Source organism: Aliidiomarina maris, assembly GCF_003987335.1.
In the GTDB taxonomy this organism is placed as follows: domain Bacteria; phylum Pseudomonadota; class Gammaproteobacteria; order Enterobacterales; family Alteromonadaceae; genus Aliidiomarina; species Aliidiomarina maris.
The window spans coordinates 173,015-286,169 of the sequence record NZ_PIPK01000001.1 but is presented as its reverse complement, the minus strand read 5'-3'; the positions used below and the strand labels follow the sequence as shown (position 1 = coordinate 286,169).

General features: G+C 49.5%; 123 protein-coding genes, 1 other RNA gene and 1 pseudogene (2 of these 125 cut by a window edge). 64 read left to right on the top strand and 61 right to left on the bottom strand.

Annotated features, from left to right (window positions below):
- Together CWE07_RS01395 and CWE07_RS01390 are read left to right on the top strand one after the other, a co-directional pair.
- Positions 1-1,198: the 3' portion of a TonB-dependent receptor gene (locus CWE07_RS01395; protein ID WP_111568148.1), read on the top strand. The gene continues 1,673 nt to the left of window position 1, outside the view; only the last 1,198 of its 2,871 coding nucleotides appear in the window; its start codon lies off the left edge, out of view; its stop codon occupies positions 1,196-1,198.
- Positions 1,199-1,255: 57 nt separating this feature from the next.
- Positions 1,256-2,656: a purple acid phosphatase family protein gene (locus tag CWE07_RS01390; protein ID WP_111568147.1), complete on the top strand. Its 1,401-nt coding sequence runs from the start codon at positions 1,256-1,258 to the stop codon at positions 2,654-2,656.
- Between the two features lie 23 nt (positions 2,657-2,679).
- On the opposite strand, the gene CWE07_RS01385 is transcribed toward CWE07_RS01390, so the two are convergent.
- Positions 2,680-3,075: a hypothetical protein gene (locus tag CWE07_RS01385; RefSeq protein WP_111568146.1), complete on the bottom strand. Its 396-nt coding sequence runs from the start codon at positions 3,073-3,075 to the stop codon at positions 2,680-2,682.
- Positions 3,076-3,186: 111 nt separating this feature from the next.
- Here CWE07_RS01385 and CWE07_RS01380 point away from each other — a divergent pair, with 111 nt between their 5' ends.
- From CWE07_RS01380 to CWE07_RS01370, 3 genes are all read left to right on the top strand, one after another.
- Entirely contained in the window at positions 3,187-4,119 is a 933-nt protein-coding gene (locus CWE07_RS01380; RefSeq protein ID WP_111568145.1) for an isopenicillin N synthase family dioxygenase, read from the top strand.
- 78 nt (positions 4,120-4,197) lie between these two features.
- The gene (locus tag CWE07_RS01375; protein ID WP_111568144.1) at positions 4,198-4,746 is read left to right on the top strand and encodes a thioesterase family protein; all 549 of its coding nucleotides are present in this window, start codon (positions 4,198-4,200) and stop codon (positions 4,744-4,746) included.
- A gap of 236 nt (positions 4,747-4,982) precedes the next feature.
- Complete coding sequence (locus tag CWE07_RS01370; RefSeq protein ID WP_111568143.1) at positions 4,983-5,684, top strand: hypothetical protein; 702 nt, start codon at positions 4,983-4,985, stop codon at positions 5,682-5,684.
- A gap of 79 nt (positions 5,685-5,763) precedes the next feature.
- On the opposite strand, the gene fadE is transcribed toward CWE07_RS01370, so the two are convergent.
- Positions 5,764-8,250 carry an acyl-CoA dehydrogenase FadE gene (gene fadE, locus CWE07_RS01365; RefSeq protein ID WP_111568142.1) on the bottom strand — a complete coding sequence of 829 codons (2,487 nt, stop codon included), beginning with the start codon at positions 8,248-8,250 and terminating at the stop codon, positions 5,764-5,766.
- Between the two features lie 383 nt (positions 8,251-8,633).
- On the opposite strand from fadE, the gene CWE07_RS01360 reads away from it, so the two are divergent.
- Positions 8,634-9,449 carry a DUF3108 domain-containing protein gene (locus CWE07_RS01360; protein ID WP_241974009.1) on the top strand — a complete coding sequence of 272 codons (816 nt, stop codon included), beginning with the start codon at positions 8,634-8,636 and terminating at the stop codon, positions 9,447-9,449.
- Between the two features lie 79 nt (positions 9,450-9,528).
- Here CWE07_RS01360 and purN read toward each other — a convergent pair whose 3' ends face one another.
- Together purN and purM are read right to left on the bottom strand one after the other, a co-directional pair.
- On the bottom strand, positions 9,529-10,185 hold the full coding sequence (gene purN, locus CWE07_RS01355; protein ID WP_111568140.1) for a phosphoribosylglycinamide formyltransferase: 657 nt from the start codon (positions 10,183-10,185) through the stop codon (positions 9,529-9,531).
- Between the two features lie 23 nt (positions 10,186-10,208).
- On the bottom strand, positions 10,209-11,252 hold the full coding sequence (gene purM / locus CWE07_RS01350; RefSeq protein WP_111568139.1) for a phosphoribosylformylglycinamidine cyclo-ligase: 1,044 nt from the start codon (positions 11,250-11,252) through the stop codon (positions 10,209-10,211).
- Between the two features lie 142 nt (positions 11,253-11,394).
- Between purM and CWE07_RS01345 the strand changes: the two genes are divergently transcribed.
- The 3 genes from CWE07_RS01345 (at position 11,395) to CWE07_RS01335 (ending at position 14,431) form a co-directional block, all read left to right on the top strand.
- Complete coding sequence (locus CWE07_RS01345; RefSeq protein WP_111568362.1) at positions 11,395-12,492, top strand: GNAT family N-acetyltransferase/peptidase C39 family protein; 1,098 nt, start codon at positions 11,395-11,397, stop codon at positions 12,490-12,492.
- A 101-nt stretch (positions 12,493-12,593) separates the two neighbouring features.
- Positions 12,594-13,193, top strand: a complete 600-nt coding sequence (gene wrbA, locus CWE07_RS01340) for an NAD(P)H:quinone oxidoreductase (protein ID WP_111568138.1) — start codon at positions 12,594-12,596, stop codon at positions 13,191-13,193.
- A gap of 137 nt (positions 13,194-13,330) precedes the next feature.
- Positions 13,331-14,431, top strand: a complete 1,101-nt coding sequence (locus tag CWE07_RS01335; protein ID WP_111568137.1) for an oxidoreductase — start codon at positions 13,331-13,333, stop codon at positions 14,429-14,431.
- Here CWE07_RS01335 and CWE07_RS01330 read toward each other — a convergent pair.
- Complete coding sequence (locus CWE07_RS01330; RefSeq protein WP_157983192.1) at positions 14,428-15,756, bottom strand: DUF885 domain-containing protein; 1,329 nt, start codon at positions 15,754-15,756, stop codon at positions 14,428-14,430. The genes CWE07_RS01335 and CWE07_RS01330 overlap by 4 nt on opposite strands.
- Before the next feature lie 29 nt (positions 15,757-15,785).
- Positions 15,786-16,340, bottom strand: coding sequence for a DUF885 family protein (locus tag CWE07_RS14565; protein ID WP_111568135.1), 555 nt, complete (start codon positions 16,338-16,340; stop codon positions 15,786-15,788).
- Positions 16,341-16,560: 220 nt separating this feature from the next.
- Here CWE07_RS14565 and ssrA point away from each other — a divergent pair.
- Together ssrA and CWE07_RS01315 are read left to right on the top strand one after the other, a co-directional pair.
- Positions 16,561-16,916, top strand: a transfer-messenger RNA (tmRNA) gene (ssrA, locus tag CWE07_RS01320).
- Positions 16,917-17,133: 217 nt separating this feature from the next.
- Positions 17,134-18,447, top strand: a complete 1,314-nt coding sequence (locus tag CWE07_RS01315; RefSeq protein WP_241973978.1) for a tyrosine-type recombinase/integrase — start codon at positions 17,134-17,136, stop codon at positions 18,445-18,447.
- Here CWE07_RS01315 and CWE07_RS01310 read toward each other — a convergent pair.
- From CWE07_RS01310 to CWE07_RS01210, 21 genes are all read right to left on the bottom strand, one after another.
- On the bottom strand, positions 18,441-18,923 hold the full coding sequence (locus CWE07_RS01310; protein ID WP_111568134.1) for a Panacea domain-containing protein: 483 nt from the start codon (positions 18,921-18,923) through the stop codon (positions 18,441-18,443). The two genes, CWE07_RS01315 and CWE07_RS01310, sit on opposite strands and share 7 nt — an antisense overlap.
- A gap of 4 nt (positions 18,924-18,927) precedes the next feature.
- Complete coding sequence (locus CWE07_RS01305) at positions 18,928-19,965, bottom strand: GAF domain-containing protein (protein ID WP_111568133.1); 1,038 nt, start codon at positions 19,963-19,965, stop codon at positions 18,928-18,930.
- Between the two features lie 69 nt (positions 19,966-20,034).
- Positions 20,035-20,250, bottom strand: coding sequence for a helix-turn-helix transcriptional regulator (locus CWE07_RS01300; protein ID WP_111568132.1), 216 nt, complete (start codon positions 20,248-20,250; stop codon positions 20,035-20,037).
- Positions 20,251-20,281: 31 nt separating this feature from the next.
- Positions 20,282-20,539 (bottom strand): PapB/FocB family fimbrial expression transcriptional regulator, encoded by a 258-nt coding sequence (locus CWE07_RS01295; protein WP_111568131.1) that lies wholly within the window; start codon positions 20,537-20,539, stop codon positions 20,282-20,284.
- A complete protein-coding gene (locus CWE07_RS01290) occupies positions 20,536-21,054 on the bottom strand; it encodes a hypothetical protein (RefSeq protein ID WP_126818960.1) in 519 nt (172 codons plus the stop codon). The genes CWE07_RS01295 and CWE07_RS01290 overlap by 4 nt, the downstream gene beginning before the upstream one ends.
- A complete protein-coding gene (locus CWE07_RS01285; RefSeq protein ID WP_111568129.1) occupies positions 21,044-21,709 on the bottom strand; it encodes a hypothetical protein in 666 nt (221 codons plus the stop codon). The genes CWE07_RS01290 and CWE07_RS01285 overlap by 11 nt, the downstream gene beginning before the upstream one ends.
- Positions 21,699-21,920: a hypothetical protein gene (locus tag CWE07_RS01280; protein WP_111568128.1), complete on the bottom strand. Its 222-nt coding sequence runs from the start codon at positions 21,918-21,920 to the stop codon at positions 21,699-21,701. The genes CWE07_RS01285 and CWE07_RS01280 overlap by 11 nt, the downstream gene beginning before the upstream one ends.
- Positions 21,913-22,260 (bottom strand): hypothetical protein, encoded by a 348-nt coding sequence (locus CWE07_RS01275; protein ID WP_126818959.1) that lies wholly within the window; start codon positions 22,258-22,260, stop codon positions 21,913-21,915. Before CWE07_RS01275 ends, CWE07_RS01280 begins: the two co-directional genes overlap by 8 nt.
- Positions 22,232-22,417 carry a carbon storage regulator CsrA gene (gene csrA / locus CWE07_RS01270; protein WP_111568126.1) on the bottom strand — a complete coding sequence of 62 codons (186 nt, stop codon included), beginning with the start codon at positions 22,415-22,417 and terminating at the stop codon, positions 22,232-22,234. The genes CWE07_RS01275 and csrA overlap by 29 nt, the downstream gene beginning before the upstream one ends.
- 313 nt (positions 22,418-22,730) lie before the next feature.
- On the bottom strand, positions 22,731-23,084 hold the full coding sequence (locus CWE07_RS01265) for a hypothetical protein (RefSeq protein ID WP_111568125.1): 354 nt from the start codon (positions 23,082-23,084) through the stop codon (positions 22,731-22,733).
- A gap of 24 nt (positions 23,085-23,108) precedes the next feature.
- Complete coding sequence (locus CWE07_RS01260) at positions 23,109-23,291, bottom strand: helix-turn-helix domain-containing protein (RefSeq protein WP_111568124.1); 183 nt, start codon at positions 23,289-23,291, stop codon at positions 23,109-23,111.
- 21 nt (positions 23,292-23,312) lie between these two features.
- Positions 23,313-25,022, bottom strand: coding sequence for an AAA family ATPase (locus tag CWE07_RS01255; RefSeq protein WP_111568123.1), 1,710 nt, complete (start codon positions 25,020-25,022; stop codon positions 23,313-23,315).
- 6 nt (positions 25,023-25,028) lie between these two features.
- Positions 25,029-26,120, bottom strand: coding sequence for a recombination protein RecT (recT, locus tag CWE07_RS01250; protein ID WP_111568122.1), 1,092 nt, complete (start codon positions 26,118-26,120; stop codon positions 25,029-25,031).
- An 11-nt stretch (positions 26,121-26,131) separates the two neighbouring features.
- Positions 26,132-26,731, bottom strand: a complete 600-nt coding sequence (locus tag CWE07_RS01245; protein ID WP_111568121.1) for a 3'-5' exonuclease — start codon at positions 26,729-26,731, stop codon at positions 26,132-26,134.
- A gap of 16 nt (positions 26,732-26,747) precedes the next feature.
- Positions 26,748-27,575 carry a PD-(D/E)XK nuclease family protein gene (locus tag CWE07_RS01240; protein WP_111568120.1) on the bottom strand — a complete coding sequence of 276 codons (828 nt, stop codon included), beginning with the start codon at positions 27,573-27,575 and terminating at the stop codon, positions 26,748-26,750.
- Positions 27,572-28,078 (bottom strand): EVE domain-containing protein, encoded by a 507-nt coding sequence (locus CWE07_RS01235; protein ID WP_111568119.1) that lies wholly within the window; start codon positions 28,076-28,078, stop codon positions 27,572-27,574. The genes CWE07_RS01240 and CWE07_RS01235 overlap by 4 nt, the downstream gene beginning before the upstream one ends.
- Positions 28,071-28,406 carry a hypothetical protein gene (locus CWE07_RS01230; RefSeq protein WP_111568118.1) on the bottom strand — a complete coding sequence of 112 codons (336 nt, stop codon included), beginning with the start codon at positions 28,404-28,406 and terminating at the stop codon, positions 28,071-28,073. The genes CWE07_RS01235 and CWE07_RS01230 overlap by 8 nt, the downstream gene beginning before the upstream one ends.
- 143 nt (positions 28,407-28,549) lie before the next feature.
- Positions 28,550-29,212: a hypothetical protein gene (locus CWE07_RS01225; protein WP_111568117.1), complete on the bottom strand. Its 663-nt coding sequence runs from the start codon at positions 29,210-29,212 to the stop codon at positions 28,550-28,552.
- A 3-nt stretch (positions 29,213-29,215) separates the two neighbouring features.
- The gene (locus CWE07_RS01220; RefSeq protein WP_111568116.1) at positions 29,216-29,947 is read right to left on the bottom strand and encodes a hypothetical protein; all 732 of its coding nucleotides are present in this window, start codon (positions 29,945-29,947) and stop codon (positions 29,216-29,218) included.
- The gene (locus tag CWE07_RS01215) at positions 29,944-30,240 is read right to left on the bottom strand and encodes a hypothetical protein (RefSeq protein WP_111568115.1); all 297 of its coding nucleotides are present in this window, start codon (positions 30,238-30,240) and stop codon (positions 29,944-29,946) included. Before CWE07_RS01215 ends, CWE07_RS01220 begins: the two co-directional genes overlap by 4 nt.
- 69 nt (positions 30,241-30,309) lie before the next feature.
- The gene (locus CWE07_RS01210; protein ID WP_111568114.1) at positions 30,310-30,495 is read right to left on the bottom strand and encodes a hypothetical protein; all 186 of its coding nucleotides are present in this window, start codon (positions 30,493-30,495) and stop codon (positions 30,310-30,312) included.
- A gap of 644 nt (positions 30,496-31,139) precedes the next feature.
- Here CWE07_RS01210 and CWE07_RS01205 point away from each other — a divergent pair.
- Positions 31,140-32,087 carry a hypothetical protein gene (locus CWE07_RS01205; RefSeq protein ID WP_111568113.1) on the top strand — a complete coding sequence of 316 codons (948 nt, stop codon included), beginning with the start codon at positions 31,140-31,142 and terminating at the stop codon, positions 32,085-32,087.
- 285 nt (positions 32,088-32,372) lie between these two features.
- On the opposite strand, the gene CWE07_RS01200 is transcribed toward CWE07_RS01205, so the two are convergent.
- The 3 genes from CWE07_RS01200 to CWE07_RS01190 form a co-directional block, all read right to left on the bottom strand.
- Positions 32,373-32,705, bottom strand: coding sequence for a hypothetical protein (locus tag CWE07_RS01200; protein WP_111568112.1), 333 nt, complete (start codon positions 32,703-32,705; stop codon positions 32,373-32,375).
- The gene (locus CWE07_RS01195) at positions 32,702-33,049 is read right to left on the bottom strand and encodes a hypothetical protein (protein ID WP_111568111.1); all 348 of its coding nucleotides are present in this window, start codon (positions 33,047-33,049) and stop codon (positions 32,702-32,704) included. The genes CWE07_RS01200 and CWE07_RS01195 overlap by 4 nt, the downstream gene beginning before the upstream one ends.
- Before the next feature lie 103 nt (positions 33,050-33,152).
- The gene (locus tag CWE07_RS01190) at positions 33,153-33,782 is read right to left on the bottom strand and encodes a LexA family protein (RefSeq protein WP_111568110.1); all 630 of its coding nucleotides are present in this window, start codon (positions 33,780-33,782) and stop codon (positions 33,153-33,155) included.
- A gap of 109 nt (positions 33,783-33,891) precedes the next feature.
- Here CWE07_RS01190 and CWE07_RS01185 point away from each other — a divergent pair, with 109 nt between their 5' ends.
- The 9 genes from CWE07_RS01185 (at position 33,892) to CWE07_RS01145 (ending at position 37,862) form a co-directional block, all read left to right on the top strand.
- On the top strand, positions 33,892-34,086 hold the full coding sequence (locus CWE07_RS01185) for a Cro/CI family transcriptional regulator (protein ID WP_111568109.1): 195 nt from the start codon (positions 33,892-33,894) through the stop codon (positions 34,084-34,086).
- Positions 34,087-34,097: 11 nt separating this feature from the next.
- Complete coding sequence (locus CWE07_RS01180) at positions 34,098-34,598, top strand: phage regulatory CII family protein (protein ID WP_111568108.1); 501 nt, start codon at positions 34,098-34,100, stop codon at positions 34,596-34,598.
- Positions 34,591-34,791 (top strand): hypothetical protein, encoded by a 201-nt coding sequence (locus tag CWE07_RS01175; protein ID WP_111568107.1) that lies wholly within the window; start codon positions 34,591-34,593, stop codon positions 34,789-34,791. Before CWE07_RS01180 ends, CWE07_RS01175 begins: the two co-directional genes overlap by 8 nt.
- The gene (locus CWE07_RS01170; RefSeq protein WP_111568106.1) at positions 34,791-35,108 is read left to right on the top strand and encodes a hypothetical protein; all 318 of its coding nucleotides are present in this window, start codon (positions 34,791-34,793) and stop codon (positions 35,106-35,108) included. The genes CWE07_RS01175 and CWE07_RS01170 overlap by 1 nt, the downstream gene beginning before the upstream one ends.
- Positions 35,105-35,974, top strand: coding sequence for a hypothetical protein (locus tag CWE07_RS01165; RefSeq protein ID WP_111568105.1), 870 nt, complete (start codon positions 35,105-35,107; stop codon positions 35,972-35,974). The genes CWE07_RS01170 and CWE07_RS01165 overlap by 4 nt, the downstream gene beginning before the upstream one ends.
- Positions 35,955-36,566, top strand: a complete 612-nt coding sequence (locus CWE07_RS01160) for a replication protein P (protein ID WP_111568104.1) — start codon at positions 35,955-35,957, stop codon at positions 36,564-36,566. Before CWE07_RS01165 ends, CWE07_RS01160 begins: the two co-directional genes overlap by 20 nt.
- A gap of 202 nt (positions 36,567-36,768) precedes the next feature.
- Positions 36,769-36,948 carry a hypothetical protein gene (locus CWE07_RS01155; protein WP_126818957.1) on the top strand — a complete coding sequence of 60 codons (180 nt, stop codon included), beginning with the start codon at positions 36,769-36,771 and terminating at the stop codon, positions 36,946-36,948.
- Between the two features lie 2 nt (positions 36,949-36,950).
- On the top strand, positions 36,951-37,514 hold the full coding sequence (locus tag CWE07_RS01150; protein ID WP_111568102.1) for a hypothetical protein: 564 nt from the start codon (positions 36,951-36,953) through the stop codon (positions 37,512-37,514).
- Positions 37,515-37,559: 45 nt separating this feature from the next.
- The gene (locus tag CWE07_RS01145) at positions 37,560-37,862 is read left to right on the top strand and encodes a Gp49 family protein (RefSeq protein ID WP_111568101.1); all 303 of its coding nucleotides are present in this window, start codon (positions 37,560-37,562) and stop codon (positions 37,860-37,862) included.
- 39 nt (positions 37,863-37,901) lie between these two features.
- Here the strand turns inward: CWE07_RS01145 and CWE07_RS01140 are convergent, their stop codons facing one another.
- Complete coding sequence (locus tag CWE07_RS01140; protein ID WP_111568100.1) at positions 37,902-38,372, bottom strand: hypothetical protein; 471 nt, start codon at positions 38,370-38,372, stop codon at positions 37,902-37,904.
- 203 nt (positions 38,373-38,575) lie between these two features.
- Between CWE07_RS01140 and CWE07_RS01135 the strand changes: the two genes are divergently transcribed.
- From CWE07_RS01135 to CWE07_RS01065, 16 genes are all read left to right on the top strand, one after another.
- A complete protein-coding gene (locus CWE07_RS01135; RefSeq protein WP_111568099.1) occupies positions 38,576-38,818 on the top strand; it encodes a hypothetical protein in 243 nt (80 codons plus the stop codon).
- Positions 38,819-38,993: 175 nt separating this feature from the next.
- Positions 38,994-39,566, top strand: coding sequence for a lysozyme (locus CWE07_RS01130; protein WP_111568098.1), 573 nt, complete (start codon positions 38,994-38,996; stop codon positions 39,564-39,566).
- Positions 39,529-39,963 carry a hypothetical protein gene (locus CWE07_RS01125; protein WP_111568097.1) on the top strand — a complete coding sequence of 145 codons (435 nt, stop codon included), beginning with the start codon at positions 39,529-39,531 and terminating at the stop codon, positions 39,961-39,963. The genes CWE07_RS01130 and CWE07_RS01125 overlap by 38 nt, the downstream gene beginning before the upstream one ends.
- Positions 39,890-40,081, top strand: a complete 192-nt coding sequence (gene lysC / locus CWE07_RS14670) for an Rz1-like lysis system protein LysC (RefSeq protein ID WP_420836531.1) — start codon at positions 39,890-39,892, stop codon at positions 40,079-40,081. Before CWE07_RS01125 ends, lysC begins: the two co-directional genes overlap by 74 nt.
- 29 nt (positions 40,082-40,110) lie before the next feature.
- Positions 40,111-40,386, top strand: coding sequence for an HP1 family phage holin (locus CWE07_RS01120; RefSeq protein WP_241973976.1), 276 nt, complete (start codon positions 40,111-40,113; stop codon positions 40,384-40,386).
- Positions 40,373-40,936 carry a terminase small subunit gene (locus tag CWE07_RS01115; protein WP_111568095.1) on the top strand — a complete coding sequence of 188 codons (564 nt, stop codon included), beginning with the start codon at positions 40,373-40,375 and terminating at the stop codon, positions 40,934-40,936. The genes CWE07_RS01120 and CWE07_RS01115 overlap by 14 nt, the downstream gene beginning before the upstream one ends.
- Positions 40,937-40,940: 4 nt before the next feature.
- Positions 40,941-42,437 carry a TerL gene (locus CWE07_RS01110; RefSeq protein ID WP_111568094.1) on the top strand — a complete coding sequence of 499 codons (1,497 nt, stop codon included), beginning with the start codon at positions 40,941-40,943 and terminating at the stop codon, positions 42,435-42,437.
- A 5-nt stretch (positions 42,438-42,442) separates the two neighbouring features.
- Positions 42,443-44,656, top strand: a complete 2,214-nt coding sequence (locus tag CWE07_RS01105) for a portal protein (RefSeq protein ID WP_111568093.1) — start codon at positions 42,443-42,445, stop codon at positions 44,654-44,656.
- Positions 44,656-44,853: a hypothetical protein gene (locus CWE07_RS01100; RefSeq protein ID WP_111568092.1), complete on the top strand. Its 198-nt coding sequence runs from the start codon at positions 44,656-44,658 to the stop codon at positions 44,851-44,853. The genes CWE07_RS01105 and CWE07_RS01100 overlap by 1 nt, the downstream gene beginning before the upstream one ends.
- An 81-nt stretch (positions 44,854-44,934) precedes the next feature.
- Positions 44,935-45,894, top strand: a complete 960-nt coding sequence (locus CWE07_RS01095) for a hypothetical protein (protein WP_111568091.1) — start codon at positions 44,935-44,937, stop codon at positions 45,892-45,894.
- Between the two features lie 11 nt (positions 45,895-45,905).
- Positions 45,906-46,940, top strand: coding sequence for a N4-gp56 family major capsid protein (locus tag CWE07_RS01090; protein ID WP_111568090.1), 1,035 nt, complete (start codon positions 45,906-45,908; stop codon positions 46,938-46,940).
- A gap of 73 nt (positions 46,941-47,013) precedes the next feature.
- Positions 47,014-47,565 carry a hypothetical protein gene (locus tag CWE07_RS01085; RefSeq protein WP_111568089.1) on the top strand — a complete coding sequence of 184 codons (552 nt, stop codon included), beginning with the start codon at positions 47,014-47,016 and terminating at the stop codon, positions 47,563-47,565.
- Between the two features lie 20 nt (positions 47,566-47,585).
- Complete coding sequence (locus CWE07_RS01080) at positions 47,586-48,227, top strand: phage adaptor protein (RefSeq protein ID WP_111568088.1); 642 nt, start codon at positions 47,586-47,588, stop codon at positions 48,225-48,227.
- On the top strand, positions 48,224-49,879 hold the full coding sequence (locus CWE07_RS01075; RefSeq protein WP_111568087.1) for a hypothetical protein: 1,656 nt from the start codon (positions 48,224-48,226) through the stop codon (positions 49,877-49,879). The genes CWE07_RS01080 and CWE07_RS01075 overlap by 4 nt, the downstream gene beginning before the upstream one ends.
- A 12-nt stretch (positions 49,880-49,891) precedes the next feature.
- Entirely contained in the window at positions 49,892-51,634 is a 1,743-nt protein-coding gene (locus tag CWE07_RS01070) for a hypothetical protein (protein ID WP_111568086.1), read from the top strand.
- Positions 51,634-52,728, top strand: coding sequence for a hypothetical protein (locus CWE07_RS01065; RefSeq protein WP_111568085.1), 1,095 nt, complete (start codon positions 51,634-51,636; stop codon positions 52,726-52,728). Before CWE07_RS01070 ends, CWE07_RS01065 begins: the two co-directional genes overlap by 1 nt.
- Here the strand turns inward: CWE07_RS01065 and CWE07_RS01060 are convergent.
- Positions 52,725-53,423 carry a hypothetical protein gene (locus tag CWE07_RS01060; RefSeq protein ID WP_111568084.1) on the bottom strand — a complete coding sequence of 233 codons (699 nt, stop codon included), beginning with the start codon at positions 53,421-53,423 and terminating at the stop codon, positions 52,725-52,727. The two genes, CWE07_RS01065 and CWE07_RS01060, sit on opposite strands and share 4 nt — an antisense overlap.
- A gap of 459 nt (positions 53,424-53,882) precedes the next feature.
- Here CWE07_RS01060 and CWE07_RS01055 point away from each other — a divergent pair, with 459 nt between their 5' ends.
- The 6 genes from CWE07_RS01055 to CWE07_RS01030 are packed head-to-tail and all read left to right on the top strand — an operon-like array spanning position 53,883 to position 64,406.
- Positions 53,883-54,926: a hypothetical protein gene (locus CWE07_RS01055; RefSeq protein ID WP_126818954.1), complete on the top strand. Its 1,044-nt coding sequence runs from the start codon at positions 53,883-53,885 to the stop codon at positions 54,924-54,926.
- A gap of 2 nt (positions 54,927-54,928) precedes the next feature.
- On the top strand, positions 54,929-55,393 hold the full coding sequence (locus CWE07_RS01050) for a GNAT family N-acetyltransferase (RefSeq protein ID WP_111568082.1): 465 nt from the start codon (positions 54,929-54,931) through the stop codon (positions 55,391-55,393).
- Positions 55,386-56,234 carry a hypothetical protein gene (locus CWE07_RS01045; RefSeq protein ID WP_111568081.1) on the top strand — a complete coding sequence of 283 codons (849 nt, stop codon included), beginning with the start codon at positions 55,386-55,388 and terminating at the stop codon, positions 56,232-56,234. The genes CWE07_RS01050 and CWE07_RS01045 overlap by 8 nt, the downstream gene beginning before the upstream one ends.
- The gene (locus tag CWE07_RS01040) at positions 56,234-56,791 is read left to right on the top strand and encodes a hypothetical protein (RefSeq protein ID WP_111568080.1); all 558 of its coding nucleotides are present in this window, start codon (positions 56,234-56,236) and stop codon (positions 56,789-56,791) included. Before CWE07_RS01045 ends, CWE07_RS01040 begins: the two co-directional genes overlap by 1 nt.
- Position 56,792: 1 nt before the next feature.
- Complete coding sequence (locus CWE07_RS01035; protein WP_111568079.1) at positions 56,793-57,518, top strand: hypothetical protein; 726 nt, start codon at positions 56,793-56,795, stop codon at positions 57,516-57,518.
- A gap of 9 nt (positions 57,519-57,527) precedes the next feature.
- Positions 57,528-64,406 carry an LPD38 domain-containing protein gene (locus tag CWE07_RS01030; RefSeq protein ID WP_111568078.1) on the top strand — a complete coding sequence of 2,293 codons (6,879 nt, stop codon included), beginning with the start codon at positions 57,528-57,530 and terminating at the stop codon, positions 64,404-64,406.
- A gap of 314 nt (positions 64,407-64,720) precedes the next feature.
- On the opposite strand, the gene CWE07_RS01025 is transcribed toward CWE07_RS01030, so the two are convergent.
- Positions 64,721-64,954, bottom strand: coding sequence for a hypothetical protein (locus tag CWE07_RS01025; RefSeq protein ID WP_126818953.1), 234 nt, complete (start codon positions 64,952-64,954; stop codon positions 64,721-64,723).
- Positions 64,955-65,580: 626 nt separating this feature from the next.
- Here CWE07_RS01025 and CWE07_RS01020 point away from each other — a divergent pair.
- Positions 65,581-66,336 carry a tyrosine-type recombinase/integrase gene (locus tag CWE07_RS01020; protein WP_420836529.1) on the top strand — a complete coding sequence of 252 codons (756 nt, stop codon included), beginning with the start codon at positions 65,581-65,583 and terminating at the stop codon, positions 66,334-66,336.
- Entirely contained in the window at positions 66,311-66,646 is a 336-nt protein-coding gene (locus tag CWE07_RS01015) for a hypothetical protein (RefSeq protein ID WP_111568074.1), read from the top strand. The genes CWE07_RS01020 and CWE07_RS01015 overlap by 26 nt, the downstream gene beginning before the upstream one ends.
- Positions 66,647-66,657: 11 nt before the next feature.
- On the opposite strand, the gene CWE07_RS01010 is transcribed toward CWE07_RS01015, so the two are convergent.
- The 5 genes from CWE07_RS01010 to CWE07_RS00995 all read right to left on the bottom strand — a co-directional run bounded on the left by CWE07_RS01010 (position 66,658) and on the right by CWE07_RS00995 (position 70,323).
- A complete protein-coding gene (locus CWE07_RS01010) occupies positions 66,658-67,491 on the bottom strand; it encodes a hypothetical protein (protein WP_111568073.1) in 834 nt (277 codons plus the stop codon).
- 218 nt (positions 67,492-67,709) lie between these two features.
- On the bottom strand, positions 67,710-67,883 hold the full coding sequence (locus CWE07_RS14360; RefSeq protein ID WP_181452243.1) for a hypothetical protein: 174 nt from the start codon (positions 67,881-67,883) through the stop codon (positions 67,710-67,712).
- A gap of 178 nt (positions 67,884-68,061) precedes the next feature.
- Complete coding sequence (merA, locus tag CWE07_RS01005) at positions 68,062-69,516, bottom strand: mercury(II) reductase (protein ID WP_111568072.1); 1,455 nt, start codon at positions 69,514-69,516, stop codon at positions 68,062-68,064.
- Positions 69,509-69,898 (bottom strand): heavy-metal-associated domain-containing protein, encoded by a 390-nt coding sequence (locus tag CWE07_RS14730; RefSeq protein ID WP_111568071.1) that lies wholly within the window; start codon positions 69,896-69,898, stop codon positions 69,509-69,511. Before CWE07_RS14730 ends, merA begins: the two co-directional genes overlap by 8 nt.
- 32 nt (positions 69,899-69,930) lie before the next feature.
- Positions 69,931-70,323, bottom strand: coding sequence for a mercuric transporter MerT family protein (locus CWE07_RS00995; protein WP_111568070.1), 393 nt, complete (start codon positions 70,321-70,323; stop codon positions 69,931-69,933).
- Positions 70,324-70,455: 132 nt separating this feature from the next.
- Between CWE07_RS00995 and CWE07_RS14665 the strand changes: the two genes are divergently transcribed.
- Entirely contained in the window at positions 70,456-70,845 is a 390-nt protein-coding gene (locus CWE07_RS14665; protein ID WP_111568069.1) for a MerR family transcriptional regulator, read from the top strand.
- A 62-nt stretch (positions 70,846-70,907) separates the two neighbouring features.
- On the opposite strand, the gene CWE07_RS00985 is transcribed toward CWE07_RS14665, so the two are convergent.
- From CWE07_RS00985 to CWE07_RS00970, 5 genes are all read right to left on the bottom strand, one after another.
- Positions 70,908-71,906, bottom strand: a complete 999-nt coding sequence (locus CWE07_RS00985) for a YecA family protein (protein WP_111568360.1) — start codon at positions 71,904-71,906, stop codon at positions 70,908-70,910.
- Between the two features lie 220 nt (positions 71,907-72,126).
- Positions 72,127-72,312, bottom strand: a complete 186-nt coding sequence (locus CWE07_RS00980) for a helix-turn-helix transcriptional regulator (RefSeq protein WP_111568068.1) — start codon at positions 72,310-72,312, stop codon at positions 72,127-72,129.
- A 428-nt stretch (positions 72,313-72,740) separates the two neighbouring features.
- Positions 72,741-73,538, bottom strand: coding sequence for a DUF3037 domain-containing protein (locus tag CWE07_RS00975; RefSeq protein ID WP_111568067.1), 798 nt, complete (start codon positions 73,536-73,538; stop codon positions 72,741-72,743).
- Positions 73,535-73,789, bottom strand: a complete 255-nt coding sequence (locus CWE07_RS14625) for a HipA family kinase (protein ID WP_111568066.1) — start codon at positions 73,787-73,789, stop codon at positions 73,535-73,537. The genes CWE07_RS00975 and CWE07_RS14625 overlap by 4 nt, the downstream gene beginning before the upstream one ends.
- Before the next feature lie 186 nt (positions 73,790-73,975).
- Positions 73,976-74,848 carry a LysR family transcriptional regulator gene (locus CWE07_RS00970; protein WP_111568065.1) on the bottom strand — a complete coding sequence of 291 codons (873 nt, stop codon included), beginning with the start codon at positions 74,846-74,848 and terminating at the stop codon, positions 73,976-73,978.
- A 130-nt stretch (positions 74,849-74,978) separates the two neighbouring features.
- Here CWE07_RS00970 and CWE07_RS00965 point away from each other — a divergent pair, with 130 nt between their 5' ends.
- A complete protein-coding gene (locus CWE07_RS00965; protein ID WP_111568064.1) occupies positions 74,979-75,422 on the top strand; it encodes a DoxX family protein in 444 nt (147 codons plus the stop codon).
- 32 nt (positions 75,423-75,454) lie between these two features.
- Positions 75,455-76,255 carry a DODA-type extradiol aromatic ring-opening family dioxygenase gene (locus CWE07_RS00960; protein ID WP_111568063.1) on the top strand — a complete coding sequence of 267 codons (801 nt, stop codon included), beginning with the start codon at positions 75,455-75,457 and terminating at the stop codon, positions 76,253-76,255.
- Here the strand turns inward: CWE07_RS00960 and CWE07_RS00955 are convergent.
- From CWE07_RS00955 to CWE07_RS00930, 6 genes and pseudogenes are all read right to left on the bottom strand, one after another.
- Positions 76,229-77,242: a branched-chain amino acid aminotransferase gene (locus CWE07_RS00955; protein ID WP_111568062.1), complete on the bottom strand. Its 1,014-nt coding sequence runs from the start codon at positions 77,240-77,242 to the stop codon at positions 76,229-76,231. The genes CWE07_RS00960 and CWE07_RS00955 overlap by 27 nt on opposite strands.
- 125 nt (positions 77,243-77,367) lie before the next feature.
- Positions 77,368-77,634 carry a DksA/TraR family C4-type zinc finger protein gene (locus CWE07_RS00950; protein WP_111568061.1) on the bottom strand — a complete coding sequence of 89 codons (267 nt, stop codon included), beginning with the start codon at positions 77,632-77,634 and terminating at the stop codon, positions 77,368-77,370.
- Between the two features lie 77 nt (positions 77,635-77,711).
- Positions 77,712-78,011, bottom strand: a complete 300-nt coding sequence (locus tag CWE07_RS00945) for a YebG family protein (protein ID WP_111568060.1) — start codon at positions 78,009-78,011, stop codon at positions 77,712-77,714.
- A gap of 104 nt (positions 78,012-78,115) precedes the next feature.
- Positions 78,116-78,721, bottom strand: a complete 606-nt coding sequence (locus CWE07_RS00940; RefSeq protein WP_126818951.1) for a membrane-associated protein — start codon at positions 78,719-78,721, stop codon at positions 78,116-78,118.
- Positions 78,722-78,757: 36 nt separating this feature from the next.
- Positions 78,758-79,921 (bottom strand): benzoate/H(+) symporter BenE family transporter, encoded by a 1,164-nt coding sequence (locus CWE07_RS00935; protein ID WP_111568058.1) that lies wholly within the window; start codon positions 79,919-79,921, stop codon positions 78,758-78,760.
- Between the two features lie 127 nt (positions 79,922-80,048).
- Positions 80,049-80,393: pseudogene (locus CWE07_RS00930) on the bottom strand (DNA/RNA non-specific endonuclease); the annotation flags it as partial.
- Positions 80,394-80,491: 98 nt separating this feature from the next.
- Here CWE07_RS00930 and CWE07_RS00925 point away from each other — a divergent pair.
- Positions 80,492-81,004 (top strand): DUF1543 domain-containing protein, encoded by a 513-nt coding sequence (locus tag CWE07_RS00925; protein ID WP_241973974.1) that lies wholly within the window; start codon positions 80,492-80,494, stop codon positions 81,002-81,004.
- 36 nt (positions 81,005-81,040) lie between these two features.
- Here CWE07_RS00925 and CWE07_RS00920 read toward each other — a convergent pair whose 3' ends face one another.
- Genes CWE07_RS00920 through CWE07_RS00910 form a run of 4 tightly spaced genes read right to left on the bottom strand, consistent with a single transcriptional unit; the run spans position 81,041 to position 83,368 of the window.
- A complete protein-coding gene (locus CWE07_RS00920) occupies positions 81,041-82,429 on the bottom strand; it encodes a M24 family metallopeptidase (RefSeq protein WP_111568056.1) in 1,389 nt (462 codons plus the stop codon).
- A 32-nt stretch (positions 82,430-82,461) separates the two neighbouring features.
- Positions 82,462-82,824 carry a Sir2 family NAD-dependent protein deacetylase gene (locus CWE07_RS14455; RefSeq protein ID WP_241973972.1) on the bottom strand — a complete coding sequence of 121 codons (363 nt, stop codon included), beginning with the start codon at positions 82,822-82,824 and terminating at the stop codon, positions 82,462-82,464.
- Complete coding sequence (locus CWE07_RS14450) at positions 82,821-83,135, bottom strand: Sir2 family NAD-dependent protein deacetylase (RefSeq protein ID WP_241973971.1); 315 nt, start codon at positions 83,133-83,135, stop codon at positions 82,821-82,823. Before CWE07_RS14450 ends, CWE07_RS14455 begins: the two co-directional genes overlap by 4 nt.
- A gap of 11 nt (positions 83,136-83,146) precedes the next feature.
- Positions 83,147-83,368 (bottom strand): hypothetical protein, encoded by a 222-nt coding sequence (locus CWE07_RS00910; protein WP_111568055.1) that lies wholly within the window; start codon positions 83,366-83,368, stop codon positions 83,147-83,149.
- Positions 83,369-83,600: 232 nt separating this feature from the next.
- Here CWE07_RS00910 and CWE07_RS00905 point away from each other — a divergent pair, with 232 nt between their 5' ends.
- Positions 83,601-84,038, top strand: a complete 438-nt coding sequence (locus tag CWE07_RS00905) for a hemerythrin domain-containing protein (protein WP_111568054.1) — start codon at positions 83,601-83,603, stop codon at positions 84,036-84,038.
- Positions 84,039-84,059: 21 nt separating this feature from the next.
- Here CWE07_RS00905 and CWE07_RS00900 read toward each other — a convergent pair whose 3' ends face one another.
- Complete coding sequence (locus CWE07_RS00900) at positions 84,060-84,947, bottom strand: LysR family transcriptional regulator (protein WP_111568053.1); 888 nt, start codon at positions 84,945-84,947, stop codon at positions 84,060-84,062.
- Positions 84,948-85,074: 127 nt separating this feature from the next.
- On the opposite strand from CWE07_RS00900, the gene CWE07_RS00895 reads away from it, so the two are divergent.
- Positions 85,075-85,962 carry a cation diffusion facilitator family transporter gene (locus CWE07_RS00895; protein ID WP_111568052.1) on the top strand — a complete coding sequence of 296 codons (888 nt, stop codon included), beginning with the start codon at positions 85,075-85,077 and terminating at the stop codon, positions 85,960-85,962.
- Positions 85,963-86,025: 63 nt separating this feature from the next.
- Positions 86,026-86,865, top strand: coding sequence for a glutathione-dependent disulfide-bond oxidoreductase (gene yghU / locus CWE07_RS00890; protein ID WP_111568051.1), 840 nt, complete (start codon positions 86,026-86,028; stop codon positions 86,863-86,865).
- 64 nt (positions 86,866-86,929) lie between these two features.
- Here the strand turns inward: yghU and CWE07_RS00885 are convergent, their stop codons facing one another.
- From CWE07_RS00885 to CWE07_RS00875, 3 genes are all read right to left on the bottom strand, one after another.
- Positions 86,930-87,397 (bottom strand): hypothetical protein, encoded by a 468-nt coding sequence (locus tag CWE07_RS00885; protein WP_111568050.1) that lies wholly within the window; start codon positions 87,395-87,397, stop codon positions 86,930-86,932.
- Positions 87,398-87,630: 233 nt separating this feature from the next.
- Complete coding sequence (locus tag CWE07_RS00880; RefSeq protein ID WP_111568049.1) at positions 87,631-90,789, bottom strand: efflux RND transporter permease subunit; 3,159 nt, start codon at positions 90,787-90,789, stop codon at positions 87,631-87,633.
- On the bottom strand, positions 90,786-91,820 hold the full coding sequence (locus CWE07_RS00875) for an efflux RND transporter periplasmic adaptor subunit (protein ID WP_241973969.1): 1,035 nt from the start codon (positions 91,818-91,820) through the stop codon (positions 90,786-90,788). The genes CWE07_RS00880 and CWE07_RS00875 overlap by 4 nt, the downstream gene beginning before the upstream one ends.
- A 270-nt stretch (positions 91,821-92,090) precedes the next feature.
- Here CWE07_RS00875 and CWE07_RS00870 point away from each other — a divergent pair, with 270 nt between their 5' ends.
- The 5 genes from CWE07_RS00870 to CWE07_RS00850 all read left to right on the top strand — a co-directional run bounded on the left by CWE07_RS00870 (position 92,091) and on the right by CWE07_RS00850 (position 96,111).
- A complete protein-coding gene (locus CWE07_RS00870; RefSeq protein WP_111568048.1) occupies positions 92,091-92,381 on the top strand; it encodes a hypothetical protein in 291 nt (96 codons plus the stop codon).
- A gap of 43 nt (positions 92,382-92,424) precedes the next feature.
- Positions 92,425-93,024 (top strand): CBS domain-containing protein, encoded by a 600-nt coding sequence (locus tag CWE07_RS00865; protein ID WP_111568047.1) that lies wholly within the window; start codon positions 92,425-92,427, stop codon positions 93,022-93,024.
- A 97-nt stretch (positions 93,025-93,121) separates the two neighbouring features.
- A complete protein-coding gene (locus CWE07_RS00860) occupies positions 93,122-94,432 on the top strand; it encodes an NAD(P)/FAD-dependent oxidoreductase (protein ID WP_111568046.1) in 1,311 nt (436 codons plus the stop codon).
- Positions 94,433-94,537: 105 nt separating this feature from the next.
- On the top strand, positions 94,538-95,239 hold the full coding sequence (locus CWE07_RS00855; RefSeq protein ID WP_111568045.1) for a histidine phosphatase family protein: 702 nt from the start codon (positions 94,538-94,540) through the stop codon (positions 95,237-95,239).
- A gap of 146 nt (positions 95,240-95,385) precedes the next feature.
- Positions 95,386-96,111: a glycosyltransferase family 25 protein gene (locus CWE07_RS00850; RefSeq protein WP_111568044.1), complete on the top strand. Its 726-nt coding sequence runs from the start codon at positions 95,386-95,388 to the stop codon at positions 96,109-96,111.
- A 35-nt stretch (positions 96,112-96,146) separates the two neighbouring features.
- Here CWE07_RS00850 and tesB read toward each other — a convergent pair whose 3' ends face one another.
- Positions 96,147-97,007, bottom strand: coding sequence for an acyl-CoA thioesterase II (gene tesB / locus CWE07_RS00845; RefSeq protein WP_111568043.1), 861 nt, complete (start codon positions 97,005-97,007; stop codon positions 96,147-96,149).
- 236 nt (positions 97,008-97,243) lie between these two features.
- Here tesB and acnA point away from each other — a divergent pair, with 236 nt between their 5' ends.
- The 6 genes from acnA to CWE07_RS00815 all read left to right on the top strand — a co-directional run bounded on the left by acnA (position 97,244) and on the right by CWE07_RS00815 (position 107,003).
- Positions 97,244-99,919: an aconitate hydratase AcnA gene (gene acnA / locus CWE07_RS00840; RefSeq protein ID WP_111568042.1), complete on the top strand. Its 2,676-nt coding sequence runs from the start codon at positions 97,244-97,246 to the stop codon at positions 99,917-99,919.
- A 127-nt stretch (positions 99,920-100,046) separates the two neighbouring features.
- Positions 100,047-100,622: a hypothetical protein gene (locus CWE07_RS00835; protein WP_126818950.1), complete on the top strand. Its 576-nt coding sequence runs from the start codon at positions 100,047-100,049 to the stop codon at positions 100,620-100,622.
- 9 nt (positions 100,623-100,631) lie between these two features.
- A complete protein-coding gene (locus CWE07_RS00830; protein ID WP_111568039.1) occupies positions 100,632-102,047 on the top strand; it encodes a sodium:solute symporter family transporter in 1,416 nt (471 codons plus the stop codon).
- 160 nt (positions 102,048-102,207) lie between these two features.
- A complete protein-coding gene (locus tag CWE07_RS00825) occupies positions 102,208-103,275 on the top strand; it encodes an aspartate/ornithine carbamoyltransferase family protein (RefSeq protein WP_111568038.1) in 1,068 nt (355 codons plus the stop codon).
- 20 nt (positions 103,276-103,295) lie between these two features.
- Positions 103,296-105,311 carry an asparagine synthase (glutamine-hydrolyzing) gene (gene asnB / locus CWE07_RS00820; RefSeq protein WP_111568037.1) on the top strand — a complete coding sequence of 672 codons (2,016 nt, stop codon included), beginning with the start codon at positions 103,296-103,298 and terminating at the stop codon, positions 105,309-105,311.
- A gap of 312 nt (positions 105,312-105,623) precedes the next feature.
- Positions 105,624-107,003, top strand: coding sequence for a hypothetical protein (locus CWE07_RS00815; protein WP_111568036.1), 1,380 nt, complete (start codon positions 105,624-105,626; stop codon positions 107,001-107,003).
- Positions 107,004-107,083: 80 nt separating this feature from the next.
- Here CWE07_RS00815 and CWE07_RS00810 read toward each other — a convergent pair whose 3' ends face one another.
- The 3 genes from CWE07_RS00810 to CWE07_RS00800 form a co-directional block, all read right to left on the bottom strand.
- Positions 107,084-108,376 carry a CsiV family protein gene (locus tag CWE07_RS00810; RefSeq protein WP_126818949.1) on the bottom strand — a complete coding sequence of 431 codons (1,293 nt, stop codon included), beginning with the start codon at positions 108,374-108,376 and terminating at the stop codon, positions 107,084-107,086.
- A 12-nt stretch (positions 108,377-108,388) separates the two neighbouring features.
- A complete protein-coding gene (gene mfd, locus CWE07_RS00805; RefSeq protein WP_111568034.1) occupies positions 108,389-111,862 on the bottom strand; it encodes a transcription-repair coupling factor in 3,474 nt (1,157 codons plus the stop codon).
- Positions 111,863-111,986: 124 nt separating this feature from the next.
- Positions 111,987-112,643 carry a PilZ domain-containing protein gene (locus CWE07_RS00800; protein WP_111568033.1) on the bottom strand — a complete coding sequence of 219 codons (657 nt, stop codon included), beginning with the start codon at positions 112,641-112,643 and terminating at the stop codon, positions 111,987-111,989.
- An 88-nt stretch (positions 112,644-112,731) separates the two neighbouring features.
- Between CWE07_RS00800 and CWE07_RS00795 the strand changes: the two genes are divergently transcribed.
- Positions 112,732-113,155: the 5' portion of a lipoprotein-releasing ABC transporter permease subunit gene (locus CWE07_RS00795; RefSeq protein ID WP_111568032.1), read on the top strand. 818 nt of this gene lie beyond the right edge of the window; only the first 424 of its 1,242 coding nucleotides appear in the window; it begins with the start codon at positions 112,732-112,734; the stop codon falls past the right edge of the window.

Here is a 113,155-nt window from a genome sequence, read left to right as displayed (position 1 = left end):
CAAAGAATCTGACGAAGACCGTATTCGCAATGGCGAAGGTGTGGGTGCCCCAGACTATGCAGATGTAGTGATTGATAAGCGATCAGCACCATTCGATGGGTTCTACAATAACGGCCTTAAAATGCAGCGCAATTTTATTGATTTATACGCGCCAATTTTTGAAAACGAAGATTACTTAGTGCGCACGGCAGCGTCGATCACAGGCGACTACACCGCGGAAGAAGATACCTATGCCGCCTATGCTATGAGCAAAGTGGAGTGGGATCAAACCACGCTACTGTACGGTGTGCGTGTTGAGCATACCCGTACGTCAGGTCAGGCTTCGGAATTTGATGACGATACTGAAACAGCGACGCCGGTATCTGCAAGTAACGACTACACCAAAGTGTTCCCTAGTGCGCATTTACGTCATGAATTAGACAATGGTGTAATTTTACGTGCAGCTTACAGCACTGGCTTAAGCCGTCCTAACTTCGCTGATTTAGTACCATACTTCATTATTGAAGATCGTGTCTCGGGTCGTGGTTCACTGGACATCGGTAACACCGAACTCAACCCAACCTACGCACATAACTTTGACTTAATGGCTGAGTACTATATCGAGCCATTGGGCTTAATTTCAGCAGGTGTATTCTACAAAGACTTGAGCGACCCAATTTTTAAGGCGCGCTCAACGGTTGCTGACGGTCCATTTGAAGGCTTTACCATGGTACGCCCAGAAAATGGTACCTCAGGTGAATTGTATGGTTTTGAGGTGAACTGGCAACAAAGCTTAACCTTCTTACCTGGCGCGTGGTCTGGACTGGGTTTCTTAGTTAACTATACCTACACAGATTCAAGCGCTGAATTGCCGTTCGGTATTGGTAGCACCCAGTTAGCCGGTACCAGTAAACACACCTATAACTTAGGCCTGCAGTACGATACCGAGCGTTTTAGTTCGCAATTGGCCTACAACTACCGTTCAGAGTATGTTGATGCGTTCGACACCGCTGACCCTTCATTGAACGTATTCTGGGACGGTCGTGGCACCCTGGATTTCAGTGCAAGCTTCAGAGTGTCGGACAACTTCACCGTGTTTGCAGAAGCAACCAACCTCACTGACTCTAAAGCAGTGCGTTACCAAGGTGAACGCAGCCGCGTGTATGAGCATGAACAATTTGGCCGTGCTTACATGATCGGTGTTCGAGCTAACTTCTAATCGAGGCTTACAAGGCGCACCTTCGGGGGCGCCTTGTTGTGTTATCAAGGAATCATTATGCAATTAAAACCGACGTATGGAATGTTAGCCAAGCTGGCATTGGTCAGCGCGGTGTTGGCTAGTAGCCCGGCACTTGCAGAGTCTTACCCAGAAGCGAACACGTTAGTACCGGAAGGTATGCAGCGCTATGTTGCCAGTGCCTTCCCGGACCGGATTATTTTGCTACCTGGTCAACACGCGGCAACCGAGCAACGCTTGAGTTGGCGCACAAACACCGCAGTGGAGCGCTCACTGGTGCAGTTAACCGTGGCGCAAAACACCCCCGGATTACACTTAACTGCGCATGAAGTTGAAGGTGAATGGCGTTTAGGGGAAAGCGAAAATGGCCAAGCCCACCATCATGCCGCGGTGTTGAGTGACCTAAAGCCAGACACTTTGTACGCGTACCGCGTGATGGGCCAGGATACCTGGAGTGAGTGGTTTCAATTTAAAACGCCCAAAGCGAGTTTTAGCCCGTCGACTGTGTTGTATTTTGGTGATGCGCAAAACGCTGTGCTGTCGCATTACGCCCGCACAGTACGCGAAGCGATTCGCCGCACGCCCCATGCGGAAGTGATGCTGTATGCAGGTGATCTGGTCAATTCGCGTTACGGTGTGCTTGATGATGAGTGGGGTGAATGGTTTGAAGCGACCGGCTGGATGGGCGCTTCCATGATGCAAGTGCCAGTCACAGGAAACCATGAATTCATTGAAGACGAGCAGGAAGTGCGCCATTTAGTCAGTGCATGGCCTTTACAATTTAACTTACCAACCAATGGCCCGGAAGGGTTGCAGGACACAGTCTACTTCACCGACTATCAAGGCGTACGTTATATTGCCCTTGATTCCACCCAAGCGGTGCAAAGCGTCGATAGTGCGCGTTTACAAGGTGAGTGGCTAAAGCAAGTGCTGGCGGATAATCCGAACCAGTGGACAGTGGTCATTCAGCATCACCCGATGTTTTCTGTGTCGTTAGGGCGCGATAACCCCATATTGCGTCAGTACTGGCAATCAGTGTTTGAAGAGTTTGGTGTTGATATAGTGCTGCAAGGGCACGACCATACCTATGGACGTAGCATGGCGAACGAGCAGGGGCCCGTGTACGTGGTCTCGGTCGCTGGCCCTAAAATGTATTTAGTCAGTGAAAATGCCGAGCAACATATGCTAAGAAATGCCGAAGACGTGCAGCTATTTCAGCACTTAACTTTTACTGAGCAAAGCTTGGAATATCGCGCTTATACGGTGACGGGTGAGCTCTATGATGGCTTCAATTTACATCAGCAAGCTGAAGGCGCGAATCGGGTTGAGAGCATTGACCTAGATGGCGCTGAAATTCGCTGTCAAAACCCAGCGCCGGTGCGAGCCACGCGTTGCTGGAATGGTACTGAACTGATTCACGCGCCAGTTGGCGTCAAGTAAACACGACATTCAATCAAAGCCTGCTAGTCAGGCTTTTTTTGGGCTTTGTCCTGGGGTTTACGCCCATAAATTTTTTCATGGTGCGCGATGCGTGCTTGCTCAGCCTCACGGCGCTTGTCCTGGCGTCGCTCAAGTACGCGCTTATGCACGTATTCACGGCGCATTTGCGTCCGCCGCTGGCGCCAACTTAACGCCAAGCCCAAGAACAAAACTACCCAGGAAAATACGTTCGATACCAGCATCATAATGCGCCGCGTGGTGCGCTCTGTGCTGACATCCATCGGCGGGGTGAAGGTGACAAACAGCTCGTAGAGCAGCGGCAACACAAACAAAATCACAAAAAATAGTGCCAAACTGACGATAAAGGTTCTGAACCAACGCAGCGTCATCAGGGAAGGGTGGCGATTTGGTTTAGTCATGAATTCGTGTGTGCCTCTAACAGCCAGGATATTGTGATGAATCAAGTGTGCCGCTAATCGCAATAGGTTACAATGACCCGCGTCAAAAGATAGTTTAGCAAAGGTATCATTATGAGTTCTATTCCTCATGTAGACATGAGTCAATACGCCAGTGACTTTGAAGGCTTCGTGCAAGCTATTGGCGAAGGTTACGAAGTGAATGGTTTCGTCGCGCTGACCCAGCATGGCATCGATAGCGATATTATTCATAACGCGTTGGATATTAGCCGTGAATTATTTGCGTTGCCAGACGACGTGAAGAAAAAATACCACTTAGCGGGTCAAGGTGGTGCACGTGGTTATACGCCATTTGGTACTGAAATCGCCAAAGACGCTAAGCATGTTGACTTGAAAGAGTTCTGGCATGTCGGTCGTGAAGTTGAAGGCACGCCAAAGTATGCCCAGTTAACCCCAAATGTGTGGCCAACTGAAGTTCCTGACTTCAAGCAGCGCATGCTGACTATCTTTAACGAGCTCGACAAACTGGGCCGTCGCGTGCTGGAAGGTATTGCCGTATACCTAGGCGAAGACCGTGACTATTTTGAAAGTCGCGTGAATATGGGCAATTCAATTTTGCGCCCATTGCATTATCCGCCGATTATTGATGAAGGAACACCGTCAGTGCGCGCGGGCGCCCATGAAGACATTAACGTGATTACCTTGCTGGTTGGTTCGCGCGAGCCTGGCTTAGAGGTCTTATCAAAATCAGGTGAGTGGATTCCAGTGACTATTATTGACGGCGCGATTATTTGTAACGTCGGTGACATGCTGCAACGCTTGACCAATGGTGTGTTGCCATCAACCACCCACCGTGTGGTGAATCCGCCTGCGCCATATAGCCATAAGTCACGTTATTCGATTCCATTTTTCTTGCACTTCAACCCTGACGTGGTGATCGACGCATTGGAAACTTGCTACGGTGAAGACAACCCGAAGCAGTTTCCACCAATTACGGCGGACGAATATTTAACTGAGCGTTTGCGTGAAATCGGCTTAATTAAATAAAAATAGATGTAGTGATAAAACCTGTGTTCAGTGCTGCTATGCTAGCGCACTAACACAGGTTTTTTTTATGAGTAGAATATGAATCTTTTACTGCGCATGGTGTGGATTTTAATCCGCCGTTTCCGCCAGCCCCAATGCCACCCCCTTGATAGCTTACGTGTCCGCTCGCGGGCGTTACCCAATGATTTAGACTTTAATATGCACGTCAACAATGGCCGTTACTTAAGCTTTGCTGACTTAGGGCGTGTCGATTGGTTTGTGCGCACTGGCTGCTTGCAAGTTGCACGTAAGCACAAAGCGATTCCTGTGATTGGTGACGCCAATGCACGCTTTATTCGCCAATTAAAAGCGTTTGACCCTTTTGAGGTCGAGACCCAGCTATTGGGCTGGAACCATAAGTGGGCATTTTTGCAGCATAAAATATATGATGGTCAGAATCGTCTCGCGGCTATTGTGGTCGTGCGCGGTATGTTTTGGCGCAAGCAAGGGGGCATGACCCCAGACAGCTTACTTGAAGCAACGGGGCACGGGCATTTAAGTTCGCCAGAATTACCAGAGTGGGTTGCACATTGGTCGCAAACTTTGGATGAATTAACTGCAGCCGCAAAGGCGGGCGAGGTGACCTAGGCAAAAAAAAAGCGCCCCGGGGGAGGGGGCGCCGTAAGTCACTCTTAACGCAACACATATCAGGGTGTCATCCATGACTAAATTAAGAGTGATGCTCTTGAGCTTGGCTCAGTTGCAGTATCAGAATAGCGGAAAGTGACGCGCTGTGAATGCTGTTTACAGAGTTTTTACCAAGCGCAGGTTCTGGCGTGAGTTAGGCTTAGCATCGCAGGTTGCAACGGCACGAGGACAATAATGTGGAATGGTTAGTCAGTGGTTTAATATTTTTGCATGTGACAAGCGGTGCGGTCGCGCTCGTGACCTTTTGGTTGCCGTTGTTATTGCCCAAAGGGAAGCAAGCGCACCGCGTGACTGGTCGCGTGTTTGCGATCAGCATGATTGTTTGCGGGGTTATTGCAATGGTGCTGGCATCGTTTCATTTGACCTCACCCCAATGGGTCGAAGGCGCTGCGGATACGCGCCTGCAACTTGGTTGGATGATGTTATATCTGGGGTTGTTAGCCACGGTGTTGGTGTTGTTTGGGCTTAAAACCGTACGCAATAAAGGCCGCCATCATCTGTATAAAACCACTTGGATTTTATTCTTACATGGGGCGTTAGCGCTATTAGCCGCTTGGGTGTTTTGGCTTGGCTGGAGTCAGCGCGAACTATTGTTAATTGGCGTCGCGTTTATTGCTTTCTTAATGGTGCCAGGTAATTTACGGTTTATCTTGCGTAAACCTGTAGCGGCCCCTGGAAAGCTTCGCCGTGAATGGCTGTATCAACACTTTACCTCCATGATAGGCGCAGGTATTGCTGGTTATTCCGCATTTTTGTCGTTCGGTGCGGCCATGTATATGCCAACCCATGCGTTTAACCCGTATCTCTGGACTATTCCCACAATTCTGGGTGTTAGCTTCATGATGTGGCTGTCAAAGCGTCAACCACGCTACGATTAATTGCTTTGCAGATTGGCAGTACAAGCAATAAAAAAGGGTCGCTCATCGCGACCCTTTTTACATTCAACAGTTGGTTAGCTTACGCAGCGTCTTGCTCGCTGTCTTTGGCAACGGCAGCTTGCTGTTGCTCAAAGTGACGGCGTGCACCACGACCGGCTAGCAAATCTTCATGGGCGAAGTCGTCGACGTTAATTACTTTCAGGCGACCTTCTTCCGCACGCTCAAGCAATGCAGCTTCTTCCGCGTTAATCACGCCTAGCTCTAAGCCTTTCTTCGCCAGCTGATCTAGCTGGGTAAAGGTGTAGCGCTTTTTCGCTGCTTTACAAATCGTGTCATAAATTGGCTCGACTGCAATAATGTCACGCAATACTTGCTCAACGTAGCCGTATTGACCGCGCTCTGACAAGAATTGGCCGGCACCTAAGCGCTCACGTGCCACGTTCGGGTACATCAGTAAGCGTGCAACTTTATGATCAAGCTTGTCGCTTGGTGCTTTTACAATGCGGCCAAACGGGAACATAGTCGCTTTCAACAATGCACCTACACCACCGAAGTTTTGTAGCAACGCAATTTGCGCTTCCTGCAGCTTGTACAGTGAATCTTGCATCGCCCAATGAACGAATGGCAAATCTTCTTTTGGACGACCTTCGTCTTCAAAGCGCTTCAATACCGCTGAACCAATGAACAAGTAGCTGAGCATATCGCCTAAGCGTGCAGATACACGTTCTTTGCGCTTCAGAGAGCCACCTAACACGCCCATCGCCACGTCTGACATCAATGCCAGGTTCGAGCTAAAGCGAGTCATTTGCTTGTAGTATGCTTTGGTTGAGTCACTGGTTGGGGCGCTGGTGAAAACGCTACCGCCGAAGCCGAAGAATAATGAGCGAGCAAAATTCGAGAATACAAACCCAATGTGACCAAACACAGCCTTATCAAAGCGACGTAAACCTTCTTTCGCATCGTCTAAGTGCGCAGCTTCCATTTCTTCCAGTACATAAGGATGGCAGCGAATCGCACCTTGACCGTAGATCATCATGTTACGCGTTAGAATGTTCGCACCTTCAACCGTAATGGCCACTGGCGTGCCTTGATAACCACGACCTAAGTAGTTATTCGGGCCCAAACAGATACCTTTACCACCGTGTACATCCATTGCATCGTTCATTACCACACGTAACTTTTCAGTCATGTGGTATTTCGCAATGGCTGAAATCACCGAAGGCTTTTCACCTAAATCGATACCTGTGGTAGACAGGCTAGTCACAGAATCCATTAAGTAAGCATTACCGCCTAAACGAGCCAATGCTTCTTCAACGCCTTCCATTTTACCAATTGGTAATTTGAACTGGCGGCGAATGCGTGAATACGCACCTGTCACCAGCGCCAACGATTTTGCACCACCTGCGGAGTTTGAAGGCAGTGTGATAGCACGACCAACCGACAAACACTCAACCAGCATACGCCAGCCTTTGCCCGCCATTTCCTGACCACCAATGATGTAATCAAGAGGAATAAACACGTCGTTTCCGCGGATAGGACCGTTATGGAAAGGCACGTTTAATGGGAAGTGGCGACGGCCAATTTCCATACCTTTGGTGTCACGCGGCAACAACGCAGCGGTAATACCCAATTCTTTCTTATCGCCAATCAAGCCATCTGGGTCGTACATTTTAAATGCCAGACCAACGACAGTCGCGATAGGCGCCAAGGTAATGTAACGCTTGTTAAAGTTAAGCTTGATACCGATGATCTCTTCACCGTTAAACTCACCTTTACATACTACACCGCTATCTGGAATAGCGCCCGCGTCTGAACCCGCTTCCGGACTGGTTAACGCGAAACATGGGATTTCTTCACCAGTGGCTAAGCGCGGTAAGTAGTGGTCTTTTTGCGCTTTAGTACCATAGTGTTGCAACAACTCGCCCGGACCTAACGAGTTAGGTACACCAACGGTTGACGCCAATACGGTGCTAACACCTGCAAGCTTTTGCAGTACGCGAGATTGCGCGTACGCAGAGAACTCTAAACCGCCGTATTCTTTCTTGATGATCATCGCAAAGAACTTATGATCACGCAGATACTGCCATACTTCTTGTGGCATATCGGCGTCTTCATGTGTCACTTCCCAATCGTTCAACATCGCGCAAACTTCTTCACACGGGCCGTCTAAGAAGGCTTGCTCTTCTGCGCTTAAACGCGGCGCAGGGATGTTGTGCAAGTTTTTCCAATCTGGGGCGCCACGGAATACTTCGCTTTCCCACCACACAGTACCTGCGTCGATGGCGTCTTTTTCAGTTTGCGACATCTCCGGCATGATCTTGCGGTACGTAGCTAACATCGGCTTGGTAAGTACAGACTTACGCACAAAGCCAAGGTTCAATGGCAACAATAGAACAGCAGCGATAATCCACAATACCGTCAATGTGGTGCTACCAAAAATGCTCAAGCCAGTAGCGATACCTAGCATCACGACCGTGCCTAAGGTGAAAACGCGCAGTGAACTGCGGTGATATAACATCGCGCCAAGCACTAGCAAGGTAGCGATGATCCAGATTGCGACACTCATGTTGTTTACTCCAATTTCGAGGTCTGACCAGTAACCTTCAAGGTAGAACAAAGCAGACCAGTTTGCAAGTTCACAAACCCCTGCTAAAGGGAATATTTTCTGCTTAAAAGCAAATGACTTATAACTTGCTGCTATTTTGTACGGATTTACTGGCTTAACAGTTTATTTATTATTCAGACGTAGATTAGAAACTCGCATTTTTTAGTGGTTTGCTATACTTGCGTCTATAACTTTGCAGGCTAAGGTTTAAACCCAACAAGCCGAATTGGGAACCAAAAAGTCAATTCAGGCACTAACTTAGTAATTGCTCGTTGCTGATGATGCTAAATCAAAGCTGCGATGCTCAGTATGTAAGCGCACGCAAACGCAAGGGGTTGATTGTGATGCAATTGAAGGATTCAAAAGGGCGCCTAAGTGGCCAAACAGCACATTTTCCAGTGGCAATGCCGCGCTTGAGCAATACGCTGCTGCAAACCAGTTTGTTCGCTGCGGTACTAGCCGTTAGTGCGATGGTGCTTCCTGCTAAGGCCGCCAGCAAGGACCAAGTCGAAATGGCAGATTCATTAACCAAACCTTACCATGCGCACTATGTATTATCGCGCCGCGGCACTGAGCGTGGTGAAGCACAGCGCGTGTTGGAGCAAAAGGAAGACGGCCAGTGGCGTTACTTCACCTCAACCCGAGCACGCTTGCTGGTGTTTTCTGATCGACGCGAAAACGAAACTTTTTTCCGCATCGAAGAAGGTCGGGTAAAGCCGCTCATTTTTGATTACTCCCGCGAAGGTACAGGGTCGAACCGAGCACTACGCGTACGTTTTGATTACGACAACCAAGAAGTGGTGTCCGAGGGGGGCGATGATGTCAATGTAGAGTGGCATGACGGCCTTCTTGACCCGAATGCGGTGCTGCATCAGTTACAAATTGATGTCGCTGGCGACGCCGATAGCTGGACCTATCCATTGGTAGATGAAAGTGGTGATTACCGTGATTATGAATTCGCGCGCCATGGTACTGAAACCTTAAAGTTGCCATTTGGCGAGGTTGAGGCGATTCGAGTTGACCGAGTACGTGACCACAACCGTCGTCAAACGCTGTTTTGGTTCGCGCCTGAGCTTAATTACACCTTGGTTAAAATGCAGCAGATAGAAGATGATCGTGAGCAGTTACAAATTCAGCTCACCGATTTAGATATGAATTAATCAAGGCGATGTAAGCGCACAAAAAAGGCATGCTGAGCATGCCTTTTTTATTGCGCGACTACTTTCTGCTGAGGCGAGGTTACTCGACCGCGTAACCTTGCGGGCCAAGCTTCTCGCCGTCCAAGTACACGCCATCGGCGTTCAGTGTTAAGCGCTCAGCGCAGAACCAACGCATCACCAATGGGTAAATACGATATTCCTGCTCATGCACGCGCGCCTGCAAATCGTCGGCGTCGTCACCGTCGAAAATCGGCACTTTCGCTTGCAGTATCACCGGGCCACCATCTAACTCTTCGGTGACAAAATGCACACTGACACCATGCTCGGTGTCACCGGCATCAAGGGCCCGTTGATGAGTATGAATCCCTTTGTATTTCGGCAGTAACGAGGGGTGAATATTGAGCAAGCGACCCTCGAAAGCATGCACGAATTCGGTGGTTAAAATGCGCATAAAACCGGCTAAAATCACCAGATCTGGCTGGTAACTTGCCACCAGCGCCGTGAGTTCACGGTCGTATGCTTCACGCGTATCAAACTCACGGTGAGACAACACTGCGGTATCAATCCCTAAAGCTGCCGCTTTGTTTAAACCCGCAGCTGCCGGTTGGTTGCTAATCACAGCCACAACGTCCGCTGCCGCCTTACCTTGTTGGCAATGCTCAACTAAGTTGACCATATTGCTGCCAGACCCTGAAATAAGGATGACAACGCGTTTTTTTGTTTCAGATACGCTCAAAATGCACTCGCTTTCAAAGTAGACTATGACTGAATTTCAACCAGCGCGTCGCCATCTTGGGCCGCAGCGATATGACCAATCGCCCATGCTGTTTCACCGCTTGCATTCAGTTGCGCAACGACGGCGTCTTGCGCATCGGCAGGCACTGCGATAACTAAGCCAACGCCACAGTTAAATGTGCGGTACATTTCACGTTTTTCAATATTGCCTGCTTGCTGTAGCCAATTGAAAACCGCAGGCCACTGCCAGCTGTTGCCGTCGATCATGGCTTTGGTGCCAGCAGGTAACACACGCGGGATATTTTCCCAGAAACCGCCGCCCGTAATATGCGAAATCGCATGCACAGGGTGGTGTGCCATCAGTTCCAGCACCGATTTAACGTAAATGCGCGTAGGCTCTAACAAGTGGTCAATCAGCGGCTTGCCGTCTAAATCTTGCTGCAAGTCAGCTTGGCTCACTTCGAGTACTTTACGAATCAGTGAATAGCCATTGCTATGTGGGCCGCTTGAACCAACCGCAATCAGGGCATCACCCGGCGCTACTTTGCTGCCGTCAATGACTTCAGATTTTTCTACCACGCCGACACAAAACCCTGCTATGTCATAGTCGCCGCTATGGTACATGCCTGGCATTTCAGCAGTTTCACCGCCAATTAACGCACAACCCGCTAGCACACAACCTTCACCAATGCCGCTTACCACGTCAGCTGCGACATCGACATCAAGCTTGCCGGTAGCGTAATAGTCCAAGAAGAACAGTGGCTCAGCGCCTTGTACGATTAGGTCGTTCACACACATGGCGACTAAGTCGATGCCCACGGTGTCGTGCTTACCTGCGTCAATCGCTAAGCGCAATTTGGTGCCAACACCGTCCGTACCAGACACTAATAATGGCTCTTTATACTTGGTTGGCAGCTCGCATAACGCGCCAAAGCCCCCAATATTACCCTTCACTTCAGGGCGCGCAGTGCGTTTAGTTACGCCTTTAATACGCTCAACTAGCGCATTACCCGCATCGATATCCACACCAGCGTCTTTATAACTTAAAGGGGTTTTTGACTCGCTCACAGTTCGTCCTCGCATATATTTGTAGGTTGTGTCGGTTGGTCCGCACAGGCAGGATAGCAGGGCAGAATTGGCGCGTATTTTAGCAGCATTTTTTTCTGCGGGCTACTTGCTAAGTCATGCAAAACAGCGTCAAATATCCGCTATGACAGAGATTCGCTTAGCCACCCTTAAAGATGTGCCGGCGCTGGCCAAGTTGGAAGCCGAAAGCTTCCCGTACGACGCCATGAGCGCACGGAGTTTCCGCCGTTTCATTAAACTGGGCGAAGCCGAGCTTTGGGTACTTGACCAAAATGCCAGCTTACTCGGTTATGCGATTATGCTGTACCGTCCAGCCACCAAGCTAGCGCGCTTATATTCCTTTGCTATCGCCCAACAAGCGCGGCGTCAAGGCTTTGGAAATCAGCTACTTAAGCATATGGAAACCTTGGCTAAGGCCGAGCATAGCTTGTTCATGCGCCTTGAAGTGAAAGCCGATGACAGCGCGGCGGTCGGTTTTTTTCAGCAGCGCGGCTACCACGACATTGGGCTTAAAAATGACTACTTCGACGACCATTCAGACGCCGTGGTGTTGCAAAAACAGCTGCATTTCTTTGATAGCGAGCGCACACCTCGTCGCGTTCCCTATCTGACTCAAACCACACCATTTACCTGTGGGCCAACCAGCTTATTGATGGCGCTGTCCTATTTTGGTCATGAATATGCGCGCCCGGACCTGGAAGAATTGGAACTATGGCGCGAAGCCACCACAATTTACATGACCTCCGGACATGGTGGCTGTGGGCCACACGGCTTAGCACGCGCTGCCCATAAGCGCGGCTTAGAGGTTGAATTGTGGGTCAGCCAGCCAGGTCCTGTATTGCTCGATTCAGTGCGCAACGCGCAAAAACGGGACGTCATGGCGCGCATACAAGTCGCTGATATTGCCGCACTTGAGCAAGCGGGCGTGACCATGCATGTGGGCGATTACTACGCCAACCAACTGGAGCAAGATTTAGCGGCAGATAAATTGGTGATTGCGCTGATTAGCACCTATCAGTTTGACCAGTCAAAAGCGCCGCATTGGGTGCTAGTGACAGCGATTGATGACGATTTTGTTTACATTAATGACCCGGACGAAGACACCGTGCCCTGGCAAAGCCCAGTGGAACGTCAATACATTCCTATTCCGCGTGAAACGTTCTCCCGTGCATTCGGGTATGGCTCCAAACGCTTACGCGCTGCTTTAGTCCTGGCGCGCTAAGCCAGCCGCGTTGCTTATCCTAAATAATCTTTAAAGAGCTTTACAAACAACCCCTTAGCGCTAAGCTTAAGGCATATTTATTCGCCTTAAAGAGAGCAATCATGGCTAAAGTACTTGTTTTGTATTATTCCAGTTACGGACACATTGAAACCATGGCGCAAGCAATTGCCGAAGGTGCCCGTCAAGGTGGTGCTGACGTTGATATCAAGCGTGTACCCGAGTTAGTGCCAGAGGACATCGCGAAAAGCTCAGGATATAAAATTGAGCAGGCAGCGCCCGTTGCGAAACCGCAAGATTTAGCCAAATATGATGCGGTCATTTTCGGCACGCCCACGCGCTTTGGCATGATGGCGTCACAAATGAAGAACTTCCTCGACCAATGCGGTGGTTTATGGGCAAATGGCGCCCTGATCGGCAAAGTTGGCGGCGTGTTCACCTCATCGGCGTCACAACATGGCGGTCAGGAAAGTACCTTGCTGAATTTTCACACCTGTTTATTGCATTTAGGCTTTGTGGTTGCGGGCTTACCCTATAGTTTCCAAGGCCAATTAGGCATTGAAACGGTCGCCGGTGGTACGCCATACGGAGCCAGCACAATTGCCGCTGGCGACGGTTCCCGCCAACCTTCCGAGGTAGAACTGGAAGGCGCACGCTTCCAAGGTGAACACATTGCAAAACTGGCGAAAAAGCTAAGCAGCTAATCCGCGGTTTACACCCGACAGCGAGCTTTTATCACGATTGATTTTGTGTTTATGGCGTTGGCTAACTATGTTGTATGCAGCCTTAAAGTTTTTATTATTGCGCATACAATGGATGCGGTAGTCACTCAGGAGAGTCCATGTCAGAAGTATTTAAGCAAGCAAAACTAGGTAACATTGAATTGTCGAATCGTTTGGTGGTAGCACCCATGACGCGCATTAGTGCTGAACATGAAGGCGAACCGACGGACTTAATGCAAGATTACTACGCCCGCTTTGCCGAAGGTGGTTTTGATTTGATTATCACCGAAGGTGTGTATGTCGACCGTAAAGCGAGCCAAGCGTACCGTTACCAACCCGGTTTAACCGACGACGAGCAGCAACAGGGTTGGAAAGAGGTTGTACAAGAAGTGCATCAGGCTGGCGCTGCAATTATCTGCCAACTGACGCATTCGGGCGCGCAAATGCAGTACAACCGTTTTTGCGAACACCCGAAAGCCTTGTCGGAGGTTGTGCCTAAAGGCAAGCCCGTATCAATGTACGGCACTTTAGAGAACTGGGTAAAACCTGAGGTCATGGACGATCTTGACCTAAACCACATTATGAATGGCTTTGTGGGCGCAGCTAAACGCGCCAAAGCCGCAGGTTTTGATGGCGTCGAATTACAAGCTGGCGAAGGCTACTTGTTAAACCAGTTTCTCAGCACTTACTTTAATCAGCGTAAAGACCAGTGGGGCGGTAACTTAGACGGCCGTTTGCGCTTTTTACTCATGGTCGTTAAAGCGATACGCGATGCTTGCGGCAAAGATTTTGTGCTGGGCGCCCGGATCAGCCAAATTACCGCGACTGACGATGATTATCAGTGGCCAGAAGGTGAAGACGGCTTTCGCTATATGCTTGAGCAGTTGCGCGATGCCGAGCTTGGCTATATTCACACCCATGACACAGCAGTAAACCGCAAAGGCTTTATTGACAGCAACAAGTCATTGGCTGAAGTGGCGAAAGAGGTTGAAGGCTTGCAGCTTATCATCAACGGCGCAATTACCGAGGGCAACGTTGAAGATTTAGCGGCGCAATACCCAGACGCATTGTTGTCGGTCGGGCGCAAAGCTTTGGTGCATCAGGACTTGCCGAAACGCTTGAAAGAGGGTCTCGATATTTACGATCTCGACCCCACCATGCTCGAGCCTAAAGCCACCATTCAACATGAACTCAACTGGCGTAAAATCAACTTAGGTTAATTCGCTTGTAGTTCACTTTGTGGCGCCTCTTGTTGTATATCTTGTTGCGCCGTTATCCAGGCTTGGATGCGGCGCTCAAGCAAGAATAGCGGCATCGCACCACCACGCAGCACCTCATCATGAAACCCACGAATATCAAAATTATCGCCCAGCGCAGCTTCTGCCTGTGCGCGTAATTGCTGAATATGCAGCATGCCAATCTTAAATGCGGTGGCTTGGCCGGGAATCGTCATATAGCGTTCGACCTCGATGCGAATTGTGTTCATCGGCACTGGGGTGGTTTCAGCAAAATAGGCAATCGCATCTTCATACGTCCATTGTTTGGCATGCAGACCCGTGTCGACGACCAAGCGCACCGCACGCCATAACTCGGTGACCAGTTGACCAAATTCAGAGTAGGGGTCTTCGTAAGCACCCATTTCAGCGGCCAACCATTCTGCGTAAAGTGCCCAACCTTCTGTAAAAACTGTAAAGCGTGCCTGATTGCGAAAACGCGGAATATCAGTCGCTTGTTGCGCCACCGATATTTGTAGATGGTGACCCGGCACACCCTCATGGTAGGCAATGGCTTCAAGCTCATTTTTTGGCATCGCCGACATGTCACTTAAGTGCGCATAGAACACACCAGCGCGACCGGTTTCGGCGGAACCGCGCATGTAATGTTGTGGGGCGCCGGCTTGCTCGCGATACGCCTCAACCCTGCGAACTTCTAAATCGATGCTTGGGAGCAACCCAAAGTAATCCGGCAATTTAGTGTCCATGTGGGCTAAGTAATCGCGCGCTTGGGCCAAATACGCCTCGCGGCCAGCATCCGTATCGGGGTAGAAGAACTTGCTATCAGTACGAATAAAGTCAAAAAAGGCATCCAGATCGCCATCAAAGCCGACACGTTCGCGCACGTTGTCCATGGCTGCGGTGATCCGCGCCACTTCGTCCAAGCCAATTTGATGAATTTGCGCCGCGCTTAAGTCGGTGGTGGTATGAAACCACAACAGGTAGTCGTAGTAGTCGTTGCCACCGGCATGGCGGCTAATGCCGACCGGGTTTTCTTCGGTGTTCGGCATATCGTCCTGCAACCAATCAATTAAGCGCTGGTACTCAGGTTGGAGCGCCTCGGTCAGTGCATTTCGGGTATCGGCCAGCAGCAGCTCAGCCCCGCGCTCATTAATGCGGCCACGTTCAAGTAACGCCGCAACCTTATCTTGTGCGTCTCGCCAAATCGCGGAATCGTTATGGTCGTCAGAAGCTGACACAAAGGGCACGCCGCTTATCACCCCTTGGGCCTGACGAATCACTTCCTGATATGCAAAGCGTGGCGGACGCACGCCCGATTCAGCACGCGCTTGAGCCGTGTCTAAATGCTGCAGTAAACGCTAGCGATAATTCGAATTCGGCGATTGTAGTCGCCCATATGTTGCATGGTGTGCACATCGTGAGTGGTCAGCAATATCTGCGGCAAGCTGGTGTGCGGGCCAATCATTTGCTCAAACACATAGGTTAAATCGCGAAACTCCGCGCCACGCGCCATTTGTTCGTATTGATAAGCCCAAATATCGTACGACACTTGCTCGTCTGCAGTTAATGCCGCGTAGTCGAAGGTGTCGCGCATGCGCGCAACACTTTGGCGCTTCCATTCAAGTTCACGTTGAAATGCCGCTTCTGTGACTTCGTCAATGTCGCCATGTAAACTACGGTCGCCCGCTCGTGAGCGCGCTACCGGACTAAATTCAAGCTGCTGTTCGTATTGCTCGTCTAACCACGCACGCAAATCAGGCCCTTGATCTTCCTGGGCCGGTGAACAGGCCGTCAGGGCAACAGCTAAGCCGCTGACTAGCAACAAGCACCGCGCACAGGTACGCAAAGAGAAGGCGGGGGCGGGGCGACGAAATACGTGATGCAGTGAAAACATAGGCGGTATTAGGCTCTTTTGTACAATTGCGAAGGGCCTTATCGTACCGTAAATGAACCGCCAATAGCATTAGTTTGCCACGGATTGCGGCCGCGCCCCTTGAACTTCAGCTGAATCGCCGCCATATCTGGTTATGAAGTGGGCACTTAGCGATAATCGAGTATCTTTTGTGACATGGCTAGGTTACACTTACTAGGTCTTAAGTTTGACCACAGAATTCGGGGCTGATCAGGATTCGACGGGATAAATGAAGCTTAAGGTGCATGCCGAGGTGAGGCTGGCCTCGTAAAAAGCCTCAACTTTATAGTTGCAAACGACGACAACTACGCTTTAGCGGCCTAATAGCCCGCTAACTATCCACTGGCGCTTAGTCTGAGAGACCAGGTTTGGATAGTCATCTAAATCAGACTCGTGTGGAAGCTTCGTCCGGAGCTGAAGCATTAAAACTAATCGGACTCGCTGCAAAGTAGCCTGCCCCTCGGCGACTTTCGCAGTTAACTAAATGAGACGGCTAAGCATGTAGTACCGAGAGTGGACTTATTTCGGACGCGGGTTCAAATCCCGCCAGCTCCACCACATCAAAGACTAGGCAAGTCTTATATTGTCTACTAACCCAGCGTAATTGCTGGGTTTTTTATTGCCTGTCGTATAATACAGTCTTATGTTGTCTAACCAAATCCAGTAATTTTTTGGGGTATTTTTGGGGGTGCTTTAGGGGTATTGGGGATTAGTACCCCACTTTTCGTGAATTGATACCCCAAACCTAGCTGAGAGCCTTTCATGCATGTGACTGGTGGAAAAATCTGACATTATAGTGACGCATATTTTTGGGCATTTTGCATGCGAAATTAAAGCCCACTTTCACTTGTTGAAATACCCCAAAAACGGACAATTACCAGTAAAGATTGATACTGGAGATAGTCCAAATATGCCACTTACTGCGACTCAAATTAACCTAGCTAAACCATCTGATAAACCTTACAAGCTCTATGATAGTCATGGCATGTTTCTTCAGGTTTCTATGTCTGGCCGCAAGTACTGGCGGATGAAATACCGCTTTGCTGGCAAGGAAAAGCTATTGGCGATAGGCGTTTACCCTGAAGTCTCGCTGAAAGATGCGAGGCTTACACGTGAACGGGCGCGAAAGTTGCTCATAGATGGAATCGATCCCTCGCACGAAAAACAAAGCAAGCGACGGATATCAGAGCTAGCTGCTGAGAATAGCTTTGAAGCTGTGGCTAATGAGTATATGAAAGTTAAACTAGAGGGTTTTAGCTTTACTCATATCGACCGTACAACTCGAGCAATTAAACGAGACTTGATGCCGGCATTAGGCAAACGTCCTGTATCCGAAATTACGGCACCTGAGTTGTTGACTATCCTGCGCAAAGTAGAAAAGCGCGGTGCGGTAGAAACGGCGAACCGTATCAAGCAGGTGGCAGGGCAAATCTTTCGCTTTGCAATCGCAACGGGTAGGGCAGAACGAGATGTCTCAGTTGATCTAAAAGGCGCATTGAAGAACCCCAAGAAGTCTCACTTCGCAGCTATCACGAATCCGAGAGAAGTCGTATTACTGATGAAATCTATCTGGGCATATGACGCGACTCCTGTTGTGTCTGCTGCACTCAGATTATCGCCTTTGCTATTTTGTCGACCAGGTGAACTTCGGCATATGGAATGGACTGAAGTGAACTGGCAGCTGCGTAGAATTGAATTGCCAGCGGAGAAAATGAAAATAGGTGAGCCGCTAGTGATACCTCTTTCAAACCAGGCTATTCAGATACTCAAGGATCTGCATCCTCACACTGGTCATGGTAAATATATTTTCCCATCAGCGCGCGGTGCCGGTCGGCCCATGTCAATCAACGCCGTGAGGCTTGCTTTACGGTCGATGGGATACGATAACGAAACCATGACACCTCACGGTTTTCGTGCGATGGCTCGTACTTTACTAGATGAAGTCTTGGGGTATCGCGTTGAGTACATCGAGCAGCAGCTAGGACATGCCGTTAAAGATGCGAACGGTCGGGCTTACAACCGCACGAAGCATCTTAAGCAACGTGCGGAAATGATGCAGAGATGGTCTGACTTTTTGGTTTGTCAGTGAGTTTCATTGCTCTTACTGTGTTTATATTCTTCAGCCAATGATAGTAAATTTAGCTCACTGTACCGCGTTGAGTTAGCAACCGGATATGTTGAATAAACAAAGTTTATAAATTCGTTGAAATACATAGACTTCGTGCGTTCAATTACGAAATTTAAAACTCTCTTATCTGACTCGCCAAGGCAAATTTCAAATGGGTGGCCGACGTATTGAAGCTTTGTTGAGGCTGTGCCGTAAGGCGTAGGTTCTGTAGTTATTTTGAATATATCAGGTCTTTGCACTGCGCTTTCGAAAACATCATCAACGTACGGCCCATAATGATTAAACAGCCATTTAATTTCAGTTAATGGGCTACCTAAGTTGAGAGCAGCAATCCAATCTGATAGGTAGACGAGCTTCGTAAGCCGTGCCTTTGAAAGCTCTGACTTGTGTGGATAGTGCACACATAAATACGCGATAAGATTTTGAAGCTTAGTCATTGTGTTATACCTCGAACTCATCGGCTTCAGAGTCAGTAGCATTAATGGCATGCTCTCTTGTTCTGCCTTGAATAGCGATTTTAACTTCTTGATTGCGCTCTATCGCGTCACGAGTTAGCTTCGATAGTAACAGTGAGTTCTTTGCCATGAATTCAGTAATATTAGTCTCATGATTGTCTAGGAACTCTTTACGAACGCTTTCAAAAACTATGACACCTATTGTGTCTGAGCCATCAGCGATGGATTCTGCATAGTACCTGCAACTTTTCATATTCAATGGGGCTAACATCTGCTTACTATAATTAAAGTTGTCTAACATAAATTTTTCGTAACTTGCTTCGCTCTCGGGTTCATACGGAGGACAGTTACGCACGATGCAAATTCGCTTTCTCCAAGCTTGACCTATTACCCCAAGATCAATTGGAAACTTTTGGCGATGAGGTTGTTTCCAGTGTTGGTCTTCAGAGCACCGCGCAACTAAGTGAAACTCATGTTGAAAAACAAAATACAGACTGACTCTGTCTTCGGCAGTTAACTCTAAGTAAGTTATAGTACTGTTTAAAAACGTTTCAACTAAGCTCACCTGCAGCTCGGCCGACTTGGCTCTCTCTTTTTGAAGTTGTTCCTCTGCTTCGTTGACTTGTTGAGATAGGCTTTCATTTTCAACTTTTTTTTGGTTTGCGTACTCTATCGATGTGCGTGAGTCCTTCTGCGTGCCAATTGCTCCCCAAGCGCCACCCAAAATACATACCGCGATAAATAGGCCATACCAATTCTCTCGGATATTGCTAGCTTGACATTCTAACTCTGAGTCAAAGCAAGAAGTCAAATCCTGCTTAATAAGGGCGAAGTCAGTAGCACCAATGACGATGGGCAGCATAAGACTAGAAACGATCATAGCTAAAGCGTATAACCACTTGTCAAAGACTTTTAGCTTATCAAAGAGCTTAATTAAGAGTGAAAATAGCGAGGATAGAACTCGAAAGAAAAGGGTAAATATCCCCCCGGTCCCTGAAAATCCATGTCTTTGTTTTGAGTTCAATCGCGAAAGCCTCCGATGCTATCCATTCGAGACATTACCATGTTTTAATTCTGGTTGTACAGCACCTCATTAAGCCACCTTTCTCCTACCTAAAAGTGCTTGATGCGTGATCCATCCATCAATATCAGCCTCTAGCCAAGCCACCCGCTTCCCTCCAAGGCTAATTTGTCGAGGGAACTCTCCAGTGGCAATCCGGTTGTAGATAGTAGCCTTTGATAGTTTCACTCGGTCGATGACTTCTTTGATACTGAGAAATCGTAGTGGTTTTTGTTGAATGTTATTCATTGTAATCACTCCGCTGTATAGATTTTGTCTATCACTTAACTGATTTCAAATGCGCCCAATCGAGCTCTTTGATGTGTTCCACGGTCTTTGCTACATCATTCATCTTGTTCAGCGCGCGGTTGAAATTTGATGATGACACTTGGTTTATAAGGGCAGCGGCCACCTCTGAGTGCCCAACAACCAGATAGTCACGTAACGCTGATACGACACTCTCACTGCTGATTTTGGTTAGGCTTAACAGTAACTCGAACCGATCGGGCGATTGCTTGCCGGCTAATAGGTATTTCACGAACCACCATCCTTAGCCTGCTGGTGCAACTGCTCGGCATAAATCTTGTTCATCGCAAGCCATATGCGCTTGCAAGTGTCCCAAGGTACGTTCACGGCCATGTCCTGCAATCCGCGCTCATCGGTTGCGCCGTTGCACAATTCACACTCGTCATCTTGGTCATGCCAGCACTGAGGGCAGCAACGACCATCCTCAATAACAAACATGAATTCACCGATACATCCTGCTTTTCCGGCGTGGGGAGTTTCCGCACTCTGGAAGGCATCAGCTAGTAGCCTGGATAGGCTGGTAGCGGGGGATTGCTCGCAAACTGCATCCCATTCAGTAGCGAAATTTCTTCGTGACGAACCAACTATTTTTGATAAATCAATATCATCACGAAGCTTAATGCCAGCTGCTCGCAACCGTTCCACATGCGCCGCCAGCGCGTCATGCTCACCCTCTAATTTTTCAATATACGCAATCACGCTGCTACAGCCATGGCGATTTAGCTTGTCTCTCATTTCAGGCGACATCTGCTTTACCCTCCGTGATACAGCCATGCTGCTCACCGTGATAGCGAACCTCTAGGAAAAAGCCGCTACCCAATCGCCGGCTAACTTCAGTGATTGCCTGTTTTCGACGAGCGACTAAGTTGTCTATGATGGATTTACTCAGTCGACATTCGGCAAGTAGCTCATCGGTGGTCAACTCAGCCACATGTTTAGCCATGCTTTTCGCTAGTGACTCCGCTTTAGTATCCAGCTGCTCGACTTCATTGAATTCGGGCTTTGATACTTCTGGATGTGGCTCTTTTGCTGGCTGCTTAGTAAGGGCTTTGGGTCCATTAGGACTAAAAGGCTCTTTCCACGGATGCCCATCAGCAGGCTTGAGGGCTTTGCTAGGTTCAGGTGCGCGAGGTTCATCATGGATCTGCTCAGGCTCAGGCTCAGGCTCAGGCTCAGACTCGATAAATGCTGTGCCTTTCTCAATAGCTTCCTGTCCAGCAGGTGTCAGCTTGTGTTGGCCATTCACCATTTTACTGACAAAGCCATCGTCGATTAGGTTAATAGCAAGCTCTTTCCATTCTGAGAACGCCATTACTGGATATGAATCACTAAGCACGTCAATGATAGGGCGCAGGCCACACGGCTGTAATTCAGCTAAAGACTTCAGAAAATCAAGTTTCATCGCTTTGGTCCTCTTCTTCCTCATCAAAGTACAGCTCGTGGGTCTCGGCCTGGCATCGAACTTCAGTGAAGAAATCACCGAAGTCATTGATGTCTTTCTGGGTGAATCCAGCATCCACTAAATGACTTTCACGCAGTGAGTGCAGTAGCCGATTAGCAAGCGCAACAGAGCGCCCTGGTACTCGCAACTCAATCAAGTTCTCCTTACCCATGACGCCCCCATTGTGTAATGTGAACCACGTTGCTAGGCGTGATGCTCTCAAGCTCAGTGGCATAATCTTCAATAATGCAGACGCCTTCTGTTGGGTCTGCACCGTGGTCTATCAGCAGCAGTGCAATGTTGACGGCCTTACGAATCCCTTTTGCCTGATACTTTCGAAGTTCCGTTCTGGCAAAAATTTGAAAGGCCTTAGCCGATAGCTTCAGCTCATGCTCGTTATTGGCTACGAACAACTCTCTCGCAGCCTCGACAAGGTTAGCCGGCAAGCCCTGAAGCAAAACGTCCAGGGCGTCCGAGGTTTCTTTACTCAGCGGCTTCATGAGCTTTTTCATCTTGAATTCGCACGTAGATTTCTTCGCGATGCACGGACACATCCCGCGGTGCATTGACGCCAACACGAACCTGGTTGCCTTTAACGCCCAGAACCGTGACTGTGATGTCGTCGCCAATCATTAATGTTTCACCGATACGTCGAGTTAAAATAAGCATGTAAGCCTCCTTGGCTTAGTAATTTTTAAGTGACCGTCCTGCTTCACCGGTCGATGGTGTTGCCGGTTACGTCTCCGGCGTGGGCTTTCACCACCGTCTTGCGGTTTTCTGCGCTGGCCGATACTGCTCGCCCTTACGACGCATTGGTGATAGTGACTGTGCAGCGGTAACAGTTTGGTATGCTATCGTTGCCTGCGTCTTCGGCTAAGCCTGTTCAGACCTGCCAGTCACCATCCCAATGCGTCCCCCGTTTCTTGCCACAGGTGGGGGAGACCTGACGTGGAGGCGGCACCAACCGCCTTGGCGTAGAGAACTATGCTGCTAGGTAATCTGTGTCTGGGTTCCAACTCAGCCAACGTCGAACCACCTTTTCTTTACCCTTGATGACCTTTTTCACCGGCACTCGGATTCGAACTTCAAGTGCGCGCGCGTCTTCAGGTGCAACTAAGTCCATGAAGTCTGCAGCGAAACTAGGCGAACTATATTCAGGGCTCAAAATGACCGGCTTCATTCTTTCGAAATAAGCTTGTGCGGCCTCATCAATCGCGGCAACCAACTGTTCATCTGTCCGCTCAATTTTTTTTCGATTGACCGTGATTGTTCTTGGCGTCTTCTTTTCCGCCACCCTACGCGCTACTTGCTTGGTTACACCGAATACAGCAAACATAATTCACCTCATCACTGCTGACGCTTAAGCTGCGTCGCTCTGTTCCTCAAATGTTTTGCGTAGCTGTGCCACGCTGTAACGTGTGCTCTTAAACTGTGGGAGGCGCTTAACTACGCCTGCTTTTCTGAGGTCATAAAGCGTTCGCTCGCTGATACCCAGTAGCTGAGCTGCTTCTTTATGATTCATAGTCAATGGCTGCTCTGGCATACGCACTCCTTAGAGCCGCGGTTAAGCGGCTTTAGCCTGTTGAGGTTGAGAGGGTTCACCATGCTCGATCCAAACTTGCTGAATAGCGTCAGGCATACCTTTGGCAGGTTGCGCCAAGGTACCAAGCATGATGATTTGGAGGTCTGTGTTTTCTTCGGTAAGACCCAATAGCATTTCGACCAGGTGAATACGGCTTGCTGGGTCAAGCACGTCGATGCGGTCGAGCACTGCGAGGTTAATACCTGACAGCTGGGCAAGCGCGAGTGTCATCACGGTTTGAACTCTCCATTGTTCTGACTCAGAGAGCAGGCCATAAAGCCGGCTATCTGCCATTAATTCCATTTCTTGGTTGATGCTTACTGCTGGCCAATCCGGTACCAGGCTATTGATGTTACTAATGAGCGTCTGCAGTGGCTTCATTGCTTGAGCTAAGATGTTTGCCGGAATGCCATCAGGCGACAGTTGCTCAGCGATATGCACCCACTTATTAACTTGCTCGTGGTAATCCGCGGCTTTCGTTGCTGCGCTCTCCAGCGCTATGCGGCGAGCGTCAATTTGAGTTTGGCGCTGAATAGCTGAAGAAAGCTCACGGTTACTAGTTTCTAACTCATTGATGTCAGATTGCCAGCCCTCAATCGATTTTTGCGAGATCTCCCCACCATTTTCTTCATTTAGGGTATCAAGCTCTGTTTGGGCAGCTGTTGCAGCATCCAAATCCCGCTGATTATTCGCGATGGTGCGCTGCATCATCGCCACACTTTCACGTAATTGAGTCAACTCGCTTTCGATCCGCTCAGGTTTTAATGTGCTATTACCGAACTTAGTAGCATCTACCAATTCACCATCGCGCAGGACAATCATGCAATCGCAGCAAGGGCAGGGCATTGCGTTTTGTGACAGCTGGGCATCTTCGTAGCGAGTCAGCTGCTTTTGGGTTTGTTCAAGACTCTCGTTGTCAGCCTTACTTTTGATTTGAATGCGCTCAACACGTGCTGCTTGCTCTTTAAGTTGTTGAACTCGAGTAAGCACCGAGCGGCCATTCCCAATCATGCGATTGAGCTCACTGATGGTCTTACTATTTTGCTCGAGCTTTTGGCGAGCGGCTGCAACATCTAGTTCTGATTCATTGCCGCCTTCATCTTCAAAACTAGGTTCCCAACCCTCAGCTTTTTGCTTACCGTAGGTTTCACCAGTAATGGCTTTCCACGCGCCGCGCGCTTGGGTAGCTCGGTCTTTTGCTTCCGCTGCAGCTGCAGGAAAGCCAGAACGTAATAACGGCAGGACGAGTTCAATTAGTTGGCTGTCACAATCTTCTGCCAATAGCATTTCACGCACCCGGGCGGTTGAAACGCTGCAGCCTGTAAGCTCAAATAGTGCTTTGCGACGCTCATCCGGTTTCATTGTGCAAAATTGTGCAGCGTCGACGCACATCGGGAGGTATTCAGATTCAGCGTGCACGCCTTTACCCTGCGGCAAGCTGAAGCTATAGGCGCCATCGTCAGTGTTAACCACCACCTCTGATTTCTTGGTGCCATCCTTGATCATGGCCTTGTAGTCCTTTTTCAGTGCGACGCGGCTCGCTTGCCCCGTGAGCGCGATACGAATCGCGTCACGTAAGCTAGATTTGCCTGCGCCATTGTGGCCGGCTACAAATAGGACAGGGCGCTCAACGTCCATTGTGAAGTTTGCTAAACCCTGAAAGTTCTTTACTCGGATACTTTGAATACGCATGGCGTGTTACTCCATTGACATGCCGCCAGCGCGTGAACTACCGCGCGAGCTGCCTTGGTTTTGCTCAGAGCTAGCGTTGCGGCTCTCAGCTTGGTTAAGGGTGTTGCGAATGACCTGGGCCTCGTCATCAGTTAAGCTGCGGCACAAATCCAAAGCCATATCGCGGTCACCTGATTTGGCGGCGCTTAGCGCGTCTTGGAAAAGCTCAGAGGGACCCTGTTGCTGACTGGGCTCTGCTTGAGAGTGCTCGACAGACTGATGTTGAGGCTCATCATCGTTATGACCTGTGTAATGCTGGTGCTCATCGTCAACGACATTGAAATCACCATCTAATACCGCGCCCATATTCTGGTCTTCACCCATCGCGGACTTACTATCCAGCGCAGAGGCCGTTGCCACTTCAATACTGACGGGCAAGTAATTAAATAGGCGGCGAAGCACTGTTTTGCGACCCATCTGAATAAAGTGCTGCCCCCAAACAGTGGAGCCTTTGTCCTGGGCAAATTTGTAGTTACTGCTTGAGTTACGGATGGCTTCGATATCTTCACGTGGCATCACTTCAAAGGCATGTCCACCACCAACTAGCTTGGCGACCGCATAGAAGTAGATAACTTCACCACGTTCACCTTTAGCAGGGACGTGCTCAAGCTTTTCTTCTAAGCCATAGGCATAGCTGAACTTGTCGTTTTCATGAACCGCATGCGCGCTGATACTCACGATTTGACCGGAACGTCGGGCAAGGTCAATCAGGCCTTTATAACCGAAGACGATTTGAACTTCTGTGACGTTCTTACGGCTGTTCTTGAACGGAATAAGGTAAGCATGCCCAAGCGGCGTGTTTGGCTCTAAGCCAAGCTGTGAGCACTGCACGATGGCACCAAACAATGTTTCCGTTGTGCACTCCATAAGTTTTGGAGTCGTGCGTAAGGCGCCTAATGCAATTTTCAGCATGCGGTCGGCGTTCACGTGTTTAGGAAGCACCGCGGTCAAAGTGTTCTTTTGGCTATCGAAGAACTTCTTTACGCTGCCAATACCAGCTTGTCGCGCTGGTAGTTTGGCCGTTTGCTTCAACTGCTGCAGGTTTACTGGTGAGTTCATGGCAAAGTTCCTTACGCTGCTTCTTGCTGGTCAGTGATAGCGAAGTAAACGGCTAAACATGCGTCTACGTCGGTCATCGCGCGGTGGGCGCCTTCGAGCTCTTTGCCCATGAAGTGCTTATAGGCTTCGCTGAGCTTGGGCATTTTGTAGCCCCAGCGGCTCTTAGGTGGCATCTGCATGATTGGCTTAGCTAACAGGCCAGTGCAGGCTTTGGCGCCGTTTTTCCACTCGTCGGCAATCTCTTCGTTGAGGTAGCGCTTAATCGCGATACGAATAATGCGATCGTCAAAGCTTTGGTTGTGCGCAACACGCAGGTCTGCTTGCTTCCAAAGGTCTAGGAAGTCGAGTAATGCCTGCTTTTCGTCATGACCTTGCTCGTGAGCGATTTCATTGGTGATGCCGTGAACCTTGATAACGTCGTCGGGGATAACCCAACCGTTAGGCTTAATAATCAGGTTCACTTGGCCAAGTACTTCCTTAGTCTCGGCGTCGACTAACTTGCCGGCGATTTCAACCAGATGCGGTTGATCGTCACCGCCGCTTGGTTTACCCCAAACCGGTAGGCCAGTCGTTTCTGAATCGAACCCTAATACTGTGCGTGGCTGTATCATGATGTTGTTCCTTGTTTTAATCGTGAAAGATGCATGCATCCCAGCGGGGGCAGTATTTCTTGCTGCAGCACCAGGACTGAGGATTGGGTGGAAACATGCCCGACTTGAGCATGTTGGCCGCGTGTTCGATAAGACCAGCGTTGCCCTGGTCACCCAACATGATGAGCTTGGCGTTATTGATAAAGCCGTTGGCAATTTCGGGCGTGCCGGTGGTCTTCATGCCAATGATTTCGCCTGGCTCTGTCATGAGTTCTTGAAGCGTGTTCTCGGCTAGTAATTCATAGGTGCCAATTTGCGCGGCATGACCCTTGGTCTTAGCTACGCGAGTTGAATTATCCTCACTTGGCTGCACTGCAGCGGCACCGGTCTTGATATCGCTAATGCCTTTGCCATTGGTATCGATGCGAACACGAGTGCGATCGAGGGTGCCAGTTAGCTCGATATGCAAACCGTCACCGCAATCAATCTGAAAAGGCGCGATTTCAAGCTCGACGGCCGCAAAGGTGTAGCGAGGTGAAATATCACCGCAGTAGCGGCTAACCAGCGTCAAACCAATCTTCTCAGCGTCACGCTTAGATAGGGTGTTATCGATACGCCAGTTGACTTCACGCTCAGTAGAATGAAGCTCGTCGACAAACGCGCCGGCAGCATCATCGATACTAATAGGGGTGTTGTGCATACGTGCCTGGTCGAACACTGCAGTGCCGCCGTGAATCGCAGTACCCAGTTGGGCACGTGGACTGCTTGGCATGTACATACCGAGCAGGTTTTGTGCTTCCCAACGATGGGCACAGTCAAACAGGCTAGGCCAGCTGGAGGCGCGAATGCGAACTACGTTACTCATACTGCCTCACCTTGAACTTTGACTATTTCTTTCATCAAGATGTCAAAGTCCTTAGTTGGAATGCTACGCATCCCCCCCATAAAACAGACCCCCCATTTCTTTAAGTTGTCTGGTGCAAAGCTCATTTTTGCGATGACTTCTCGCATAGATAATGGGCGTTTAAACAGTGTCTGCTTAGATAGAATTAAAATTCTTTCTGGTACCCCATCAAGCAGAATGGGGTAGGATTTTGCATACTCTGCTCGCCATGTGTCGATGCGTTCTACCTTGGCGAATCCGACAATGTGCTTCGTATCTTTTCCATCGCCTGCAGAATAAAGAAGTAGATCGTCGCCTGGCTTAACCATAGATTTACAGCGCGTTCGCTCCCATAGGGGCCAATATCCAGCGCGACAAAGCGCTTGAATCCCTGAGGTTGCGGAAATCAAACTACCCTGGTTATCGAAGCCGTCGCGCTTCATGAGAATAAAGTGCTGTTTCGAGTTAGATGGCTGTTTACGCATAGCGAACCTCAACGGCTGGCTGACCTTTCATCGGTTGCTGGCGCGTGATAGTCACTTCGCGACGGTCAGCTGCCACTGTTAGGAAAAACTGCTCGCCAAGGTTCGCACCTATGAACTTCCCTTTGGCCTCATCGCGAATAAACTTCTCTTTGAACTCACGGCTAACGCCCTGGCGCTCAAGTTGGTTAACTAAGTCCAGCGAACGGTTGATGACCTTAGTGTCCTGCATGACATTCTCGTACTTGCTGAGTAGGCATGCGAAGCGCAAGCGGAACAGTAGTTTGAGTTCAGCGCGGCTGCGTGATGATGTTGGTTTGAGTAAGTTCATGATGACCTCTATTTAGGTTTTCTTAAATCAAAAACTAAAAGAAAACTTAAACTTGGTCAAGTAAAAATTTAAGAAAAACTAAATTAATTTCGTCGATGGAGAGGAATATTTAAGAAAAATGCCGCGTGGAGCGGCATTAAAAGCTACTGAGGAAAGAGTCTTCGACACTCCTGAAGGGCAAAGCCACGCATTGAATCGACTTGTCCATCCATTTTCTGAAGCATGCAGTCGTTGAAGTTTGCGTAGCCGGTATGTTGGTGGATGGACACTAGGAGGGACAGTAACGTAGTAGCAATAACCAAGACCAAAGCGGCATGTCTTTTACTTATGAAATACGTGATCGATGCTGCGAGTCCACCAGCAATCAGGTAAATAATAAACGCGCCGGTTGCGTCTGGTAAGCCATAGTTAGGGTAAGGTGGATTGGTGGACTTGTAGATGGAGAATATGACGAACGCGGCAAACAGTATAAACGCAGAGGACCGCGATGAAAGTATTGATTCTTTTGTGTCTTCAGTGTTGCCAACAGTTTCCTGGTTTGTATTTATAGGAGCCGTGTCTTTTAAACTTGCGCTTTCTACTTTGAGGCCTACGGTGTCAGATGCGTCGTTTTCATTGTCGGCGGTCGGTACTATTGAAGTTTTGCTCCGGCTATGCAAAGCAGAGAAAACATACACAAGCATTGGCATAGTGAGTGCCGACATTAAACTGAGTCCAGCAAGCGAATTATCTCCTAGATATAAAAACAGCCCCATAAGGGTGAAGCTGGCAAGACAGATACTCCCAGCTATGGTGTTAGTCGACACTTTTCAACTCTCCTTCGGCGGTTTTGATTGATTTTCTTGGTTGTCGGTGTGCCGAACAGCCACAAACCCTAAGACTTCGGATGGGATCTGGTATTCATCGCAGAATAGCTTTGTCTTTTTAATTATTTGCTCCCAAATCAAAATGTGCAGAGAGAGGTTTTCGGTCTTGGTTTTCTGCAAAGAGTGTAAGTTGAAGTTGAGATTAGTCACGAGCGCTCCATAATGCCCCAGCGCGGGAATCGATGACAAATCAGCCTTAGCTGCTTTGAGGAGGGCGTGTGCTTCCCTTAAGTTACCGTATAAGAACTCAAAGTGACTATCTATTGTTCGAACCGATGCGAGGTAGTCGGCTCTATCTGGGCTAAAAGTCTTTATCTCATCTGAGGAAAACTTGTGGGCAATTTTTAGTGCTTGTTTCGCTTGCGATTCGATACATACCATTACGGGAAGGACATCAGAAGCAAATAGTTTCTCAACATCGTAACGTGCCTGTTTTTTCGTGTTGTTATCCCATTCGTTGCGCGCTTTCCATGCAGTTGTAGCTAGCACACAGGTCGCTATTGCACCAGTGACGGCTCCTATGGCGGCAACGCCAGCACCAATAGCGGCCCACTCATTAGCTCCCCATCCAGACGATAGCTCTGATCCTTGAACTGCCGCTGGCATCAACGTAAGTGCATCAAGTAGTTCACTCGCAAACAGTAAATGGGGCAGGGTGGTCATGGTTATGCTCATCGGTAGGCCGACCTTTCTATCTTAAAAGCTTTACATGCACCGAGTGCTAGCAGGCTTGAAGCAGCAAAGCACAAGAAAGGAATGGCGATATTTTTGACCGTTTGGTTCCTGATAGTTGTAATGGCATTAACTATGCTTTGGCCAGTTTCCGGCACATCAGTGGCTAAGAAGCTTAGCGAACCAATCGCCAATATTAAAAAAGTCGCTGATGCGGATAGAAAAAAGATTGTCTTAAAGTAGCGCTCTAGGAAGTAGGCTGCGTCCTCTAGCGCATTAGAAATTAACTGATTCATTTGGCCTCCTTGCTTGGTAAACTATTTGTGCCTTGTTTAAGTCGGGGTGTCAACTGGATGCCACTCCACTTAAAGCTCAAAAGTTTTAATTCGAGTAACTTCGACGGTGCCATCAAAGCTTTCCGCGAATGCTATTTCCAGTTCTGAATGTGTATAGGGAGCATTGAGCGACCAAAGTCGCTGAACGGTCACTAAATTACCGTTGACCCACATTTTGTAGGTCATTACTAAAGTTGCTTGTTCATTCTTGCTCATATTCAGTACCTATCTGAAAGGACTGAAACCTAGGTTTCGTTAGTCAGGGAGCCAGGTCCTGACTCGTTACCTTTTAAATATGAATTACCCTCAATTTCGCGTCTATTGGCCTTATTCGAAGGAAAAATCGCGAATTTAAGTTACTGAAATTATTTATATATTTATAAGCGACGCTTTCAGCTTACTAATGGGTGTTATTTCAACAGAGGCAACGTGTCAATCTTTGCTACTGCTGAAAGTGAGACAAAAATCACGACCATTCTATTTATTAGAAGTAATTTTGAGTATTAAACGAATTTACTGATCGCAAATGATTCAATAGGTTAATTTGTAGACAATTCGTCGCGGTTGAGGCATTTTAAGAGTCACGAGCGCGGAACTGGATTCGCGCTCGACACATAGACAAGGAAATAACATGAAGACATTACTCATGGTCTTGAGTCTCGCGTTCACATTCGCGATGACTGCAGTTCAAGCCGACGACACCAATCTATTAACAACCTTTCAAGTTGAACAAACCGCTGTTCAAGATGACGGAGCTGACTGCTCGGCCACCGATGAATCACAAGCGTCTACTCAGGCGGATGAAAACTCACCTCTAGCTCAAACTGCTTGCTGCCGTACTTGCACCAAAGGCAAGGCTTGTGGTGACAGCTGCATCGCACGAGATAAGACCTGTCGTCGGGGCAGGGGATGTGCATGTAACGCCACTAAACCAATTTAACAAATTCAAACAACAACGTATTATTTTGGAGATAACAATGAATAAAAAGCTTATATCTATAGTTATACCTGTCCTATTGGGCGTCTCTAGTGCGACGTATGGTGCTTGTGACCAAATTGAGAGAGTGTTTCAGCAGGACACGGGAAGATATGACATTTTACCCAGTTTCGGAGACTCGTCTGAAAGGATGTTTGAGACGAATACTACCTTACATGTGCCTGTTGGCTGGAGTGAGCCTGTTACAGCAAAAAAAGTATATCGCTGTGAAATCTCTTTAGGTTCACAATGGCGTGATATGGCATCGTGTTTGTACGAACGATTAATTGGCGAAAATACTGGTAGTTATGCGTTTTGGGAGTATTCGCCTAATAGAGGGCTCAACTTCATAGGAGGATTTTCAAGTACAAGAACCGTTTCCTATACCCCGAGAACTCGAGGTGCCTTTGATATTGGGTTGGTTGCAACCGACAAACATACAAGAGACTACAATGGCTTTTACTACCCTTTTTGTGAAACCACTCGGGTTTATGCCCAGACAATACCAAAATTGACTATTGTTAATTCGCTCCTGCCTCACGGAAGCGTGATTTCAGCGCAGGTTGGGATCGAGTACGATTCGCAGTATTCTGCGTACGGAGTAGCAGGCCGAGCCCCAACTGTTATATGGACAATTCAAAATGTAATGAACCCGAACGAATCCTACGAAGTTAGAACTCCGCACGGGATCTTAAACTTTTCCCCTCCTTTTAACGGATCATTCGACGTAACAGCCACATTATATGATGGTAAATATGAGTCGACTGTAGGTTTAGGAAATATTGTATATGGAGGCGGAAGTGGAGGCGGTGGTGGTATAATCCAGCCTTAACTCACGTACTAATTATACTTTACGGATCAAAATTGGGGGCTTTTGTCTCATCAATTTTGATCGCGTAATTTATTATATCCCCACTCACGGTATCTGGTGAATGCCGAATGGCATAACCTCACTTCTTGATATGAGAAAATTTAAAGAAAAATGGCACTAAGTAAGGCTTGGAGACAGAATCACTCTCTCGCATGCTCGAGTTAAAAGCAACGGGTTACACAAATAATATATGTGAGCAGGAGAGCGCTTGGGGAGGATATATTAAGTGCAACGAGTATAACTACACTAAAATATTCTCATAAGGGCAACGGCGGCAAGAATCAGCAGTGACCCGATAACCGTGGCAGCGTAAATTTTTTTATCTAAAACATGCACTTTATCTGATAAGGAAGAGTGCTTCTTACTCACGCCTTCAACTTTTTCACATATATTCGAGTCCATTTTCTCTAATTTATCGTGAAGAGATTTAATCGAACTTTCTAGCCCCCCAACAGACTTTTGAATTTCCATAATTGATTGGAGGGTAAAGCTATGATCTGTAAGTTGTGGCGCAGCGGCAGGCGTGACCAAGTGCTCCCCTTCCCGAGGGGGCGTGTTGCGTTGTGTTGAAGCTGTCATTTCTTAGAATCATCCTTTTTCAAAGAAAGCCATTCCCAAATATGGGCTGACTGAATACCCCAATAGTTAGTAACAGGCACGACGATAAAATTATTCCGTATGAATTGATACTTTGGCGTCTGGAATATTTCCAACTCGGCGCCTTCACCATCTTGGGGTGAGTTCGGCTCAGACGGGATGTACTCCTGAAAGTCCATTATTTTTTCTGCGACTTCCTTAGTGGTAAGAGTAGATTGAATAAACCATTGACCTCCAGCTAATTCAAGGTACTCATCAAATAGCTCACGCACACGATGCGCAATTTCTTCGGGTGCATCTGTTCCGAAAACGGCATAAATCGCCATCCTTACTCTCCATAGTAGAATCGAGCGGACGAATTTTACACTTAGTGATTAGTGCTATCAACAATCTTAAGGATAGACCATCTAATTTCAAGTTAAACCCGAATTAAAAATCCTGTATCACCTGCTTCACCACCCCAATCACTGTACAATTTCCGTTCACCGGTGTCACGGGATAAGTGTGATTGAATGGTTTGAGTAACTTCTGTCCGCCATCGATGACCAGCTGCTTGAGGGTAGCTTCCGAGGTATCGTCCAGGCGAGCTACTACGACTTTACCGTTCTCAGCTTGGATATCAGGGTCGACGATGACCACAGAGCCTTCCGGTATACTTTTACCCCCGTTAAGAGAGGTCATGCTATCGCCTTTCACGCGCAGCGCAAAAGCGCGCGGTCCTACGTTGGCGGTGTGCGCATAGTAAGTCGTAGCCTCTGGCTCGCCATCTTCCATTTCTAGCCAGCTCCCTGCTCGAATCCATGAAATCAAAGGCACCTTGCCGCGGAGGTCGGGGCCGGGCTCAGTATTTGGGCTTGAGCCATATGTAAGCTCATGCACTGTCACATTTAAAGCATCGGACAGCTTGCCAATATACATTCCTTTTGGGCTAGTAATGCCGCTTTCCCATTGAGAAATAGTCACATGGCTAACGCCCACAGCTTTAGCAAGCTGCTTTTGCGTAAGCTTAAGCGCTTTTCGTTTTTCTTTAATTAATGAGTGCAATGAGTACTTTTTCATGTAAGCAATCTTAAATCTGCTTGACTTCCGTTTCTTTTAAATTCAGTATTCATTTGTTTAAGAAATCCTAAATTTTGACATGGCGTAGCCGTGCCGGTGGAGTCACAGCATGAATAAGCAACAGGTTCTCGAACATTTCGGAGGCACAAGCGCAGTAGCCAAAGTACTCCAAATTAGCCCAGCTGCAGTTTCGCTTTGGCCTGACCCAATTCCTAAAGGTCGGGCATATGAGCTTGAAACTGTGACCAAGGGCCAACTGAAAGTTGATCTCTCGTTGTACCAAAAGCCAAACCAAGCAGCCTGAGGTTCACAATAATGAAGTTTTCAAAACGCAACACGCGAATGCCTAGCCTACGTACACGTTGCCCTATGGCAGCAGCTGCAAGCTTTACGGATGATCACAATGTTTCGGACATAGCCCGCAAGATGGGGAAGAACCCGAAAACCTTGATTACCAAACTCAGTAACGACGTCGACACGCATCAGCTAACACTGGCTGAGGCAGTCGCCATCACTGAAATCACGGAAGACGAGCGCATCTTAAAGGCCTGGGCAAACGGTAACAGCAAAGTTTTGTTCACGCTGCCAACGCCAGGCATGACTGATGATGAGTTCTCAGATCTTCTACTGACCAACCAACAGCGCGGCGGGGAAATGGCCTCCTGCATTCTTAATGCACGCAAAGACGGGGTCATTACCGAAGCAGAATACGCCTGCATCCACCAGCACATCCTTAAGTCGATTGAGGGGCTGCTGCAACTAGACCAAGAACTTAAAAGCCAGGTTCGTGAATGGGGGGAGGATACCTATGAGTGATGAATTCGACGACGCTCTAGCACTGCAGGAGCACAGCCTTAAAGTTGATCTAACTAACCGTAAACCTGAGGGACCAGGGCCACGAGGTTATTGCCTTGAATGTGGTGATGAAGATGTTGGTGGGCGCCGTTGGTGTTCAGCTAAATGCGCACGTGACTGGGAACGTCGTGAAGTTCAGCGGTTGGGGCGTTAATGAATCAACGCGAGTTTCAGGCATTAGGCGCCAGTGAATTGGATCCAATGGCAGTCGTTTTGTATGTGCGGGTATTTCGTAGCCGTGTTAGCGCCGAGCATCCGGACGTAACCACCACTCGGTATGAGTTAGAGCGTGCAATGGAATTTCAGCCAGGTAGCGAAGGATACCTGCGCCGAGTTCATCGAGTCACTTGGAAGCGGGTGATGGAGCTTGAGCGAGCGCTGATACTGGCTGGTCTACTCGAATTATTACATATTGACGGTGATCGCCGGATGTACCGCTGTCTGCTTATCTCAGATAGGGGACATGAATGAACCAGCAGGAAATGAACGCACTCAAGCAAGCTGAACTCGATCCGATGGCCGGGATGCTTTACGTGCGTGGTTTTCGCTATTACATGAATTATGCGACAGGAGAGGTCTCACTGTCGTTGTCTCGCTTAGCCCAAGAGCTTGAATACCATCCTCCGCTGCGTTCATCGCGCAAGGTGGAGCGACCATCAACGAAACGTGTCCGTACGCTCATACAGAACCTGGTGGACTCAGGCTTGATAGCACTCAAAAAGTCCGGTGATGCCATGAAAAACGAAGCTGCAGTCTATGTGTGTGTCATGGCCACAACGGATAAAAAAAGGCGTGAAAAGGCCCCTCTAAAACAAGTCCGTCCAAATCCACAGGGGCACGAGTTGGACACAGGTCAGGGGCACGTAGACGGACACAGCTTAAACCGCGTGGATAAAGGCGTGCAGGCCGAACAGGGGCACATAGGTGAACACAGGGAAAATTCACGACAGGGGCACATATCCGAGAGATCCGAGATATATAAGAGAGAGATCGCGCGCGACCCCAATTTTGAGCAACCCTGCGGACGAGACCTAACCCTCACTCAACCACTCATGGCTATCGCATTCAGACGATACGGCCAGAACCAACACCTGATTGAAAACGAATTCGAATCGTTTCGCTTACACAAGTCGCATAGAACGACACAGCGAAGCCTTCTTGAATGGCAAGACGAATGGAAGCGTTGGATTGCTAGAAGCAACATCATGAACCCCACGTCGACACAACGAGGTAACCATCATGCACAAAGACAACATCCAGCAGCCGCAATACTTGATGTCTGCGAACGATACGCATCAGGCCAACCAGGTACTGAACATGACGACACTGATGACTGAGCTTGCACCGGCAATGACCATTTACTGCCCAGACTTCTCTAAGCGCTTTGGTGACAAGCATGTAGAGAACGTGATGCGCGAGTACGCGTATCAGCTGTTTCAGAACAACATCTCGTTGGCTGACTTTCGTCGTGGGATTGAACGCATGAAGCAACGAACGACTACCAAGTGGACACCGACGCCTATTGAGTTCTTAGAGCTGTGCAAGCTGCAAGCATCAGACTTCGGCTTTCCAACCAAAGACGAAGTGTATCGCGAAGTCGAAGGCTACTCGCGTCACAAGGCCAAGGGCTCATCTAAGCCATACGAGTTCTCAGGTCGGTTTGCTGAGCTCATCTGCCAGGACATCATGTATGCCTTTCGGTTATCGACTGAAGACAAACGCCAGACGCTCTTAGATGCGTCATACACCAAGTGGGTCGACTATCAGCGTCGCCATGGTTTCTTACCCAAGCAAGCAACGCAGCTAGAAGCGCCTGCACCGCGCCACAGCAGCGCAGATTACCAACGGATGCACCCATTCGCTGAGCGCATTGAACGTATCAAGCAGGCACGTAGACAGCGCCCACAACGCAGACGAGGAGCAGCATGATGGCTAGAAAAAACCAGATTATGCGCCTTTTTACTCACGCTATCGTCGTGTGGGCGGGGGCGGGAATGCTCACCATCTTAGCTGTATGGGTGATAGGGCGATGATAACGGGTAACTTAACGCAACTACCCGAGCAGGATACCAAACGCGTCTTAGCGGAGCGTACAGCGACATATTGGTTGCATCAAAAGCGTAAGGGCTGCATGTCTCGCGAAGATATCGTGAAACGTCTCAATGCTATCCACAAAGAAGACTCCATGGTCTGGGACGGCCAAGTCACAAAGCTTTGGGGCGATACGGGAAAAATTCTAATTAAAACACTACCGCCAGGAATGGGCGCAAACGAGTATTTGCAGCATCTTTTGGGGGATATCGAGATATGACAATGAGCATCGAACAAGTATTTGTGAAGCAGTGCCCGAAGACGACGGCACTGAATGGCGGCTCGGTATTCCGCGGCGCGACGAACCCACTCAAGCTGGCTGACATTCTGGTGGTGCTTGGCTACGTCCAGCACACTCAACCAATCGGGTCCATGGTCTTGAATGCGCAAATAGCCGGCGACACGAAAGACCGCAAACGCCTGGTTGCGACGATGACCGATTTTCTTCATGCCCAGGTAATTCCGAGAGAGCTTGCTGGCGCATTGGCCGAAGCGGCTGTGCATGAGGTTTGCGACACGTCGACATGCTCAAAGTGCAAGGGCACTGGTGTTACCAACGGTAAATCAAATCAGCCCTGCAGTAAGTGCGAGGGCGTTGGACGTGAAACGCCAAGCGAGCGCTCAGTAGTTCGCTACGTGAACAAGCACCTAACCACCATGATGATGTCGCGTCATGCCTACCGATTGCGCTGGTACCCGCACTACATGGATGCGATTGACCGGCTCAATGTGGAAGCCAACAACGCGGCGCATGCAATCCGGCGAAAGCTTCGGGAAGATGATTAATCAGTTAAGTGATAACTTTTTCACCCACAACAAAGAGAGTACGTTATGAACGGAGAGCGAGATTTAGAAAAGCGTCTGCAACAAAAAGGGCTCAATGCGCCACGCTTAAACCCTGACCACATCGACAGCTGCATCAAGGATGCGAAGTATCATGTGTTTCCTGGTACCACGCTGACGGTATGCTGCTTAACGCTTAAGAACGGTTTCACCGTCACTGGCGAAAGCGCAGCGGCTAGTCCAGAAAACTTCAATGAAGAGGTTGGGCGCGAGATTGCGTATAAGAACGCCCGCGATAAAGTCTGGCAGTTGGAGGGGTATCTGCTGCGGGAAAGGTTGAGTTCTAGTTAAGCGGAAAAGACCGCGGCTTTCGCGGTCTCTATGATTTACTTAATAGTATACTGGTACTGAAATCATCAGCTCGTGATTGCGTTCTGCGGTAGAGTAGTTGACTTTAAATGCCTGGTCAGCGCGGCTGCTACTTCCCTGTGGAACGACTTCAGTTACACCAATAGCTTGAGCGCTCTGAATTTCAGGTATGCACTGACTCGCATCTGAAATGCTAAAAAGCTGAATAGCTTGAGGGGCAGTTACGGAAACAGGGGAACTGGCTGTCAACTGACAATTGGCTTCGGCGTTTACTATCGTGACATTGTCCACTCGAATAGTGCCATTACTACCAGGAAGAAGCACGACGTATCCATTAGTTAAACGAAAATCCAGCTGCTCTGGTGCTGCAGGCGCATGGCCTAGAACGCTCATAGAGTAGACTTGTTGGGGAAGTTCGCTCTGAGTTGCGCAAGCCGACACAAGGGCAGTTGATGCGAATGCCGCTATTAAAAAGCTTAAGTTCTTGTTCATTTTTTTCCTTGATTGAAATAAATAATCGATTGGTACTGCGTAACTTAACTTATAGCATATTTCTCAATTGGTCATTTTTTAATGAGAGGGTGCGATATGCAACGAGTTGGCCGCGTTGGGCAGGGCGCTGTTTGCTAACATTGTTTACAAACTCGTTGTGTAGAGGTAGGTTAACTAACCATTTAACTGATAAGGAGATTGTTATGTTTATTGAAAGACCAGCCTCTGCGACCGATGAATTAAACACAGGCTCCCCCGATGTCATCAATTTTGACTACGTTGTATCAATGAAAATTAAGAAGAACTCGTCTGTGAGCAACGTACATAAAATAATTTTCAAACTAAGTGGGGAATCTTCAAAAGTTAGTTGGTATTTCGATAATCAGGAGCAAGCCAAAGACTGCATCCGCGAGATGCTACTCATGCTTGAGGGCAAAGAGCTATAACAGGCTTGACACCCAACCACTTTTAGGTATTTAATTCCCATACTGGATTGATTTGCGTCCAGCCCTGAAACCCGGCCATTGCGTCGGGTTTTTTCGTATGTGTCCTTGTTGAACTGTGTGTTGCTTGCCCCGGTCATTCGTTTGTCCGGGGCTTTTTTATGCCCGGAGGTGCCAAGTGGGTAAGCTAGCAAACCGATTAATTGCTGTTGGCCTGACTGGGTCCTTGGTAGCTGGCGGTGTATTCATCGCGACACACGAGGGGCATGTACCAGGTACTTACGTCGACCCAGCTGGAATTATTACCGCGTGTTACGGCCACACCAGCCCGGAGCTTAAGCTAGGCACTGAACTGAGTGAGGATGAGTGCCTTGAACTACTGGCTAAGGACTTAAGTTCTCACAATGCGCAGCTAATGCGCGCGGTGCAAGTTGACCTGAGTGAGGGCGAGCACGTGGCCTATCTGAGCTTTCATTACAACGTGGGTGCTGGCAATTTTCGCCAGTCGACGTTGCTGCGCTACCTCAATGCTGAGCAGCGGGTTGAGGCCTGTAATCAACTAACTCGATGGGTGTACGCCGGTGGTCAACAGCTACCAGGCTTAGTTCGTCGACGTGAAGAAGAAAAACAAATCTGTTTAGAGGGCGTCCATCATGCTGCGAATCAAACCCACACTGATTATCACGAGCGTTATTCTGACGATTGTTACTGCGGTGGCGTTCAGCTACGCCAACCTAAAACGCACCAATGATGGTTTGAATGCTCGTATCGACGTGCTACATGCGCAAATTGCACAACGCGAAGCTGAGAGCGAGCGACTAGCCCGCGATATTGAAAGCGTTGAAGCGATTAACGATGAGCTCTTATCTGAACGAGCTCGACTAGCCGCCATTGAGTCTCGGTACCAGATGCGTACCGAACAACTTATTCATGAGCTCAGTGCAGCTCAGCAGGCGGTCAACGAACTGAGGCAATCTAACCATGAAGAAGTTAAGAGCTGGGCTAATACTCGGGTTCCTGCTGGTGCTTTGCGCTTGCTCGGGCACGCCGGAGCCGCGGGTAGTTACTCGAACGGTGAAAACGACCACGCCTATATTTTTGGTGCCACCGGCGAACCTTTTACAGCCGTGTACCGCACCCAGTTTTAACATCCTGACCAACGCGGATTTACTCAGCTACACGGTAGCACTTGAGGCAACTATTAAGCGCTGTGATGCCAATATGACGCGAATCACCGAGTGGGCTACCGAACATGGGAGTCCTTAAACATGCCAACGAGAGTCACTTCAACAGTTATGGATAAAGCGATTTCCACATCAAGCTATGCCTTTTCAGGGGTGACTGCTGCAGGCGGTATGTTGTCGCTCAACAACATTGCATTGCTGGCAGGTATCTTTTTTGCCGCCCTCACGTTTTTGCTGAATGTCTGGTACCAGCGTCGCAAGGCTCGAATAGCTGAAGAGCTGGCGCAACTCGACCGCGAGTTCCATGAAGCACGCATGGCAAGCCTGGTCGAGAATGTTTGTGAGGCAGTAAACAACTTATCGGAAACTCAGAATGCCAAAGATTAGCGTCAAGGAGTACGACTGGACAGACTTCACCGATAAAGAGCGTCTGTTCTGTTACGAGTACCCGATTGATAAGAACGCGACTAAGGCGGCTAAGCGGGCAGGGTATAGTGCCAACTCAGCTTCTAAGATTGGCTGGGAGCTACTGCAAAAAGATAAGCTTCGTGACCGTATCGACGAGATGATGGCAGATACTTTTCAAAAGCTTGAGCTGAATCGCGAGAACATCATTCAAGAGCTGCTTGCTTTGGCCATGTCCGATATCGGTGAGATGTTTAACCCAGATGGCACGCTGCGACCTTTGCATGAAATACCAGCAGCAACACGTCGGGCCATCAGCGCCATTGACGTCGACGAGCTGTTCGAAGGCAAGGGTGACGACCGTGAGCAAATTGGTTACACCAAAAAGCTGCGCTTGTGGGATAAGCCCAAGTCACTGGAGTTACTGGGTAAACACCTCAAGATGTTCACCGATAAGGTTGAACTTAGCCAGCGCCCTAAAGTGTATCGTCGCGACATGACTGGCCGCAAAGACAAGGGCGAGGAGTCATAAGCGTGTGTCTGAGCAGATTGAAGTCGTATTTGAGACCGCTGCGCAAGGTAAGGTTCTTTCTCAATATCTTCAATCACGTGCAAGGGTTACTTTCATTCGTGGGCCACTTGGCTCAGGAAAAACGTTTGCAAGCTGCCAGCGTGTGTTTGATCAAATATGTGAGCAGCGACCGAACCGAAACGGGGTTAGAAAGAGCCGCTGGTTAGCGGTTCGTAACACGTACTCGGATCTTGAAACAACCACGATTAAGGATTGGAAGGACCTATACTGTAACGATGACATGCCGTCTTTGGGGCGCTTCATTGGTTCAACACCGCCAACTCATTTTCTCGACTTTGACTTGGAAGACGGTACCAGAGTTAAAGCTGAGTTGATATTCCTCGCCCTCGACAGGCCTGATCACGTGAAGAAGCTTCGGGGTACTCAGGTCACCGGCTTCTGGTTAAACGAAACCAAGGAAATATCAAAAGCCATCGTCGATATGTGTGATGGGCGCCATGGTCGCTATCCCTCTGCGGCAGATGGTGGACCAAGTTGGCATGGAATGATTGGTGATACAAACTCGCCAGATGATGATCATTGGTACTACGACCTGGCGGAGAATGTTAAGCCTGATGACTGGGTCTTTCTGTCTCAGCCTGGCGGGGTCATTCGAGAACAGGTAGGCAAGAATAGCTACCGCTGGGTACCAAATCCAGAAGCTGAGAATATTAATAATCTTCCAAACGGTTATTACATACGCCAGGTGCAGTCCAAATCTGATGACTGGGTTCGCGTGAACCTAGCCAATGAATATGGCTCAGTCTCAAGTGGCAAAGCGATTTATGGCAGCACCTGGCAAGACGCCAAGCACACCAGCAAGTACGAGCTGCTGGCGATTCCTCGCTTTCAAAAGTTGCTATTGGGTTTCGACTTCGGTCGAACACCTGCGTGCATCATTGGGCAACTAATGCCAGATGGCCGGCTACGGGTTCTCAAAGAGCTCGTGTCCACAGGCATGGGTATTCGAACGTTCATGGACTTGGTGGTGCTGCCTTGCCTTAAAGAGGAATTTAAGAAATTCCCAATATCGGGCATGGAGGCTTATGGCGACCCAGCGGGTACCGCGAAAAGCCCCAATGACGAAAATAGCCCCATCGGCATTCTCAATGACGAGTATGGCTTAACCACGTATCCCACAGCGACGAATAAGCCTAAGCAGCGCTGGGAAGCGGTCGAGTACTTTCTAACCCTCGACATCGATGGGCAAACGGGCTTCGAGCTTTCAAGTGCATGTCTAGTGCTGCGCAAAGGCTTCAACGGCGGTTATCAATTTAGGCGCCTGAATGTATCCGGAGAGCGATACGCAGATGTCGCAGATAAAAACAGCTACAGCCACCCGCATGATGCACTGCAGTATCTTTGCCAGGGCGCGCAGGGTGAAATCAATTACCAATGGTTAGAGCAACATCAAGAGGACAGTCATCAGACTGTTATCGCTGATTCAGTAACAGGGTATTAAGCCGCATGTCGAACAAACCAGAGCCAAATCAATACGAGCACGAGTATGACGAAAAGAACCCACTCGACTTGCTCGCGATGGAGCTCGAACGCCAATTGGCAGAAGTGTTGCGTGACCGACAGACTATTGAGCATCGGATGGTGGAGGATTTGCAAAACTATCACGGCGAATACGATAGCGAAGTGGTCAAAGCACTCAAAGAAGCAAAGCGTGCGCATCCATTCATTAAACTTACCCGGGCGAAAACCAACGCGGCCGAGTCACAACTAGTCGACTTACTGTTCCCGAACGATGATAAGAACTGGGCGATAGAGCCGACGCCGGTACCAGAGCTCGCGGGCAAAATCGGTGACGATACCCCAGTTACGATGAACGGTCAGTCATACCAGGATGAAGAGGGCAACATCGTTACAGAATCGGACTTAGCTGAGCGTGAGCTTGAGTTAATTCGAGAGCGTTGCTTGAACATGGAAGCCGAGATTGAAGATCAGCTTGTCGAGTCCTCTTATAACGCGATGTGCCGCAAAGCCATTCATGATGCGTGCGTTGTTGGCACCGGCGTACTTAAGGGGCCAGTTGTCATCGGCAAAACCGACCGCGCCTACGTTGAAGTCGAAGGCGAGTGGCAAATGGTTGTAAAAGAGTCGTTCACGCCTGCAGTTGAGGTGGTGCGCCCATGGGATTTTTATCCTGACATGTCAGCAAGTCACATTAGCGAAGCTGAGTTTGCATTTGAACGTCGCTACATGAGCAAGCAGCAGGTTCGTGACTTGGTTAAGCGCAAGGGCTTTCCTAAGCAGCAAGTCGCTCGGGTGCTGAAAATGAAACCAGAAGAAACCCAGCACAACAGCTCATATCAGGATGACGTGCGCCGCTTAGCTGGTTTATCCGACACCTTGAACGATACACGCTATGAGACATGGGAATACCATGGTCCTATTAGCCGCGAGGTGCTGCTTAACTTAGGCGTTATCGGTGATATTCCAGATGATGAAGATGAGTTTGATGAGTGGTTACAAGAAGGCATTGTGGCGACTGTGTTTTATTGCGGCGGCATTGTCTTAGGCGCCCGAACTCACCTTATCACCTACGAGGGGTATCTACCTTATCGAGTGTTTAACTGGGAAGAAGATGACAGCAGTATCTTTGGTTATGGTGTCCCGCGCATGGTTCGCGACGAGCAGGCCATCATCAACAGTGTTTGGCGCACGATGCTTGATAACGCAAGTATCACTGCAGGCCCCCAAATCGGTCGCAACCGGAAACATATCAAGCCGGCTAATGGGGAATGGACGCTAGAGCCATTCAAGCAGTGGGACATGATTGGTGGTACCGGCGACATCAAGCAAGCATTCAGTACCTTCGAATTTACTAGTCACCTGAATGAGCTATCTGCGATTTACCAGACCTCACGCATCCTATTTGATGAAGTGAGTGGCGTCCCGATGATGCAGCAAGGCGAGCAAGGGGAAGCCACTCAAACACTGGGCGGTATGAGTATCCTGATGAACGCGGCCAACACGGTTCGTCGTCGTCAAGTGAAAGCCTGGGACGACAACGTCACCAGCCCCATCATCGGTGACTTCTATCACTGGAACATGGTGAACAACGACCGCGCAGACATTAAGGGCGACTTCCAAGTTGATGCCCGCGGGACTGGCGCCTTGCTTGTACGTGAAACGTTGGCGATGGCATTGACCAACTTCCTGCAAATGGCTGCTGGCAATGAGGTGTTCGCACCAGTGTTGCAAATCAAGCAGCTGCAAATCATGCGGCTATGGGCACGCACGCAGCAATTGCCGGCAGACATTATCCCGAGTGAGGATGAGCTTCGCGCTTACTATGAGAATCTTCAGGAGCAAAGCCAAGCCTCAGACCCGCAAATTGAGATAGAGCAGCTTCGAATCGAGCAGTTGCAGAAGAAGTTCGAGTTTGAGCAAAAGGTTGAAGAGCAGAAGTTAGAAGCCAAGATGTTAGAGCTACAAGTCAAAGCTGAGCTCAAGGAACGTGAACTCGGAGCCCAGTTGCAGGCTAAGGCCAGTAGCGAGCGCATTGAAATGATGAAGATGGCGCAGAATAAAGAACTGAGCTCTGAAAAGCTGCTGGTTGAACTCAAAAAAGGGCAGGCCAAGCTAGACCAGGACTGGAGCCAGTTCGTCGCTGAAATTGAAATGAAAAATATTTTTGGCAAGCGCGGCAACTTTGGGTTGGGACAGTAATGGCATTTCAATACCAAAACGCTTGGTACGCCATCAAGCGCAAGCTTGAGGCTGATAGAGTTGACTTAGTTGAGCAACTGGTGCGCATGCAAGATGAATTGTCGACTGCACAGCTGCGCGGCAAAGTTGCGATGCTTGATGAAATTATTGCTCGCTATCCCAGTGAGCTCTCAGAAATAGATTCGGATGATGAGTAACGCACTTATCAGCCAATACCAGACCCACGCTTTGACGTGGGTTTTTTTATGACTCCATGACGGACTCTTAAGGAAAACTCCATGACCAAAGCAAAAGAAAACCCGCACGCTAATCAGCCTGAATCAGATGATGACGATGCGGTCAGCTTGTTTGCAAAATTTACCTTGAGCGATAACTCGTCTCACGATGATGACGTGAATGACGACTTAGAAAGCGAGGAGGATGATGACGAACAGCTGGATCAAGAAGACTCAGACACGCCTACCGATGAAGATGAAGATGACGAGGGGACTGATGACGGTGAGCAGGACGCTGACGAGGATGACGCATCAGATGAAGACCCTTGGGCAAAAGCACCTGAATCGCTTCGCAATGAGTACATGAGCCTTCGCCAAAGCCATGACAAGCTGTCGAATGAGCACCGCGCTAACTCTGGCCGTGTCGCCGCACTTAACCGCGAGTTGAACACCTTACGCCAGAAAATGACGGCTCATGAGAAAGCGAATGGCAAACCTGATAGCAATAGCGATTTACCATCTGCTGCTGACTTGAAAGGTAAGAGCCTTGAACAAGTCGAAGAAGAATGGCCTGAAATTGCTGCCTATCTGCGTCATATGGTTCAAAAGGCCACTGATACGGTCGAGCAAAAGCTAACGCCGGTTGAAAGCTTCAAACAGGAATTTGAGAACGAACGCTATCAACGCCAGCGCCAAAGCGAGATTGAGAAACTGGCTCAGGCACACCCCGATTTTCAAACCGTGGGTTCTGACCCGAAATTTCGGTCTTGGTTAGAAGCGCAGTCACCAGGCATCAAAGCTATGGGTGACAGCGAGTTGGCTGAAGACAATATCACGTTGCTGAACCTATATAAGGGCACGGCAAGCAAAGCTAGCGATAAAGCTGAACGTAAGCCGGCCCCCCGCAAAAAGTCACTGTCAGACCATGCTGAAATTCCGCGCAAAGGTGCGAGTCGAGCTAAGCCTGGGCTCAGTGACGATCCGGTCCAGTTGTTTAATCAACTAGTCAATAAATCATCCTAAGGAGAACAATCATGCCAACACCATCCAATACATATGGTGCCTTGGGCGTTGCTGCCGGCGTACACGCCGAAATTAAAATGCTTGAGCATGCTGAACCAATTCTGGTTCTGAATAAGCTTGGTGATCACAAACCAATGCCAAAGAACGCGTCGAAAACAATCAAGTTCCGACGTCCTATTCCGTTGCCTCCGGCGACTCAGCCACTGACTGAGGGTGTACGCCCTTCAGGCAGTAACTTCCGCTATCAGCGCATCACGGCCACTCTAAACCAGTATGGTGACTGGATGCCAATCACCGACGTTGTTCACGACTTGCATGAAGACCCAGTCGGTACAGATATGGCTCGAATGGCAGGTGAACAAGCGGCTGAAACCGTTGAGCTGGTTTGCTTCGGTGAGCTTATCGGCGGTACTAACGTCATCTATGCAAACGGTAGTGCACGCTCTGATGTGAATACATCACTGCGTTTACCGCACATCCGTAAAGCGGTGCGTAACTTGCTGTCGAACCGCGCACGTCGAATCACTTCGGTGTTGAGCGCTTCAACCATGGTGAGCACGCAAGCGGTAGAGGCGGGCTTTGTCGCCGTGTGTCATACCGATATCATCGCTTCGGTGCGTAACATCGAGGGCTTTGTGCCGGTGGCCAAGTACGGTACCCGCAAGCCTATCTGTGCTGAAGAAGTTGGTTCAGTGGAAGACGTTCGCTTCATCGCCTCCCCATTGTTTGATGCATGGGTGGATGCTGGTGGCGCGAAAGGCACTGGTGCGGCCGAGGTGTTATCAAGCGGTGGCACCAGTGCCGATGTGTATCCAATCCTTGTGATGGGGCAGCACGCGTTTGGCCATATTGCTTTGAAAGGCAATAAGGACGCCGGTGGTGCAATCAAGCCTATGGTTCGTAACCCTGGTAAGCCAGAACACGGTGACGAGCTGGGGCAAAACGGCTCGGTGGCGTGGAAAACTTACTACGTTGCCAAAATCCTTAACGACCTATGGATGGTTCGTATCGAAGCCGCGGCCTCTGCGCTTAACGAAGACGAGTAAGCGAAAGTCGTAGCTATCAAGCCTCGGGTTCATGCCCGGGGCTTTTTTATTTGCACCTTGGAGAATGACCATCATGAGCAACACGATTAATCACCGCAGCAGCAAGGCTGACATGCTGAAGTACGGCATGGAAGAACTGGGCGTTAAGCTCGATGACAGCAAAGACCGCTCAGAAATTTGGGCTGAATTAAAGGAAATTGATAAAAGTCTTGCTGCCAATAGCGAGGCAACGCCAACTGGAGAGGGCAACTTGACGCAAGATACAGATACAAGTAGCCAGCCTAACTCAAGTGACATTGGTTCAGCCAACATCAAGCAAGACAAAAAGCCAACGAGTGATGCGGCACCTAAACGGCCAGCGCGCGTACTCATCAATATTCATCAACCACCTGGCTCAGATGATCCTGAATTTGAGCCAGACACGCACGTGGTCGTTGGTGTAAACGGCACTAACTATCAACTCGAAATTGGCAAAGATTTACCCGTGCCATTTGGTGTGTATGACGTGCTTCGAAATGCTAAGCAGAAAAAGTATTACCGCCGAAAAGCAGCTGGTGGGGAGATGGAGACTATCTGCAAAGAAGTGCTGCGCCATCCGTTCACCATCATTAAAGAGCTGTATTAAGCGCGAGAGTCAACCTGCCTATGAACTACCTAGAAATATGCAAACGCGCCCGCCATGAGTCGCGCATTAGTGGTGATGGACCTACGACAGTAACCGGACAATTAGGTGTACTGGCTGATGTAGTTCTCGCAGTGCGAGATGCATGGCGTGAACTGCAAATGATGCACGAAACATGGTTGTTCTTGGAAGCGACCGCACATGCAGAGCTTGTAGCGAACGGGCAGGTGTACTCACCCACACAGTTGAATATGCAAAGCTTGCGACGGGTTATAAGTATCTTCTGTGGACATCGACAATTAAAGCAACTGGACTGGGATAAGTATCAAAGCCTCAAGCGTTCCCAGCCACGATTTGGAGCTCCAACGTTCTTCTGCGTGACGCCGAGCCGGCAAGTTGAGTTTTATCCAAGTCCATCTGAAGCGGTGGGTATTGAAACTCGCTACACCCTCGCTGCACGAGAGTTAGTTCAAAACTCGGATGAGCCCTCTATTCCCGCGGAATATCGAATGATTATTGTCTGGATGGCGGTGATGAAGCTTACTGCTAACGAGAGCGATGCTGTCGTGTACCAAAAAGCTTTAGAGCACTATGACCGTTTGTTGGCTGAACTGCAGTCTGAATTTTTGCCTGCAATGGATTTTGGTCGAGGAGCGCTGCGGTGAACAATAAGATGCTTCAGACCATGAGAACCATCAACCAAAACCCACCCCGAGAGCATGTGGTAATGCTAGCGGGTGGGTTGAATCTATCCTCTGCTACCCAACAAATACCAGATGGTGAGTGTCTTCAGCTCGATAATTATGAAATCAATGTCCAGGGCAACTACCAATCATTGAGCGGCTTTGAGCGCTACGATGGGCGCCTTTCGCCGAGTAAAGCGATAGCACCCCATGGCCCTTACCCAGATGACGAAAGTGAGCTCCAAGACTTACTCGATGCGCGAGAAAACTTACGCGAACAAATTCAACCGGTACCAGGTGCAGGCCCCATCCGCGGTGTCTTCTATTTATTTAATCGCTGCTTTGCATTCCGCGATAGCGAGGATGGTGAGCAACTAAACCTGTACGGTGATTCACCAGTCGGATGGCAATTAGTGCAAACGCCAACTTTAAGACCTGGCGGCTACCTGCGTTGGCGCTTTCTAAACTTCCCTGACCGAGCCTCTAAAGAAGTTATCGGGGTGGATGGGGTAAATCACGGCTTCATTTTCGATGGTCAGACATTTACTCAAATAATCAATGAGGGAATGGAAGAAGACGATTCACCGATTGCTGTTGAAGTCCTGACATCTGACATCGTTGTCTTTGGTTATCGTCGTGGCAGCATTCAGTTTTCAGGTATGGGTGACCCGTTCCAGTGGGACGTCGGGGATGGTGCCGGCGAAATACGTGTTGTCGATGAAATTCAGGAAATTGCATTGCAGGCCAATGATACCTGCGCTGTGTTTTGTCACAACCGAACTTATGTGCTTTACGGACGAACACCTCCTGAGTTTCGCATGACTAACTTAAACACCAACACAGGCGCCACCGCAGGCACGGTGCAAACGATTGGGGATAGCGTTTTTGTTGATGACCGAGGCATGACCCGACTAAGCCGTGTCAAAGCGTTCGGTAACTTTGCAATGGTTAACATGAGCGCCAAGGTTGATCCTGTCCTAAACACCTACCGCAACCGAATTAAGTGCTCGACGGTTATCCGCGAGAAAAACCAATACCGCTTATTCTTTGACGATGGCCGCGGACTAATCTGCACGTTCGCTGGCGAGGAGCCTCTTGGTTTTTCTAACTTTTCGCTTGGTGAGGGTAGGGTTGCTGCGTGCAGCAGCAGTGCCGAAACATCGGAAGGAAAAGAAGTCGTATTCATCGGTGCTGAGAATGGCTTTGTATATCAGTTGGAGCGAGGGACAAGCTTAGACGGTTTACCGATCGACACAACTATCCGCACAGCATTCTCTTTTTTTGGTCCACAGCTTTACGGCCTGCGTAAACGCCTCACTCGCTTTACGCTTGAAATTAAGGCTGTCGAGCAGTTTGGTATGTGGGTTCAACCAGACTTTGATTACTCAAGCCCTTTTGCACCCTCCAACCCCTTGGTTCAGCAGGTTGTCATAGGTGGTACTGGTGGTTATTGGGATGAAGCAATTTATGATCAAAGCTACTGGTCATCTGCAGTCGTTCAAAGAGCCAGCTTTTATGCCAATGGCGTAGGTGAAAACGTATCGATTTTCTGTCGAACAGAATCATCTCATGCGTCACCTCATTCGATTACCTCAATTGTTCATCGTTTCATTCCGTTGGCGTTACGCCGCTAGTTAGGAGCACGTATGTCTATGATCCCGTGGTTACACGAGAACCCTTTTATTCCTGGCACAGTTGTTCGCGCAGGCGGAATGAACGCAAAGCTTGATGGTGTTGCTAGTGCTATCGAAAGCATTATTAAGCATATTGAAGAGCGTGTCCCTCAGCTCCCAGCAAACTTTACTGGAAATGCCGTTATTGCAGAGCAGAATGTGTCCAATGCTTTTCTATATGTCAGTCCTGCGGGGAATTTAACCGTCTACCGTTTAGAGGACTTTGATCAGAAAATAGCGGAAGCGAAGCAAGCCCGTGACGATAGTCAGCAATTCAGATCAGAAACAGAACAGCTTAGAAATGAAACAGCTCAGCTACGCAACGAGACCTCACAACTAAAACAGCAAACGTCTCAAATTCGTGATGATGCAGTGAGTGACACGTCGAGCATACGCGATGAGGCTATCGAAGCGAGGAACAGCGCTCGCGATTGGGCCGATGATGCTGCCGCATCTGCTATTGAGGCTGAGGAGCTAGTTGCAACGATTGGCACAGGCTTGAAGTTTTTAGGCTTTTGGGATGCTAGCACCGGGCAGTATCCAACAGCGCCAGTTATTGGTTCGGGGCTATGGCGAGTTGAGGTTGAAGGTTCAGTTGGTGGGAAGGAATATAAAGTCGGGGACTCACTAATTTATTACAGTGATACCCAGTCGTGGCTTCGACTGCAAACCCGTGTTGAAGTTGTGTCAGTAAATGGAAAAACAGGCGCGGTTATAATTTATGCGGACGATATAACGGATTTAGGTAATGCGGCTAAACGCGATGTAGGTAAAGATAACGGCAATTTAGCAGAGTTTGGTTTATCTGGTTTGAGCGGGCATGGGTATGGCGGAATCCCCCCTTTAGTTACGAGCATAATTGATGAAGCTAATTCAGCTGTAACCACCAGTTTCACTCGAGTTGGTAGCAACCAAGCTACTGTATTTGCTCATCCGGGTCTACGATTAAACATACCTTACGCGACCGATCGACGTTTTCAAATAGCGTTCCCGATTTCAACGTCTTCTGGCTCAATACAATATCGTTATGAGGAGACTAATGGCTCTGGATTTAACTCGGTAAGAACACTTTGGGATTCAGTAAATACACCGAAGCCAGCTACGTTAGATAGTGATCAAACATACACAGGAACAAAAACATACTCTGGCGCCATTCCAATTCGTTGGGGTAATGGAAGTAGCTACTCCGAGATTATTGGGAAGCGAGGTGATACAGAATATGTTTTAGGTACAGGTAGTGGGCAAATTTTGGTTTTAGCTGTGCGCCCAACTAATGGAAGTAACCTTGGTCGGTTTGATGTTGGTCAGACATGCAGAGCTCATGGAAACCTAATTGCTGATGGAATGGTTTCTGGTGCCACTGTTCGTGGTTCCGATCCGATTTTAAAAGATATTCAGTTCGAAAAGTTGCTTAGCCTTGATGAGATTGCAACACTGCGTTCAGTCGTTTTTAAGTGGAAGTACGGGGCTTTAAAAGGTCAAACTAGTTACGGTGTTCTCGCAGATGAAGTCGATAAAATTGCGCCATTTTTAATTCATCGAATGGAAGCGCTTTATGATGAAGATTCGCAAGGTAGTAAAAAGCTGTTAGTGCCAGCGCATCGAACAGTGGATTACGATGGTCTCAATGCACTTATGTGCTTATCTTTGGCTCAGCATGAATACCAGAAGTGGTATAGAAAGCTATGGAGAGCATTGACTAAGGTGTTCATTTAATGGCAATCGGATTAGAAACAAAAGCTGGGCAAGACTTCGACGAAATCTATGAACTTCGTGCTACTACTAAAATCCCTGATGTTGGTATTCAAAGTGCTAACGGAGTTGATATTTCAAACCGTTATGAAAAGGCTGTCACTGGTATTATTCACACTGGAACTGCTGCTGAACTCGGTTGGGAAGCGTCCGACGGTACAAATTTGAATAGCAAATTTGCACGAAAAGGCTCTGCCAACTTAGCGACATTATCGGGCACCTTTTACTCAAACTTGGCGACAGCCTCGTCCTCTGGTGTAGGGAATGCAAGTGTTAGCGGCTATATAGAATTTCAAACCAACGGTGGAATTAGCTCAGGTGGGACACTGTCGGGTGGTAGTGCTGTAAACTGGCTGAGTAATTCGCCATCTAATATTGCTGCGGGGGCAGATTACGAAATTCGATTTTCCTATACAGTGAATTCAAGTAGTGGGGTGTCGGTTTCGAATGGCGCAAGTAGCTGGATGAGAGCTAATGCTAACCGTCGTTTCACGATGTCCTTCTCATCCTCGTCCGTGGGTTCTTCAACACGCAACTTTACAGTGACAATAGAGCTTCGTAGACGAGGCTTCACGACACCAATAGTAAGTAATACAGTGTCAGTGCGTTTACAGCTATCAGTAGCCGCTGCTTGGAATGGTGATTTCACAGGCTCGCCGTACTCATCCATAGGTAATGGGACCCAGCAAGTACCGCCCTGGGCAGCTATTCGAGTGCTGGGCAACGGTACCGTCGCAACTGAGAGCAATCAACAAGCCACTACAGTGCGTGGGCGATGGGACGGAAGCGACTCTAACACGACAAGTAGTAATACTCAGGTTCGGTTTGTAGTGACGAGATCAAGTGGGATAGTGACTAACGGGGCAACCAACTGGGTTACTATTGGTGCGTCCGGTCGAACAATTTCAGCTGAGGCTATTGGCCCAGGCATAAACGGCCAAGGGTTCGTCCATGGCCGCATCGAAATTCGTCAGATAGGGACAACGTCACCAGTGCGCAGTGCCAACATAAGTATTAGCGCGAATATGTCGGGCGGGGATGTCGGCAATCCGCTTTAATCCTTTGAGTGCTCACGGTGCTTAAAGTTTGCAATGGCTTTCAGTTCTTCGCGCACGGATGATAAATTTTCACTCACGACTTTGACTGACTTAGTTGCCTCTGATATCTGCAGAATACTTAGTTGCACATCTTCTTCACTTTCAATTTTAAAACTCTCATGTCCTTCGGGGGCTAAGAAAATTGAGTTTACTAACTTGAAAGTACTTGAACTCTTCTGAAGTGCATTCGATTTTGCAGCGAGCTTACGTGAATCTATCAACTGGGAAGCTGATTTAAATACTTGGACTTGAGTCGAGATTTGAATCGCCGCATCGTAACATTGTTTAAGGTATCGACCATTCAGTTTTTTATACCTTGTTTCTTCGTCAATGTTCCAATCCTTACTTAAGTCTACATATCGTCGGATAATCGCGTTAATGGTAGACAGCTGTTCTTCTACCGGAATGAGAGCTTCTAAAGATTTTTCAGCTCTCTCACTCATTCTTATCGACAGATGCTGCTCTCGCCAAGACATGTAACCCGCTATGGCAACAATTCCTAGTAGCAAGGTCCCGAAAGCAGTCATCCCCGAAAGAACAGTGTCGGCCTGCGGAGTGGTGAGCGCGAATGGCATTCCAATCCCAAAAATGATGCCAGCAAAGAATAGCAGGCATGCCGCAAGAAGCGGACTAATCCACTGTTTATAGAATCCCATGTATCCGCTCCATGATGTAATTGAATTCAACCAAAAATCAGTATAAATTTACCACAATGCCTCGCCTCTGTGCGGGGCTTTTTCATTTCTGAATACCTATCGAGGTAACCCATGAACGGCCTTTTAAAGTCAAGTAAGCCAGTGGGTCAGCCCACAACCTTGATTAACCCAAAAGTTGGCAACAAGAAAATCACGCCAGTTAACTCCACGATGCCGGCAAATCGTGATGCTTTGCCAACTAATCATGCGCTGCCGATTAGTACAGCCGTAACTGATGCGCCTCAGAGCAACGGGCCCACTGGATTGCTTGGAGATAGAGGTGGCCCTCAAGTCGGTGGCCCCGTCGTCCGACCTGAGCTTGCAAACCTAAGTGGTGGAGGGGGCGGTGGCGCTTCAACTCAGTCGACTACCGCTACCACTTCAATGTCACCGACGAGCACTAGTGCAAGCGAGCCGCGAATGAGTACCACGTCGACGCCTGCGAACTACCCAGATAGACCAGGTACGAACGTCGAAGTGGATTCCGGTGCCATTGCGCAGCCGGCACCCGGGCAAGGCGACTATGAGGGAGTAAACCGACCTGATATTGAACAGCATGAGCTTCGTGATAATGCCTCTGTAGCTGAGCAACTAAAGGGTTTGCTAGCTGAGGACAGCCCTTACATTAAACAAGCTGAGCTGCGAGCGGCACAAGAAGCTGCATCTCGCGGACTGCGTAACTCAACTATGGGTGTGCAGGCAGGTCAACAAGCCGCGATTGCGCAGGCACTTCCGATTGCCCAGCAGGACGCCCAGCAGAACTTTCAACTGCAGCAAAATGAACAACTGCAGGGCTACCAGATGGACCAAACCCTTTACAACGCATTGCTCACTGGTGAGCGTGATGCAGTCATGCAGCAATATGGTTTGGACCAGGCACAGTACAATGCTGCGCTGCAGCAAGCGCAAATGCGTAATCAGCAAGGGTTCGAACTAGACCGCCTTGAGTACCAGACTCAGCTGCAAAGCGTGCTTAATAATGAGCAACATCAGCAGACGTTGGAGCGCATGGACGTCGACCAACGTAATCAGCTAGACACGATTAACCAGCAATTCGTCAATCAAATGGAAGCCATGGGTGTTGAAATGGAGCATCAAGCTCGCATGGCCTATACCCAGTCATCGACGATGATCATGCAGTCAGCGATGGAGCAGCTTGGGTTTATTTACTCCAACCCTGAAATGTCGCCTGAGCAACAAGCGAATGCGGTAAATACCGTGATGAATCAGCTTCAGCAGCAATTGAACTTTACAAGCACGCTTTTTGAACCGTTCCCAGGCTTAGACTTTGCGCAACCCTCAACGCCGCAAACACCGAACAACTCAGGTAATAATTCAGGTAGCAGTAACACATTGCCAGTTGGCGGCTACACACCGCCGTCGACGGGAGGTCAACAGCAGCGCGTTGTCAGTGGTGGCGGTGCTATTTCAGGTGATCGTTGGGATAACCAAGCTCAGAGGTAAGTATGATCCGAGAAGCGACTACGAACGACATATCGCGCCTGATAGAGCTTGGTGAGGAGCTTCGACAGCAATCGCCAACCATGCCAGCCATTAACCCAATCAAAGCCAGAAAGAATCTGGCTTTTTTTATGAACTCAAAACGGTGTGCCGTTTTTGTCGCTGAGCACAGCGGGGAGGTCGTTGGGTTCATCGTTGGCGGTATTGAGGATAACTGGTTTAGCGATGAACGCAGTGTCACGGACGTTGCCTTTTACGTGCGGCCGCTTTACCGAGTTTACGCGGTTGGACTGGTGAAACGGCTTCGAACGTGGGGGCAGACGTTTCAACGAGTAAAAGACATAACGTTGGGTATTTCCTCAGGCTTGGATTCCAACGAGCGGACTGGACGAATGTACGAGCATCTTGGGATGCAGCGGGTGGGCGGTATTTTTATTCAGCGGTTTAATGAGGAGCGGCCTGATGAGTAAAGGCATTAGCAAGATTGGGCGAGCATTCGACAAAGTGGTGAAAGCCACCGGTGCACGTGCGGTCTATGACAAGTTGGTACCTAGTAAAATTCGAAAAGCAGTATCAAACACTTGGCAGAAAATACGCAAGCCAGTCATGGTTGCTGCCGCGGTTTATTTGACGGCAGGCTTGGGTGCTGCGGCGATTGGGGGGACCTCAATTGCCGGAGGCTTCTCTACGGTGAACGCCGGCATTGCGTCCGCCTTTGGGGGTGGGGCCGCAGGGGGAGCCACGGGAGCCGCATCCACAACGGGCGTAGGGGCGGCCAGTGGTGGTGCTTCAGGTTTGGGTGCATCAGCAAGTGGAGGTTTACTAAGCGGTGGAGCTACAACAGGAGCAGCGGGCGCCACTGCAGCGACTAGTGCTTCATCAGTGGGTGCTGGCGCTGGCGGTTTACTTGGTGCTGGTTCTTCTGCTGCCAGTACAGCAGCGCCTAAAGCCATGGGCTTTTTCGGCAACATTAAAGCAGGCAATTACGCACAGGCCGCAGTACAAGGCGGGCAAAATGTATTTGGCGGTATGGGCAAGGCTTGGAATGCTGCAACCGCGAATCCGGGCAGCGCGATGCTTACTGCCAGTGTGCTTCAGGGCGTAGGCGCTAACCAGCAACAGAAGCGGCAGGACCGTCGCGACGAGGAGTTTCGTAATCGCCGCACCTGGTACGGTATGGATGGCCAAGGCGGACACCAAGACTTCTCGCAAGGGCCTGGGTTGCTATCTGGCATCCAAGCTCCTCAAATGAATCAGTCGACGTCACTAGATGACTTGATTAAATCCCGCAAACAAGGAGGGCTCACCTAATGGCTGGCCTACTTAACCCACAAGAGCAGCAACCTATGCCGGCACAGAGTGAAGCACCGCAACAACCAGGCGCTTCCAGTGACTTAAGCCAACAGTACGAAGAGGCTCAACTGTATGTCGAGCGCTTTGCTGCACATCCGCAAGCGTCAGATAAGTTGGCTGACATGATTGCTGGTGCTGAATCAATGGAAGCAGGTCTAGCCGAAGCGGCAGCGTTCATGCTAATTCGCGTTGAAGCTCATTTTGAACTCAGTGATGAAGTTAAACTGGAACTCATTGGTGACATCATGGAATCGGTTTTTGAAATAGCTGGTGAAATGGGGCTGCTGGATGAAAGTGACGTGACAGAAGACTTAATTCAATCGGTTATGTCATTGGGTACTCAACGATATGCTGAAATGCATGAGCAGGCAGGTATGCCGCTAGACCCTAATGAAGCTCGCTCAGAACTTGATGAGCTGGAAAGTTCAGGCGCCATCGATGAGGCTCGAACGGCTATGCCTGAAGATGCTGATTCACTTAATCAACTCGTGCACATGGCACGCCAAGGGGGCTAATGTGGCTGGCTTACTAGGTAATATCGCTTTAGCGACTGGTAACAACATGGCGCAATACGCGCACACCAAGCAACGGCAAGATTTTCAAGCTGAGCAGGGACAGGCACAGCGGGACCACATCACTCAGCTTGAGCAATGGCGTGCTGAGCGTCAGGAAAAGTTCGCGTTGCGTGCTCGTGATTGGCAGGTAGAAGACCGAGATATGCAGCTGCATTCACAAGGTTTAATTGCTGGTGCAAATGCTCAAAGAGCTGAGTTTGGGCAACAGGTCGACTTTGCTCGTACCGACTTAAACCAGGTTAATGAAGATGTTTCTAAACTGAGCGCAGCGATTCGAAACTATGATCCAATGACTGACCCAGATGGCAAGGGAATGGCTCGACTACAGGAAGAGTTATCACGCATTGAAAGCCGCCGAGCGATGGTGATGGAAGCTATACCTGACGACGTTCTCCAAGCTGCGGGGCCTCTGGCTAATGCCGCTCATCGCGAGCTAGTCGAATTAAGTGAAGCACTACGAGAAACACAGGCACGTGAAGCCGAACGGGCACAAGAGCCTCAAGACAACCCTAATGAACAGCTCAAGGGGCTACTGGGCGACTCGCGCTTCAATATCCCGAATGCGACTGAACGCCCAAGCATCCCGGACTTGTGGAAGCGATTTCGTGAGCGCGGCATGCCTCAGGCGCCAGGTTCAGAATATTTGGGTAACCGCGGTAACTTCTAAGGATGCGAAATGAACACGCCTTATAACTCCTCCAATAGCATTAATCAGCATCGCAGTTACGGCTTAACTCAAGATGACTTTCGTCAGCAGATTAAGACGCGCTATAACGACGTTTTAGTTGATCATGACAAGCTTGCGCAAAGTGAGCCAGGTATGCTGAGCGATACATGGAATGCGATTGCCCATGGCGCCTCATCTGAGCTTGCTGGTCTAAGTCGATTTTTGGGCTTTGATGGATTAACGAATTACTTCCAAAGTGCATCAGACAATCGTCTTGATAACATGTCCGAGCGCGGCCGTGCCGCGTTCGAAAATGAACTGCAGTTTGACCTCGATGAGTCACCACTTTCTCACTGGTGGTTGAATACTGCCAGTGCTATTGGGCAGTTTGGTACCAGTATTGCGGGTGGTGGTGTAGTTGGCGCAGGTGTTCGACGGGGTTTAATGTCAGCGGCGTCACGAGCTGGTGCCAGCCAACGAGCAACGTCAGCAGCGGGGATGGGCGGTTTAATGGCTGGTCATGCTTCTGTCGGTGGCTCAGCTGCCACAGGCCAAACTATTCTTGAGGCCGAGGCTGCATACGACCAATTAAGTCAGGACGAAAAACTTACCTCCCCAGCGTTCTTGCAAAAGATGGATATGCTTCGGGAAATCGACCCGGACCTTGATGGGGACACATTATTTGGGCTTGCAGATGCAGCTATTCGTGAGCAAATAGCACGAGATATTAGAACTGACCCGCGTATCTTGTTTGCAAACTATGGGCTGTCTGCAGTGGTCGACCCTGTGATAGGCGGCACCATTGGCCGGACTGCCGGCTCTCGAATTCTCAATCAGTTGACGCGTAGCGAGGGAGCTGGGGCAGCAGCTCGACTTGGTGGCGCAGCCGTTCGCACCGGTGCCCACTTTGGTAAGGGTGCAACATTAGGCGCCCCAACTGAGGTGATTCAGGATATGGAGCTGCAGCGTGGTGTGGCACGTAGCCTAGAGGGAATCGACCCAAATGCAGACCCCAATAAAATTGATACCAACCGCGCGCTAGTGTCTGGTGTGCTTGGCGGTGTTGCTCAAGGCTCGATTGCAGCAGTGACCTCACGTTCACCGATTGACACCAGCAATATTAAAGATCCTGACGCAGATGCAATTCGGGATACAAACCCTGGTCTTGCTGAGCAGTTAGATACAATGGCTCAGAGTAAAGCACGGCATGAAATTGAAGTAAGCGAAACAATTGAGCGCAGCAGGCAGGTTGCAGCATCCGTAGATAGCTTTGAGCAACCAGCAATTTTAAGACGTACTGAACAAACTGGCCCAGAGAGACCAGCTTCCGCAAGGTTACCGAGCGACCAACGTGGGGATTTGGAGCAACCAGCCTATCAAAGGTTCGCCAATGGCGATGCTCCTGCACAAGTGAGAGATAGAGTTCGCGGTAATCCTGAGCAACCTGCGTATACCCGTGCTCGTAACCAGACCTTAGAAGATTCACAGCTTGATGCTGATATTCGCATGCTGGATGAAGAGCGTCAGCGTCAACCCAGAGAGGGTGAGCTTTTACCTGGGGCATCAAACCAAGCGAACGTACCTGCAGTGGACTCTCGTGAACCCTCGTTTAATCAATCTGAACGAAACTCAATTGAAGTCAGCGCTACTCGAGAAGAGTTACCGGACAGATCAGGTATGCCGATGTCTGACCGCAGAAACGAGCAAGCTATACGTGAAGAGCTTGAGCGGGCGCCAAAGGCTATTATTCAGAGTAGCACCATTTTTGCTCGTGACGAAAATAGTGTATCAATGCCTGAAGATGTGACCGTTCGTCAAAATGGCGCCCCGTTTGCTTCTGAGCGAGCTGCGTTATCTAGTTTGAGAGCACGTCAGGCAAATGAGCGAGGTGATACGATTGAAGCTGTAGAGGTTGCAGGGGGATGGGGGTGGCGTGCTTCTACACCAAATACCGATGCGGTCCAAGCTCAAACCGAAACTCAGCCAACGCCCTCTCAAGAGGGCGTTTTAGTATCTGATGAAGCATCGACGTCGACAAACGAAAGTGCCTCGCGGTCGAGTGCTCAGATTGATGACTTTGGTGAAAAAATAGGTGGTGCGCGCAAAGACATCTGGAGCGGGCTTAGGGAGGCTGTGGACTCCACAGACACCAAGTCGCAGCCACTTAGTAAATCGTTTCCACAGCCAGATTACGCAAAGCTCAAGGAAGCTGGCGCAGATAGCCAAGTGTTGGCCGCTGTGGCAGCACTACGTCAATCCATACCAAATAAACCTCGCACCCGGGGGGTGAGTCGCTGGGCTGAGACCGCTGACTCAGTGCGGCGTCTTGCCGCTCAGCTTCTCGATGGCACCGTAAAACCTGAACGATTAATTGAGTACGCTCGGCAACAGCCAGGCTTACGCAGTATTGCGAACGCTATTCCTGTTATTGCCGAAGCCGACCCTAGTGTTATCAAGCAAGCTGCGGAGTTTACGATTTCAGAAAGCTCTGGTTTGTATGTCGACGGCAAGCCTTTTGGCAATGGCTTTATCGTTGAAAGAAATGGTCGGGGAGACTGGAACAGAATCACTCGTACTTTGGATGAAGCGCAGGCGGTACTGCGTAAGAAAATCAAAGCGCTGAAGAATGATAGCCAGGCTCAATCGAATAAAGGTGGTTCGAACTTCAGCCTTTTTCGCGACCGCTCCACAGGAGGCACATACATTGGCTGGAAAGGTGCCAGTAAAGTTCTACGCGTTGAGGATGTTGAATCAATTAATGATGGCCGAGCCCGCATTAACAATAATCGTGATGAGCTAGAAACGAAACTTGAGCAATTAAAAGCAACCCCATCCGCGCGCCGTGAGCAAAACAGTGACCGAGTTGGCCAAGTTCGAGCTGAGGGTGATGTTACAGCCGAGCAGTTCAGTGAAGCCTTTGGCTTTCGCGGTGTTGAGTTCGGTAACTGGGTTGAGCAAGGCAAGCGGCAAGCCGACTTGAACAATGCATTTGAGTCATTACATGATTTGGCTGAAGCTCTTGGTGTACCACCCCAATCACTTTCATTAAATGGCGAGCTAGCGCTTGCATTTGGAGCTCGTGGTAAAGGTGGCTCTCGTGCCGCTGCTGCACACTACGAACCAGGTCGAGTGGTCATCAATTTAACTAAGCGCGATGGGGCGGGTAGCCTAGCGCATGAATGGTTCCATGCCCTGGATAATTACTTCTCACGTGAACGGGGATTACCAGGTGACTATCTTACCCAACGACCTTACTCCCATGCCAACGATCCAACTCGTAAGGAGGTGGTGAAAGCATTCAAAGGTGTCACCGATGCAATCAAGAAAAGCGGCATGGTCGCTCGCTCCAACGAATTAGATTCGCGGCGCTCAAAGCGATATTGGTCGACTGACGTTGAACTCTCTGCACGGGCATTTGAAGCTTACATCATCAGCAAGTTAGGGAAAGGAAATGCCACCAATGATTACCTAGCTAACATCGTGGAGGAAAGCGCATGGAACGTTCTGGATGATGGAACCTACCCGTATCCAACTGCGGCAGAGCTCAAACCGATTAATGAAGCCTTTGATAATTTATTCGACACGATTGAAACCCGAAAAACCGACAAAGGTATCAAGTTCTTCAGTAAGAATAACGTCACGGATAAGGCGCCTAAGAAAGGCGTGGCAGTAGCGGACATTCAGAGCTTAGCCGATACGCTACTGAGCGAATTAGCTGGCGCCTCGGGGATCAAGGTAAAGGTATTCGAAACTCAGCAGCAGGCTGAGCGGGCATGGAAAATGTCCCTCGATGGCGCCTTAGTAAAAGGTGCTTTTGATGAAAAAACCAATACTGCTTATGTCGTTGCTGAGAACATTACCAACCTTGATGAAGCACGCCAAACGCTTGCTCACGAAGTTATTGCCCACGGTGGCTTGCAGAATGTAATAGGCGAGTCTGAATACCAAGACTTTCTGAATCGACTCAAGTCTACTCGAGGTAAAAAGACGTTTGAGAAACAGTGGCAAGAAATCGACCGCGACTATGACGGAATGAGCGAGGACGTAAAAGCTGAAGAGCTATTTGCCAAGTTCGTTGAAACCCAACCTGATGCGGGTGCAATGCGTCACTGGTTTAGCTCAATTAGAAACTGGTTACGCCGCGCCCTGGCAAACGTGGGGCTTATCAAGCTCGATGCTGACGCTGAGGTAATGCGTTCAATGATGGAGTCGATAGTTGATGGCTTCAAGGTCGGGCACGCAACCATGGCTAAGGGCAGCGGCAACCCAGTTACTGCAGATCTGGCTTTTAGCAAAACAACGGACACAAGAACAGCTGAAGAAAAAATCGGGCAAGGCATTATTGATGACACCCTGAGTAGCAAGTTCAAGGAAACAGTTGCAGCAATTAAAACCAAGGGCTTCTGGCACCGAGTTCGTGAGGGTCTATTTGATGGGCTACATGGAATTAAGCAAGCGGAGGAAGCCGCTGGAATAACTGATCCTAACAAGCAAGGGTATGTGTCAGCGCGTTTAGCATCGGGGATTGGCGACATGCTGCATGCTCTGTTCAACCGCGGTGCACTTGAATGGCGAAATGGAGTGGTATCTACCAAGGAGGGGACCATCGGCCTAATGGAAGCTTTTGGGATGTTACCTGAGGGTAAGCTGAACGATTGGCTTGCCTGGATGGCTGGTAATCGAGCAGAGCAGTTAGCAAAGCGTGGCAAGGAGAACAACCTGACAGCCGAGGATATCGCTAATCTGAAAGCCAAAGCAGTGGGAAATGAGGCTGTATTCGAGCAGGTGCGTCAGGAGTACAACAAAATTAATAAGGCCACGTTGGAGCTGGCGCGCGAAGCCGGCCTCTTGAACTCTGAGCAGATAGCCTCGTTTGACACTGATTGGTATGTGCCGTTTTTCCGACAAGACAGCACGAGCGAGGTCTCAGACCTCATGGCTCAGGTCAATTCTGTTTATACCAAGAAGACTGGCATAGTTGGTCAAAGTGCTCAGATTAAAGAGCTGTTAGGTGGCAAGTCATCGACCAAGGATTTGCTCACCAACATCATTCAACGTCAAGTGTCGTTGATTGACGCCGCAATTAAGAACAATGCAGCACGTGAAGTCGCGGCGAACCTCGATGGCACTGAGTTTATGACCAAGGCCAGTGATGCCGAAGCAAGCGGTGAGTTCACGCGCCAGGAGTTAGCGAGCCGTCAAAAAGTTAGAGTCATGGAGCACGGTAAACCCGTTCACTACTTGGTTAGCGACCCCGCGTTACTCAGAGGGCTAATGCAAGTTCACGACATTGGAAGCAAAGCTATTTTCAATAGAATGGCTCGCTCGGCCAAGCGGTTTCTAACCACCGGTGTGACACTCAGCCCTGACTTCATTATTCGAAACTTTATCCGCGATGCGGCACATGCCTGGATGGTCAACAAAGATGGCGCCAAGCTAGGAACAGATACTTGGACAGGGCTTAAAAGCTCTTGGGGGCAGACTCCGGAATACTGGAATTTGATAGCTGGCGGTGCTGCATTCCAGGGTGGCTACATTCACGGAGCCGATCCAGAAGCAGCTCAGCAGCAAATACGCCGGCACCTGCGTGAGAAAGGTTTTAGCAAATCACAAATCGACAACCATATGAGTAGCCTGGTAACCACCAAAGATGGCTTAATCAAAGCGTTTGAGAAGTATCGACAAGTCAGTGACCGACTTGAAAACAGTAACCGTATGACGGTATACAACCGAGCCAAGGCTGCTGGTAAGTCTGAGCGCCAGGCGTTGTTCGAGGCCAAAGACCTAATGGACTACAGCATGAAAGGTAACTTTCAATTGATGTCGACGTTCATTGATATGCTGCCATTCTTCAACGCTCGGATACAAGGTTTGTATAAGCTTGGCCGCGCTTCAGCTGCAGACGGTAATGATCAAATATTTAAAGCTTTGAGCAAAGACCTCGCATTTAAAGGAATTAAAGTTGCTGGGTTTAGTCTGGCCCTAGCTGCACTTAACGGGGACGATGAGCGCTATAAAGAGCTACCTGAGTGGGACAAAGATGCGCACTGGCACTTCTTTATGGGTGATCAACATTGGCGAATACCCAAGCCATTTGAATTGGGCATCATCTTCGGCACCATCCCTGAGCGGATGTTCAATTTCGCGGCTGGTAATCAAACAAGTAAAGATGCACGGGAGTCGGTTGGCCATGCTGTTTGGAATACGCTGGCGCTTAACCCTACGCCTCAATTGTTTATGCCCGTGGTTGAGCTAATGATGAATAGAAGCATGTTCACCGGCGCACCTATCGAAAGCTTGGCCGACTCAAGACGTGAGGCCGTCGACCGCTATGGTGAAAATACGAGTGACACTGCCCGATTGATAGGCCAACTGACTGGTTTAATGGGTCTATCGCCCAAGCAGGTCGAGCATTTAATCACTGGTTACACAGGGACGCTTGGCGCATACACCCTGGGCGCGAGCGATGTTTTGGCTCGATTGATGACAGGTCGAACGAAAGCGTCGACGCCGATTGCGGATTACCCTGTCGTCCGAACGATATACCAGGGCGGGAAGACGCAACGCAACACGATGTATCAGCAGCGGTTCATCGAATCGTTGAACGCGGCGCGGGGCGCTTACGGAAGCTACCAGTTGGCAATTGATGAGCATGATACTGAACGAGCAAGAAAGCTCTTTGAAACTCGCTCAAACGAACTATCATCACGTCGTCAGCTAGAACGTATCCAACGACAAGTGAGTGACTTAAACTCGCAGATGCGGGTAGTACAGCGTGACCCTAGCCTGTCTCGCAAGCAGAAGCGTGAACGACTTGACCAGCTGCAGCTACGGCGCAATCAAATTTACCAGAATGCTTATTTAACCTTGAACCTTGAGGACTGGTAATTAAAGGGACAGCAGCCAACGGATGAAACCAATGCCAAGGATGGCAGCAGCACCTATCAGACCGACCATGAAGAATAGGGCGGTTTGTTCCTCTCTCCATCGCTCACTTCCTAGTAGAAAGCAGCATAGCCCCAATCCAACGACAAGCACCCCTAGTACTGAGCTGAAGTTAAAAAGTGCCAACCCCCCGATAACGAGCGCGAGCATGAGTAAAATGTGCATTGCCTGTTCCTAGCTTTCGATGCGAGTTCAGCTCCCATTATGGAAGCTGAACAGGGGTATCGCACGAGAAAATGTTAGCTGTTTGCGCTTGTTTATACCCCAGTATTGTGGGGTATAAACAATTGCTCGAGCTTCCAAATTTTGTCTGGAAGAGTACGGTAGTAGTTTTTCTTGTCAGACTTATCCATGTTATATATGCGTAGCTCTTGGAAGCCATTGTCTAATGAGTATGCCTCAATAGTGCTGCCTTCTTGATTGCCTTCTTTTTGTGTTTTCTTGAACGTGTTATCAATCTGTTGTTGTGTTGGGTTATCTTCAAATTTCATATTCTTCTCCATCTTGCTTTAATGAAATATTAATGCAGCTGATTTCAGCTTTTACCCTATTATTTACACGAAAGACTCAATTTTTAAATTATCGCTTAAAAATCAAGGTAGTAACATAAGTGGGGTATATATGGGGGTATCAATTCCAACTAGCCTATAGCATATCTAATTGAATCAATCGGTTAGGTTCGTTGGTTGGTTGACGCCAGCTCCACCACGTAGATAAAAAAGGACGCCCCAGGGCGTCCTTTTTTATTTCTAGAATCAGGTATTTAGCGCTATTTCAGGCTATTTTTTTGAACGATTTTATTCCGAGAAAACCCACTTAAGCCGAGAGTTTTTGTATTCCTATAGTGCTAGATAAGTTCTAGGAATACATAAACAGGGAAAAGGGTATGACTAAAGCAGTGAAGCGCCATACTGATACAGCTGTTAAAACCGCCAAGCCTTAAGATTATGATACTGATAAGCCAAAAACAGATTGATAACGGATGGTAATGGTCTACAGCTTCGCTTACGCGCGCTCGACGAAAGAGCATGTTGCTGGTTTGTGGTTTGAAGTTAATAAGACCACACTCACGCCAGATTACACAGAAGACGTTTAGCGGTCTTTACTTCTGCAGGTCTTGTCAAAGCTAGGTAAAACCCCTATTGGGGAAATCACAGCACCTAAGCTAATTGATGTGATGCGTCCAGTAGAGGCCAGTGGCCGATTCGAGACTGTTAAACGTGTTAATCAGCGGATCAATAAGGTGATGGTGTATGCGGTTAACACTGGCATTATCCATACTAACCCGTCGGCCGGAGTTAAAGCTGCGTTTAAAAGCCCAGAAAAACGCAATATGCCGACATTGGAGCCTCATGAGTTGCCTGAGTTCCTAGAGCGCTTGCAAGATGCCAGCTTGGCGTTAACTACAAAGTGGTTGATACGTTGGCAGCTACACACGATGACAAGACCGGCAGAGGCCGCTGGCGCACGTTGGGATGAAATAAAACGACATAGTAATGGTCGTGTTGATTGGGTGATACCAGCAGAGCGGAAGCTTTTTTTTCCAAAGCTGACGCGCCTTCAGGACCGGTTTGCAGGTCAGTACCCGAGCAAACTGCAAAATATGTTTGAGAAGGAGCTTGAAACAGGCTCAAGTATTACATACGAGCGGCTTAGAGCTCATGGGTTGTTATCAACACTTCGTAACCTTTTTATAAATTGCTGGACGAGTGGAGACTTTGACTCCGAAATGCATTGGAGTCGTTATGGCGGAGCTGAGACAGCTATTGCTATTGTCTCATCAGTGGGTAGCTTACGAGCCTCATTAAGCGCACCGCCTAATGTGTTGCAAATAAAAAGGGTGAAATATGTGGATTTTTCGAGTGATGTTTGAAATACCAGAGAACGCATTTTCTCCAGCATTCTGGAAACGTACTCAGTACTCTGGCGATAAAGAAATCAGGGCAATGGCCTATCACTGTAATACGGTGGTTAAGCAAATTAATAAGTTTGAAGATTTCGCTAGCAGTGCTGATGAGGCGGAAGTTGGCCTTGCCGGTATATCTTTTGATGTCGATCTTGATACCCTTATTCATGAAGTTTGGATAGGACCAAATACGCCTGAGTGGGTGATTGCTATTGTTCGCGAGCTCATGAGTGTGGCAAATATAGCGGATAAACGAATCCAAATATCAGATATCTAGGAAGGTTATATTTAAGTTGGTCGTCGCGCGACCCGAGTATGGTAAGCCTCAAGCCATCGGCTAAGGTATTCGTCAACAATAGGTGGATGTATTGACCTGATGACTGAAAGCGGGAATGCCGCTGATAGATCGAGATCATAAGCAGCAGAAATAGCGACTCCTGCTCGGCTGAGTAAAACATAGCGCATTAAATATTTTACAGCTTTGCTAAGAGGGCGTTTTTGCCCACTATTGCAGATATCTATGAGGTACAACTTTGTTGCTTCTATGGCTGCGGTGATACGCACAACTTCACGTTGTTGAAGTGGCTCCGCGTAATGCAAGCCTGATAAGTTTGCAATTCTACTTTTCAAACATAACGGCGGGGAAAGGACCTTAATTTGGTTTTCACCAAATACCATCAAATCTGAATACTTATACACCTCGTGATCGTCGATGCCATAAACACTGGTCAAAAAATCGATGGTGTGGAACAGTCCAGAATTGTTCAAAACAACAATGCCCGACTGAGGTGCGTTGTCATCAGGTGAGGGGAGTCGATGTTCAGCATGCCACGCGTGCGCACAGTCGATGACTTCCGGTCGTCTACCCATAAAGTCAAGGTCGTCGCTTGCTAGCAGTTCGTACTGCAATCCTGTTGCTTGATCAATTAAGTAATATTCAGCCCAGAGCAGAAGCGCTTGTCCACCAATCAAGACGATACGATCAGCAAGCTCCTGAGGTAACTGTGAAAGAAGTTTGTGGGCTTCGGCGAGCGTTGAGAAGGGGTCTAACTGAGTACTATCGGAAACCAAAGCTAGCTCTGCGAACTCGGTTTCTATTCGGCTGTGAATTGCTTGGTGCACTTAGCGCTGCTTGGTATTGGGCCAGACGCAGCTTTTCCTTCTCAAGAAGACGCTTCTCGAAAATTTGACTGTCGTTTAACTTTAATTGACTAATCATAGCTCAATGACCTCTGGCGCCGAATGGCAAAGTACATCAGTAAGTATACAGGAGAATGGCTTCAAGCCAAACACCATAACTCAAGTATCTGCAGGGACCCCTAATACGTCAAGTTATTGTTTTACATTGATGCCAGGCGTTCAAACGTCTTCTGATGGATACGCAGCTGATTTTTAGCCTCGGACAAAACAAGTTTACGACCCTCTGGAGTTTCTAGATTGAGCTCTTTGGTCGCCTTAATGTAAGGGCGCACAACAGGCGTTGTTACACCATACTTGCTTAACTTGTTGACCATATGCACCTCTTTGCATCAATGGTGAAAGTCTATTGCTATATTGAGCTAAAGTAGGAGTCCCCTCCAGGCAACTGCTCGACCACCTAAAGACATAGGCTTAGGGGGGCGCTCTGAATCCAAGTACTTCTATATAATTTTGCTGAACTAGGTATTCGCTTCATACAATATTGATAAGCACTCAGCCAGCGCAGCAAGAAAGTTTAGCAACATCCTTTGAAAAGGTCTGGGCGCAAAGTTTGAGTGCTTCTACATGATTGAGGTAAGGAAAGAGAAGTTCGCCAAGGGACTCTACAGTCATCTGTTGATGTATGGCCAGAGCTGCTGTCTGAATAACTTCTCCGGCTTCGGGCGCTAGGATTTGAACACCAAGCAGGCGATGACTGCCAGCTTCAGCTACCAACTTAACGAACCCCCGGGTTTCGAAATTGGCTAGGGCTCTTGGCACGTGCTCCAGGCCAAGTGTTCTGCTTTCAACCTCAATACTCTTCGCTCGGGCCTGGTTTTCGTCTAGACCGACTGTGGCTACTTGCGGTTCGGTAAAGATAACTGCTGGCATAGCAGTAAGATCCAGCATGGCTTGACCGCCGGTCATGTTTATGGCAGCTCGGGTTCCGCCAGCGGCGGCCACGTAGACGAATTGGGGCAGGTCGGTGCAGTCGCCAGTGGCATAGATATTCTGGTTCGATGTGCGCAGCTGTTCGTTTACAACGATGGCACCGTGCTCGTCAGTTTTAACATCTACCCGCGCAAGTCCCAGCCGAGCGGTATTCGGTGTTCGTCCTGTAGCGATCAGTAGTCGGTCGCCAGTTAACCGCCCTGCGTTGGTTTGGAGGATGAACTGCTCCGATTCAAAGTGAATCGAGCGGGCTTGGGTATGCTCGTGTACAGTAATGCCCTCGGCTCGGAATGCGTCGGTGAGCCCTTCGCCCAGTGCGGGGTCTGCACTGGACAGCAGAGTACTTCGCGCCAGAATGGTAACCTTTGACCCTAGGCGCCGGAATGCCTGGGCTTGCTCAAGGGCTACAACTGAAGCGCCAATAATTATCAAATGGTCTGGCGTGTCCTCGCTAAATACAGCCTCATTGGAGGTCCAGTATGGTGTCTCATTGAGGCCTGGAATCGGCGGAATCATTGGCGAGGCGCCGGTAGCAATCAAAACACGATCGGCAACCAGTAGCTTGTTACTACCGTCGCTCAAACTAACAACAATGGCGCCCGTTTCGTCAAACTGGGCACGACCGTGGAGCAATGTAATAGCCGAATCCTCATCGAGGACATGCTGGTATTTGGCCTGTCGGAGTTCGGCAACGAGAGCGTGTTGTTGAGCAGCAATGCTCTTGCGATCAATCCTGGGCTCTTGGTTTGACAGCCCTTGAAAGGGACTGCGACGTTGATACTCAGCCAGCTGAGCAGCTCGGATTTGAATCTTTGACGGCACGCAGCCAACATTCACGCAGGTGCCGCCGATTACCTCACTGGCCTCGATCATGGTAACGCGAGCGCCCTCTTCGGTTGCACGGATTGCGGCAGCGAATGCACCGCTTCCACTACCGATGATCGCGATGTGCAACCTGTCTTCTGTAGCGGATGGGGTAACGGAGTCGTAGCTTTGGCTCTTATCGTTATCATTCATGATTATCTTCCTTCAGGTAAGCGCTGAATCCGGCATTCTCAATTGCGGCTATCAGAGCGTCGGTCGTAGTCAGTGATAGGTCGAATACCACTAGTGCTTGCTTGGTATCGAGGCTTGCCTCTGCCTGGAGAACGCCATCAACATTATTCAATGCACGCCGCACAGCGATTGGGCAGGTAGGGCAATTCATATCGGGTACCGCAAACACAGCTTCATCTTGTTTAATATTGGCATTGTCATTACTGGTGGATTGGGTTTCGTGGGCGGTATTTGGGCCGACTGACGGCTGTTCACTGCATCCAACCAGCAAGCCTAACCCAAGCACAGCCGATGTTATAAGGGTTGCTAATCTACTTTTGTTTAAGCGCCGGGTAGTAGGCATGGTTTTGCTCTCCTTTGAAAAAATGATTTGAATTAGCTTAATATAGCGCTGAGCAAGTATGGGGAGACTGCTGACAGTACCACCAGTCCGGCGATACTCCACAACAGTATGCGATAGGTGCTTGTCACCTTTGGTGTTGCACAGACCTCGTTTGCGGCGCACTGGGGTTGTTGTCGGTAAAGTCGTCGCCAGGCGAAAAACAAAGCGACCGCTGCGGCGCCAATAAACAACCAGCGGTAGGAGTAAAGGGCGTGCAGGTTGGATAGCCAGGCACCGCCCAGTCCCAGCATGACCAGCACAAGCGGTAAAATACAGCAAATTGAGGCGAGAGCGGCCCCAATCCCACCGAGACCCAGCAGACCACGGTTAGCTTTAGTGCCAGGTGAGGTTGTGCTCCGGCTGACTGGGGTGTCTTGTTCATTCATTTTTTAACTCCGGTTGCTATTTTTAGATCGGCATTGCCAACAGTACTGTGGCTAAAATCTTTATGCCTTAATTGTCCTAGCTTGTTTGTTGAACTAATATAAACCCTGTAGTCACTATAGGGTCAAGTATCTATGCGTATCGGAGAACTCGCCCAGCAGACTGGGTGTCAGGTAGAAACCATTCGCTATTACGAACGCGAAGGCATACTCCCGAAGCCGCAACGAGGGCAGAACAACTATCGGCTTTACGGGGAGCCTCACCAACGGCGCTTGCAATTTGTTCGGCGTTGCCGGGACTTGGGATTTTCCCTGGAAGAGGTTCGGACGCTACTCGATATGATTAACGGCGGTACTCAGAGCTGCGCTGAAGTGGAAGCATTGGGACGTAGTCACCTGGAAGCAGTTCGTGAGAAAATTGCTGACCTTAGAAAGATGGAGGCCAGGTTGAGTGAGCTGGTGTCCCGATGTCACGGGGGGAGGACGCCGGACTGTTCTTTTGTCGAGGAATTATTTGAAAGCTAAGCCAAAGGTAAGCATCAATAATATTTGCGCCAAAACTCACGGAGTCTAATTCAGTCATCAAGCTACAACGAAAACCGAAACGTTTGCTGTAATAACGCTTGACAAGCGAGCTTAGGTGATACGAATTGGCCATCAATAAATCGTTTGGGGTCAATCACCACAAACCCGAAGAACTCCAGAAAACGGCTTAGGAAGCGGGTCTCAATCAGCACGCCTAACTGCTCTTTTGGTGTGCGATAATCTTCGTCTTGAAAATGCTTGAGCACATCAGGGAAGGCAGTAGCCGTCTCATCGACTAGTTGTGCCACGGAACCGTGCGTTTGCAGTCGCCATAGCATAAACACCCAGAACTCTCGAAGCGGTATATCGTCTTCCCAGCCATCCAGGTAGCCCCAGTTGTATCGCGTGGTTGCCATCTCAAGAAGCACAGGAAAGAACGCTGTCATACCCTGGGCCTGGTATTGTTCTTGCGCCCACTTGGATATATAGAACTTGCCACGCTCGATGTAAATGATATCGGCCAGCTCCGCCAGTATTCGAGTATAGTGAAGTGCATTGAACTTGTCTTCGTTACTGCCTGCAAACTCGCTGATGCTCACGGTCTTGTTAAACTCGGCAACGGCGAACTCCGGGAGTAGTTCGCTGGCGGCCTTGACAAGCTTAGCGGGCAGATTCCCTTTTGGCGTTGCCTTCATCGTGCCGCCTTGTTCCAGTATGGTATCTACTATTAATTCCAGATACCGCATGACGGGGCTGGCGCTTAAGTCACTTGGGGTTTGAATAGAAATCTTTTGTAGCTCGTTGAAGGGCGCGTATAGCCAGTTTTGCATTTGGCTAGGTGTCAGGCCGCAAAAATCAGCATTTGGACGGTTATTCATTTCCTCCGCTCGCTGCGCAACCACTGCATTTAAGTCATCGATGGACAGGTTCGGGTTCATCGTTAGCGTTTGTTCAATTGCGTCACGCAACTCTGAGCTTTGCTGTGAGTCATTTGTCATGCAGCAACGCTTGAATTTTTTGCCACTACCGCACGGGCAGGGTTCATTGCGGCCTGTTTTCAAAATCAAAATTCTCGTAATTTATTGTGTTGCGGGTGCTATCAATTCACTGTGCTTTTGAATATCAACACCATGTATTACCTTTAAAATCGCTATATTGAGCGAAAGTAGAAGTAACCCACCTGTTTGAGGGTATCCAGGCAGGTAGAGCCTTGGTGGGTTTTGTGTTGCTTACTTTAGCACCGAAATACTCGAGGTTGGAAGTTCCGAGTCGATCTAAGCTTCATGATTTTACTGTTTCCTCATCGCGCTCAGATACCCGTTGAGCAACCCAGTCTTTTACCCAGGCAACTGCTCGACCACCTAAAGACACAGACTTGGGGAATCGCCCTGACGCCATGTATTTGTATATGGTGGCACGCGATAGCGTAGTGACGTTCATTACTTCTTTGATTTTTATTAATTTCATTTTGCGAGCTCCTATGCTCAAAGCATTGTGCTAGTCCATAAAGGATGAAGCTAGGAGTCGACTCCAAAAAAATTCAGGCCTATATCACAGCTGTGCATTAGCCATTTATAGGGAGCGCGAACATGCACACTACTGATAGATTTGAAGCTATGGTTTGTAATGAGCCGATGCCGGCCCGTGAGGTGTTACAGAAAGCATCACAAATTATTCAGGCGCGCTATGCTCGCCTATCTGAGCCGTTTACTAGTCTGTAGTGGCAAACTTAATTTGGCTAGCTAGTTAGAGGAGTTCACTCAAACCTCCCATCAAAAAGAATAAGAGTTAACTACGCGAATAGAACTGCTTGAAAGCAAGGTAAATGAAAGTCATGGGTAACTATGTATCTGCTTCACCACAACAAATCGGGAGGTTAGGCAAATAGCGAAGCATTATCGTGCGAAAGCTATCAGCCGATCTTGTTCCTTTATGTCAGCTTGCGGTATGTCATGGCGACGCATAGCTTCAATTGCTTCTAAGTAAGCATCTTGGAATTGTGCTTTCTCGGGCACGTTGAGAGCGATGAGCATGTTTTGCTGATGTATCTGGTTCTCATCACGAAGCTTCACAAACCTATCCGTCCACTGTTTCGCGTGTTCAAATGCAGCGAGTGGCGTCTTTCTGTCAAATGCTAAGGGTTTAATAATCTGACGGCCTTTAATCCCATCACGAACGAATGGTAGCTCAAAATCACCAAGCTTTAATGCCAGTTTGGCCTTTTTGAACCCTTCAATTTTCTGTTCATTAAACGTCTGTCGAATAAGTTTCTCCAGTACGCGTTCACGGTATTCTTCGTTTATAAAGTCACGCTGAACGTAACGCTCGAATAGTTCATCTAGTTTTACTACAGGATTATCAACCAATGTAGGGCGGGCGTTGCCAAAATAAATGACGCCTTCGCGATGTCGTGTTAACTCGTTAAAGATCAGCGCTGCTTTCTCGCCTGGGTTTTCCGCAACATAGGCCTCAACCCGTTTCAGCTCTTGTTCAATGACGGTAAGGGCTTGAGTATAGAGCTTGCCATCTAAGTCATCGAAAAACTGGGTTACGCGGCCAAAACGCTTGCGCGCAAGCTTGAAGAACAGTTTACCTTGATCCGGAGCACATAGAACGACACCCACGTTGGCGAACTCTTGAGTTTCAGCAAATGGCATAAAGCGCACTATCGCATAAAGGCTTAGCGTTCTCATGTTAGTTGCTCCCAAAAGTTATCGTTTGATGCATACTTAATCAAGCTGGAGTCAATGTAGGCAACCCCAAATTTCGAAAAAGGTAAGCCAAAGCATTGCGCTAAATGTGCGCAAACAAACTCTGCAATTAAGCCTCGTTGGGTTGTTGAGGACCCTTTAACCACATACTCTTTACCGTCAGAAGCTCTGCAGAGGTAAGGACGAGTTACGCCTTGCTCAAACGGGCGAATGAGTTCTGTAATTTCAATCATGGCGATTAGAGACTAATCCTTGTCGAAGTAATGTTTAAGTTTTAACCGTAACATAAACAAACCTTATCACTTCTGACAATAAAAGTTCGATAGTTATATGTTGCTAATCCGCCGAAGTCACCCTCACGATATTTCTCACCTACGCTAGGGAAGTCTTATTAAGGCTTTGCCACAAAGCATGCGGCGCTATAACGCATCCCAATAGGGCGAGTCGCCATAATAATTGCTGATAAATTGTATGAAGCTGGTGACTTTGCTGGCGAGCAATTGGCGATGTGCATACACCGCATAGAGGGCTATCGGTTCGGGCTCATGCTCGGGCATCACAATGGTTAAATCGCCGCGACGAATGGCATCACTGACAATGAATGTTGGCTGCAGCACAATGCCCGCGCCGCCAATGGCTGCGGCGGTGAGTACATCGCCGTTGTTGCAACTTAACGTTGATTGCGCGCCGTTCGAAAACTTGGCGTCCATGTACGAGTACTTTAAAAAGGTATGTCCGTTGAGCTGGGTTGGTGACGTGGGGGCGCCATGCTTGGCAAGGTAGCTTGGCGATGCACAATACACCACGCGAATAGGCGCGAGGCGCCGCGCAATCAGCGATGAGCTTGCCAGTTGCCCAATCCGCAGAGCGATATCAAAGCCCTCGTCAAGAATGTCGACCTTGCGGTCATTTAATTGCAAATCAATCGTCACTTGCGGGTGTTGTTGCTGGTATTGCTGTAGCACCGGGGGCAGGTGGCGGATAGCGAATGACACGGGAGCGCTGATGCGCAAAACCCCGCGCGCTTGGTTCTGCATATCGGTGAGCTGGCATTCAAGGTCTTCGATATCTTCTAATATTTGCTGTGCGCGCTGGTAATACTGTCCTCCCGCTTCAGTTAAGTGTAGCCGCCTGGTGGTGCGGTTAAGCAGCCGTACGCCAAGGTACTGTTCAAGTTGTGCCATATACTTGCTCACTAATTGTGGCGAGATAGCGAGTGCGTCGGCGGCGCGGGTAAATGAACCTGTATCAACCACTGTGACGAAGGTTTTCATGCCTTGCATGGTGTCCATGGTGCAACCTATTATCAACGCTGCATTTATAATAAAGCAATAGTAGCGCTATTAATAAATAACACAACCAGGTTTATAGTCATGTCTGTGAGCAAATCAACCTAACTAACACACAACGACGAGGTTATTCATGAGCAAATTACAGACATTATTGAAAAGTGACGCAGGCTTTAGCGCTTTGGTATTGCGTGTGCCACTGGGTATTATTCTTGCGGCGCATGGCGCGCAGAAGTTATTTGGCTGGTTTGGTGGTAATGGCCTGCAAGCGACCGGCGAATGGATGGCAAGTATCGGTTTGCAACCTGGCATATTGATGGCATTTTTAGCGGGTGGGGCAGAGTTTTTTGGTGGTATTGCGCTAATCCTTGGCCTTTTGACACGGCCCGCCGCCTTGGTGTCAGCTATTACCATGCTGGTTGCTATCTTCGCAGTGCATATTAGTAACGGTTTGTTCGTTGCCAATGGTGGCTATGAATTTGCGCTAGCGTTGTTTGCAATGAGTGTCGCGTTGGTGTTTCAAGGTTCCGGTAAATTCGGCGCTGACCAGCTACTTGTGCAATCGAAGCGGTCGTAAGCAACCGAGCGTAAAAAGGGGGCGTGAACACGATGAACCGACAAGTATTGTATGTTTCTCATGGTGGTGGTTCGCTCCCTTTGCTGGGTGATGTGAACCACCAAGCGCTAGTCGCACAATTACAAGACATGGCGCAGCGTATGCAGCGGCCACAAGCCATCATTGTGTTTAGTGCGCACTGGGAAGCGAACGAGGTCAATATAACCAGTAGCCCACAGCCTGAGTTAATCTATGACTACTCAGGCTTTGCGCCTGAGTCATACCACATTCAATACCCTGCACCTGGGGCTCCGGAGTTAGCGAATCAGCTTGCGCAAAGCTTGCAACAAGCGGGTATCTCGGTGCATTTAAACGCCGATCGGGGCTTCGATCATGGCGTATTTGTGCCGCTTAAAATTATGTTTCCACAAGCCGATATTCCGGTTATTCAGGTGTCGCTGCTGGCTAGCTTGGACGCTGATGCACACCTTCGCATTGGGGAAGCCCTTGCCAAGCTTGAAATTGATAACCTGCTGCTTTTGGGATCGGGATTTTCATTTCACAATATGCGCGCATTTTTCAATCAGTCAGAGGAAGCCGACGTGCATAACCAAGTGTTCGAAGCTTGGTTAAAAGATACCATGCAAAGTGCGGCACTGAGCGAAGCGGAACGCAGGCAGCGGCTAGTCACTTGGGCGCAGGCGCCGAGCGCACGTTTTTGTCATCCGCGCGAAGAGCACTTACTGCCACTGCATATATGCTATGGGCTGGCCCAGCGACCTTGTGATGTATATGCCAGCGCTAAAGTGCTGGGTAAAAACGCTGGCTTATTTTATTGGGCTGACCCGCTGTAACCAGCCATGGGTATCGGGGGCTTGCCCCCACTGAATGGCGTTTAACGCGGCGCGTAATTGCGTGGTTTTTGGGGTGTCTGCTTCAGCATTGCCGCCGACCGTGTACTCCTGACCTTGATAAATCAGGGTGCCGACCGGCGCAAGAACGGCAGCGGTGCCTGAAAGGGCGGCTTCACAGCCTGGCTTAGCCACCCGCTCAAGTAATTCATCGACGCTTAAACTACGCTCGCTAACAGTGAAGCCCATGTCGCGCGCAATGGTCAGAATCGATGCGCGGGTATTACCATGTAAGAAGCTTGAATCTAAGGCTTTGGTAATAATTTCGTTGCCATCAATCAGCAAAAAGTTAGCGGCACCGGTTTCCTGCACATCACCATTTGGGCAGAACAGCACTTGGTCGGCGTCGACCTCTTGGCGTGCGTTCAAAATTGGCTGTAATGCACTGGCGTAGTTGCCTCCGCTTTTCACCATGCCCATATGAGGCGCACAGCGCATAGCGTTGTCTTCAACTAATAACCGTAGTTTGCGCGCGCCGCCGCTAAAGTAGTCACCCACCGGCGATAACAGTACGTACATCATTGACGTTTTGCTCGGCGATGCGGCTTTGCCAATGGCGGGCTCTGTGCCGATATGCGTTGGACGGATATACATCGAACCTGGCGTGGCAGGTACTTCATCGGCGTAATGGCGGACAATATCGACAATCATGTCGTCTAACAGCTGACTGTCAAAGCTCGGCAGCGATAGCAATTGGCTGCTTTGCTGCAAGCGTTTCACGCTGGCGGACATGCGGAAAATATTAATTGAGTTGTCGTCGTGACGGAAAGCTTTTAGGCCTTCAAAGCAAGTGCTTGCGTAGTGTAGAACATGCGCGCCGGGGTGTAGGCTAATACTGTCTGCAGCCACCAAAGTTGGTGTGCTCCACTGCTGTCCATCAAAGGTGCTATATGCCATGCGTGGCATAAATACGCTTCCAAAAGCGGCCATAATAAAATCTTCTTCGGCTAAAAAGTGCGGTTAGTTTAGTGCGCTTGGCTTTGCATCGCAAAAGTAAAAAACCGAAAGTTAAGGCCGCAAGTGTAAACTTAAAACAACCTAATATTCGTCCAAACTTAACGCAACTGACTGTCTTTACTGCCTCGGCGATTATAGCTGGCGTTACTTTGCTGCGCTTTATCATGCTCGGTTTGGCACTCAATGCACAAGCGCACACCGGGTAGCGCTTCACGGCGAGCCTGTGGGATTGGCTCGTCGCATTCTGCGCAATACTCCAAGCTCTCGCCACTCGGAATTTGGCTTCTTGCTTGCGCTACGCTGTCGTCTGTACTGGCATCGATTTGTTCCTGTACCGCGCCATCGCGTGACCATCCACCTGCCATCGTCGCTACTCCCGATATCGTTTGAGATACCACCAGTATAGCGCATCAGCTATAGGGCAGGCTGGATGACCCTGAATCTAACCTTCGCTTGGCTCGGTTTTAGCTGCTGGCTTTGCTGCGGGTTTTGCCGCGGCTTTGGCTTTTGGTGGTTTTTTCGCACCGAGGGCAACCAGCACGGATTCGCGTTCGCGTGCTAGGAAAAATGCGAGATCTTCCGCTTGTTTTTCAGAGCTCACGAGTTCGCTGCGCTCTAACAGCGGTAACAGCTCATCGACCATGTCCAGCATTTTATCGTAGGCGTCGGCTTCTTGTTTGCTGGTAAATGTCATTTTTTGTTCCCCGTCGCGCACAACTACATATTGCGTTATTACAGCCATGGTTGTTCCTTGTTCTTATGGTGTGCTTTAAACATAGTTCGTATCTTTGTTCACTGTGTTGCGAACAACACTCTGTTGCCAACCACAATGCGAACACTGTCTATTTATACAGTGCTGGGTTTGCTTTGGCAAGTGCGGAAGTATCGCGTCAGCAACCAATGGGTGGGTAAGTACACCACGATAAGCAGAGCAAGCCAAAGCCCGAATAGATATAGCCAAGGGTGGGTAAAGCTTTGCACAAAGCCAGGGCCAAAAGCCCAATTAATATTACGTGCGGGGTCGGTGAACAAGTAGGTCAATATCAGTATCACAGCTGAAATAAGCGGTTGTACAACAATTGCCCGGCGGTCATAACCAAGGCGATAGAGTAAATAGATCAGAACAGGTGGCAAAGCTAAATGAAATAGCGCCGATAAGAAGCGAATATGTAGCGCGATTTCACTGTTAAACATGTAACTTGCAATCGGCGTGAGGTAACTCAAGGTGAGAAAATCAAAGGTCCAGAACAGTTCAGGCAGCAGCACCGCAATAGCCATCGAACTGGCGATTAAGCGCAACTTAAACCACAGCGCGGGCACTAACAAAAACAACGCCACATCCGAAAACCACAGGAAGTTTTGCGGTCCATAATACGGCCAGTAGCACACCAACACAGCCAATGCCATCGCGCTAAAGCTCAATTTTAACCACATGGGTATGGGTGCATGCATACTGATAGTTACCTGTTAATTGCGCTGAACACTTTGCTACGAAACCGGCTTTGAATACAAACGGCTGACCACATGGGTCAGCAACATACCACTAAGCAAGCCCCAAAATGCGCTACTTAGCCCCATAAACGCGGCGCCGGATGCTGTCACCACGAACGTAACCACAGCGGCTTCCTGATGTGGTTTATGGCTAAAGGCTTGAGTCAGAGAATTGACCAGCACGCTTAGCAGTGCAATGCCAGCTAAAGCCTTAATAACTTCAGCTGGTATGGCATTGAATAAACTCACTATGGACGCGCCAAGTAAGCCAAACAAGATGTAGACAACCCCACTTACCATAGCGGCTTTATAACGACTTTGCATGTCACTGTCGGCATCGCTGTTTTGACAAATAGCAGCGGTAATGGCTGCAAGGGCGATACTGAACACCCCAAGCGGCGCGAGTAGCAGACCAGCTGTGCCAGTAGCGCGCAGCAGGGGCCCTGCGGGCGGCGCATAACCGTGACTGCGCAGCATGAATAACCCAGGCATGGTTTGTGACACCATTGACACGACGTACAAGGGCACGCCAATACCCAACATCAGATCAAGTCGAAACTCTGGCCATATCCAAACCCATTGTGGCAGTTCCAGCACTAAGTTTGCGGTGTCAAAACGGCCCGTAGCGGCAGGTATGCCAATTGCGCTTAAAAGTAGCAAGATAAAAACCAGCCGTGGGGCGCGCGCTTTGGCAATAAAATAAATGGCGAGCATGCTTAAAATGACAGCGGGTGCTTGCTTGAGTGCAGGAATAATACCCAGTACAAAAGGAAATAAAATGCCGGCTAATAAAGCCGCAGCAATGGGCGGTGGCACCCAGCGCACTAAGCGCTCAATCCAGCCGCCGAAGCCACTAAGCGCCACCAACGCCGACGAGAAAATAAATACGCCAACGGCTTGTTCTGGGGTGACGCCTTGTAAGGCGGTGATGAGTAAAATAATCCCGGGCGTTGACCATGCGGTCAAAATTGGCGCTTTATAACGCCATGCTAAAAACAGCGTGGTGATACCTGAGGCGAGGCCAAGACCAAGTAACCATGCGCTTTGCATCGCGCTATCGCCACCAAGTACGGTCACGGCTTGTAATATAAGGACTGCGGCACTGGCATAGCCGACGGTCACGGCAGTGACACCCGCCGCCAGATGGGAAAGCTTGATCATCAACACTGGCCTTACTGAACGAATATTACACGCAATGACATGGCGCGTATTGTATACCATGTCGCGGCTTGAGTGGGTAAGGCCAGTGGATTAAATGGCTAACTGAATTTTGAATTCAGATAATAACTTGGCCTGTGCGCGCTAAGTTGCGCACTGCATTTTCTAACTGTGCCCATGGGCCTTGGTTCAAATTCGAGGCTTGTGGCGTAATATTGGATAAATAATTGGTGGTGGCCCAATGCGGGGTATTACTGAATGATGCCAATGGCACTTGGTGTCCGCGATCTGTTCCAATTGTTGCGTGCGCGCCGTTGTAATCGGCTGGCACCATGGTCTGAGTTGCTGGAATATTCGGGTCTTGTTGCCAATTGCGGCTACGCGAAGGGCCGTCAATGGTGTTTGGGGTGACCCGGTAGGCGACCCAGTCGGCAAATTTTGTTTGAGCATTATTTTGCAGTGTGTAAATTGGACGTGCAGATACTACGCGGGCAATGATACGGAAGAGTTGTTGCAAAGTAGTTACATCAAAGCGCATACAAATTGATGTTTAGAAAGCGGAAAAAGGGCGGTATGAACAAATTATTTATGGTGTACATGGGTGGCAGTGCGGCGGGCGCGCATATTGAATTGCATGATATTCGGTTTGTTGTTGGCGCAAATATTGAAGCCACCTACGGGCAATTAAAGCGCCAATGGTTTGGTGATAAAAATAGTGCGCATATGGACAGCTATGTGCATGTGCATCATGTAGACGGGTATAAGATCAAATTACAGCAAAGCCCGCCAGAGCAGCATAAGACACTCTATTTTGTTAATTTCGGCGGCTATTTTCCTGGGCGGATGGCAGAGTTTCATGACTTCACGCTTGTGGTCGCGCAAAGCGCCGATGAAGCCAAGTTGCAGGCTAAAAAGTTGGTCAAGGTGGCTGGGCTTGCTGATTGTGAACAGCTACACACCGACGACTTACTCGAGGTCGACAATTGTTTGCAGCTGGATTTAATTGACGGGTATTACATTCACTTGGTGCCTGACGGTGGGCAGCAAACATTAGAACCAGATTGGATGGGGTATCAACCGCTGTAAGCTGTGGCTACAGCGGTTGAGTTCGTCGGGGAGCAGTCACCGAATCACATGCCATTGAGTTTGGCGGCCTGCTAAATAAATTACCCGCTCGCCGTCAAAATAAGCACTTTGTTCAAGCATGATTTGAATCAGCTGATTGTCCCACTCTGGCAAGGCTTGCTTAATATTACCTTCAATTGCATACGCGGTATTCGGGTACAATGGCCAATCACCGTTGACAGGGGTTGGCCCTTGGTTGTCCCACATGCCGATAGTTGGCCCTGGCGCATGTCCAAAGAAGCCGATTGGGTGGGTGTATGTGCTACTGACGATACCCGCGTTCTCGTTCGCTGCTATGGTAGCCGCGAGAATCTCATTGCCACTGCGCCCGGTGACAAACTCGGCGCTAAGTAAGTCCTGCCATTGGTTACCTGTGCGCAGGGCGTCACGTAAACCTTGGGGTACCTCGCTTTCGTCCACCTTTAACACGTAGGCCATTTCCTGGGTGTCAGTACACATCTTTAAATAACAAATACCCACATCCGTATGCAGCACGTCGCCACGCTCTATGACGCCTGTGGTGGTGCTGCAAAAGGGCATCGCGTCGGTGCATTCGGTGCCTGGGCGTTGAAAGGTGACGTAGGGCATAAACCATGCTGGTAAACCGAGGTCTTCAAAGCGTTGACGAATGTACCAAGCGACATCGTCGGTGGTGGTGGCGCCAGGGGTTATCACGCGACTGCTGAAGGCTTCGGCAATCACCCCGCGGGCTAAACTGACGGCGTGGGCAAAAGCGCTGATTTCAGCATCCGTGCGTGTTTCTAACCAGCGTATCGCTAAATCTTCGGCCGAGACTAAACGGGTATGAAGTGCTGCCGGTAAGGCATCAAGCAGTTGCTGGTGTAACCCTTTGGTCAGGCCATCGGCCTCCGGCCAGTGGGTTGATACGTTAATGCCGATACGTGAAGGGTCGCGGTCCGCAATAAGGGTTGCCAGCGCTTGCCATTGCTCGGTCAAATCACCACCTGACCACGCTGTTTCGTAAGGTGCGCCATAGGGATAGGTATTCACTGACAGTTTTTCTAACTCGCCATTAGCGAGGCGGTTGAACACCAACATGGTGGTACGTCGGGCGGCAAACGTAGGCTGTGGTACCAGTGAGAAAAACACCGGGTCTTCCGCGTATTCGCGGTTAATGATCAGCCACATATCAAGCTCAGCTTCCGCCATTAGTTGCGGTAATAGGTTTGCAAGGCGTTCATTGAGCATCGCGTTTTCAGGGGCAATGCGGTCGCGGTGGCTGAGTACCGCAAATTCATCGGCTGAGGTGATGACACGGCCTTGACTGGGGTTATCACGGTCTGCCGCGATTGCTGAGGGTATGGCAATCAGTGAGGCAGTTGCGATGCCAAGGGCGAGTAGTTGGGCAGTGATTGGCTTAGTCATGAGGCATCCTTTTTTATTGTTATTAAGCGCGGCTACAATAGCCGTGCTACGCAATCAAGGGTTTCAATAATCGGGGTTTGTAGACGATAGCTGGCAAGGTTATCGGCACGTGTTTTGCCTAGGTTCAATAGCGTAAGTGGCCGACCCAGTTGGTGCGCTTGGCGGGCAAAGCGAAAGCCAGAAAACACCATCAATGAAGAACCAACCACCAGCAGGCCTGCGCTTTGCTCAACGCTTTGCATGGCTTGCTCGACACGGGGCCGCGGCACGTTATCGCCAAAATACACGACGTCGGGTTTTAAAATACCGCCGCAATGTAAGCAAGCAGGCACATCAAAATCGCTAAAATCGCCTTCCAAAAATGCATCGCCGTCGGGCCCGACAACGGGTGTCATGGCTTGATAGTGCTGATACGTTGTTGTTGTTGCAACTGAGCGAGTATCTGATGTGCTCGATTGGGCTTTGCATGATACAGCTGCGGCCAGCCATGTAAGCTACGCGCCCAGTAGCGCTGGCGCGCGCTGTGGCTTGCCATGAATTCTTGATGCTGCATGGGCGGCGGGCTTTTCCACTGGCCTTCTTCGTCACGATAGGCTGGTATACCCGAGTCGGTGCTTATTCCAGCCCCAGTTAACACGCACCAAGGGCCTTGCTGCAATGCGCTGCAAAGCGCCTCAGCGGCCTGCTGACTATCTGTTATTTGCATCGAACCTCTAATTATAAACCTTGACCACGTCGGGCGGGGGGTGGTTTTTTATGGTGATACATGCGCCAAAACAGGCTTAACGCGACGCCGATGATGCTAAAAAATAACCACGATTCGACCCAGCTCATCCCAAGGTCTGGGTTGTTGTTGCTTATACGCATTATCACTTGATAGCACAGCGCACCGCCGAGCCCAATAACGAACAATCCATTGACTAACAAATACTTCAACATGTTTCCTCCTTGATGTGACGCGTCTACGTTGGAGCTTGTACACAGTGCCCACATATATCTGCAAATCATCAGGCATGGATGTTACTAAAATTAACATGGGCTGCCTAGCGCATTTAATGCAAAGGTGACTGGCTTGCGCCCTTAGCATTTGTTGACCATATTTAAATGCGACTAGGGGCGCAGTGTCCAGTGCACAGGGCACTTGCGTATAGCAGTAACAACAGGAGTTCACATGACGATTTTTGAAGAGTTACGCGCAGATCACGACAAACAACGCGCTTTGATTGAGCACATTGAAGCAACGCAAGGTGACGAAACTCAGCGCCGCGACCAATTTAGCCAACTTAAACTGCAACTGAAGCACCATGCAACCGCTGAAGAGCGTCATTTTTATGCGCCTTTAATCGAGCATGACGCCACCGTTGAAATGTCACGTCATGGCATTGCCGAGCACCATGAGTTGGACGAATTGCTGGCGGAGCTGGAAGATATGGACATGGCATCGCCTGGTTGGCTGCAGCGTTTTAAAGCATTGAAAGATAAAATGCTGCATCACTTTGAAGATGAAGAGCAGGGCTTCTTTCAGCGTGCAGGGAAGATTTTCGATGCCCAGCAGAAAAGCCATTTGGGTAAAGCGTATCGTGACGAGATGTCACAACAAGGCTTGTAGCGCTTGAATAGGTGCGCCGGCCTACAGTCGCTGGCGCAGATACTGTTGTAACCAGACACTGGCGCGGCCAGGCGGGTGCTCATAACGCACCTGAAATACGGCGGGCGGCAGTTCGATATCGTGCTTCAGTGTCTGTAACTGACCGTTCGCTATGCCTTCGGCGAGCAGAAAAGCTGGCAATACCCCCCAACCATGTTTAGCCATAATGGCATCGCGAATCAGTTCATAAGACGTCAGCGCCGTGTAGGTTGTTTGGTTACGTTCACTCTGCTCATTGCCTAATTGCAACCCGCTATGGAGTAATTTGCCGTGGTTCATGTAAGCAAGGCAAATTTGTCGATGCTGCATAAGATCGCTCATTCTTGCCTCTGGCAACTCGGCCAGCGGGTGAGTGGGGTGACAGACTAATAAATTATCAGTACTTGCAATGGTTGCATATTCGCCGTCGTGGTGAAGTTGTGGCTGGCGCAATCCAAACCCGATGTCGACCACGTGTTGCTTTAATAACGCATTGTGTTCCTGGGCAGGGACTAAATACACTTCAATCGCGGTTTCGCTAAATTGTTGTTGCAACGCATGCAATGCTTGGCGCCAAATCGCTTCTGCAATGGCGTCATCGCGGGCAATGCGCAGGGTACGTTCAACGCCTTGGTTCATTTGCTCGCAGCGACGTGCAATACGTTCTGCACTATGCAGTAAGCGCTGGCAATCAGGCAAAATCGCTTCACCGGCAGCACTCAATTGCAAGCGATTACCACTGCGGTGAAAGAGTGTAATTTGCAGATCATCTTCAAGGGCTTGCACAGCCGCACTTAACGTACTGCGGCGACTGGCACTGGCGCGCGCGGCAGCGGCAAAACTGCCATGTTCAGCGGCACGAATAAAAGCACGAATCTGGTCGGTGCGCATAACGAGGCCTTATTATCCAATCAGGTTAAACTTCAGCGCTAAATTTATTAGCGCTGAGCGATTATAACGATTCTCTGGGTTTGCGTATACTCCAGCTGTAAATTGAGAATCAATCGCTAGGTGTTGCATGTACGCAAATCAAGATAAACAAAAAAGCGCGCTAATATTTTCGGCGCTCAGTGCGGGGATATTCGCGATCACTGGACTCCTGCTTGGGGTGATGAGTGGCTCGGTGATGATTATCTTCGACAGCGCTTATTCTTTGCTGAGTTTAGCCTTGGCATCGCTGTCTTTATTCGCGTTAAAGTTGGCTCGCCAGCCAGCGAACGCGAATTATCCGTTCGGGCGTCTGACAATTGAGCCACTTTCAATACTTATCAAGGGCGTGGTGATTGGTTTAGTGTGTTTGGTGTCGATGGTGTTAGCTGCGATCAGCTTATGGCAGGGCGGACGCGAGGTGAACCTCAATCTTGCGCTGATATTTTCGCTGCTGAATGTGGCGGGTTGTTACCTGACCTGGTGGGTTATTCGCCGCGCGCAGCAACGCCAGGACACTGCGTTACTTCGAGCTGAAGTGCGTCAATGGCAAATGGACACTTGGTTAAGTGCGGCGGTGTTGTTCGGCTTTATTTTGGCACAGCTGCTTGCGATGTCGCCTTGGGGCGCGCTTGCGGTGTACGCGGACCCCTTGATGGTATTGGTGATAGCTGGGTATTTTTGCTACATACCCTACAACATGGTGGTTCAGGCGCTGCGTCAATTGATGTTGGGTGCTGCTGACCCTGAAGTCGCAGCACAAGTTCGGGAAGTGGTCGCTGCTGCGCATCCAGAAGTGCCAAGTGGCACTGAACCAGTTCGGGTGGCTCAAGTAGGAAGTTTCTTAATTGTTCAACATGCAGAGGTACTTGCCACTGAGGCTCAGCAAGCGCTGCAAGAGATTGCGGCAGACGAGCAACTGACTGCAATATTAATTCAGCCACAAACACTTGATCTTACAGAGCCGCGCCATCAGTAATAACTGACTGGAGTCATTCGTCGATTTGTGGGCCTGAGCTACCTTGAATTAAGAGGACATGTAATGAGTAAAGATACGTATCAGCCGCCGAAAGTATGGCATTGGGACAGTGAAAGTGGTGGCAAATTTGCCAATATTAATCGGCCTATTGCGGGTCCTACCCACGACAAAGCGCTGCCGCAAGGCAAGCACCCGTTGCAGTTGCATTCGTTGGCGACCCCAAATGGGGTCAAGGTTACCGTCATGCTTGAGGAATTGCTTGAGGCTGGCGTAAAAGACGCGGAGTACGATGCGTTTTTGATTAATATTATGGAAGGTGAGCAGTTTAGCTCTGGGTTTGTCGAGATCAACCCGAACTCGAAGATTCCTGCATTGGTGGATCACAGCGTGCAGCCGCCGCAACGGGTATTCGAATCAGGCGCCATTTTACTGTATTTGGCAGATAAATTTGGCAAGTTTATCCCCCAAGGGCATGCCAAGCGCACGGAATGCTTAAGCTGGCTGTTCTGGCAAATGGGAAGCGCGCCTATTCTTGGTGGCGGCTTTGGCCATTTTTATGCCTATGCGCCGGAAAAATATGAATACCCGATTAATCGCTACACCATGGAAGTGAAGCGCCAGTTAGATGTATTGAATCGCCAGTTGGCGGATCATACTTTTATTGCTGGTGATGAATACACGATTGCAGACATGGCAATTTGGCCTTGGTATGGCGCATTGGTGCAGAATGAAGTGTATGCAGCGGCTGAATTTTTAGATGTGCAGCAATACCCGAACGTGTTGCGTTGGGCCGATGCAATTGCGCAGCGTCCGGCGGTGCAACGTGGTCGCCGCGTGAATCGTACTTGGGGTGATGAAGCCCAGCGAGTACCAGAACGCCATAGCGCCGATGATATTATTTAGTCCACAGCGATTATCAGCACGCATTGCCATGGACGGTGATGTAGATGCTCTACTTGCATGCCAACTAACGCTGAGAGATAAAAGCTTGGTTACCACTACCTAGTTGGGCGACTTGAATGCGGCTATTGTCGCTGGCCTGGTGTACAAATAATTGATGGTTGAACCCTTGTTGCTGCGCGAATAATTGACTGTTAGCGCCGGACATATTAGCAGCGGATCCAGCTTGAACGCCCGCAATGCTGTGTTGGCTGCCTTGCTGAACGAGTTGCACAGTCACATTCTGTGCATTGATCAATAACTGAATGCTATTGAGCTCACCGTATTGCGCGATATCGAGCTGCTGGTCCTCGACTAACGTCATTAGGTTCACGTGATTTGTTGGTGCTACATCCATGTCATTGTCGATGCTTGTGTCGGCACTGGCGGTTGCCATACATGCAACAAATGCAAATAAACAACCCGCGATGCCAGCAACCTTGCGTACGCTTGCAAAGGGTGCAGTTGAAGTGTTTTGGCTTTGAGATTGCATCATCTGATTGTCCTAGTTCGTATGGGTATGCCTACACCATTTATACTAGATGCTGGGTAATCGCTTGTGCATCCCCCAAGGGGATTAAAAAAGTCCTATTTTTTATCAATAATCTATCTCGTAGGTATATCCGTATTGAAAACAGCAAGTCACCTTACAGGACATGATTCAGTATGCAGCGAATACTATTTTGCATGCAGAGAATGAGCGGGGTGAGATCCTGTATGGTTTAGACGTCACCCACGCAGCTTGGAGTTTAGTCGGGCGGGGTTGGATGACAGCACCATTACGCTGGCAAGCTCTTCTTCTAGTTTTTGGCCTGCGTTAGCACGCGGTTTAGCAAAGCGCGCAAGGCCTAAATACAGCACTGGCGTTAGGTACAAGGTAAATAACGCGGCAATACCAAGACCGCCAAACACGACCCAACCAATGGCGCTGCGTGCTTCCGCCCCAGCGCCGGTGGCTAGAATGAGCGGCAGCGCACCAAGCAGGGTGGAAACCAATGTCATGGTAATCGGGCGTAAACGTATTTTTGCCGCTTCTGAAACGGCGTCTTTCACGCTCTGGCCTTGGTCGCGTAATTGGTCAGCAAATTCGACGAGTAAAATCGCATTTTTGGCTAACAAACCTATCAGCATCACCAGTCCAATTTGAGAATATATGTTGATGCTGTTACCCGTGATAAATAGCGCAAACAATGCTGCTGCGATACCAAAGGGCACGGTTAACATCACCACAATGGCACTGTTGACGCTTTCAAACTGGGCCGCAAGGACTAAAAAGACGATAATAAGCGCTAACACATAGGTTAACATCACGTCCCGTGCGGTTTCTTCAAAGGTGAGTGCATCCCCTAAGAACACCAAGCCAATGCCATCGGGTAAATGCTCCAGGCTTAAGCTTCGAATTGCGTTGACTGCTTGTTCTATTGACACTTCTGCAGGTAAGTCAAAGTCGATTTCAATTGCACGGCGCTGGGCTTGGCGTTCGAGCTCTGCCGCTACACCTTCTTCAGTAATACTGGCAACGCTGGACAGTGGCACTAAGCCGCCGTGACTCGACCCGATGTAGAGATTACTTAAGTCTGTCGGGTCATTCACTAAGCTGCGATTAGCTTGTAAAATCACCGGAACCGCCTGGTCACCGATATTTAAATCGGCTAAGTCATCCCCTGCAATAGCAACGCGAAGTGTGGTGGAAATGTCGCTCAGCGCAATCCCGAGTTCATCGGCTCTGCGGCGGTCGATATTGACGCGCAACTGTGGTTGGGTGGGTTGATAAGATATTTGTCCATTGCCCAATTCAGGTATTTGTTCTTGTACCAAAACCACAAATTCTTGTGCGGCACGGAAAATACGGTCGTAGTTGTCACCCGTCAAGGCAAACTCAATGCCGCCGCCACCACCGCCGCCACGCATATTTAAACTATTAGCGCCAAATGCTCGCGCTGGCGCCCCCGGTATGGCGGCTAGTGGGCCTCGAATTTCGTTAATAATGTCTTGTTGCGATCGGCTACGTTCACTCCAGTCAGTCAACGGCACGGTGATAAAGACACGATTTGGGTCCCACTGGCCGACCACCGTATACAAACTATCGATATTGCCTTCGTTTAAATAAGGCAGCAGGATATCTTCCATGCGGTTGGCTTGGCGGTCCATAAATGGCAAGCCAACGCCGTCTGGCCCTTGTGCCATGATACGGATCATGCCGCGGTCCTCGGGAGGCAGCAACTCACTGTCGAGCAAGCGATACACGCTACCTGCAGCCACAGCCAGCACCACACAGATACCCAGAACCCACCAAGCCTTATTCAATGCGTAGTCAAGGCTACGGCTATACCAGTCCAATACCCGATTGCCGAAATGCGCCAAACGCCCGCGGCGTTGCCCCGCAGTTTTGAGGCGCGCAGTGAGGGCTGGCACCATGGATAATGCGACGAATGAGGAAATAATCACCGCAGCAGCGAGCACGCCGCCGAACTCACGAAATAATCGCCCGGCAGTAGACGGCAAAAATGCAATCGGCACAAACACCGCAACTAATACTGCGGTGGTCGCGACCACCGCAAAAAACACTTCGCGGGTGCCGACTACCGCAGCCGCGCGTGAACCAAACCCCATCGCTTTACGGCGTTGAATATTCTCGGTGACGACAATGGCATCATCGACGATCAAACCCGTGGCTAATACGAGCGCCAGTAACGTCAGAATATTAATTGAAAAGCCTAGCAACCAAATCGCGGCGACTGCGCCCACCAATGACACAGGAATAGCCACCGCAGGCACGACAGTCGCGCGCCAGTTACCGATAAATAATCGCAGCGTAAAAATCACCAATACAATGGTGAATGCCAAGGACGTGACCACCTGACGTACCGAGTCACGAATAAACACGGCATCGTCCGAAGTAACCTGCATGCGTAATTCTGGGAAGCGGTCTTGCAATTGGCTGAGTACCCGATTGACTTCGTCCGATATTTCAATGGTGTTCGAACCTGCTTGGCGAATAATACTAATACCAACGACGGTGCGGCCGTCGAGGCGCACCATATTGGTGGCGTCAGCGGGGCCAAAGTAGACATCAGCGACATCGCCCACGCGGGTGTTGTCGCGAATAATAATATCGCTTATTTGTTCAGCCGTGATTGAACTGGCATCCGCCCGCACAATAATCTGTTGGTCGGTGTTGCGCAAACTACCTGCTGGTACATCAAAGGGCGCCTGACGCAACACATTTGCGACGTCAGATGCGGTGAGATCAAAGCTACTTAAGCGCAGTGGGTCGAGCATAATCCGTGCAACCCGCTGGCGATCCCCTTGCAACTGAACATCGGCAACCCCCTGAATATTCAAAAACAGTGGCGCTAAATCAGTCTCGATGCGCTCTGTCATGGTTTCTAAATCAAGGGACGCGGATGAAATAGCAATACTGACTACGGGCTGCGAATCACTATCCGCTTTAATAATTGCCAGGCGTTCAACCCCATCGGGTAAATCACGTTCAATTTGGGCAACGGCCTCGCGGGTTTCGTTGGCGGCATTATCGATGTTCACCCCAGGACGAAATTGAACCACAATTCGGGTGCTGTCTTCTTCGCTGGACGATGAAATAGTGCGCACGCCACTGACCCGTGCGGCGGCACCTTCAAGGCGACGTGTGACCTCAGTGTCCATGGTTTCTGGGGCTGCGCCAGGAAATCGCGCGGTGACAGTTAGCATGGGTAGGTCGACGTCAGGCAGTTCGCGTACTTCAGTACCGCTTAACGCAGCGATACCGGCGATAATAATCAGTAAGTTTAAAACAATAACCAGCACAGGGCGGCGAATAGATAGGGTGGGTAAGTCACTGCGATCGTGGGTTAGTGATTTATCCGCTTTCGGGGTTTGTTCACTCATTCTGCGGACTCACTTGGCTCGTAGCTTTCTGACTCGGGACGTACCTGCTGGCCTTGGCGCACACTCTGAACGCCTTCGGTAATAATGGTTTGGCCGGGTTCAAGGTCGCCGTCAATTAATACCCGCCCGCGTAAACGCTGCTTAATTTGTACATCGACGCGATTGGCGCGCTGGTCTTCGACTGTCCATACATAGGCGCTGGTCGGTCCCCACATCAATGCCGCTTCGGGAATACTGGCAAAATATTCGCCGTTCAATTGTAGGCTGACACGAAAGCTACTGCCTGGGCGAAAGCGCTGGTTGTCGTTATTCATGATGGCACGTACGCGAATCGTGCGATTGGCAATATCAAACCGTGAATCCACCTCAACAACCTGAGCGGCAATGCTCTCGCCAGCCTGTTGCCATGGGGTAACTTGCAACAAACCTTGGTGTTGAATTAGAGCGAGCGCGCTTTCCGGCGCACGAAAATCAATATACAGCTGGCGGCTGTCATCTATCGTCGTAATTGCGGTTTGCTCATTAATACGGTCACCGACTTGGATGTCTGTGATACCGACGACGCCATCAAATGGCGCGCGCACAATCCGGTCTTCATATTCCGTTTCAGCTTCATCAAAGGCTATCTGAGCCAGGTCGCGCAGGGTGGTGGCGTCATCCAGCTCACTTTGCGCGATGGCACGACGTTCCAGGCTTGATTGCAGTCGATCAACCGTGCGTTGCGCGTCTTCTAACTGAATCCGCGCGCGATCAAGGGCAACACGTTGGCGACGATTGTCCAGACGCAACAAGACGCTGTCTTGAGTCACCCACTGGCCGGGTACGATGTTCACTTCGGTCACCCGGTCTGCGACTGCCGGATACAGCGTAACTGAGCGCAGAGCACGGGCAGAACCAACGGCGTCAACACGTTGCACCTGCTGTTCAAAGCTTAATGATTCGGTGACCACAAGGACACGACGGTCGTCTTGCGCCAATGCCATTGAGGCGTAAGCACTTAACAACAGCGCTGTGGCGGTTAACAAAGTCATGCTGAATCGAAGTTTAACTCCAGGCATAAAACGTCGTGGTATAAAAATCATCCAATAAGCTCTCAAAAGTGTCTGCATAGGTTATACGCGCTTGTGGCAATAACGATCTATTTTGGTTAGCTGGATGTTAACGAAGTTGGGTTAAAAAAATGCAAAGAATACAGTGCGTTTTTTTACATTCAGTTTTTTGAAATTATTTAATTAAAGCTATTGTGTTTGATCTGGAACAGGCATATGTTGAATGCATACGCAACAAGGTGTGCTATTCGTATGAAGTATCTACATAGCTTAGTTTTAGTTTTACTGATGAGTGCTTTGGCAGGTTCTGCCCAAGCACATCATGGTAATTCTTTTGACGGCTATCACGAGCAAGCACCTAAACAACAGAGTTTACTGTCCTCTCAAGAATTAGAGAGCGACCAGCCAGATGAAGCTGTTTCCTCTGCCTCATTGGTTTGGTTGGCGAAAGGCACTGATAGTCTTAGTGTAGCCACACGCCAACAGTTGAGCGCGGCAAATTATCGCGATTATCACTCCAGAGCACCGCCTGTTCTCCTATAAATCCAGTTAATTCACTTTCTGTTTTTATTGTTGGAGAACGACCATGAGTCAATATAATAGTTTACGTTGGCAAGATAGCGCTGCTGCGCGTGCCACAAAAGCCCCTGTATTAAATATACACACGCAACAACCACGTGTACTTTGGAGTGACAATGCTGCCGAAGTTGCGAGTAGCTTATTAGTCAATGCGCCAGTGCATGTGCATACATCAACCCAATTAAGTCAGGCAGACGCGGTATTAGACGGTGTCAACCAACGCTTTGCGCTGGTGCTTGATGCGCAAGATCAACTGGTTGGCGTTCTTGCCAGCCGTGATTTACACGGCCGCAAAGCAGTTAAAAAGGCCACTGAGTTGGGCGTCGCTCATGACGAACTCAGCGTTGATTATCTGATGCAACCGATTAACCGCTTGCCAGTGATCACCCAAGCTCAGCTCAACCGTGCTCGCGTTGGCGATGTCGTTGCAACGCTGCAGAAAAGTGGCCAGGATTTTCTTTTGGTGCAACACCAAGGGGAGATGGTTGCGATTGTTGCGGCGCTGACCATTGTTGAGCGTACCGGCGAATCGGTACAAATTCGTCACCATACCGAGTCATTTGCAGATATCATTTACGCGATTCGGCACGGCGAAGAGATTGAATAATATTTACCCTAAAGGCCAGCAATTGCTGGCCTTTTTTCTATACTGCTAGTTTTAAGCGCCATATTTCTAATTTGGAAAGGGCAATCATGGAGGTGCTATGTCGCAACACAACTCCCCGCATATCGTCGTGGTCGGCGGTGGTGCAGGCGGGCTCGAATTAGTTACACGACTTGGTCGCATGTTAGGTAAATCGGGTAAGGCACGTATTACCCTGATTGATCGCAGCGCCACACATGTTTGGAAACCGCTCTATCACGAACTGGCCACCGGTGTACTGAACTCAAACTTAGACGAAGTATCTTTTCAGGGGCATGCGAAAAATCACCATTATCGTTTCGTGCGCGGCAATATGGACCGCCTTGATCGTGAGCAGCAAGTTGTTCATTTAGCGCCGTTGAAAAATGATGAGGGCAAAGAGGTGTTGCCTGCACGCTCAGTTAATTACGACTACCTGGTCATGGCATTGGGCAGTGTTGCCAACGATTTTGGCATCGACGGGGTGGGTGAACATTGCTATTTCATTGATACTGCCGAGCAAGCAGAACACTTCCGCCAAGCCATGTTAGACACCTTTTTACAAATTAATGATGCGAGTAGTCAGCAGCAACGTGAATTGGCCATCAATATTGTCGGTGGTGGTGCCACAGGCGTTGAATTAGCTGCAGAACTGACGCGGGCGTCGGACATGCTACACAACTATGGTTACACCGATTTAGAGCATAGCCGGTTAAAAATTCGCTTAATTGAAATGGCAGAGCGAATCTTACCGCCGTTAAGCGAAAAAGTGAGCCGCACGGTGCACAAGGAATTAAAAGAACTGGATGTGACCGTACTTACCCAAACTTCGGTGGCGAAGGCCCAAGAGAACGGGCTAACCACCAAAGATGGTGACTTTTTAGAGGCTGACTTGAACGTGTGGGCAGCCGGTATCAAAGCGCCAGACTTTTTGACTACGCTGGGCTTAAGCACGCATGCAAAGAGTCAGGCAATATGCGTCGCCCAAACCATGCAATCAATTGACGATGAGCGTATCTTTGCCCTTGGCGATTGCGCTGCATGCCCACAGGGCGAAGATAAAGCAGTGCCTCCGCGCGCCCAAGCAGCACACCAACAAGCTAAGCAAATGGCGCAGAACTTTAAACGTTTGCTGGAAGGTAAATCGTTGCAAAACTTTGTGTTTAAAGACCGTGGGTCATTAGTGTCGTTAGCCGATTATGATGCGGTGGGTAAGTTAATGGGTGGCCTCGCCCGGCGCGGTGTTTTCATGGAAGGCATTATGGCGCGATTAGCCTATGCATCGCTGTACCGTATGCACCAAATGACTATTCATGGTTTCACGCGCACAGTGCTGACCATGATAGCTGACAGCTTTAACTACTACTTAAAGCCGCGGATGAAATTACACTAAGGTAAGTTAACAATAATCTTACATTGCAGAAGCACTGGCAAAGGTTCACCTGTTGTCAAAAAGCATGCATAATGTCTTTACAAAGTGCTTTTGAGGTTGTCGATTATGCAGGTAAAACAGTTTGTTAGTGCTCTTGTGTTACTCGGGTTTGCGCACTTAGCGTTAGCCCAAGAACATCAGGAAGATCAGGGCCAAGTAGAACCGAGCGAGTCGAGCAGGGTTGATGTTGAAGCGCAAGTGCGCGCTGAGGAAGTACCTAGCGTAGCAGTACCTACGGTCATCGTGCCGAGGGCCATGCAAGCTGAAACCGTCGTTGTGGCGCCTGAGCCGGATGGCATCACAGGCACGCGTGAGTTTGTTGTGTATGTGGTGCGTCATGCGGAGCGAGAGGAAGACCATGTTGATCCTGGCCTCACCGCAGATGGTTACCGACGCGCCGATGGTTTAGCCCAAATGCTGAGCAATGCGAATATCGAGCGTATCTATTCGACCCAGTATCGACGCAGTGTCGGCACTGTATTACCGCTAGCTCGGGTAAACGCCACGGCAGTCGAGTTTTATTCTGCTGGTGAGCCGCAATCTATGCTGGATAAAGTCATTGAGCGTGGTCAAAACACGGTAATAGTCGGCCATAGCAATACGGTAGCGGGTATTGTGCAAGCACTTGGCGGTGAAGCCGACGAGCTCAGTGAGGAGCGTTACGGGGATGTGTTTCAGTTATTCATTCACGCCGACGCGGACTCGAACACTGTCAATCAGGTGCATTTAATGGCGCCTTTAATCATGCAAGAACGCAGAGGGCGTTAATCGGCTGAGGGTGGCGTAAATCTTATGTAAACCATGCTGACGCTCGGCTTTTGGAAGCGCACACTAGGCAATGCTGTATACACAGCGTTGCCTTTTTTTCCGAATTTTTTGTGTCAATCACCAAACCCTGAAGTGAATGTGAATCAATGCGCTACCAAATTTATGTCCTAAACCGAGCCGACGAGAAAACCCGATTGGAACATTTCCGCATTCAAGCGGGCCGCCTTCGCCAATCATTTGTGCGCGTCGAAGCCATTCACATGAATCAGTTGCAAACTAGTCGTGAGCTAAGTCACTACGACGAGGCTAATAACCAGCAGCAGTACTACCGCAGCTTAACCGTGGCCGAAATTGCGACCTATGTTTCCCATCGGCGCGCTTGGCAACGGATGCTGGACGACGACATTGATTTCGCCATTGTGCTTGAAGACGACGTGCTGTTAGCCAACAGTTTTGCGTATTTAGCCCGAACCATTGCGCAACTCGAAGAAAACTGGCATGTACTTAAATTGGCTGAACCCTACGCACGTGTGAAGAGTAAAGGTGTCGAACGCTGCGGCGCTGCGACCTTAGTGCGTTACCCACATATTCCACTCGGCACTTGCGCGTATGTGATTAGCCGCGAGGGCGCCGAGCGCATGCTGGAGTGGAGCGAGCAATTTTACCGTCCGTTGGACGTCGACTTTCAGTGGGCTTGGCAGCCAGGTTTGAAGGTACGGGGTATACGCCCATACCCAGTGCAACTGAGTCACCGCTTAGGGCGCACTGAAAAACCAGTGGCACTCATGCGTAAACACCCAACACGGCGTTTTGTCGCATTTAAAGAGGCCCTGAAGTACCGTTGGCAGCGCCGGTTACAGCAGGGCTCTTAATATAGGTTCGCGCCAGCCCAAGCTGGCGCTTTGGTTTAACCGCGTTGGCGAATTAAGCCTTCCTGAATGGTCGACGCAACCAGCTGTCCGTCACGATTAAATACCTGACCTCGCACTAGCCCACGCGCATTCGATGCACTTGGGCTATCAATCGCGTAAAGCAACCAGTCATCCATGCGAAAATCCCGATGAAACCACATCGCGTGGTCAATCGTTGCCATCTGCAGTTTGGGGGAGGCAAAACTGAGGCCGTGTGGTTGTAGCGCGGTCGGTAAGAAATTGAAATCCGACGCGTACGCCAGCAAATACTTATGCACTCGTAAGTCGTCCGGCATGGCGCCATTGGCCTTTAACCAGACATAACGCTGAGGCTCAGTTTGTTGCGGGTTAAACGGGTTGTACTCGGTCACGAAGCGCATCAAAATCGGCTTATCGCTGGTGAACTTATTGCGCAATGGCGCAGGTATCAGCTCAGCATGCTGACGATGCACATCTAAATCAGAGATCAAACCTTCGGGGCCCGGCACATCTGGCATTTGCGCCTGGTGATCAAGCCCTTGCTCACCCACTTGGAACGACGCAGTCATATAAAAAATTGGCTTACCATGCTGGATAGCTTGGACGCGACGAGTGGAAAAGCTTTTGCCATCGCGGATGTTTTCAACGTCATACACAATAGGTTTATGGGCATCACCAGGGCGCAAAAAATAGCTGTGCAAAGAATGCACCTGGCGATCTTCATCAATAGTTTTCTTGGCAGCACACAGGGCCTGACCCATGACTTGGCCGCCAAACAACGCAGCGAAGCCTAAATCTTGGCTTTGACCGCGATATAGACCTTCCTCAATGGTTTCTAAATCAAGCAAGTTTAATAAGTCTTGTAACACTTGGCTCATGATTAATTCCTTGGCTTTCCTTTCAGATGGACGAAGTTTATCAGATACTGGCGTTGTTGTGCGCAGCTAAGCAATCAAATGTATGCTGACTATGCACTCAAATTATTGTTTTAGTGTTGAGAAACCCAAGATATTTTCTATAGTTAAATGATTAAGCCAAAACTTGAAAGCTGAATTTACGCGTCAAACTTGAATCCAAATCAGCGCATTCAGGCAACCATGATCAGGAGAAAAATATGGCAAGCCACGACAGTCTTAAAACGCTTAGCACTTTAGAGGCAGGGGGCAAAACGTATCACTATTACAGCTTGCCCAAAGCGGCAAAGTCACTGGGCAATATTGATAAGCTACCCGTGTCATTAAAAGTACTATTGGAAAACCTGTTGCGCTTTGAAGATGGTGACACAGTTGGTGAAGACGACATCAAGGCCATGGTTGCGTGGCTTGATGAACGTAAATCAACTCGCGAAATTGCGTATCGCCCAGCGCGCGTGCTGATGCAGGACTTCACCGGGGTGCCTGCGGTGGTCGACCTCGCAGCGATGCGAGATGCGGTGGCAAAAGCAGGCTTACAGCCTGACAAAATTAATCCTTTGTCTGCCGTGGATTTGGTCATTGACCATTCGGTGATGGTTGACAAGTTCGGCTCACCGGAAGCGTTCGAGAAGAATGTAGCGATAGAAATGGAGCGCAACAAAGAGCGCTATGAATTTTTACGCTGGGGCCAAAAAGCCTTTGATAATTTCCGCGTCGTGCCGCCAGGCACCGGCATCTGCCATCAGGTCAACCTTGAATACCTCGCCAAAGCGGTGTGGACCAAAGAGCAAGATGGCAAGAACTTTGCGTTTCCAGACACCTTAGTGGGTACTGATTCGCACACCACCATGATTAACGGTTTGGGTGTTTTAGGTTGGGGTGTTGGCGGTATTGAGGCAGAAGCGGCGATGCTTGGTCAACCTGTGTCGATGCTTATTCCAGAAGTTGTAGGATTCCGCTTAAGCGGTAAGTTGCGCGAGGGCGTCACTGCGACTGACTTAGTGCTCACTGTCACTCAAATGCTGCGTGCTAAGGGCGTAGTGGGTAAATTTGTCGAATTTTACGGCCCAGGCTTGAACGGTTTGCCATTGGCTGACCGTGCCACAATTGCCAACATGGCACCTGAATATGGTGCCACTTGTGGTTTCTTCCCTGTGGACGAAGAAACGTTAACCTATATGCGCTTAACTGGTCGCGATGAAGACGTGATTGAATTAGCGCGCGAATACTCTAAAGCACAAGGCACCTGGCGTGATGACAGCGTTGAGCCAGTGTTTACCGATACCTTAGAGCTCGATATGGGCGACGTGGAACCTTCATTAGCTGGGCCTAAGCGGCCGCAAGACCGGGTGTCTTTAAGTGGCTTGAATGACGCGTTTGAGTTGCTGATGGAATCCTCCGGGGTCGATAAAACCGCAGATCCTAAAGTGGCTATCAAGGGCAGCGATGCGACCCTGACCCATGGTGACGTGGTGATTGCAGCGATTACATCCTGTACCAATACATCGAATCCAAGTGTGATGATGGCCGCTGGTTTGGTGGCAAAGAAAGCGTTAGCGAAAGGGCTACAACGTAAACCTTGGGTGAAAACTTCATTGGCGCCTGGCTCAAAGGTCGTGACTGATTATTTAGCCAAAGCTGGACTGGATGATTACTTGAATCAGTTAGGGTTTGATTTGGTCGGTTATGGCTGTACCACCTGTATCGGTAACTCGGGTCCTCTGCCAGATGAAATTAGCGAAGCGGTAGACGAGGGCGACTTAATTGTGTCGTCGGTGCTGTCTGGTAACCGTAACTTTGAAGGCCGTATTCACCCGCAAGTGAAAGCCAATTGGCTTGCGTCACCGCCCTTAGTGGTTGCGTACGCATTGGCAGGCACCACGCGCATCGACTTAAGCAAAGACCCGATTGGCGAAGATAACAATGGTGAACCTGTATATCTGAAAGATATTTGGCCGAGTGAGGCTGAAATTAAACAGCAGGTCGAACTAGTCGTCAGTGATATGTTCCGTAAAGAGTATGGCGACACTTTGTTTGCTGGCGATGAGCATTGGCAGAGCTTGAATATTCCTGAGAGCTTAACCTATGAATGGAAAGACGAGTCGACGTATGTGGCGAACCCGCCATTCTTCACAGGGATTGATAAGCCACTAGCGCCGCTGGAAGATGTTCAGGGTGCGCGCGTGCTGGCCGTGTTTGGTGATTCCATTACCACCGACCATATTTCACCCGCAGGTGCGATCAAGCCAAGTGCACCCGCTGGAGAGTACTTGCAACAGCAGGGCGTCGAAGTGAAAGATTTCAACTCCTATGGCTCGCGCCGTGGTAACCATGAAGTGATGATGCGCGGCACTTTCGCGAACATTCGCATCAAGAACCTGATGGTTGAGGGTTCAGAGGGTGGGGTTACCCGCTTTATGCCCGATGGGGATGAGATGTCAATTTACGATGCAGCGATGAAGTATCAGCAACAAGATACACCGCTGGTGGTGTTGGCAGGTAAAGAGTACGGTACAGGCTCAAGCCGCGATTGGGCAGCTAAGGGGACGCGCTTATTGGGTGTCAAAGCTGTGATTGCACAAAGCTTTGAGCGTATTCACCGCTCTAACTTAGTCGGCATGGGCGTGTTGCCGTTGCAATTCACCGGCGACGACAGCCACGAAAGTTTAGGCTTAAACGGTGAGGAAGTGTTTAGTTTGAGTGGCATTAGCGACTCGATTAAACCCGGCCAAACTATCAAAGCCACGGCTAAACGCACCGACGGCAGCGAAGTCAGTTTTGATCTGCTGTGTCGTATAGATACGGCGAACGAAGTGGAATATTACAAAAGCGGCGGTATTTTGCATTACGTACTGCGTCAGCTTATTGCTGCGTAAGGTAGCTTGGGCAACAGGGCGGCGACTGGCCGCCCTGTTGCGTTGTTGCCGACCAATTGTTAGCCTGAACCATGAATTCTGAGTGGTGTAAGGCCGCAACCATCCATTTAACTGAAGGCGCATTGTGATGCTGAAACATGTCAGAAGGTTGATTCAGCGCCCATGCCTGCATCCGACGTCGGCTCGGTACTGCCTATTCGCTTGGCTACTTTCGCTCTTCACATTATTGCCTTTATCTGCCGCTGCCTCTGTGTCTACCGGCGCATTTAACTACTCTGCAACCGTCAGTGTCGCACTGAGCGCGCCTGAGCGTGTGCGAGAGGGTAACTTCCAGCTTAGCGTCGAGCAACGCAGTGAAGGAACAGATGCTGGCAACCATGAGCCTAAGTCGTGGGTGATAGAGCAAAGCAACCGTGCTGATTTCGAATCTGTGGTAGCCAGTTACGCCCCCGTAGGTTCATTTCAGCAGCTATCGTTAAGTGGTTTTGACGATGGTGACTATTTTTTCCGTGCTCGATTACGCGCTGCAGAGCCAGCCGCAAATAGCACCGAACAGACGTTCAGCAATGTGGTGAAAGTGGAAGTTCGTCATTATCCACTGTGGCAAGCTTTGAGTGTGTTTTCGGTAGGCGCAGCACTATTTTTTATTCTGTGCCTCACGCTTTGGCGGCTGCAGCGCCAAGCTAAATTGGCTACCCAGTAAAGGTGTCACATGGATGAGTTTGCTCTAAGCACCTCTACAGGTTTTATCATTATTGCGCTATTTGGGCTCGCCTGGATAGGCTTTGGTTATTACCTCGGACGCAGCAATCGCAGTCACGAAGATTTCGCTTTGGCGGGGCGCAATGTCGGTTTTGCCTTCGCATCGGCAACGGCAATGGCGACTTGGGTCACCAGTAATACCACCTTGGTCGCACCTGAATTAACCTATCAGTTTGGGATTTGGGGCATGGTGGGGTATTCCTTTGCGGCCCTTGGTTTGTTCATGTTCGCCCCGCTGGCTGCCCGTATTCGTAAGCTACTGACTCATGGTTACACCAGCGGCGACTTTATTCGTTTGCGGTTTGGCTTTTGGGCATGGCTCATATTTATGCTCATTTCCGGGGTCTATGCGTTAGGTTGGTTAGTCAGCTTAGGCATGGCCGGTGGTATCTTGCTGCAAGCACTCAGTGGCCTGGACTATGCAATTGGCATGTCGGCAATTTTATTTATTTGTGTGCTCTATACCTTGTTTGGCGGCTTGCGTGCGGTGATAGCAACCGACTTTATTCAGGCCATCATTATCATTACCGGTGTGGTTGTAGTCGCGGTGTTGATTCTCAACAATGTCGGTGTCGAGACCATACATACCAACTTAAGCGAACAACATCCGCGATTACTCGACTTGTTATTCCCAGCGGCGGTGATGTTCTTGTTCAATAACCTGTTTTTTGGCTTGGGCGAAATATTCCATTCCAATGTGTGGTGGTCGCGGGCATTAGCATTTAAACCGAACGTTGCGTCACGGGCATTTATCACGGGCGGCCTATTGTGGTTACCTATCCCAATTGTCACTGGTTTCGCGGCCTTAGCGGCGCCGCAGTTAGGTATTTTTCCGGCCAGCCCTGATATGGTTGGGCCAACTGTGGCGGCGGCTGTGCTTGGTAGCGCTGGCGCCGTGATTGTGTTTATCGTGGTGTTTTCTGCACTAGCATCAAGCTTAGACTCACTGTTAGCCGCAAGCTCTGATCTGGTGACGCGTGATATTTACCAGCAACACATCAATCCAAAAGCCAACGACGCGCGACTGTTTAAAGTGAATCGCTTAACTATTGCGGGTCTTGGCTTGATGACATGGCTGATTTGTCTGCTGCAACTTACCACTTTAGCGGCGTTACTTAACTTCACGGGTGCCTTTGTCGCTAGCACCATCTTTCCTATTGTCGTGGGTTTATACCACCCTAAATTGTCAGGGCGGTATGCCGCGATTGCCATGTTGGTAGGTACCTGCGCCGGGTTATTGAGTTACTTTTTGATTGGCTTTTATGTCGCGGCACTGAGTGCATGTTTGGTGTCGGCGGTGATTACCGGTATTGGCGTTTGGCGTTCACGCACTGAATTTGATTGGCGTCAATTGCAGCAGTCGTGAACTGCACGCAGCAGCAAGAAACTTAGGGGGTAGCATGATCAGTGTCACAGCCTTACAGATAATGATTTGGTGCGCAGTGGTTGCGGGCGCTTTAGTGCCTCTGGTCTTGCTAGCACTATTTATTATGGATTTTAAAAAGAAAACTATTTGGTGACATTATATGAATATGAGCGATGCGTCGTTTGACCGTAAAAGGCCGGATGTGTATGGAGATGCGCACCCAAAGGCGCTACTGCGCAGTGTGCAAGAGGACGGTGATTACCTTTTGAAGTTGTCGCGTCAGCATATTGTGTCGTCGGATCAATTTTGTCGCGACACATTAAAGCAGCTGTTTCGCTTGGCGGCCAAGTATGAAGCGAACCCGACTCGGTTTCGTACGCCGCTACAAGGCAAAATTTTAATCAGCGCTTTTTACGAGCCCAGCACCCGCACGCGATTGTCCTTTGAAAGTGCCTGGCATCGTTTAGGCGGTGACATCATGTCAATTACTGACCGCTCAACTACGGGGATTGCCAAGGGCGAATGCTTGGAAGACGTTGCTGAGATGTTCAACAACTATGGCGACTGCGTGGTGTTGCGTGACAACCACAGTGAATCACTTAGCCTGATGATGGACACTTTGCGGATTCCTATTGTGAACGCTGGTAACGGCTCAGACGAGCATCCCACTCAAGCGATGGCGGATTTGTACGCTATCTTTAAATGGCGCCCTGAACTATTGCAAGACGATCTTGCCCCTGAGAAGCGCATTCGGCTCGGTATTATTGGTTTGCCATCGCGTATGCGCACAGTACGTAGCTTATTAAAAAGTCTGGCGGTATTTCACCGCGCGGTGTCCGAGGTGGTGGTGATCCATGACGGGTCTGAGCAAAACTTGTTTGCGCCAGGGCAGTTGGAAGAGCTGACGAAAGCTGGGTTACATGTGACCACCAGCACCGAGCTTGACCAAGAATTGCCTACGCTGGACGTGACCTATATCAATGCGATTGCGTGGGAAGGTGAGAGTTTTGAAACCTATGGCAAGCGTTTTATTTTGAATGCGCAGTCGCCGTTAAAACAAGACGGAATTATTTTGCACCCATTGGCGCGTGGCGAAGAGCTCGCCAAGGATTTAGATAATACCCCGCATAATTGGTATTTCAGCCAAGCGCGCGGCGCGGTATTTGTACGCATGGCGTTGCTGACCTGTATGGTTGAGCGCGCTGAACGAGTGATTGATGTGGTATAAAACCTAAGGAAGTAAGCACCATGTGTGGAATTGCAGGCGTTTTTTATCAACACCCGAAACATATGACAGACCCGCAAACTTTGGTCAATATGGCAGCGATTATGCACCATCGTGGGCCGGACGGCTTTGGTTATGCCACGATGCCCGAGCGCGGGGTTGGCTTTGCCCACGCGCGGCTATCGATTATTGATTTAGTCGGCGACCGCGCGCGTCAGCCCTTTGTGACCGAAGATCAGCGCTTAATGGTGGCGCATAATGGTGAGTTTTATGACTTTAAACGCTTACGCGCAGAACTCACTGCCGATGGCGCCCAGTTCAAAACCAAAAGCGATTCAGAAATTATTTTGCATTTATACCCACGTTTTGGGGTGCAAGGTATGTTGCCTTACTTGCGCGGTGAATTTGCGTTCTCCCTTTATGATCAGGCCGAAGACACGCTGTATTTAGTGCGTGATCGCTTCGGGGTGAAACCACTGTATTACACGGAAACCGATAAAGGCATTGTGTTTGGTTCTGAGCTGAAGACGTTGTTTGCACACCCTGATGTGCCACGCGCATTTTCCGACACCGGCTTATATCACCAACTGATTCAAACTATGGTGCCCGGCACCACCGCCTTCGAGGGCATTCGTCAAGTGATGCCGGGGCATGTGGTCAGTATCAAGCGTGTGAACGGTCGTTTGCACACCGAAGAAACAAAATACTGGGATATGGACTTTCCCCTTGAACATCAGCATGACCAAGACGATAAGCGAGCAGACGAATATATCGCTGGCGTGCGTAAGCACTTATTAGAGGCGGTGCAGCATCGCTTAACGGCCGACGTGCCAGTGGGCTGCTACTTGTCTGGTGGTATCGATTCGTGCTCGATTCTAGGCTTGTCTGCGGCGGCTAGTCAGGAGCCGGTGAAAGCATTTACCATCGGCTTTGATTCGGCGGCGTATGATGAAACTCCGATTGCCCGGGAAATGGCGGCGGCAACTCAAGCTGACCACCATGTGATGAGTTTGAACTCCAATGATCTGTACGACCACTTTGAGCAAACCTTGTGGCATACCGAACGCACCATTTATAACACACTGGGTGTTGCCAAGTATTTGATGAGCCAGCAAGTTCGCGACGTCGGTTATAAGGTAGTGATGACAGGCGAGGGTGCGGACGAGTTATTTGCGGGGTATCCGTCGTTTAGAAAAGACTTGTTTATGTATGGCCTTGACCACTTGCCAGCCCAAGAGCGGGCTGAATGGCAAAGTATGTTAGAGCAGAATAACAAGTTGTTTAAAGGCGCGATGCTGGCGCGGGAAGAGTATGTCAGTGATGCTTTTGTGGCGAAAATGGGTTTCACCCCTAGCTGTTTGCAGCCTTGGCTGTCCTGTACTGGGTTTGCGGATAAATTGTTAGCGCCTTCACGTCGCGCCAGAATGGAAGGCTATGACGCCGGCCAAGCAATTGCGGACACCTTAGACGCCGACATGCTGGCAGACCGTCATCCGCTGGATAAAGCCCAGTATGTATGGACCAAAACCATGCTTGAAGGGCAAATTCTAACCTGGGGCGGCGATCGGGTGGACATGGCAAACTCGATGGAAGCACGGCCAGCGTTCCTTGATCATAAGCTAGCAGAGTATGCGTTCAAAATTCCGCCGCATTTACGTATTCGTAAGAACAAGGAAAAGTGGGTACTGCGCGAAGCCATGAAAGGTTTGTTGCCTGAAACCTTATACAAGCGTGAGAAATTTGCATTTATGGCACCGCCTGCGCACACCGACCCCAAGAAATGGCAAGCGATGCGCGATTTGGCACAAAAATACTTGAACAAAGAAGCGGTCGAAGAGGCGGGGCTGCTGGATTACACTGAGGTTCAGGCATTATTTGCCTTACACGAGGCGGATGATGCATCGGCTGAGTTGCAAGTTCAGTTAGATGCGGTGATTAACCATATGTTGGGGGTGCAAGTCTTGCACCATCATTTTGTGAAGACCGATGTGCCAGCTCAAGCCGCCGCAAAAGCCAAAGCCCTAGGCTGGTCTGCGTAAATCTAGTTAAGTCGTTGTACGCGGGTAATGGACGTGGTGCGCCCATTACCTGCGCCTTGTTTAGTTCCTACCTATTGGGGTGAATGCCCCGTCATAATTTTCTGCCTGCGTTGAGTCAACAGACTGAATCGGTGAACAAGGGTTTTCATTGCTTGTGTTATGGTATAACATTACTATTGTGATGTTATATTGTAACCAACATTGCCAAGTTGCCGCCCCTGATTTGCGCGTTCGCAACACGACGAATTACAGCCTATTTCAATAGGCGACACTATCTGATTGAAAACTAAAAGTAACCAGAGAGTCTTAACGATGACTAAGTTTAAGTTTGCCAGTTTGGCGCTAGCGATAACCTCAGTATTAGCTTTAAGTGCATGTGACACCAGCATCGATGTCGATCCGGACCATGGTCACGATCATGGTCATGACCACGACCACGACCACGATCATGATCACGGCCATGACCACGATCACGACCACGGTAGCGCGACGGGTCGCCTCGTTATCTTGAATGGCGCGGGTGACACTGCGGTCGTTTATGACCTGGAAGAAAGTAGCAGCCTGGATAGTTTCGACTTAGGCTTCACCAGCGCAGTTTACGCGAGCCCAGGCCAGCGTTACGCACTGTTGGTGCAACGCGACCAAGGCGCTGTACGTTTTCTTGATAGTGGCTTTGAGACAGAAGCCCATGGTGACCACAGCCATTTTCACACCAACGCGCCAGAACTGTTGAGCTTCAGCTTATCTGGTGAACGTCCTACTCACTACGACTACTACTTAAACCGCGGTGCCGTATTCTATGATGGCAGCAGTGGTATCGCCTCAAGCATCGATGTCATTTCTGACCATAGCATCAGTGAAGAGCGCGTAGTAGCTAGCTTAGAGCTTGCTATCAATATGCACGGTGCAGCAGAAGTTCGTGGTGATCACTTATTTACCACCTTCCGTGAAGCATCAAGTGAAGGCACGCTGCCTGAGTTTGTGGAAGTGTACAGCCGTCATGACGATCATTATGACTTTGTACAGCGCTTCGAAACGCCATGCCCAGGCCTACACGGCAGCGCCATTAATGAGCACAGTGTGGCATTCGGTTGTACGGACGGCATCTTATTGATTACCGAAGATGAGCATGAACACAGCCACTCACACGACCATGACCATGCTGACTTTGAAGCGATTAAAGTCGCTAACTTTGACGGTTTAGCTGGCCGTGTTGGCTCAGTCTGGGCACATCAGGCACACAATATCTTTATTGGCCGAGCTGGTAACGATTTGGTACTGGTTGATGCGGATGCGGCAGAGCCTGCCATGGTAGCCCTTGATTGGCGCACAGAAGACAGTGACGCAGCCATTGTCAGTGTTGCATTTAACTATTCAGGTAATCGTTTTGCGATTTTAGATGACACCGGTCATTTGACTGTCGTGCGCTTGCGTCCGGACGCAGACCATGCAGACTACCCGTACGCAATTCAAAGCCATTTTGAAGTACTTGAGCATCTGCACGATGGCGGCGCGGCAATGACCGTTAGCGCGGTGAACCATCAAGCATATATTAGCGATGCTGAGCAGAACGCGATTGTGGTGGTTGACCTGCACGATGGTGAAGTGCTTGCTACCCATGAGCTTGACTTTGCACCGGGCGGTTTAATCTGGTTGGGCTTTACGGAAGAAGACACTGGCCACAGCCATTAATAGTGTAAACTAAAGCATGCTGTAAAATAAAAAACGCTTCGTTATGAAGCGTTTTTTTTGTTCTACATGCACGTGCTTAATTAACGACGTGAGGATAAATCGGTACGTCGAATTTGTACCACCACGCCAAAGTGAGGGTGGTCAAAGTAATGAGTTTCATGGCTGATTACCCGGCGCAACTGGCTGAAATAATACCCACGTAAAAAAGGCTCAACGGCAGATTCGTCGCGTAAAGCAGCTTCGGCTTGGGCTTCTAACGACGTAGCTTGCAGCGGTATCTCTACTTCTTCACGTAAATTGAACTCACCATCGATATGCAAGAAATTACCGACTAAGTAAATATGCATTAAGCCATCAAATTCCCACACGTCCTGGGGTATATTGGCCGGTGTTCGTTGGGGACGTTCCGGCAATGACATGGCTTGGGTGTCAGGACGAGAGAATGGCTCGGCCCCCGCGTCGATAGCTCGTAGTAACTGGTCAATGGACTCGAGCGGTCCTTGCTGTACGCCGACTTGAAGTCGATCTGTATTCGGCTCAAAATCATCCCAGGACGACTGTGAGGCGGGCTGTGGTTTAGCAAAGCCTAAGTAATCGTAATCTTGACTGAAATTCTGGCCGCCGAATAAACGTACTTTACGCCCTTGGTTACGATTCATTACTGGCTGGCGCCATGTGGTGTGCAACAGCATGGTCTTGCCACTTTGGTTTTGTAATCGGTTGCGTAAACTCGTTAGTTCAAAACTCTCGCTGCCGAGCAAAAATGGGCTTCGGGTGCGTAGCATGTCGCCACCTTCACCCTCAATAATGACATCCGCTACTTCACGAGGGCCGCGAGGCTGGGGCGCGTTGGGGTCACGGTACCAAGGGTTCACCAACCCAGTTTCACCTTCACCTTCACTAAAGCACAACGATTCGCCTTCTAAGCGCTGGCTTAGGTGTTCGCTTGTATTTTGGTTGTCTGCTGAAGTCATCCAGCTATCGCGTTCTGCTACCGGGCGGGTAAGCGGTATTTCAGGCAAACCGAAGTCGGAGAGATGCGGCGAAGCGGGTAAGCACGGCTGGGCTAAGCCAGCTAGGCTAGACGGTAAATTCCGCGCAAGTTGCTGCGAGCGTAGCGGGGTGAGTAAATCGTCCTGACGGGTGAGTGCAATAGGGCGCAATGGCAACGCAAAGGCTTCTTCGTCACTATGAAATTGAGGTGTCTGTTTGAACACCAAAACTTCGACTTCAAACCAGCGCAAGTCAGCTCCGACACGATCATTCGCAGTGACTGGTGCTACTGCGACACTGGCCAGTAATGCCGCTGCTATCGCGCTAAAACCGCGCGTCTTTTGTCGTGTTGGTTTCATCGTTGATGTGTGTAGTTGCAATGTTCAATCCTCTTAGGCTGCGCGCAGCTCTTGTAACACTGACTGTATCAGCTTAATGCGTGAATGAGTATCTTCAACCCCAGACTTGACCTTTAAGCGTGTCGGCCCGTCCATCGCGAATACTTGAGGTTCGCGTTGCAACATGGTGATAATCCGGCTTGGATCGATATTGGCATTCTGATTGAATTCGATATGCCCACCCTGTGGGCCAACTTCAATTTTACGCACCCCAATTGGTGCGGCTAACAGGCGCAACTCGCTGATACGGATTAAGTGCTTCGCTGCGTCTGGAAGCAGGCCGAAGCGGTCAATCATTTCGATTTGCAGGTCTTCCAGTGCCGCTTCAGACTCGGCCCCTGCAATGCGTTTGTACAGGCTCAAACGAGTATTCACGTCCGCAATATAATCACTTGGCAGCAGCGCCGGTATGCGCAATTCGATTTCAGTTTGCTGGCGTAACAATAGGTCAATACTCGGCTCTTTGCCTTCTTTTAACGCCTTCACGGCTTCATCCAGCATGTCCATATATAGACTAAAGCCGATACTTTCTATTTGCCCGCTTTGGTCGTCACCGAGCAACTCACCGGCACCACGAATTTCGAGGTCATGGGTGGCTAACACAAAGCCCGCACCTAAATCTTCTAGCTGTGCGATGGCTTCTAAGCGTTTTACGGCGTCTTTGGTCATACGTTTAGGATGTGGCGTAAGCAAATACGCGTAAGCCTGATGATGAGAGCGACCCACGCGACCACGCAGTTGGTGAAGCTGCGCCAAACCTAAGTGATCAGCGCGATCCATAATGATGGTGTTGGCTGTCGGAATGTCGATACCGGTTTCGATAATGGTGGTACACACTAAGACGTTGAAACGCTGGTGATAAAAGTCCGCCATAATGCGTTCAAGTTCGCGTTCATTCATTTGGCCATGGGCTGTCGTGATACGCGCTTCTGGCACTAACTCGGCTAACATGGCAGCGGTTTTATCGATGCTCTCCACATTATTATGTAGAAAATACACCTGTCCACCGCGCAAAGTTTCACGCAGAATCGCTTCGCGCACAGTGGCTTTATCGAATTCGCGCACAAAGGTTTTTACCGCTAAACGCTTGGCCGGTGGGGTAGAGATAATCGATAAATCGCGAATACCATTCATCGCCATATTTAAGGTGCGCGGTATCGGCGTTGCGGTTAAGGTCAGAATGTCGACTTCGGCGCGCAAACGCTTAATTTTTTCCTTTTGGCGCACGCCAAAACGGTGCTCTTCATCGACCACCAGTAAGCCTAAATCTTTAAATACGATGTCGTTTTGCAGCAATTTGTGGGTACCAATCACGATATCGACTTTACCGTCAGCCAGATCTTGCAGTACCGCGTTGGTTTGCTTGGCTGTGCGAAAACGCGACAACACTTCAACACGCACAGGCCAGTCGGCAAACCGGTCGCGGAAGTTTTCATAGTGTTGTTGGGCCAGCAACGTTGTTGGCACCAGCACCGCTACCTGTTTATTGTCGTTAACTGCGGTGAATGCCGCGCGCATGGCGACTTCGGTTTTACCAAAACCAACGTCACCACAGACTAAGCGGTCCATGGCGCGGGGTGCGCGCATGTCATCCAGCACAGCTTGAATTGCTTGCATTTGGTCATCGGTTTCGGTGAAGCCGAAGCCGTCGGCAAAGCGGGCATGGTCAGCGTCATTGACTTGAAATGCATAACCAGGGCGCGATTCACGTTTGGCGTACACGGCAAGTAATTCTGCCGCGACATCGCGGACTTTTTCGGCCGCCTTTTGCTTGGCTTTTTCCCAGCTGTCGTTGCCTAGTTTGTTGAGTGGCGCATGGTCCGATTCGCCACCGCTGTAGCGGCTAATCAAATGCAATGCCGCGACAGGGACAAATAATTTGGCTTTCTGTGCGTATTCAATACTCACGAATTCGGTGTCAGTACCAGCAGCGTTAATCGTCGTCAGCCCTTGATAACGCCCAACGCCGTGGTCTAGATGCACCACTGGCTGGCCAATCGACAACTCAGCCAAGTTCTTAATCATCGCGTCAGCGTTGTTATTCTGGCGCTTATCCTGCCGACGTCGCTGGGTTATTTTGGCACCAAGCAACTCGGCTTCCGTCAACACCCATATTTTTTGGTTATCGTCTTTGGCAAAGAATGAATGGGCAACGCTACTGGTGACAATGGCACAGGTCATGTCGCTGTCTAAAAATTCTGCAAAGTTATTCACCACCTGCGGATGAATGCGTACCCGGCCTAACAACTCTAACAAGCTTTCACGTCGTCCTTTGGATTCGACAGTAAATAAAACTCGCTCGCCTTGACGCAAGGCTTTGTCATGCAACGCTTTAAGTGCCGCCAGGGGCTCGCTGGCCTTATGCTCAATTTGGATGCCAGTGACCGCTTTGGTGTTAAAATTAACCGGTCCCGGTTGGCGCGTACCTTCCGGCGTATGAATTCGAATCCGCGGCCGGCTTTTGAGCTCTGCGTTCAGAGTTTCTGCACGCATAAATAGCAGCCCAGGCTCAAGCAGTGGGCGGTTTTTGTCCCAGCGGCGGTCCTCGTAGCGATACTCGATGTCGTGCCAAAGCCGTTGCAGATGGTGCTGTAGATCGCCTTGCGTGACTAACAGGACATCATCTGGCAGGTAATCAAATAAGGTCGCAGTCTGTTCGAAAAATAGTGGCAGGTAATATTCAATACCCGCTGGCCAGCTACCTTGACTGACTTGCTGATAGATAGATTCACGCGCAGTTTGGGCTTCAAAACGCTCGCGAAACTGACGCCGAAACACTTCAATGCCGGCTTCGTTGGTTGGAAACTCGTGGGCCGGCAACAGCTGCACACTGTCAATCGGGCTTTCAGAGCGCTGGGTTTCCACATCGAAGGGGCGAATACTGTCGATCTCATCGTCAAAGTAATCAATTCGGAACGGCTGGTCACTGCCCATGGGGTAGAGGTCCATGATAGACCCGCGTACGCTGTACTCACCATGTTCCATCACTTGATTGACGGCGCGATAGCCTGCTTGTTCGAGCTGGCGGCGAAATGTTTCCAAAGGCTTATGCTCGCCTTTGGCTAAAATAAATGCCTGGCCTTGTACATAACTGGGCGGCGCAATGCGATGCAATAGGCTATTGAGGGATACGATTAAAACACCTTGCTGGCTTTCCGGTAGTTTGGCTAAAACCCGTAAACGCTCGGAAATAATATCTTGATGCGGTGAAAAATTATCGTAGGGCAAGGTTTCCCAATCCGGAAACACACTAACGTGCTCGGCCAACGCGGGAGTAAAAAAGCGAATTTCTTGCTCGAGACGATACGCCGTTGGGGCGTCTTCGGTAATCAAAAGAATGCGGCGCGGTTGTTGCTCGGCTAGTTTTGCCAACGCCAATGCGCTACTACTTCCATGCAAGTCCCGCCAAGTGGTGTCTTGTTGCTGGGCGGGCACTGCTACAACGTTAAACGGAGATGTGGCTGCCATGAATGCTGGGTGCTCTTTTCGGTCCAGATAACTAAAATGACGAATGATTCAATGCTTTCATCCAACCGCGATGATGCCGCGGTGAAGCTGCGACAGTGTAGCAAATTAAGCGCAATATGGCTTGCTACTGCGGCGACTCGTTGCGCTCGTTTGCACGTTTTTTTAATAACCGTGTTTGCGCGTGCATACTGGCGCGAATTAACAACTCGCGGTCAGAGTCTTCGATACGCTGAAAGAGAACTTTAATTTGGTACTCAGGCTCTGATGTTTGCGCCGTGGGTGCCGATGTTGCGGATGCAGCCGGTTCACAGCTACACACTTGGCCCAGGCAATAAATCGCTGCCGACTCGGCCGGTAAAAATATCTTTATTTCCACCCACTGCCCAATAGCTAATGCAGTTTGGTTGTTAAAGCCTATGCCAGCACCGCCGTATTCAAAGGCTTGAAAACGATGGTCGGGGTCGTCTTCATTACGCAGTAAGTAGCCCAAAAGAGCCGTCAATTTGCGATTTTGCTGATTCAGCACGTCACTAATGACTTTGGCTGCGTCACCTAAACCGCGCAGTTGCGCAATGGCGGACGCATCGACGACTTGCAGTTCACTGGCGAGTTTAAATACCGCGGGTGCGTGTTGGGCGAAGTCTGCCTGACTGGGTATCATTGCGTCTGCAGCGAGGGGCACAATATTGATATCCAAGCCTTCACGCACCGCGTAGTAGTCTTGGTATTGCGCCATCATAGCGGCTTGGTTGTTGCTTGTGGTGTCGTGATCGGCGCTCATTCGCATATTCCCAGTTGTGGCAATGGTCGATAATCTTTATGCTGCACTACTTTACTGTAGCTAGACAACCTTGAACAGGTGTAATTATATGTTTCAACCTGCGGCGCTTTTTATTGGTTTGCGCTATAGCCGGAGTCGACAAGGTTCTGCATTCACTCGCTTTATTCAGCGCTTTTCATTGATAGGTATCATGATAGGCGTGGCCGCGTTGATTGTGGTGACGTCAGTGATGAACGGTTTCGAAAATGAGCTTAAAAATCGCATACTAGGTGTGGTACCGCAAGTTACGGTGCAGGGCACAGACGGCGCGCCGTTAGAGGACTGGCAGGCTACCCAGCAAGACTTGGTGTATCCACGCCAAGTGCGCCATAGTGCGCCTTTTGTGCAGGTCGAAAGTTTACTGCAAGGGCGCGGACAATTAAGCGCTGTGATGTTGCAAGGTTTGTACCCTGAGTATGAATCGGCATATAACCAAGTCACCCAACATATGGTGCGCGGGCAATTTAGCGATC

Excerpts from the sequence above, each read along its gene's own strand:
- CWE07_RS01195 (WP_111568111.1), bottom strand. The coding sequence starts at position 33,049 with ATGGCGATTTATGCCGTTTTCGGAACAGATGCACCCGAAGAAATTGCG.
- recT (WP_111568122.1), bottom strand. The coding sequence starts at position 26,120 with ATGAACTCACCAGTAAACCTGCAGCAGTTGAAGCAAACGGCCAAACTA.
- CWE07_RS01140 (WP_111568100.1), bottom strand. The coding sequence starts at position 38,372 with ATGAACAAGAACTTAAGCTTTTTAATAGCGGCATTCGCATCAACTGCC.
- CWE07_RS01375 (WP_111568144.1), top strand. The coding sequence starts at position 4,198 with ATGAATCTTTTACTGCGCATGGTGTGGATTTTAATCCGCCGTTTCCGC.
- CWE07_RS00825 (WP_111568038.1), top strand. The coding sequence starts at position 102,208 with ATGAATATGAGCGATGCGTCGTTTGACCGTAAAAGGCCGGATGTGTAT.
- CWE07_RS01080 (WP_111568088.1), top strand. The coding sequence starts at position 47,586 with ATGAACTACCTAGAAATATGCAAACGCGCCCGCCATGAGTCGCGCATT.
- CWE07_RS00920 (WP_111568056.1), bottom strand. The coding sequence starts at position 82,429 with ATGACTAAGCCAATCACTGCCCAACTACTCGCCCTTGGCATCGCAACT.
- CWE07_RS00955 (WP_111568062.1), bottom strand. The coding sequence starts at position 77,242 with ATGGCCGCTTTTGGAAGCGTATTTATGCCACGCATGGCATATAGCACC.
- wrbA (WP_111568138.1), top strand. The coding sequence starts at position 12,594 with ATGGCTAAAGTACTTGTTTTGTATTATTCCAGTTACGGACACATTGAA.
- CWE07_RS01240 (WP_111568120.1), bottom strand. The coding sequence starts at position 27,575 with ATGAGTAACGTAGTTCGCATTCGCGCCTCCAGCTGGCCTAGCCTGTTT.
- CWE07_RS01165 (WP_111568105.1), top strand. The coding sequence starts at position 35,105 with ATGAACCAGCAGGAAATGAACGCACTCAAGCAAGCTGAACTCGATCCG.
- CWE07_RS14730 (WP_111568071.1), bottom strand. The coding sequence starts at position 69,898 with ATGCCTACTACCCGGCGCTTAAACAAAAGTAGATTAGCAACCCTTATA.
- CWE07_RS01025 (WP_126818953.1), bottom strand. The coding sequence starts at position 64,954 with ATGAAATTTGAAGATAACCCAACACAACAACAGATTGATAACACGTTC.
- CWE07_RS01100 (WP_111568092.1), top strand. The coding sequence starts at position 44,656 with ATGGCATTTCAATACCAAAACGCTTGGTACGCCATCAAGCGCAAGCTT.
- CWE07_RS00885 (WP_111568050.1), bottom strand. The coding sequence starts at position 87,397 with ATGATGCAATCTCAAAGCCAAAACACTTCAACTGCACCCTTTGCAAGC.
- CWE07_RS01115 (WP_111568095.1), top strand. The coding sequence starts at position 40,373 with ATGCCAAAGATTAGCGTCAAGGAGTACGACTGGACAGACTTCACCGAT.
- CWE07_RS01060 (WP_111568084.1), bottom strand. The coding sequence starts at position 53,423 with ATGGGATTCTATAAACAGTGGATTAGTCCGCTTCTTGCGGCATGCCTG.
- CWE07_RS01200 (WP_111568112.1), bottom strand. The coding sequence starts at position 32,705 with ATGACAGCTTCAACACAACGCAACACGCCCCCTCGGGAAGGGGAGCAC.
- CWE07_RS00960 (WP_111568063.1), top strand. The coding sequence starts at position 75,455 with ATGAACCGACAAGTATTGTATGTTTCTCATGGTGGTGGTTCGCTCCCT.
- CWE07_RS01135 (WP_111568099.1), top strand. The coding sequence starts at position 38,576 with ATGTTTATTGAAAGACCAGCCTCTGCGACCGATGAATTAAACACAGGC.
- mfd (WP_111568034.1), bottom strand. The coding sequence starts at position 111,862 with ATGGCAGCCACATCTCCGTTTAACGTTGTAGCAGTGCCCGCCCAGCAA.
- CWE07_RS14450 (WP_241973971.1), bottom strand. The coding sequence starts at position 83,135 with ATGCAAATAACAGATAGTCAGCAGGCCGCTGAGGCGCTTTGCAGCGCA.
- CWE07_RS14455 (WP_241973972.1), bottom strand. The coding sequence starts at position 82,824 with ATGACACCCGTTGTCGGGCCCGACGGCGATGCATTTTTGGAAGGCGAT.
- CWE07_RS01045 (WP_111568081.1), top strand. The coding sequence starts at position 55,386 with ATGAGTAAAGGCATTAGCAAGATTGGGCGAGCATTCGACAAAGTGGTG.
- CWE07_RS01180 (WP_111568108.1), top strand. The coding sequence starts at position 34,098 with ATGAAGTTTTCAAAACGCAACACGCGAATGCCTAGCCTACGTACACGT.
- CWE07_RS00935 (WP_111568058.1), bottom strand. The coding sequence starts at position 79,921 with ATGATCAAGCTTTCCCATCTGGCGGCGGGTGTCACTGCCGTGACCGTC.
- CWE07_RS01260 (WP_111568124.1), bottom strand. The coding sequence starts at position 23,291 with ATGCCAGAGCAGCCATTGACTATGAATCATAAAGAAGCAGCTCAGCTA.
- CWE07_RS01300 (WP_111568132.1), bottom strand. The coding sequence starts at position 20,250 with ATGAATAACATTCAACAAAAACCACTACGATTTCTCAGTATCAAAGAA.
- CWE07_RS01360 (WP_241974009.1), top strand. The coding sequence starts at position 8,634 with ATGCAATTGAAGGATTCAAAAGGGCGCCTAAGTGGCCAAACAGCACAT.
- CWE07_RS01160 (WP_111568104.1), top strand. The coding sequence starts at position 35,955 with ATGACGACACTGATGACTGAGCTTGCACCGGCAATGACCATTTACTGC.
- CWE07_RS01050 (WP_111568082.1), top strand. The coding sequence starts at position 54,929 with ATGATCCGAGAAGCGACTACGAACGACATATCGCGCCTGATAGAGCTT.
- CWE07_RS00875 (WP_241973969.1), bottom strand. The coding sequence starts at position 91,820 with ATGACTTTGTTAACCGCCACAGCGCTGTTGTTAAGTGCTTACGCCTCA.
- CWE07_RS01095 (WP_111568091.1), top strand. The coding sequence starts at position 44,935 with ATGACCAAAGCAAAAGAAAACCCGCACGCTAATCAGCCTGAATCAGAT.
- CWE07_RS01065 (WP_111568085.1), top strand. The coding sequence starts at position 51,634 with ATGGCAATCGGATTAGAAACAAAAGCTGGGCAAGACTTCGACGAAATC.
- CWE07_RS00900 (WP_111568053.1), bottom strand. The coding sequence starts at position 84,947 with ATGCGCACCGACCAGATTCGTGCTTTTATTCGTGCCGCTGAACATGGC.
- CWE07_RS01175 (WP_111568107.1), top strand. The coding sequence starts at position 34,591 with ATGAGTGATGAATTCGACGACGCTCTAGCACTGCAGGAGCACAGCCTT.
- CWE07_RS01230 (WP_111568118.1), bottom strand. The coding sequence starts at position 28,406 with ATGAACTTACTCAAACCAACATCATCACGCAGCCGCGCTGAACTCAAA.
- CWE07_RS01280 (WP_111568128.1), bottom strand. The coding sequence starts at position 21,920 with ATGGGTAAGGAGAACTTGATTGAGTTGCGAGTACCAGGGCGCTCTGTT.
- CWE07_RS01210 (WP_111568114.1), bottom strand. The coding sequence starts at position 30,495 with ATGAGCAAGAATGAACAAGCAACTTTAGTAATGACCTACAAAATGTGG.
- CWE07_RS00940 (WP_126818951.1), bottom strand. The coding sequence starts at position 78,721 with ATGCATGCACCCATACCCATGTGGTTAAAATTGAGCTTTAGCGCGATG.
- CWE07_RS00850 (WP_111568044.1), top strand. The coding sequence starts at position 95,386 with ATGCGCTACCAAATTTATGTCCTAAACCGAGCCGACGAGAAAACCCGA.
- CWE07_RS01015 (WP_111568074.1), top strand. The coding sequence starts at position 66,311 with ATGTGGATTTTTCGAGTGATGTTTGAAATACCAGAGAACGCATTTTCT.
- yghU (WP_111568051.1), top strand. The coding sequence starts at position 86,026 with ATGAGTAAAGATACGTATCAGCCGCCGAAAGTATGGCATTGGGACAGT.
- merA (WP_111568072.1), bottom strand. The coding sequence starts at position 69,516 with ATGAATGATAACGATAAGAGCCAAAGCTACGACTCCGTTACCCCATCC.
- CWE07_RS01335 (WP_111568137.1), top strand. The coding sequence starts at position 13,331 with ATGTCAGAAGTATTTAAGCAAGCAAAACTAGGTAACATTGAATTGTCG.
- CWE07_RS00830 (WP_111568039.1), top strand. The coding sequence starts at position 100,632 with ATGGATGAGTTTGCTCTAAGCACCTCTACAGGTTTTATCATTATTGCG.
- CWE07_RS01215 (WP_111568115.1), bottom strand. The coding sequence starts at position 30,240 with ATGAATCAGTTAATTTCTAATGCGCTAGAGGACGCAGCCTACTTCCTA.
- CWE07_RS00855 (WP_111568045.1), top strand. The coding sequence starts at position 94,538 with ATGCAGGTAAAACAGTTTGTTAGTGCTCTTGTGTTACTCGGGTTTGCG.
- CWE07_RS00945 (WP_111568060.1), bottom strand. The coding sequence starts at position 78,011 with ATGGCTGTAATAACGCAATATGTAGTTGTGCGCGACGGGGAACAAAAA.
- fadE (WP_111568142.1), bottom strand. The coding sequence starts at position 8,250 with ATGAGTGTCGCAATCTGGATCATCGCTACCTTGCTAGTGCTTGGCGCG.
- CWE07_RS14665 (WP_111568069.1), top strand. The coding sequence starts at position 70,456 with ATGCGTATCGGAGAACTCGCCCAGCAGACTGGGTGTCAGGTAGAAACC.
- CWE07_RS00910 (WP_111568055.1), bottom strand. The coding sequence starts at position 83,368 with ATGTTGAAGTATTTGTTAGTCAATGGATTGTTCGTTATTGGGCTCGGC.
- CWE07_RS00965 (WP_111568064.1), top strand. The coding sequence starts at position 74,979 with ATGAGCAAATTACAGACATTATTGAAAAGTGACGCAGGCTTTAGCGCT.
- CWE07_RS00925 (WP_241973974.1), top strand. The coding sequence starts at position 80,492 with ATGAACAAATTATTTATGGTGTACATGGGTGGCAGTGCGGCGGGCGCG.
- CWE07_RS01190 (WP_111568110.1), bottom strand. The coding sequence starts at position 33,782 with ATGAAAAAGTACTCATTGCACTCATTAATTAAAGAAAAACGAAAAGCG.
- CWE07_RS01070 (WP_111568086.1), top strand. The coding sequence starts at position 49,892 with ATGTCTATGATCCCGTGGTTACACGAGAACCCTTTTATTCCTGGCACA.
- CWE07_RS01055 (WP_126818954.1), top strand. The coding sequence starts at position 53,883 with ATGAGTACCACGTCGACGCCTGCGAACTACCCAGATAGACCAGGTACG.
- CWE07_RS01255 (WP_111568123.1), bottom strand. The coding sequence starts at position 25,022 with ATGCGTATTCAAAGTATCCGAGTAAAGAACTTTCAGGGTTTAGCAAAC.
- CWE07_RS01345 (WP_111568362.1), top strand. The coding sequence starts at position 11,395 with ATGACAGAGATTCGCTTAGCCACCCTTAAAGATGTGCCGGCGCTGGCC.
- csrA (WP_111568126.1), bottom strand. The coding sequence starts at position 22,417 with ATGCTTATTTTAACTCGACGTATCGGTGAAACATTAATGATTGGCGAC.
- CWE07_RS01030 (WP_111568078.1), top strand. The coding sequence starts at position 57,528 with ATGAACACGCCTTATAACTCCTCCAATAGCATTAATCAGCATCGCAGT.
- CWE07_RS01390 (WP_111568147.1), top strand. The coding sequence starts at position 1,256 with ATGCAATTAAAACCGACGTATGGAATGTTAGCCAAGCTGGCATTGGTC.
- CWE07_RS00815 (WP_111568036.1), top strand. The coding sequence starts at position 105,624 with ATGACTAAGTTTAAGTTTGCCAGTTTGGCGCTAGCGATAACCTCAGTA.
- CWE07_RS01310 (WP_111568134.1), bottom strand. The coding sequence starts at position 18,923 with ATGACTAAGCTTCAAAATCTTATCGCGTATTTATGTGTGCACTATCCA.
- CWE07_RS01285 (WP_111568129.1), bottom strand. The coding sequence starts at position 21,709 with ATGAAACTTGATTTTCTGAAGTCTTTAGCTGAATTACAGCCGTGTGGC.
- CWE07_RS01235 (WP_111568119.1), bottom strand. The coding sequence starts at position 28,078 with ATGCGTAAACAGCCATCTAACTCGAAACAGCACTTTATTCTCATGAAG.
- CWE07_RS01085 (WP_111568089.1), top strand. The coding sequence starts at position 47,014 with ATGAGCAACACGATTAATCACCGCAGCAGCAAGGCTGACATGCTGAAG.
- CWE07_RS00835 (WP_126818950.1), top strand. The coding sequence starts at position 100,047 with ATGCTGAAACATGTCAGAAGGTTGATTCAGCGCCCATGCCTGCATCCG.
- CWE07_RS01290 (WP_126818960.1), bottom strand. The coding sequence starts at position 21,054 with ATGTCGCCTGAAATGAGAGACAAGCTAAATCGCCATGGCTGTAGCAGC.
- CWE07_RS01185 (WP_111568109.1), top strand. The coding sequence starts at position 33,892 with ATGAATAAGCAACAGGTTCTCGAACATTTCGGAGGCACAAGCGCAGTA.
- CWE07_RS00975 (WP_111568067.1), bottom strand. The coding sequence starts at position 73,538 with ATGAGAACGCTAAGCCTTTATGCGATAGTGCGCTTTATGCCATTTGCT.
- CWE07_RS01380 (WP_111568145.1), top strand. The coding sequence starts at position 3,187 with ATGAGTTCTATTCCTCATGTAGACATGAGTCAATACGCCAGTGACTTT.
- CWE07_RS00970 (WP_111568065.1), bottom strand. The coding sequence starts at position 74,848 with ATGGACACCATGCAAGGCATGAAAACCTTCGTCACAGTGGTTGATACA.
- CWE07_RS01170 (WP_111568106.1), top strand. The coding sequence starts at position 34,791 with ATGAATCAACGCGAGTTTCAGGCATTAGGCGCCAGTGAATTGGATCCA.
- CWE07_RS01120 (WP_241973976.1), top strand. The coding sequence starts at position 40,111 with ATGGATAAAGCGATTTCCACATCAAGCTATGCCTTTTCAGGGGTGACT.
- CWE07_RS14565 (WP_111568135.1), bottom strand. The coding sequence starts at position 16,340 with ATGTTTTCACTGCATCACGTATTTCGTCGCCCCGCCCCCGCCTTCTCT.
- CWE07_RS14625 (WP_111568066.1), bottom strand. The coding sequence starts at position 73,789 with ATGATTGAAATTACAGAACTCATTCGCCCGTTTGAGCAAGGCGTAACT.
- CWE07_RS00895 (WP_111568052.1), top strand. The coding sequence starts at position 85,075 with ATGTACGCAAATCAAGATAAACAAAAAAGCGCGCTAATATTTTCGGCG.
- CWE07_RS00980 (WP_111568068.1), bottom strand. The coding sequence starts at position 72,312 with ATGAAATTAATAAAAATCAAAGAAGTAATGAACGTCACTACGCTATCG.
- CWE07_RS01245 (WP_111568121.1), bottom strand. The coding sequence starts at position 26,731 with ATGATACAGCCACGCACAGTATTAGGGTTCGATTCAGAAACGACTGGC.
- CWE07_RS14360 (WP_181452243.1), bottom strand. The coding sequence starts at position 67,883 with ATGGTCAACAAGTTAAGCAAGTATGGTGTAACAACGCCTGTTGTGCGC.
- CWE07_RS01385 (WP_111568146.1), bottom strand. The coding sequence starts at position 3,075 with ATGACTAAACCAAATCGCCACCCTTCCCTGATGACGCTGCGTTGGTTC.
- CWE07_RS00995 (WP_111568070.1), bottom strand. The coding sequence starts at position 70,323 with ATGAATGAACAAGACACCCCAGTCAGCCGGAGCACAACCTCACCTGGC.
- CWE07_RS01145 (WP_111568101.1), top strand. The coding sequence starts at position 37,560 with ATGAACGGAGAGCGAGATTTAGAAAAGCGTCTGCAACAAAAAGGGCTC.
- CWE07_RS01150 (WP_111568102.1), top strand. The coding sequence starts at position 36,951 with ATGAGCATCGAACAAGTATTTGTGAAGCAGTGCCCGAAGACGACGGCA.
- acnA (WP_111568042.1), top strand. The coding sequence starts at position 97,244 with ATGGCAAGCCACGACAGTCTTAAAACGCTTAGCACTTTAGAGGCAGGG.
- CWE07_RS00865 (WP_111568047.1), top strand. The coding sequence starts at position 92,425 with ATGAGTCAATATAATAGTTTACGTTGGCAAGATAGCGCTGCTGCGCGT.
- CWE07_RS00880 (WP_111568049.1), bottom strand. The coding sequence starts at position 90,789 with ATGAGTGAACAAACCCCGAAAGCGGATAAATCACTAACCCACGATCGC.
- CWE07_RS01090 (WP_111568090.1), top strand. The coding sequence starts at position 45,906 with ATGCCAACACCATCCAATACATATGGTGCCTTGGGCGTTGCTGCCGGC.
- asnB (WP_111568037.1), top strand. The coding sequence starts at position 103,296 with ATGTGTGGAATTGCAGGCGTTTTTTATCAACACCCGAAACATATGACA.
- CWE07_RS01105 (WP_111568093.1), top strand. The coding sequence starts at position 42,443 with ATGTCGAACAAACCAGAGCCAAATCAATACGAGCACGAGTATGACGAA.
- CWE07_RS00905 (WP_111568054.1), top strand. The coding sequence starts at position 83,601 with ATGACGATTTTTGAAGAGTTACGCGCAGATCACGACAAACAACGCGCT.
- CWE07_RS01040 (WP_111568080.1), top strand. The coding sequence starts at position 56,234 with ATGGCTGGCCTACTTAACCCACAAGAGCAGCAACCTATGCCGGCACAG.
- CWE07_RS01220 (WP_111568116.1), bottom strand. The coding sequence starts at position 29,947 with ATGAGCATAACCATGACCACCCTGCCCCATTTACTGTTTGCGAGTGAA.
- tesB (WP_111568043.1), bottom strand. The coding sequence starts at position 97,007 with ATGAGCCAAGTGTTACAAGACTTATTAAACTTGCTTGATTTAGAAACC.
- CWE07_RS01265 (WP_111568125.1), bottom strand. The coding sequence starts at position 23,084 with ATGTTTGCTGTATTCGGTGTAACCAAGCAAGTAGCGCGTAGGGTGGCG.
- CWE07_RS00870 (WP_111568048.1), top strand. The coding sequence starts at position 92,091 with ATGAAGTATCTACATAGCTTAGTTTTAGTTTTACTGATGAGTGCTTTG.
- CWE07_RS00950 (WP_111568061.1), bottom strand. The coding sequence starts at position 77,634 with ATGGCAGGTGGATGGTCACGCGATGGCGCGGTACAGGAACAAATCGAT.
- CWE07_RS01275 (WP_126818959.1), bottom strand. The coding sequence starts at position 22,260 with ATGAAAAAGCTCATGAAGCCGCTGAGTAAAGAAACCTCGGACGCCCTG.
- CWE07_RS00800 (WP_111568033.1), bottom strand. The coding sequence starts at position 112,643 with ATGAGCGCCGATCACGACACCACAAGCAACAACCAAGCCGCTATGATG.
- CWE07_RS00860 (WP_111568046.1), top strand. The coding sequence starts at position 93,122 with ATGTCGCAACACAACTCCCCGCATATCGTCGTGGTCGGCGGTGGTGCA.
- CWE07_RS01155 (WP_126818957.1), top strand. The coding sequence starts at position 36,769 with ATGTCTCGCGAAGATATCGTGAAACGTCTCAATGCTATCCACAAAGAA.